This window comes from Litoreibacter halocynthiae (genome assembly GCF_004365635.1).
In the GTDB taxonomy this organism is placed as follows: Bacteria; Pseudomonadota; Alphaproteobacteria; order Rhodobacterales; family Rhodobacteraceae; genus Litoreibacter; species Litoreibacter halocynthiae.
In genome coordinates this window covers 56,263-170,150 of the sequence record NZ_SOBH01000004.1, presented here as the reverse complement: position 1 = coordinate 170,150, position 113,888 = coordinate 56,263, and the positions used below count along the sequence as shown (strand labels likewise).

The window sequence follows — 113,888 nt, the reverse complement described above, 5'->3', positions numbered from 1 at the left end:
AAGTGAAAGTTTTTGATATATCTTTGCTTGGAAAGGTCCACTTCCAGTTGGATCGGTTTTTATGTTTTTAGCCAGTGATCCCAAGTCAGCGCCCGGCGGTTTCAGGCAGTTCCTCACTTTGGGGTTGATGTGGCTGGCTGTGAACTTTTTGTTTGCGGGCTTATTCTTCACGGATGGTTTCACGGCCTTGCTACAGGCATGGCAGTTGCCCGAATACAGCCATGGCCCGCTGATCCCGATCCTGTCTGGCCTGTTGTTTCTAAGGCAACTTAAGGAATACCCCCCTCGCGTGGGTCAGATAGATGATCGCTGGGTTGGCGTGGTTGTCATCATCATGGCGGTCGCAGTTGGGTCGTTAGGGAAGCTTTCAAAGATCCCAGAAATTGTTGCCTATGCGATGATCCTTTGGGTCGGGGGAATACTGCTCATAAGTTTTGGCTGGAAAACAGGTAAACACTTTTGGCCACCGGTTCTTCATCTGGTTTACATGCTGCCCCTGCCTGACACTTTCTACTACAAGATGTCGACCACACTGCAGCTTGTATCTTCCGAGCTAGGAGTCTGGATTTTACGAATTCTTGCCGTCCCTGTTTTTTTAGAAGGCAACATCATCGACTTCGGCGTTTTGAAGCTGCATGTTGCCGAGGCTTGTTCCGGCCTTCGATATCTGTTCCCTATCTTAAGCTTCTCATACATCTTTGCTGTGCTGTACCGCGGACCAATGTGGCACAAGGCTGTGCTGCTGATATCCGCCGCGCCGATCACAATACTAATGAATTCCTTGCGCATTGCTGTGGCGGGTGTTTTGGCACAACGCTATGGAACTGATTGGCTTGAAGGCTTCACGCATTTTTTTGAAGGTTGGGTCATCTTCATTGCCTGCATATTGATGCTGCTATTGCTGAGTTGGATCATGTTGCGTTTACAACACAACCCCATGCGACTGACTGAAGTTCTCGATCTGGAAACCGAAGGCCTTGGCATCCAAGCCATGCGACTGCGACTAATACAACCATCACGCGCGCTCATTACCTCGGCGGCTATCGTCGGGGCTTCGGTTTTGACGTTTCACCTGCTGCCCGATCGCAATCAGATTGGCGTTGATCGAAGCAATTTCACTTCCTTTCCACGAGATATCGGAAATTGGCGGCAACTCAGTCCACACAAGCGCCTGGATCAGGTAACTGAAAAGACTTTGGCCGCGGACGATTATCACAACGTGTTGTTGGAAAGCCCTGACCAGCCAACGGTCGGGTTGTTCATGGCCTGGTATCAAGATCAAAGTTCTGGTGGTGTTCACAGTCCCGAGATTTGCCTTCCGGGGGCCGGCTGGGAAATCGCTTGGCTGGAACGAACCAACATTGCATCAAGTGTCGGCACATCAGAAGACTTCAACATCAACCGCGCGATTGTCCAAAAAGGTGAAATTCGGATGATGGTTTTCTATTGGTTTGAACAAAAGGGCCGGCGTGTCGCTTGGGATTTTGCGGCCAAGATGTGGTTAATTGCGGACGGTGTTCGTACAGGTCGCACTGACGGCGGGTTGGTGCGTCTAACGACAATCATCAATAAGGCAGAGACTGACGCTAACGCCGAAGCGCGATTGATGGATGTCTTGAAATTGCTGCAAAACGAAGTGCCAAATTTTATGCCGGAGTGACGTCGCCATAGGTCTCTAACCACGCCTGAAACATCAAAACATTCCAAAGCTGCGCACCCCAGTTATGACTCCCCACCAGGTGCTGAGACCACAAACGCGTGATTACGGCTTCGTCCAAGTATCCTTCACGACGCAAACGATCTGGGTCCAGCAATGCTTGCGCCCAGTCACGCAACCCACCACGCAGCCACAGACCGATGGGCACTTCAAATCCCATCTTCGGGCGCTCGATCAATGCAGCTGGGACGTATTTGTACAACACTTGCCTCAGTAACCACTTTGACTTGCCATCGCGGTACTTGAAGCGTTCAGGCAGCGCCCAGATGAATTCTGCCACGCGGTGATCCAACAATGGTGCACGGCTTTCCAGCGCCACGGCCATCGTCGCGCGGTCGACTTTGCATAGGATGTCGTCGGGCAAATAGGCGAGCATATCGAGCTGCATCATCCGCTCCATGTCGCTCAAGTTTCCACGCGGGGGTAGATGGTCCGCTAGAATGCTGGGTGGGCTTGAGCCCCCGAGCACGGCGTCTTCTGGAAACCGCCAGACGGAGACCATTTTCTGGTGCAACTCTTCGGTCGAGGTAGACATTGCGTAGTTGGCTAACCGATGCAGGCGTTGTCCGTTCGGCTCCTTACCTTGCGGTGTTGCCCGAATTGGCTCCATCACCTTGTTGAGCCATGTCTCGGGGATTGCACGAATTGCCGCTCCCCCAAGCGATCGAAGTGGGCCGGGAAGGCCGCGCAACTTGTCCATCATTTTCTGGCCGTGCACGTAGCGGTCGTAGCCGCAAAACAATTCGTCGCCGCCATCACCCGATAGGGCAACGGTGACGTGCTCTCTTGCCATTTCCGCCACAAGAAACGTCGGGATCTGAGAACTGTCAGCGAACGGCTCGTCATACATATGCGGTAACCGCGGGATCACGTCGCGCAGATCGGTGTCACTTACGTAAAGCTCTGTGTGATGGGTTCCAAGATGGTCGGCCACTTCCTTGGCATACTGGGCCTCATTGTATCGCGCCTCGTGGAACCCAATGGAGAAGGTATGCACCGGCTTCTTTGACAAATGTTGCATCAGTCCAACCACAACGGAGCTATCAATCCCGCCAGACAGGAACGCACCCAGTGGGACATCCGACATCATCTCTTGGGATACTGCGTCCAGCAGTAGGGAGTTGAGCCGTTCGATTGCGTCTTCATCAGATGGGGCTGGCCCGCGCGGTGCGGCTGCAATTGCACCACCATCCCAGTAGAGTTTGCGTTTCGGTTCCGGCGCTTCAAGCGAGATCTCGGCTATTTCGCCGGGCCGAAGCTTGCGCAGGCCTTCATAGATTACCAAGTCTTCAGGAACATGGCCATGACGCAGCATGGCGACAATCGCATCACGGCGAATCCTTGCGTCGAACGCCGGATGGGCTTGGAGCGCCTTTAATTCGGAGCCAAAAAGGAACACGGCATCGCGTCCCTTCCCCTGCCAGCCGTAATACAACGGCTTTTCCCCAAGTCGATCCCGCACCAATTTTAGCGTTCGGGTCTCACGGTCCCAAAGGGCGATGGCGAACATGCCTTCAAGACGGGCAAGCGTTTCCTCAACCCCCCAAACCTCGAAGCCAGCCATCATCACTTCCGTGTCGGACGTGCCTCGCCATACAGGTGCATGACCCGCCTCTTCCAGTTCACGTCGCAGCTTATGATGATTGTAGATCTCGCCATTAAATACGACCTCGAAACGGCCAGAAGCCGAGGGCATCGGTTGGTGTCCTGCTGGGCTAAGGTCGACGATGGCCAATCGTAGATGCCCAAGTGCCACGCCTGATCCAGCGTCGACCCAATGACCTTGGCTATCAGGCCCACGATGCGCAATGGCAGTCATCATGTCGCCAAGCCTCGTCTCCGCGACTTCTACCAAAGCTTGACCGGGGCTGAACAAGAATCCAGTGATCCCGCACATCAGCGGGGCTCGTTAGAAAAATAGACCATAATATTCAATACCAGACGGGTCCACACATGACACTATCGTTAGCCTATGGCGGATGGTTTCAATTGAGTAGAGTAAATAGGGAATTACTTCTTCTATGGGTAACCAACGCGAAGCAGATAGGGATGTTCGCTTTCTTAGTTGGGTTATTCCAACCCGCTTTCAGCGGCATAGTGGCGTGGGTCAACTAATGGATCCAATGCCAGCTGTTTGCGGTAGTCGATAGACTTGCGCGCCTCACGTTTGGATAAGGCTAAGGCGATTCCCCAACGCGTAATCTTTCCCACCGTCGTTTGTATCGGTAGAACCGCCCGCCATTTCCGCTGCATGTAACGGAAGCTTGCAGTGAAGTCCGAACCCAAACGAGTATGAAAATTGTCGTTATGGATAACAGGTAAATCAGCCACCCAAGCACCTTGCCCTGAAGCTAGGGCCGATTGCACAATGTCCGTGCCATACATGTGAAAATTCGGAAGCTCCGTATCCCAAGTAAGCCCCGCGCTGCGGCGCATTATGATGACCAATTCGTCGACACTTTGTACAGGTTGAGGGTTCCCCATCGGCGCACCGATCCTCCCGCCCAGTGAGGTCGACCAAACGTCACCAATGAAATCCCCTATCACTGAAATTCCGCAGCACGCCAATATGGCCCAATCGGGATCGCGCGTTTCCAAGTCATCCAAAACACAGGCTAGCTGCTCCTCCCAACCGCGCGGGAAATACACATCTTGGTGGGCGAAAACGATGATCTGTGATGTGGTAGCGGCCATTCCGCGTGCGTATGCGATGGTAGCAGAAGGCGCGTCGTACTCAACTTGAACACCCACTTGCCCGCATTTTACCATCGGGGATTGCATCAGGTTTAGCTCCAGACAGGCCGGATTGTTGCTGGCGGTGACAATACATAGATCAAGCGTCATGAGTAGAATGGTCCTTGGTTAAGGTGATGAACCGCCTTACGGCCTCTCAACCAGCTTAATTGCTCGAGTTCTTGGCCCACAAAGGAGGGGCAAATTAGCGAGATGGGGACCTCAATCATGAGGTCACATTCTCGAAAAGCTCAACAGCAAGGTCAATGCTGGTAGCTTCATCCTTTCATAAACGGATCTTTATACCACCCGAACTTCTGCTTAAGCACCGCCCATAAAAATGGTGGTTCGTGGATGACATAACGATGGAACCGCACCCGGGGCTCTTTTATTAATCGGTAGAGCCACTCGAACCCCCACTCGGTGATCCACACAGGCGGGCGGTCGAACGTGCCGCTTTCATAGTCGATGGTGCCGCCCAAAGGCAGCCAAAGGGTCACCCCTGGCATGCGGTCGCGGTATTTCATGATGAATTTTTCCTGTCGGCCACCTGCCAGACCCACAAGGCAGACAGTGGCACCACTGTCGTTGATGGCTGCAATCATCCGCTCAATTTCGGCTGGATCATTGTCGAACTCAAAGGAAGGTGCATCCACACCGACGATCATTTCGCGGCCCACCTTCGCGTTCACGTTCTTCATCGCCAGATCCGCAATTCCCGGCTTGCCCCCGCATAGGAACACCGTGACATCTGGGTTGTCCTTGTGATGCATATAGAACTTGGGGAAGTAGTCCGACCCTGAGACCCTTTCCTGGACTGGCGTACCTAGCCATTTGGTTGCAAAAAACATGATCTGACTGTCGCAAGTGATCACATCAAACTCGCCCAAGATGTCGTAGAAGTCGCGATCCTGTTGCAGTTTCATAATCATATCGACATGCAGCGTCAGCATCGCTCCCTCGGTGAAGTTTTCCACCAGATCATCCATCGAGATGTCATGCACATAGGCGTTGAGCATGGGCACCCGTTTGTAGGTTGAATTCTTTGCCACTTGGTCTTTCATCAAGAAGCACCCTCCATACGAGGCTGCACATTTGCGTTCATGTACTTATTCGCCAAATTCCGAGTGCTGATGATGTTGCGCCTGCTAGACGCACCGAATAGCAGCGATTGAATGTTAGGCTGCTCTGACAACCACGAAATCGCCTCTTCCGGCGGAATGGCACCTGAGGCCAATACAGACATTGCAATAGCGCGTATCTGCTTGGTTTTCAGGGTATGCAAATAGGCATCAAGGCCCCCTGACATGCGGAAGCCTATCTTGTTTATATTGGAGCAGATAATCGGGTTCATGATCCCCTCCTCCTCCAGCGCTGCGTGCAGCATCGGCGTGTTCATGGTAATAAACCCCGGTTCCGCATTATAGGTCTTGATCACGTGATCGTGGAAGGTGCGGAAGACCTTGGTGAAGCCCAGCCCCAACAGCAGGTCGACAAACACGTTCTGCATGAAGATCACCGGTGTATTCAGCCCCTTGAACATCTTCATTTCCACGTCGATCAGCACCTCTGCGATGCCTTCGACATCCTTGGAGGCCAGCACCTTGCCGCTTTTCATGATCGTGCTCATAAAGCCGCCTTCGGGCATGAAATGCGTCAGCGCGCCGACCATGCCGTGATCGGTTACCGCATTGGCGTATTTGTGGGCATAGGGCATGCAGGGGTAGAAGATGAAGTCCTTGTAACGTTCCGGATTGGCGCGCATCACATCGCAAATCTCCACGACGCGATCGTGGGTGGTGCACATGAAGGTGCGTACGCCCTCATCATAGGCGGCATCAAGCAACTCCATGATGGCAGAGACGTCTTGGAAGCGCATGGCCTGATTGCGCGCCTTTTCCTCTGACATGTGGTTAATGCCAAAAAATTGGTTATCGCCAAACAAAAGCGGGTCCATATCGTGATCTCCTTTTGTGACGCTATTTGCGGCCAAACCAGCCGCGCTTACTTGCGGTAGGCTCAGCGGCAATTTTTGGTTTCAACACTTCCGCGGCCGCTTCATGGTCGGCCTGTATGAGCGCAATACATTTGTCGGTCATTGCCGCGGACCTGAAGCTGTTCTCTGGGGATGCGGACTTGCCATCACGCACGGCGCAGATGAAATCGTCCAACTGATTGGAGTATTCCTCGCCGCGCAGGTAAAACCATGCGTTCTCGGTCAGCTCGGTCGTGTATTTGACGTTCCAACCCTTGATGTAATCCTCAAGTCCTTCGATAGGCTGCCGCAGGTAAAGTTGGCACTCCTGACGGTCGGCATAAAGCCTGCCATTGGTGCCAATCATTGAGATCCGAGTAGTCATTTTGCGGTGACTCTCATCAGACCAGTTCACCGTTAGCTGTGCAGTCGGGCCACCATCAAATTGAAGGGTCGAGAAAACTTCGTCGTCGATGTCTTTCGAGTAGATCGAGTTCAAGACAGATCCCGAAACGCGCGCAGGTTCTCCAAAGTACCAATTCAGCAAATTCAGGGGGTGTGCTGCGTAGTCATAAAGGCAACCTCCGCCCTCGGATTTTTGGGTGCGCCACGACTTCTTGTTTTCGCGCAACACTACAGGCCCGTAAGCCTCGGCCAGCACATGAGTCACGGTACCGATGGCACCTGCATCCAACAGGCGCTTCATTTCGCGAAACGCACCAACGTAGCGGTAGTGATAGCCCACCTGATTAACGAGGCCCTTGTCCTCGGCCATATCCGCCAGTCGCAATGCTTCTTCCCAGTTCAGGCTGAAAGGTTTTTCACAGAAAACATGAAGACCCTTCTCGAGGGCGGCACGCACCATGGGGTCATGTGCGCGCGACGGTGTTGCGATCACCACTGCATCAAGACCGGCTTCGTCCAGCATCTTGGTGTAGTCTTTGTAATAGCTGGCTTTGGTGTTCTTGCTGAGAACATCCACCCAAAATCCAGAAGTATCACAGGCCACGGCTTCGACGTCAGGGTGTGCGTTGACCATTGAAAAATGGGACAAACCCATTTTACCTAAGCCAACGACGGCAATCTTTATTCTGTTACTCATTGGAACTCGTACGTTGAAAGATTTTAAACAAGGCAAAAATGCAGGTAACTCTATGGCCGTAATTTATGCATTTTAGACGCTAAAACGCAACGATACTCTTCAATTCACAGAGGCTAAGAGATTAGTCTTCTTGCAAATACTGTCAGGGGTATTGCGGATTACGCCCACGAACAATTGCCAAGCTGGGCGAACGGAGTTCAAATTCCTTCCCGTCTCGAAGGCCCTTGCGAACACGTTCGTGTCCTCAGGTGCCTCCGGATTGCGGGCAACCAACCTGACTGTCTGGCGGCGTCTATGTTTCGGTCCCGTCGATGCCGGTAAACACAAAACGTCGGTCCAGTTTGTACTTCACGATGTATCCAATGCTTAACCCGATCACTGCGCCAATTTCCCGCATGACCTCTGTGTTCCAAACTAACCAGAACGCAGTTTCCAGGCCCCAAAAAATTGCCGTCGTCGCTAATCCCATCATGGAATAAAGTGTGAATTGTCGACCGTGAGCGGCTACACTCGTGGACATATCATGAAAAATCCATCGCTTATCGAGCAGATACTTAACAACCAGTCCCACCAGCGTTCCCGCAGCTATGGCGGTGAGAAAACGACCTGTTCCAACTCCTCCCGCTAGTACCAAACGCTGCATGCCCAGATTGGCGATCGTCGCAATAACAGCAAACGCCGCATAACGAAAAACCAGCGTAGTTAGGCTCACAAAAGAGCCCCACCCAATGCACAGGCCAAAATCACCAGGAAGCATATCTGGCTGATCCTGTCTTTTGCCGCGAAGACGACAGGGTCATCGTCCATGTGCCCCCTATGCGTAATCATGACGATGCGCGTAATCCAGTAGAGCAGGATCAGGCATACGCCCCAAAGTGCTACAGGGTAGGAGTATAGCTGGATTACCGTTGGTGAATTTACGTAAAGCGCCATCACGAGCACCGACACATACCCGGCAGATATCGCGACTTGCGAAATCAAAGGTAAATCATCGACAATGTAGCCACGTCCGCTGGCCTCTAACTTGCCACGTTTGGCGCTATCGACCAGTTCAGCTTGCCGCTTGACCGCTGCAAGTGCCAGAAAAAAGAAGATAGAGAAGGCCAAGAGCCACACCGACAACACCAAAGACGTCGCGGCCCCTCCGGCAGCGATGCGCAATGTATAGAGGCCCGCCAAGGTGCAAATATCGACAATTGTGCGCCGCTTCAGATCCAGCGAGTAGGCCATGGTGATGATATAATACCCCACTAGAACCAACAGCAGCAGCCCATTGACCAGTGACGCAATTATTAAACCCGTCAGAAGCAATCCGATCCCCATCCAGGTTCCATGGGCGATGGGAATGGCGCCAGACGCAAAGGGGCGCTCACATTTGCGTGGGTGGGCACGGTCGGCAGCGAGATCAAGCAGGTCGTTGAAAACATAGGCACTGGAAGCCACGACCGAAAACGCGATGAAAGCCAGTAAACTGTAGAAGAAGGTCTGAAAATCATACTGATGCGCCGTCAGCATTGGTAGAAAAACCAGAATGTTTTTAAGCCATTGATGTGGACGGATGGCCTTTAAATAGGGCCTGATGCTGCTGGAAACGGTCTCTAAGTGCTCCACCTCTTGGCCGAGGTCGTTGACTTGGCGAGACAATGCTGCGGACACGTTCACGGTAATGGCTTTGCTTGCTTTTGACCAAACCGGGATATCCGCCGCCGCGTCGCCCATATAGGCAAATCCTTCCTTTGAGTAATGCTCAGTCAAGAACGCTGCTTTGTTCGGTCCTTTGAGATTGCGCACCCCGTCAGAGCCATACACCTCGTCGAACACACCCAAATGAGCCTGAATGCTCTGTGCGATGTTTTCGTCGCTGGCTGTTACCAGCGCGGCTTTGCCTCCTTCCGCGCGCCATTTCTCCACGTAGGCCACAACTTGCGCATCATAAGGCAAAGTAGCCACATCAATTGGTCCCTCCTCCGCAAGGATCCGCTTCAACGCGGCTTTTCCATGTAGCAACGCCCGCCCGCCGCGTACCATATTCATCCGGCTTCGACCGATGGCACTCCAGAATGTCTCAAAGAGGATGTCGGACCGTAGTAATGTTCCGTCTAAATCTACTACAAGCACGGGCTTTTCAGTCATCTCATCCAACCTTTAAAACAATAGCCGATCATTACACCATGAACGCGCAGAACCATAATAACGCCTATCGCATACTAAACGGGGTTCTGAGTAATTCAATGCAACAGCGCCCCGAGGTCAGATTAGAGCTAAAGGGTCAGATTTTGCTCTTCTCTCATTGCAGAGCATCGCGGTCCATACGGTTCTGCATGGATCACTGATACAGGTGGATATGCGGCGATTTAGAAGCTTCATTTGACTGATTGAAATGCCTTTGAGGCCCCATTGTTCAAAGGTCCGAAGCCATTATGCAACAATTGAGATGATGAGTATCTGCAGTGCTCGCGTGATCGAAATCAGCCGATCCTTGCAACCCACTGATCCAAGACTAGTTCAAGTCGGCCTTGGAAATTTTTTGCGACAACTTCTGGGCCTTCGAAGACCTTGGCAAAGTGTAGATTATTGCGACTGAGATGAGCATGCCGAGCACTCCCACGGCGGAGTACATAAAGAGCGACCACAAGACAGAATATCCAAGAAGTAAGCTGCTTGCAGCAGCGATTGTTCCAGTCATCACCCCAATGAAAAAGTGAACAACAATCACAAAGTCTATCCCTAAGCATAAATTGTCTCGCGTCTCGATTAACAAGCTGACCAGTTAAATCAAGGTGAAAACCCCTTTTTGTTTCTATTGTAGGGGGTGAAGTCTTCTATTGGCAGCGATAAGTTGTTGGTGTCAGCTTGTGAAGATCGGCAAAGGCTGAATGATGCCATCATTTCGGCGGTGTGGTCTGCTCAAATGCTGTAGGCCAGCCGGGTAAATCTAGGCTTTCAACATCCAAGTGGTATGTTGTGTGCGCTGCATGATTGTGGCCGGAGAAAGCGGATTTCCGACCAATCAAAGACTTTGCAAGAGGCTAGCGTTCCCATGAAAAGCTGTGCGATTGTATTCATGTGTTGTGCTTCGGAGGTAGTTTCGAAGACGCGGGTGCCTCTCATGAAGCGCGGCGAGTTTGACAAGCTGGTATGTTAGCATATCAGTATTGCAGGCGAAGCTCTCCAAGCGAGTAGGAACCGAGATGCCACTTACCGAGCCAGACCGGCTTTTCTCCGCCGATTCCAAGTTGCGCAAAACCGCACGCAGTTTATTCGAGAGCATTGAACACACACCGATCCTTAGCCCCCACGGGCATTGCGACCCGCGTTGGTTTGCAGACAACGCGCGGTTTCCAAATCCGGCCGAACTTCTGGTGATCCCCGATCACTACGTTTTTCGGATGCTTGTCAGTCAGGGTGTCTCGATGGCCGACCTTGGTATCCCACGCGCGGATGGCGGCGCGACAGAGGCTGATCCCCGAAAGATATGGCGGTTGTTTGCGCAGAATTTCCATCTGTTTCGGGGCACGCCCTCGGCGCTTTGGTTGAACCATTCATTCGAGCATGTATTCGGGTTGGACATCCCGCTGAGCGCGGAGACTGCTGACGCATATTACGACCACATAGACGACATGCTATCGCAAGTTGCCTTCCGCCCGCGCGCATTGTTCGAGGCGTTCGGGATCGAGTGTCTGGCCACAACCGAAGGCGCGCTGGATGACCTGCGGGCGCATCAGAGGATCAAAGACAGCGGCTGGTCAGGGCGGGTGATCACGACCTATCGGCCAGACGCTGTGGTTGATCCAGAATTCGAGGGGTTTTCGAAGAATGTGGAAGTCTTTGGCGAGGTCACAGGCGAGGACACCGCGTCTTGGAACGGTTATCTAAACGCCCATCGCAAGCGCCGCGCATACTTCAAAGACTTCGGAGCAACGGCAAGTGATCACGGACACCCGACGGCGCGTACCGAAAACCTGACCACATCGGATGCCGAGACACTTTTCCAGAAGGTTCTGACAGGAAGTCACACGGCAGACGAGGCGGATGCCTTTCGGGGGCAGATGCTCACGGAGATGGCGAAGATGAGCTTGGAAGACGGGCTTGTTCTGCAAATACACTCGGGGTCCGGGCGCAACCACTCGCAGCAGGTCTTTGGAGCTCATGGCCGCGATAAGGGTTTCGATATTCCGACGCGGACTGACTACGTAGGCGGCTTGAAACCATTGCTTGATGCGGTCGGTATGGAGCCGGACTTGACTGTGCTTCTGTTTACTTTGGACGAGACGGTTTACGGCAGAGAGCTCGCCCCCCTCGCAGGGGCATATCCATCATTGAAGCTGGGGCCACCTTGGTGGTTTTTCGATAGCTACGAGGGCATTAAGCGGTTCCGCGAGGCGACGACCGAGACATGCGGATTCTACAACACTGCGGGTTTCAATGATGACACGCGGGCCTTTTGTTCGATACCTGCGCGACACGACGTGGCGCGTCGGTCGGACTGCGCTTATCTTGCCAGCTTGGTGGAGACGGGTCGGTTGAGCATGGCTGATGCCTTCGATGTAGCGCAAGACCTTGCATACGGACTCGCAAAAGCTGCCTACAGGCTTTGACCTGCATTACGTCACCAAAAGGGAGACTGACTTGCCCGATCACCCCCGCCTGAACCGATCCATGACCAAGCCAAAGCCAGGGATTGTTCACCTTGGCCCCGGCGCGTTCTTCAAGGCCTTCGGGGCAAACTACACGCAGGACGTGATTGAAATTCACGGCGGTGATTGGGGTATCGTGGCAGTGTCACTCCGTAGCGCGACTGCGCGTGAACAACTGGGGCCGCAGGACGGGGTATATACCTCGGTCTCACTGGGGCCGAGCGGGTCTGCTACCAAAGTGATAGGTGTTATCTGTGATGTGCTCGTCGCGCCGGAAAACCCTGACGCGGTTATTGTGGCTATGGCTGATCCGGCCATTCGTATCGTGTCGCTGACGATCACCGAGAAGGGGTATTGTTACGAACCATCGACCGGCAAATTGAAAATGGACCACCCGGATATCGTCCATGACATCGCGCACCCGGGTAACCCCCGCTCTGCACCTGGCTACATTGTTGCGGCGCTGGCGCAGCGCCGTGCGGCTGGGAATAAGCCTTTCACCGTTTTGTCTTGTGACAACATTCCTGCGAATGGAAAGTTGGCGCGCCAAATCGTAGTGTCCTTGGCTCGTGTTTTGGACGCCGATCTCGCTGACTGGATCGCAACGGAAGTACCATTCCCGTCGACCATGGTTGACCGGATCACGCCCGCGACCACCGAAGCGGACGTGGAGCGGCTTGCAACGTCCACCGGATATTTTGACCCCGCATGCGTGCAGCACGAGCCATTTCGGCAATGGGTGATCGAGGATGATTTTGTTGACGCAGAGCGACCGCGCTGGGAGGCGGGTGGTGCCCAGTTCGTTGCAGACGTCGAAAAACACGAGGCGATGAAGCTGCGCTGCCTCAACGGAACGCATTCGGCGCTGGCCTATCTGGGGTATCTTGCAGGGTATGAAACAATTGCCGAGACCGTTGCTGATACGGTCTTCTCGAAATTCTGCCAAAAGCTGTGGGCGGAAGAGATTATCCCGGCTGTATCGCAGCCCGAGGGTGAGGATTTGTCGACCTATTGTGATGCATTATTGGAGCGCTATCAAAACGCCTCTATCCGCCACCGCACTTGGCAAATCGCGATGGATGGATCGCAAAAACTGCCGCAGCGGCTGCTTGGAACTGTTGCGGACAATCTTGCGGCGTCGCGACCCATTCAGGGGTTGGCGCTCGCGATAGCAGGTTGGATGCGCTACGTCGGTGGCGTCGATGAAAGCGGCCAAGCAATTGATGTTCGTGACCCGCTCGCAGCGGTTCTGAGAGAGGCATCGGCAGCAGGTCTGGACCCCTCAACGAGAGTTTCAAACCTGTTGGATATCAACGCCGTTTTTGACACAACGGTTGCGCAAAACCCTGCTTTTCGTGATGCAGTAATGTCTGCCTACAAACTGCTGAGCAAAGAAGGATCGCGTTCTGCTGTTGAGGCGATTGCCGGAGGAAAAACCTCACGGGACCGTTAACCATTTATCAAGCCGTTTCGAACAGGCTGGCTGCCATCAATCAAGTAAGTGAAATGCGTGTATCAACGCACGTTTATCTATCGCGATGTCATTGATTCGGGCTGAAAATATACTGTTTTTGCTCTTCCGAGTGCGCGGAAACAGGCTTTCTAAGCTATGAATCATTCAAGCCAAGAGTTTCAACGATGTCGTTAAACTGCGTGAATCCACGATGAATAGTCAATTATGCAGCAGAAAACCGCCGTTTCCCCCTGTATTGCAAGCGAAGTCTGTTGCGGACTCGGGCTCATCAGAGCTAAATCTAATAATCCCTAAGCAAGCTTAATTGCCAGTCTCAATTACTGAGAGTTGTGGGGTAGGGGGCGAATTTTTCTAATGCTTGATTATCTTGTTACACTTCCAAGGCCCGTTAAGCGTCAGATTCTCCTCCTCATTGACGTTGTCTTGGTGCCAGCAAGCCTCTTAATCGCACTCGCGCTGCTGTTCGATACGGCGCCCGCAAGCGAGTTGCTTTGGTCAGCCCTACCACTTTTCTTTATTGCACCTATTCTCGCGACGCCCGTATTTCTGAAAATTGGTTTGAATCGCATCAAGCTCATGGCTTTCGAAGTGCACGACATGCGCCGCGGCGCATTCGCGGCTCTTTCAGTCGCGATTTTAACAGCCATTCTCACCTACGCGCTGGGTTTGAATATTCCACGCGCCGTTGTGATGCTGACCGGACCGGTTTTCCTTCTGTTGCATTTGGGCATTCGAACATTGGGCAGGAATTTTCTGGTTCGCCGGTTTAACGACGGGGCAGGTCGTATCCCAGTGGCGATCTATGGTGCGGGGTCTGCGGGCGTGCAACTGCTCGCGGCTTTGCGTCAAGATTTTCAGATGCGCCCGGTTACGTTTGTGGATGACAACGTCACACTACAATCAATGACAGTCTCCGGCATGGAGGTTTGTTCCAGGTCTCGGCTGGAAGCATTGGTGAAGTCGAAAGAGGTCGAGCGCGTCTTGTTGGCGATGCCATCGGTCAGTGAACCTAAGATGCGTCGTCTAACCCAAGAGCTTGCGGAATTTGGATGCGAAGTTCATGCGCTTCCGTCCTACAGCGAGTTGGTCGAAGGAACGGGTTTGGCGTCAAACCTTCGTCCAGTCACAGCCGACCGCCTTTTGGGGCGTGATAAAGTTGATCTAGAGACGCCGGAGGTTGCGCGCGCCTATGCAGGCCGTCGCGTCCTAATCACGGGGGCCGGTGGCTCAATTGGTTCGGAACTGTGCCGTCAGATCATTTTGCGTGGACCACAGCGCGTGACTTTAGTGGATCACTCCGAGTACGCGCTTTACACGATTTCTCAAGAACTCATGCCGTTGGCGGCGCTGCATGGCGTTGAGTTGGTGACGCGGCTTGGATCTGTCTGCGACAAAGAACGTATGTCCAATGTCATGGCTGAATCCGAAACTGACATTGTGTTGTTCGCAGCGGCCTACAAGCACGTGCCACTTGTTGAAGAAAACGAGATTGAGGGGTTGCGGAACAATCTGTTCGGGACCCTCACAACCGCAGAAGCGGCGCAGAATGCCGGTGTCGAGCGGTTCATTCTGGTGTCTACTGACAAAGCGGTTCGCCCGACCAATATCATGGGGGCTAGCAAACGGCTTGCTGAATTGGCCATTCAGGATCTGCAAACGCGCTCCGAAGTTACGAAGTTCGCAATGGTGCGCTTTGGCAATGTTTTAGGCTCTTCCGGCTCCGTCATTCCGTTGTTCCAAAGCCAGATTTCTGCAGGTGGCCCGATCACCCTGACGCATGACAAGATTACCCGCTATTTTATGACGATCTCTGAAGCTGCGCGACTGGTACTTCTGGCGGGCGCTTATGCAACCGGTGGCGATGTGTTCGTTCTGGATATGGGTGCACCAGTAAACATTCGCGACCTTGCGCGACGCATGGTCGAGCTGACCGGATTGACCGTGCGCGATGAAAGCAACCCGCATGGCGATATCGATATACAGACCGTGGGTTTGCGTCCGGGCGAAAAACTCTACGAAGAATTGCTGATCGGGAACAACATGCTGCCGACGCCGCATGAAAAGATCATGCGTGCCGAAGAGCGCAAGTTTTCACAGATCGAGATGGCGCGAATTCTGAAGCAGATACGCACAGCGATTGCCGCGAACGATCCATTGAAGTTGCGCGCAATTATCGAGGCAAGCGTGGACGGGTTTCATGTTGCCGAAACGGGTCTGGATGACGTGGTCTGACGTCTCCAATGGCCCCACAAACTTCTAATTCAAATGACCGACCTTTGCTGTTGATGGGGGCCACGGGCCGGGTGAGCCAGATGCTTTTGAAGCACTGGAAAGCCGTGCCTCCGAGCGGGACGGTTCGGTCACAATCCCGCGGTGAAGGCTTCGACCTCAAATGGTCGCCCCTCGAGGATGGCCCAGATCCGCTGCTACGCTTCAATGAGGCCGAAGGCGGATTGGGAGCGATCTTTGCGATGATCGGAGCGACACCATCAACCGCGGGCGACTTATCCCAGACCGCAGCGCTTTCTTGCGCCGTTGTCGAAGCAGCGGCCCAAGCTGGTGTGCCGCGGATTTTTCTGGCGTCGTCATCAGCAGTTTACGCAGTGGGTGAAGGGTTGTCTGAGAGCGACGATCCCGCTCCGACCAGCGCTTATGGTCAGGCAAAGCTCGACATGGAACATGCCGTTGCGGATTTGGGTGCGGCTATCGACGTGTGTTGTCTTCGGATCGGGAATGTGGCCGGAGCGGATGCGTTGCTGGGGCAAGCCGCGCATGCTCCGAGCCGCAAGACGATTAGCTTGGACAGATTTTTAGACAATAAGGGACCACTGCGTTCTTATATTGGCCCGTCTCGGTTCGCCCGTTGTCTTGAGCTTCTGGTTGAACACCGCACGCGCTTGCCTCCGGTCTTGAATTTCGCAGCGGCGCCGCCAGTTGAGATGGCGGAGCTGGTCCAAGCTGCTGGGCTTCGGTGGGCTTGGACAGCGGCCGATGCCGAACGCTATCAAACGCAGCGAATTACGCTGGACTGCGCGTTGCTTGAAGCAGCAATCGGGTCGGGCAGTCTTGCTACGACGCCGGACAGTATGGTAGCCGAGTTGCGCACTCTGGGGGTCTTGGCTTGACCATTTCAAAACGTCTGTTCGACCTTTCGGCCCTGCTGTTGCTTGGCACTATCTTGCTCCCTGTTTTACTTGTGACGGCATTGCTGGTGGTATTGCTGGATGGTCGCCCCGTTTTCTACAAGGCAGAGCGCATGAAAACTCCGACGCAAGGGTTTCCGTTGGTTAAATTCCGCACCATGACAGTGACACAGGCAGATCAGGGTGTATCAGGCGGAAACAAAGCCCATCGGGTCACGCGGACAGGGGCGACGCTGCGCCGTCTGCGGCTTGACGAAATTCCGCAGCTTTGGAACGTGCTTCGTGGCGACATCAGCTTTGTCGGGCCACGACCGCCGCTGCGGGAGTATGTCGAGCGCTTCCCCGATGTATATGCACAGGTGTTGAAAAGCCGGCCCGGAATTACCGGTTTGGCTTCGATCGCGTTTCATCGTCACGAAGAGTATTTGTTGGCAAAATGTCAGTCGTCGAAAGAGACAGACGAAGTCTATGCAAGGCGATGTGTCCCGCGGAAAGCCCGTCTTGATCTGATGTATCAACGAAAGCGCAACCTGTGTTTGGATGCGTGGATCATGATCAAAACAGTGTTCTGAACACCCCTGCAACGTGAGGTACAAAGATCGCATCCGACTACGGGGAAAGTTGCAAATCTGACTTTTCGTTGACAGGTGGCCTTAAAGTTTCGCAAGTCGCAATGAGTAGGTTCAAGAGGGTACTATGAAGATCACGATGATTGGCACCGGGTATGTTGGATTGGTGTCTGGTGTGTGTTTCTCGGATTTCGGACATGATGTGGTTTGCGTAGATCGCGACCCGTCCAAGATTGAAATGCTCAACAGCGGTAAAGTTCCGATCTACGAGCCCGGCTTGGACGACCTGATGTCGAAGAACGTAGAGGCCGGCCGACTGTCATTCACTACTGATCTGAGTGCAGGGGTTAAGGGCGCCGATGCGGTGTTCATTGCCGTCGGCACCCCGACGCGGCGCGGTGACGGGCATGCCGATCTATCGTTCGTGTATGCCGCTGCCGAAGACATTGCCAAAGCCTGTGCTGCTGAAGGCAATCCCTATACCGTGATCGTCACGAAATCGACGGTCCCGTTGGGCACCAACCGTCAGATCAAACAAGTGGTGCGCAAAGCCGCTCCTGATCTTGTGTTTGATGTGGCATCCAACCCTGAGTTTTTGCGCGAAGGTGCGGCGATTGATGACTTCATGAAGCCAGACAGAGTGGTCGTAGGTGTTCAGACCGATCGCGCGGCTGAGGTGATGGCAGAAGTCTACCGACCGCTTTATTTGCGAGATTTCCCGATTATCACGACCGACCTCGAGAGTGCCGAGATGATCAAATATGCCGCCAACGCATTTCTTGCGACCAAGATCACCTTTATCAATGAGATCGCAGCTCTGTGTGAAAAGACGGGTGCGGATGTCAAACAAGTGTCCCGTGGCATGGGCATGGATGGCAGGATCGGCAATAAGTTCTTGCATGCTGGGCCGGGATACGGTGGATCGTGCTTCCCCAAGGACACGTCCGCACTAGCGCGGATCGGGCAGGAGCACGCGGTTCCTATGCAAATCACAGAGACCGTGATGCGCGTGAACGACGGTATCAAAGCGCGGATGATAGAAAAGCTGCGCGATCTTTGTGAAGGAACATTCAACGGTAAAACAATCGCGGTTCTTGGCGTTACCTTCAAGCCGAACACCGACGACATGCGTGATGCGCCCTCTTTGACGATCGTACCTGCGCTGGTCGGCGGTGGTGCGAAAGTCCGGGTGGTTGACCCGCAAGGCTTCCGCGAGGGCGAGGCGCTACTGCCGGGCGTGCAATGGGCCGATGATCCCTACAAGGCCGTGCACAATGCTGAAGCTGTCGTAATCTTGACCGAGTGGAACGAATTCCGTGCACTGGACCTTACGAAGATCGCCAAAAAGATGAAGACCCCACGTATGGCCGACCTGCGTAATATTTACTCAGCCAAAGACGCTAAAAAATCTGGCTTTGCAGCTTATGTATCCATCGGCAGGCAGGACTTCGAAGCCTAGGCCCAACGCAACGCTTGGTATTCGGGCTGGACACGCTTACCTTTGGGATGACGAATAACGCAATAGGAGCCTGAAATGGGCCTAAACTCCATGCTCGCCCTCATCGTCTTTGCGCTCGATATTTGGGCCATCGCTTCGATTTTCAATGCCAAGATCGAGACCGCACAAAAGGTTTTGTGGATCGCGTTGGTTCTGTTCTTACCAATAATCGGATTCTTGATCTGGTACTTCGCGGGTCCGAAACCGGCCCGTTGATCGTGAAGATACTGCGCTATTTGATGTCGGCTTACACCTTCTTAAGCAATTTGCTGACAGCGATGGACGCACGCAACCTGAGCTTGATTTCGGCGGGTGTCGCCTTCTACGCAATGTTGGCGATTTTCCCGGCTCTGGCCGCCCTTATTGCGCTTTGGGGCGTTTTCTCGGATCCAAACCTGATCGACGAACAGGTTACCTTGTTAAGCAGTTTTATCCCTGGCGATGCATTCAGGCTTTTCGAAACACAAGTGGATGTGTTGATCAATGCCAATGACTCGACGTTGGGCTACACGACTTTAATCTCTTTAATGGCGGCACTTTGGTCGACGCGCGCAGGAGTGTCTGCTCTGATCCGTGGATTGAATGCGGTGTATTCTGCCCCCCACCGGACAGGTATACGGAGGACCTTTGCAGCGTTGCTACTAACCATGTGCTTGATTGCGATGTCGCTGATTGCGCTTACGGGTATCGTGGTCTTCCCGATTGCGTTGGCCCTACTGCCACTGGGGGAGTATGCCGGAGACATGTTCGAACTGCTCCGCTGGGTGGTTGTGATTTCTGCCGTGGTCCTCGGTTTGGGTCTGATTTATCGCTTTGGCCCCAACCATAAAACGCCACATCTCAGAACCAGCTGGGTTTCCCCCGGTGCCTTGGTCGCCTTGGTTATCTGGGGAACGGCATCGTGGGCTTTCTCACTCTATCTGGCCAATTTCGGCAAATATAACGAGGTGTACGGATCAATCGGCGCTGTCGTCGCATTGCTGATGTGGTTCTATATTAGCGCTTGGGTCGTCTTGCTTGGGGCGACACTGAATTGCGAGTTATCACGACGCAATCACGGCAAAAAATCTGGTGGAGATTAGCGCGCCAAAGCCACGACTACGGCATTGGACGTAGAGTGTCGCCTGGGGCAAATATCGGAGACAGCTCAACGCGTTTCTCCGCAGCGGCGTCAACAGAACCATCGGCTTCGTTCGCTATGATTTGTGCGGCAGCCTTCCCGATCTCAACGCGGCAGCTATCCATAGTGGCCAATTTGCGAGGCAATCCGTCTATCAATTCCACACCGTTGAATCCTGCCAGCCCCAACTTCCCGGGAACGTCAATTCCTGCTTCCAGGCAGTACAGCAGGCCTCCCGCACCAATCATGTCGTTGGAGTAATAGAGGAAGTCCAAATCCTTATTCTTCTTGAGAATATTCGCGGTCATTTCGCGACCTTTACCCAAGGCGGAACCACCGGAGTAATACTCTTCTGCCTCAAGACTTAGTCCGTTCTCACGCAAGACCGCTTCGAACCCCTCGAACCGTTTCCTGGCGCGGTGGTCGAGCGGCATCTTGGTGCCAAGGAAGCCGATTTTGCGATACCCGCGCTTCAAAATTTCTTTCGCAGTCTCGCGGCCAGCACGTGTGTGGGAAATGCCAACCGCGGCGTCAACCGCAGAACCGTCCACGTCCATTATCTCGACAACGGGGACGCCGGCGTTTTCCATCATGCGACGCGCGGCATCTGTGTGTTCAAGTCCGGCGATGATCAAGCCCGATGGACGCCATGACAGCATCTCGAATATGACTTTCTCTTCTTTTTCGGGAACGTAGTCGGTGACGCCAACGACCGGCTGCAAAGGTGTGCCATCAAGAACCTTTGATATCCCCATCATCACTTCCGGAAACACCATGTTGGACAAGGAGGGAATGATCACGCCCACCAGATTCACCCGGTTAGAGGCAAGAGCCCCAGCAATTTTGTTCGGGACATAGCCAAGCTGTCGGGCGGCAAGCAGAACCTTTTCGCGAGTCTTGTCTGAGACCTCCCCACGGTTTCTTAACACGCGGCTTACGGTCATTTCACTTACCCCAGACGCCTCCGACACGTCTCGAAGGGTGAGCTGGTGGCGGTATTCGGGGCTTGAGCGTTCGGCCAATGTGTATCTCGTCAACTTTTGAGTGTGAGACATGATAGCGCTAAACAAGCCCCACTCCAAGGCGCAACTGTGATGGCATTTAGGGTTGCCTGCCCTTCGTTAAAGACGCCATACAGTTTCCGTGGTCCCGTGGCTCAACTGGATAGAGCAGCCCCCTCCTAAGGGGCAGGTTGCAGGTTCGAATCCTGCCGGGGTCACCATATTTTGAATGCTCAACCGCTGGAGCACGCTACATTCGCAACGCAGGGCTCATTGTTGTTGCACATTGGGTCCGGAAGTCCGTGATATGTCAGGGGCGCGACACGATATGATCAGGCAGAATCCCTGATGCAACAATTGCGCTTTGCACGTCATAGCCAGCGAAAAACCCGTAATCTGCAATCAGGGCCGAAGCTATTCCGGCGGATTGTGCGCCCAAAATATCCGTATGTAGGCTGTCGCCGACCATCACCACGCGATCACGCGAGGTGTTGCGATTCAGGCGCTGAAAGGCCAGCTCGAATATATTCCCGAAGGGTTTGCCGAAGAATTTCGGTGCTATATCGGCCTCGTCGGCAAGTCTGTGGGCAAAATATCCCGGTTCGGTTGAAAAGCCTGTTTCGCGCGGAGCGACGATGTCGGGATTGCCTACCCAAACCGGTCTGGGTCGTTGCCTCAATGCCTGCACTAGCAGCGATTGGCGACCTTCTGTCCATGCGGCGCTGCCGATCATCAAGAAGCCATCGACTTTTTCATAAACGGCGGGGTCTTCTTCCAGATAGCTTACATTCAAGCTTTCAAGGTCACGCAAACCTGCTTTCGGCGTTGCCATGAGCCCAAAATGCTTACCTTCACCTGACCCAATGGCCGATAGTAAAGTCGCACGACTGGTGATCACGTCCTCTGGTGCGAAATCATATCCAAGCCGTTGGTATTTTTCCATCAATGTTGCATGCGGAAACCCGGCGGCGTTGGACACGACGATGATCTGTTTACCCCGTGACTTGAGCATTTGGATCCGTTCCACCACGCCGGGGATCGCGGTTTCTCCGATATTCAGAACACCGAAAGCGTCTAGAAGAAACGCATCATATTGATCTGCTATGTCCTCCAACGTAGCGACGAACTGAGGTTTCTTTTTGGGCGGAACGACATCGGGTAGCCGGTGCCGGACTGCTTCATACGCAGCGAGAGCTTTGGTGGTATCCATTCCGCTCAAATGATTGCTCCGCGGACTTTGGCGGAGACCCATTCGCTGATCACAACCGCAACGAGGATTACGAGCAGGATTAAGCTAACCTGCGGCCAAGCCAGCACATTCAGCGACGATGAAAGCTGAAGCCCGATGCCACCGGCACCTACTAGGCCCAATACCGTTGACTCACGAATGTTGATGTCCCAGCGAAACACGGCAATCCCCGCGAAGGCTGGCATGATCTGGGGAACAATCCCGTAGGCCATAACCTGCCAGCGAGAAGCGCCCGTCGCGGTGATGGCTTCAACTTGAACGGCGTCGATTTCTTCGATGGCCTCGTACAGAAGCTTCGCGCAAAAACCGATAGAGCGGATCGCGATTGCGACCACGCCCGCAAACACGCCGGGCCCAATGATTGCGATAAGCAGCAGCGCCCAGATCAGCGAATTAATCGAGCGGGTCGCGACGATAATCAACAGGGCAATTGGCCGGATGAAAAGGCGCGAAGGTGTGGTGTTGCTTGCCGCCAGAAACGCCACCGGAACGGCAAGGCATAACGAGATCAGCGTACCGAGCGTTGCGATGTTCAATGTATCCCAGATCGGCCGACCCAGTTGGCTAATGTATTCCCAGCGTGGCGGTGTCGCGCGGGTCCAGATGTCACTTGCAATACGCGGCGCATCCCAAACGAAGAACCATGTGGTCGCGTTTGATATCTGCTGCCAGCAAACGGCGAATATTGCGAGCCCTGTGAGCCACATTGCCGAGTGCGCTACAGATTGCTTGGTCGTCCTGCGCCGCCAGATGTCGGTGCCGTTTTGGTGCTTTACAGGCATTACTGAACCCTCGCTCGAACGATGCCGGAGATGTATTCCAGCGCCATGACGATCACGATGATCAGGATCAGGATTGCTGCGGCTGTATCGTACTCATAGCGGTCAAATGCGGTGTTCAATGTAGCCCCGATGCCACCTGCACCGACCAAGCCAAGGATCGCACTTTCACGGAAGTTGATGTCGAGCCGGTATATTGAAAGCCCGACCAGCCGGGGCATAACCTGAGGTTGCACGCCGTAGTTGATCCACTGCGCCCAACGTGCGCCAGACGCGCGAACGGCCTCGGCCTGTGAACGGTCCATGCTTTCGATATCCTCGGCTAACAGTTTGGATAGGAAACCGATGGTCGCGAAACTTAACGTAAGGAAGCCAGCGAGAGGGCCGAAGCCGAAAATGGCAACGAGCAGGATCGCCACAATGATTTCTTGCAGAGCACGGCTGATGGCAACGATACCACGGCAGATCATATATACGGGCAGCGGTGCGATATTGCGTGCCGCGCCCAAGCCGATTGGGATGGAAATCAGTATGCCAACCACCGATGCTGCGACGGTTATGATAATGCTTTCCAGCAAACCGCTCCAGATATCCGAAGCACGAGAGACGAAATCGGGTGTCATGAAAGCTAGGATGAATTGTCCACCGCGATCCAATCCCTCGTATACGCGGGACCAGTTAATCTCGATCGTCATGTAGGCGGCGACCATGTAGGCGCAGAACGCGCTCAAAAGCCCCCAACGCAGCATCGGGTTTGTGACAAAGGGTGGTCGGCGCCATGTTTTGCCAAGGATTGCTTCTAGTTCGGTGCTCATTCGGCGGCCTCGATTTCGTTGCCGTCGTCGTCGACCTTCTTGATCGTCGCTTCCCAGTCTTCTTCGCCATAGATCGTTGTCAGAACATCTGGTGTCAGGGCCTCTGGTGGGCCGTCGAATTCCATCGCGCCAAAACGAAGTCCGACGACACGCTGAACGAACATCTGCGCTAAGGCGACGTCATGGATGTTGATGATCGCCGCGAGGCCGCGTTCCGCGCAAAGCTCGCAAATCAGGCGCATGATCTGGCGGCTGGTTTTTGGGTCAAGTGATGCCGTTGGCTCGTCCACGAGTAGCAGTTTCGGGTTCTGGATAAGTGCACGACAGATGCCGACGCGTTGCCGTTGACCACCGGACAGTTCGTCGGCGCGTTTATCGGCCATCGCTAGCAGTCCCACGCGATCCAGAAGGCGGAACGCCTCATCTACATCTGATTGTGGATAGCGGCGAGTAAGGCTGCGCCAGAAGCCGACATAGCCAAGCCTGCCGGAGAGAACGTTTTCCATCACGGTCAGGCGTTCGACCAAGGCATATTCTTGAAAGATCATTCCCATCTCGCGCCGCGCGCGGCGCAGGCCCGAAGATTTCAAGTGTGTAAGTTCGGTTTCGTCCAGCCAGACCTCTCCAGATGTCGGCTCAACCAGCCGGTTAATGCAGCGGATCAGGGTTGATTTGCCCGCACCAGAGGGGCCGATCAGCGCCAGCACTTGCCCTTCAGGCATTTCGAGATCGATCGACTTCAAAGCCTGATCGCCCGTGGGATAAGTTTTCACGAGCTTTTTGAGTTTCAGCATGTCCAGCCTCAGTTGACGTAGTCGGTTCGGCGGCGCCCAAATGAGCGCCGCCGTTTAGATTATATTATTGGCAAGAATAGCTTACGCCGTTTGCTGCATCGATTTTACGGATCACGTCCCAGAATTCCTTGTAGTTCATCTCAAGGAACTGTTCCTCGCCGGATTTGGAGAATTCTTCCAGCAGTGAGGAGCCTTCCCATTCAAAGCTGAAGAATGCGTCTTTGATCTTCTCCTGAAGTTCCGGCTTTAGGTTGTAGACCGTGCCAAAGCCCGTCGTCGGGAATGTCTGCGATTTGTAGATCGAAACAATCTGCTCCGGCTTGACCACGTCGCGGTCGATCATGCGGGACAGAACCGAGTTTGCGATCGCACCCGCGGTGTAGTCTTTATTCGCCACACCAAGGATCGTGTTGTCGTGCTTGCCCGAGAAGGCAGGCTCGAAATCACGCTCTGCTTCCATCCCGTATTCGGATTTCAGAATGGCGGATGGCGCTTTGAACCCAGAGTTTGACGTGGGTGCAGTAAAGGCCAGTTGCTTGCCTTTAATGTCCTCAACCTTTTCCACGCCAGAGCCCGGATAAGTGATGATCTCCATCTCATAGCCGAAGCCACCGTCCTTCGAGGCCATAATCGTGAATGGACGGAAGCCAGCACAGTTCACTGCAAGCGGATTGGAGCCAGTATTGAAGCCCGAAATATGGAGGCGGCCAGAGCGCATAGCCTCAATCTGGGCAGCGTTCGATTGCACAGGGAAAAACACGATATCTTTGCCGGTTTTCTCCTTCATGTGATCAAGGAAATCCGACCAAGCCGTTTTGTACACTGCCGGATCTTCAACTGGCGTGTATGCGAAGATCAGCGGGTTCGGATCCAGCAGTTCGGACTCATCTGTCGGAATGTCGGCAATCAGATCACCGTCACGGTCGCAATAGCGCGCATCCAGGTCGCCACGCGGGCAGTCTTGTGCCCAAGCCCCAGTAGCGGCGATCGACATCGCGGCAATTGCGCCGGTCGTAGCCAGTAGTTTTTTTAGTTTACTCATGTTCTTTCCTCCCTTGGTTTTCAATTGCACCTGCTTCTTCAGAACAGGTGTTTGTATGCTAACGAGCGACAATCACCTCGACATTGGATCGCTCGAGTGATTTGGCCAGATCCTCTGTAGGTGCTTGATCAGATATTATGGATGACACGTCTGATAGGCCGCCCACCTCCGCCAAACTCTTGCGGCCAAATTTTTCACCGTCAATCAAAAGGTGTGATACTGCACTCTGGCGCAGCATAATGCGCTTGATTGCAGCAAATCCCCGTATCGCTTCCGACGGACCTCTTTCGGAAAGTGCCGAAGCGCCGATCAAGCATCTATCGACACAATGGCGTTCTAGAAACTCGATTGCATCGGTTCCGATCACCGCAGATTCGGACGCGAGATAGTCGCCGGGGCAGATGATGACTTTGGTCACCTCGCTTTGGCCAAGGGCCATTGCTACTGGAAAGCTGTTGGTGATGACTGTGCAGGGTGTGCCGTCAAACGCAAGAAACCTTGCAAGCTGCAGGGTCGTTGAACCGGAATCAACCATAAGTGTTTCGCCGGGTTGCACGAGATTTGCGGCCCTGCGCCCGATCCGCTCCCGTTCTGCGACACGGGCCGTCGCCCGCTCGTCAAATGTCGGGTACTGGCCGGACGTTAAGGCCAGCGCCCCGCCATGCGCGCGATCCAAAAGGCCGTCAGCGCTTAACTTCTCAAGATCACGTCGAATGGTTTCCGTTGATACACGAAAGCGATCAGCCAGTTCGGAAATGCGGACATGTGGACGCAGTCGAAGTTCGAACAGGATGTGCTTGCGTCGTTCCTGCTTGCGCAGCTTCGGCCGTGTTTCAAGGTCAACGTCAACTGACATGCGCACTTTCAGGTTTTTGAGCGAGAATCCCCAACTTGAGTACAAAAATGTGGAGTTTCCCAACCATATGCAAGAAAAAATGTTGCATAAGGCAGATTTCGGTGCTCGGATCATGCCAATGATTGCTGTATGGCAGTGCGGCGTGGTGACAATGTTCGTCCGCCATTTTGCGAGAGAACACTCGGATCGGATGAACTAGGTGATCCAGATAATCGGAAATCTTGCGGGCGCAATTGCGCTTCTGCTCTGGTCTGTGCGGCTGGTGCGCACCGGGATTGAACGAGGGTTTTCCGGCCCGCTTCGTACAGGGGTGCGACGGGCATCTCAGAGGAAGTCGACGGCAGCTGGAAGCGGCGTGGTCGCGGCTATTGCCATGCAAAGTTCGACCGCGGTCGCGATGTTGGTCGCAGGTTTCGTATCGGCTGGCACACTTCCTGCGGCAAGCAGCCTCGCGGTTATCCTCGGTGCGGATCTCGGCTCGTCTATTGTCGCGCGAATTCTACTGACCCCAATCGCAGTATTGGTGCCATTACTGTTGGTTATCGGCGTGGGGCTATTTCTGAAAGGCCGCGCACGTCGCATCAAGCAGACAGGCCGGATCATCATAGGTATTGCGCTTGTGCTTACCTCGCTCTCGATGATCCGAACCGCGACAGCTCCGCTGCAGGACAGCGAAATCACGGCGCTGATATTCTCCTATTTGTCGACTGATCTTGTCACCTCATTCTTGCTTGGCGCGGTGTTAGCATGGGTCACCCACTCTAGCGTGGCGACGGTCCTTGCGGTAGTTGCCATGGCATCCGAGGGCGTCCTTCTAGCGCCTGCGGCCGCGGCGATTGTTCTTGGCGCCAATCTTGGTGGTGCGACGATCCCTGTTTTGCTGACGCTCTCTGGCGCACGCTCCGCAAGGCGGGTCATGTTCGCTAACTTGCTGATCCGAGGGGGCGGTGCGTTGCTGGCGTTGCTGATTTTGGTGCAGTGGCAACATCAGCTTAGCCTGCTTGGTGCGACTGCCGCCGTGCAATCGATAAACCTACATCTCGTCTTTAACCTCGTGGTTTTGCTGCTGGGGTTGATGTTGATCAATCCAATGCTGCGCGTGGCAAGCATAATTCTTCCTGATACCACCCCGACAAAACCGCGCCGGATCAGCGCGCTGGATACCGCCTTAACTGATCCGGACCGCGCACTTGCAAGCGCAATGCGGGAAGTTCTGGAGATGGGGGAGCAAGTTCACGCCATGTTAACTCCGGTATTAGGACTGTTCCGCGACTGGGATCATGAAACCTACCGCGCCATCCTTGATAGCGAGGACGAAGTTGACCGAATGCATTTCGAGGTGAAGCTATACATTGCGCATCTTCAAGAAGGTGTTCTGTCCGGCAGGCAGGCCAGACGTGCGATGGATATTGCGACGATATCCAACCATCTGGAAGACGCAGGTGATCAGGTGTCTTCGAATTTAATCGAATACGCTCAACGTCTGCACGCGGAAGGGCTATCGTTTTCGGACGACGGGTGGCGCGATTTGTGTGATTTCCACGATCAGGTATTGTCTAACGTCCAACTCGGATTGAACGTGCTGATGACCGGAGACGCGGAAGCTGCGATCCAGCTTGTTGAAGAGAAAGACCGCATCCGCGATGTGGAACAGCGGCTTCAGGCGCACCATCTTGAACGCCTTCGCAAAGGTAATGTTGCAAGCCTTGAAACCAGCAATCTGCATCAAGAAACTATCCGCGCTTTGAAGCAGGTGAACACCGCGTTCACCTACACGGCATACCCAATCGTCGAGGCGACTGGAGGGTTGCTGTCGAGCCGGCTTGCAAACACCGAGGAAGGTGCTTGATTAGAGTGAGCAGGCGAAAAAAGTTGACGCGACCGAGTTACCGGACATGCTGTGTGAGCCGATCATGAACGTTACGAAAAGCGCGTATGGTCGAAAATGTTGCTGCCAACGAAAAAGACCAAAAATAAGACCAAGTAAATCCTAGGGAGGAAAAAATGAATAAAATCAAAAGATTGCTGATCCCATCACTTGTTGCCATGGTTGCAAGTGTGACGGCCGCGCAAGCGGAAAAGCTGACGCTATATTGCTCTGCGCAAGAAGACTGGTGCCAGCTCATGGCGCGTAGTTTTGAAGATGCGACAGGCATCGACGTCAATATGACCCGCAAATCCTCTGGTGAAACTTTCGCCCAAATCAAAGCAGAATCGTCCAACCCCAAGGGTGACGTCTGGTGGGGCGGCACTGGTGATCCGCATCTACAAGCTGCTGAGGAAGACCTGACCGAGCCATATGTCACACCAATGCGTGGCGAGCTGCACGATTGGGCGATCTCCCAAGCAACGAGTGCTGGGGACAAAACGATCGGCATCTATTCCGGCGCTTTGGGGTACGGTTACAACACCGATCTTCTCGCGGCGAACAACCTGCCGGAGCCAGCCTGTTGGAAAGACCTGCTAAAGCCCGAATACAAAGGCCACGTACAGATGGCGAACCCGAACTCTTCGGGCACGGCCTACACAACGCTGGCAACGATGGTTCAGTTGTTTGGTGAGGACGAAGGCTTTGATTTCATGAAGGGTCTGCACTCCAACATCAATCAATACACCAAGTCCGGTTCGGCCCCGATCAAAGCGGCTGGCCGTGGCGAGAATACCATTGGTATCGTCTTCATGCATGACGCTGTGAAGCAGGCGGTCTCTGGCTTTCCCGTGAAGGTTGTGGCCCCATGCGAGGGAACGGGATACGAAATCGGCTCGATGTCGATCATCAAAGGTGCGCGCAACATGGACGAGGCCAAGAAGTTCTATGACTGGGCGCTTTCAACCGATGCGCAGAACCTTGCGCTTGAAGTGAACGCGTTCCAGGTGCCGTCGAACAAAGGTGCGGATACGTCTCCTTCAGCGCCGGATATGTCTTCGATCAAGCTGATTGACTACGACTTCAAAACCTACGGATCGTCGGCAGAGCGCAAGCGCCTGCTGCAAAAATGGGACGAAGACGTCTCGACCTTGCCGCAATAAATCTTGCGTAACACGACAAACACAAAGACCACCCACCCGGCGTTGATCTTCTGGATCGTCGCTGGGTGGGTCGGGTTTCTGCTTCTGCCTTGGTATGGGGTCGAAGATGGAATCCTTTCGTTCGAATGGCTGATTGACGGCTACCCGTTCGATGAAGACTACGCACCGGCGGCCTTCCTTATCGCACAGGGAGAGAAGCTGTGGCTTGCCCCGCTTCTCATTCCACTTGTGATGTCGCTTGCTGCGTTGGGCCGCCCAAAGAGCGATCCTCTTTACGCAAAAATCCTGCTGCTAACCGGCGCACTCGGCTTCGGTTGGTTGACGGCACAGGGCTTCGGCATCGGCATTCGCGGGTTCAACTTTGAATGGCTAAAGGCGCTCTTCGGAGAGTTAGGTGACCGTCAATTCGGCATGGGGTTTGGGGCAATGGTCCTAGCCTCGGCATTCCTGTTTATATTCACTCAAGGCGTAGCGGCTCGTGGCGCGATCAACGGCGATGTATTTGTCGTCAGCGCCATTGGGGGCGTTATCGTCATCGTGACGACATTTGTATTCTTCCCGATTGCTAAAATGCTGCTTGCGGCCTTTGTCACCGAAGAGGGCAGTTACTCTGTTGGTGTCTTCGCGGCCAAATTTTTCGACGACCGACTTTGGGGCTTGGGGTGCCTAAGCGGTGGCCGATGTGGCGTGGCGTGGAACTCGCTGTTCCTTGCGGTCCTGGTCGGATTGCTGACAACGGTGTTGGGTCTGGTTTTCGCGTTGGTCGTCACCCGCTCCGGCTTCCGTTACAAGCGCGCGCTCAGGGCGCTTACTGTCCTTCCAATCATCACGCCACCATTTGTGATCGGCTTGGCATTGATCCTGCTGTTCGGGTTGTCTGGCGCTGTCACGCAATTCATCTCCGACCTGTTCGGTGTTCAACCCACCAGATGGCTTTATGGCCTGCCGGGGATCCTGATCGCGCAGGTTCTGGCCTTTACCCCAATCGCCTTCCTTGTGCTGATCGGCGTGGTCGAGGGCGTGTCGCCGTCGATGGAAGAAGCCGCGCAAACGCTGCGGGCCAACAAATGGCAAACCTTCTGCACCGTATCGCTTCCACTAATGCGTCCCGGTCTCGCGAATGCCTTCCTTCTAGGCTTCATCGAAAGCATGGCGGATTTCGGCAATCCACTGGTTCTTGGCGGCAACTTTGATGTGCTGTCGACCGAGATATTTTTCGCTATCGTAGGTGCGCAATATGACCAAGGCCGCGCGGCTGTTCTAGCCATGGTGCTGTTGTTCTTCACGCTGTCGGCATTTTACGCGCAGCGCGCGTGGCTGGGTAAGAAAAGTTACACGACAGTATCAGGCAAGGGGGATGCAGGTGTTCACCCAATGATGCCAAACGGGCTGGCGGTTCCAGTCTTTGTTATTGCGGGCGCATGGGGTCTGTTCACCATCGTGATCTACGGCATGATCCTTTACGGCAGCATGGTTGAGTTGTGGGGCGTCAACAACACACTGACCTTCAAGCATTATGTCACTGCGTTCTCCGTCCGTATCGAAGATAGCGGCATCCGCTGGACCGGCGCTGCATGGGACAGCTTCTGGACGACGATCTACATTGCGGCGGCTGCGGCTCCGTTGACGGCGGTGGTTGGTTTAATCACGGCCTACCTGCTGACCCGACAAACCTTCGCAGGCAAGAACGCGTTCGAGTTCGGCACCATGCTTAGCTTTGCCATTCCTGGAACGGTCATAGGCGTCAGTTACATACTGGCCTTCAATGTGCCGCCGATAGAGATCACGGGGACAGGGTTGATCCTGATCATCAGTTTCATCTTCCGAAACATGCCAGTGGGTGTCCGCGCGGGCATTGCGTCGATGTCGCAACTCGACAAGTCACTGGATGAGTCTTCCCTGACCCTTGGAGCGAATAGTTGGCAGACCTTCCGAAAGGTGATCCTGCCGTTGCTACGCCCTGCGATTTTGGCCGCACTTGTCTACAGTTTTGTCCGCGCCATGACGGCGATTTCAGCGGTGATCTTCTTGGTTTCGGCAGAATATGACATGGCGACCAGTTACATCATCGGGCGTGTCGAGAATAACGACTACGGCCTTGCCATCGCCTATTCCACCACGCTGATCTTTGTGATGCTGTCGGTCGTGGGTGTCATGCAGCTTATTGTCGGGCGAACCGAAATCGGGCGGCGCATGAGTCAGTCGCGCACCAATGTTTAAGGGATCATCATGAAGATTAGCTCCAAGGCGGCGCCGGTCAGCTTCCAGAATGTCAGCAAAGTCTATGGTCGCGATGTCTTGGCTGTGGACGACGTGAACCTGGAAATTGAGGCCGGCAAGTTGGTCACGCTTTTGGGTCCATCAGGCTGTGGCAAGACTACGACACTGCGCATGATTGCGGGGTTGGAGATGGCAACGTCAGGTCGCATCCTCATTGGGGATGCTGACGTAACCAACTTGCCCGCAACAGATCGCGACGTCTCGATGGTGTTCCAGTCCTACGCGCTGTTTCCGCATATGTCGGTGCTGGAAAACGTGTCCTATGGTCTCTCGTTCTCGGGCTTCACGAAGGCCGAAACGCGGGAGCGGGCCTTGGTGGGCCTTGATCTGGTGGGTCTCAAAGGCTTCGACGCGCGCCTGCCGAGTGAGTTGTCGGGTGGTCAGCAGCAGCGAGTTGCCGTGGCTCGCGCCTTGGTGCTGGAGCCACAGGTTTTGTTGTTTGACGAACCACTTTCCAACCTTGACGCTAAACTGCGGCGGCAGGTGCGCGAGGATATCCGCGCCATTCAGAAAGACCTTGGGTTAACGGTGGTATACGTGACCCACGATCAGGAGGAGGCATTGGCCGTATCGGACGAAATCGTGGTAATGCGCAACGCAGCGATTGCCCAAATTGGCACGCCGCGCCAGTTATACGACGCGCCCGTGGACCGCTTCGTCGCCGACTTCATCGGCGAGGCAAACCTGCTGCCATGCGTCATTGAGGCCGTGGCTGGCGAGCAGGCGACTATTGCCATCGAAGACTACCGCTATGACCTGCCATCGCGCGGTATTCCGGTTGGGCCTGCCACAATGGCGGTCCGCCCGTCACGATTGGTAATCGGGGCCAAGGACGGGTTCCACGCGAAGGTGGCCAAAGCCACCTATGTCGGTGTGCGAATGGAATACACGCTTGAGGCCGTATTCGGATCAATGTTTGCTGTGCAAGATGACGTCGATACGCCGCTGGAAGTTGGAACCGAAGTGACTGTCGGATTTGCGGAAAAGGGGCCGGTATTGCTGCCCGAAGGTTAGACCTCGGTCGCAAATGCCTTCTCGGAAATCTCAAGGAGCCGATCAAATACGACGGGAGTCCCGACGACGACACGCCCACCATCGGCGATCATCGCATCCGCGTCTTGCATTTCAACTCGCCCGCCTGCTTCCGCGACGAGAAGTTGACCAGCCAAACAATCCCACGCGTTCATGTGCTCTTCGGAATAGCCAAGCAACCGCCCCGCAGCGACGTAAGCCAATGACAAAGCACCGGAGGCATTGCGGTGGAACATCGCGCCTTCTTCAACCAAGCCCGCCACCAATCGCACGATACCGCTGTCGTCAACACGGTTCGAATACCCCACGCCCACAGTTCCTTCCGAGAGTTTGCGTTGGTCGTTTATCAGGATTGGCTTGCCATTAAGGATTGTCCCATTCCCGGCCGTGGCGGCGTAGGTTTCGGAATTGCAAGGGTCGTGAATGACGCCCATCTGCGTTTTACCGTTACTCACACCCGCAACGACAACCGTCCAAGCCGGAATCCCGTTGATAAAGTTGGTCGTTCCATCAATTGGGTCGATCACCCAGGTGAAGCCTGATGTTCCCGGCTTTGGCGCGTCTTCTTCCCCAACGATGGTATCATCGGGAAAGGCGTCTTCCAGCAATCTGCGCGTCAAAGCTTCGACCTCGCGGTCGGCTTGGCTCACGAAGTCCTGATGGCCCTTATGATCAATTACAAGTTCGTCCTGGTTTTTGAAATAGCGCAAGGCAAGCTGCCCCGCTTCGAGGCAAATCGCAGTTAAAGTGTCGAGTCGGGATGCAGTGTCCATAATGCGAAAGCCTAGCGACTTTCCCGAAGCGGTAAAGGGCAACAACCGCCGTAGATCAGATCATCTTGATTGCACCTGGTTCCACAGCCAGAACATATCCCTTGCGCGCAATGTTCTTGATCAACAACTCGCTCATCATCTGATTGCCCAAGTGGTCACGCAGCCGCTTGATACGCGTCGCGCCAGAGGCTTCGTCGCAATCGACTTCAGGTTTACCTGAAATCATCGACTCAATTTCCAATCCGGACAGAATATCGTCGTCAAGCCGTGCCTCTGCCAACACCGAAAGCGTTTCCAATGCGGCCTCGGTAAGTTTGAACTCCATGTCATTGATTTGCACAATTCGTTCGCCGCGGCTTACGACCAGTGAACTGACTTGAATTCCGCTCTTCTCGATTTCGGCCAGACGGCGCGCGAGAGTGACGAGGAAAACGATCGATACCAGTGCAGCGATAAGCAGCGCAGTCGCGAAGACAAGCAACACGAAAATGATGAAGCGATAGGAGGCCAGCGTGTCGGAAAATGCAGTTCCTGATTGCGCAAGAATTTCCAAAAGCCGGATCTCGCCACCTTGGGTCAGAGCATCATTTTCGATGAAGATGCGTTCGACCCGAATGTTGAAGGCGTTGGCATCAGGCAAGTTCAGAAACAACACGAGTGCGGCGACGACCAGAATGCCGACGATCACAGCCATGCCAATTACAATAACTTGAGTTGGGGAAGGGGCTTTAGAAGCTGAGGAAATATGGTCCGGCATTTTCTTTCCTCCCGTTCAAGCCACCTTCGTCAAACAATGATACAATATTGAGTAAGGTCCAGCCAGCAGCTGCCAAGCGTGGTGCGATAGCGCTTGCAGCTGCTTTGGGCGAGTTGCAGGCCGAGTTTGGAAGCTTCATCACGCCATAGTGCAACTTCAGCGGATTATCTTTCTTGGCCTTGTAGTCAGCATAGCACGCAGCATTGGCTGGGAATGCGAGGGCGGACAGTCCAAGGGCGAGAGCCGATATGAGAATGCGGTGTTTCATGAGGCGACCATGATCCGCGCCGTCCCGTTATTCAATATCAAGCCGTGTTTTTGCACGCGTTATCCGATAACTGCGCGCTGTCATTGAGCGACGCTGCCATCAGCGGCCAAGGTCGACCCATCAAAAGCCTGCCAACACGGGCCCTATGAAAGGAAAGACCATGACTCGCCAATTTATTGCTGCTCTATTGAGCCTCTCACTTGGATTTAGCGCCATGACGACCGCGCCTGCCAGGGCAGATGAAGATGTTGTCAAAATCATAGCAGGTTTGGCGCTGCTTGGAATTCTGGCAAACGCTGCAAAGAAAGATGACCGTCAGGTTGTCACGCAAAACCAGCATCGCCCACGCCACGTGAAGCCAAACCGTCCGCGCCATGTCAAAAAGGTCGCCCCGCGTCGGTGCTTGCGTGAACAATGGACCCATCGCGGCAAACGCGAAGTCTATGGCGCTCGCTGTATGAAGAACAACGCCCGCCACGCTTTGCCGCGAAACTGCAAGCGGAAGATCGAAACACGGAATGGTGTACGTCGATTCTACACGCCGAACTGCCTGCGCAAAAATGGCTGGAGGGCATAATCAACTCAGATAATCGAGCAGGAAGGGCGGGCCGTAAGGTCCGCTCTTTTGCGTTTGGCTAGATGGTTGCGCTTGGTCTCGAATCCGGTTCTTGCTGTTTGGATGTTGGGGCCAGATTTTTCATATGAGCAGGCATTGATTGCCCGCGGAGTTGTGACCATCGCAGGCACCGATGAGGTCGGCCGTGGTCCACTGGCTGGCCCCGTGGTTGCAGCTGCGGTCATTCTGGACCCAAGCAACATTCCCGAAGGCTTGAACGATTCAAAGAAGATCAGCGCCAAGAAACGCGATGTGCTGTTTGACGTCATCAAGTCCTGCGCACGATTCTGTGTCGCCGAGGCATCCGTTGAGGAGATTGACGAGCTGAATATTTACCACGCCTCGCATCTGGCGATGTGTCGCGCGGTTGAGGGGTTGGGTGCGGTTGATCATGTTCTGGTCGATGGCAACAAAATCCCCCGCGACATGGTCACACCAGCGACCGCGATCGTGAAAGGCGACGGCAAGTCACAGTCAATCGCCGCGGCTTCAATATTGGCCAAAGTGACGCGCGACAGACACATGGATGCACTTGCGCAACAATACCCCGGCTACGGATGGGACAAAAATGCCGGTTACCCGACCAAGGGCCACATTTCTGCCCTAATTGAGCTTGGTGTGACCCCACATCATAGACGTAGCTTCAAACCGGTCCACAATATCTTGTGTCATCTATAATTTTCAACACATTGAAATATAAAGATTTTGACAGCGAATCAGCTTTGACTCATCCTTAGGGCAACACAGCGAACAAGCACGACAACGTGCACCAGCTTGGGGCAGACGATGGGTAAAATGACAAAGGTGATGCATGAAGCATTGCCACTGAACACGATTTTAGACGGTGATTGCATTGATGCGATGAACAGCCTTCCAGAAGGCTCCATCGACCTGATCTTTGCAGACCCTCCTTACAATCTTCAATTGCGCGGCGATTTGCATCGCCCTGACAACTCCAAGGTTGATGCGGTCGATGACGCGTGGGACCAGTTTTCATCCTTCAAGAAATACGACGAGTTTACCCAAGCCTGGCTAAAAGCCGCGAAGCGTTTGCTAAAACCAAATGGCGCGATCTGGGTGATCGGATCTTACCACAACATCTTCCGTGTCGGACACGAGTTGCAGAACCAAGGGTTCTGGATGCTCAATGACGTGGTGTGGCGCAAGTCGAACCCGATGCCGAACTTCCGCGGTAAGCGGTTGACCAACGCCCACGAGACGCTGATCTGGGCCTCAAAATCTGAAGGCAGCAAATACACTTTCAACTACGAGGCATTGAAGGCACTCAACGAAGGCACGCAGATGCGCTCCGATTGGGTCCTGCCAATCTGCACCGGCCACGAACGCCTAAAGAACGATGCTGGCGATAAAGCTCATCCGACACAAAAGCCTGAAAGCCTGCTTCACCGCGTCTTGGTTGCGACCACCAACCCGGGCGACGTGGTTCTTGACCCGTTCTTTGGCACAGGCACAACAGGTGCTGTTGCCAAGAAGCTTGGTCGTGATTTCATCGGTATCGAGCGTGAAGCCGCGTATCGTGAAGTTGCCGAGAAGCGATTGAAGAACGTGCGCAAATTTGACCGCACATCTCTTGAAGTTACGCAATCCAAACGCGCTGAGCCTCGCGTTCCGTTCGGCCAACTGGTTGAACGCGGCATGCTGACACCTGGTGAAGAGCTCTGGAGCCTGAACGGGCGTCACAAAGCAAAAATCCGCGCCGATGGCACATTGATTGGCGACGACGTCAAAGGCTCGATCCATCAGGTAGGCGCCGCGCTGGAAGGTGCTCCAAGCTGCAATGGTTGGACCTACTGGACGTTCAAACGCGATGGCAAGAAGGTTCCTATTGATTTGCTACGCCAGCAAATCCGCGCGGAGATGAACTAAGCACACCAAAATTCAAAGTTACCGCCTGTGCCTGCGGCCTAACCGCAGCACATAACTGCCCCGCCCTAACCCAAGGTGCGGGGCATTTTTTTCACGCGGTTTCACGGTTCGTGGCACTGGCCACATCAGCAGGTAATGGCTAACCTAGCGGCAATTGAATTTGTTTATTGGTTAGAACGGCTCTTGATGTCCGAATTAGAAAAGATGGAAACGGAATTGGTTCAGCTGACTAAACAGCTGGCCGAATTTCTGTCGCTTCCGCCCACCGAACGCAGCATTCCGGGGTTTGCCAAAATTTGGCGCCCTATCTCCCGATATCGGGTCAAACTGCGCACGGCTTTGCAAGACCACGGCTCTATCTTGTCTGACCCGAGGTATCGCGATGCCAAAGGGTCCGAAATTCAACAGCGCGTCGGCTACAACGCAGCCCATACACGATTACGTCTGTGGCCGCGCATTGAAGACATGGTGAACAGGCAGATTACACCAGAAGCCAAACGCCTCATGCCGCAGCCGACGGAATATATGGATGGTGCGCATAATCGGTATGTGAATCATATCTATGCGGCCCTTCACACGCTGGCATTGCCTTCGGCCGAGGCGATGTTGAACCTGATTTCTGATGCTCACCCCGATATCGCGTTACCGGCCACACATTTCGAGGCGCTCGTGCATGCAGCATATCGCATCTGTCTGGCTCAGGGGCGAACTACTCCACCACGTTTCCTTGATGTCGGCTGTGGTGGTGGGACTAAAATTTGGGCTGCTTTGCCCTATTTTCCGGATGCGAGCGGACTAGAAAACAACCCGACCCAAGTGCAAGTTGGGGCAGCCGCGATGGCAAAAATCAACGCGCCCGCAGAGTGTATCATAGAGGCGGATGCGCGCCGGTTTTTCGACTATTCGAGCTATGACGTGATCTATTTCTATCAGCCGCTGAAAGACCCTGATGGGCTGAGGGAAATGGAAGATCAGATTCTGGAGCAGGCCCGCCCAGGAACCATATTGATCGCACCTTACGCGGCGTTTTCGGCGGCAGAGGGTGATCTGCGGTGTTCAAGAATTGCACCGTCAATTTATGTGGCCGGAATTGCGCCCTCCCAAACCGAAAAGCTTTGCGCGCGGGCAGAGATGATCGGGACGGACGCGCCCGAACACAGCAATTCGTTTGATGCTGCACTTGGCTATTGGCGGCCCGTTGTCGATGCGTCGCGCCGGAATGGCTACACTCTGTAAGCTACAAACACAGATACAGATTTTCCAAGGTGTAATCGGGCAGCGTTCGGGTGGAAGCATATTCTGCGCGACGTCCACGCTTCGCGCAAATGCGGTTAGCTTCGGCCTGCGACAGGGTTTTCGCGTCGGCGGGGTCACCATAGGACGTAATTTGGATTTTTACACTGTCCCCATTGAAATCAGAGACAACAGGTTGTGGCGGTGGAATACATCCCGCGAGTAGCAATATTGCGGCGATGATCAATGTGTTGTGCACGAGGTGAGTCCTTTCTTGGGGTCAGCTCGTCAATGCTAACCTCAAGAAGGTAAACAAATACTTATGCCTACCGTGGCATAGGGTTGGTTGCGGCCTTGTAAGGGCCCCAGTCGGTTACCTCTGGGTAATACATCGCCCGCCATTTCCGGACACGCGGGTTCATAATGCGGCGATAGATCGGTGGGACCATCGCGGCCATTGTCATAACGGGGTATCCATAGGGCAGCTGTGGTGCGTCTTCTTCGGTGTAGTTCTGTAAGAGCGGAAAGCGGCGGTCAGGCTTGTAGTGGTGGTCGGAATGACGCTGCAGGTTGATGAGCAGCCAATTTGACGCTTTATGCGCGGCGTTCCACGAATGACGCGGCTGAACATGCTCGTACTTGCCGTCGCCCAAGTGCTTTCGGGTCAGCCCATAGTGTTCAATGTAGTTGACCAACTCCAACTGCCAGATGGCAACGTAGGCCTGAAATACGAAAAGCCCGAGACCAGCCCAACCACCAAGTAGAAATGCGAGTATCAGCATCCCGAGTTGCAACGCGGCATAGCGATAGAATGGGTTGCTGAAATCCGTCGCAGGTAGGTTCTTGCGGGCGAGCATCGCTTTCTCCGCGCTCCATGCCGACTTGATGCTTTGGCGTAGAACGCGTGGAAAGAACCGGTGGAAACCTTCGTTATATCGGGCAGTCACCGGATCTTTGGGCGTTGCCACATAGCGATGATGGGTTAGCAGGTGTTCCGAACGGAAATGCGAATAAAGCACCGACGCCAAAAGAAGATCACCCAGCCATCGCTCCAACTTGTTTTTCTGGTGCATAAGCTCGTGGCTGTAGTTGATGCCGATCGTTCCGGAGATAATCCCAACACCGAAGAAAAGCGCGATCTGCTCACCGCCGGATAGATGGTCTGCACGAGTTGCGTAGGCGATCATCCCAAAGATCAGAATGAACTGCAGCGGAAACCACATCATGGTGATTGCGCGATACCAAAACAGATCGTCCTCGGTCGTGTCCAGATCGGCATTGTCGAGGTTAAGGCCGATGATTGCATCCAAAATCGAAAACATCCCCCACCCGTATATAGGTAGCAGCACCAGCCACCAGCCGCCCTGCGATGCGCCAATCAGGCCCAAAGGGATCATGAGAAGTGAAAGCCAGAACGGCACTGCCGCGCTGAATTTCGAGACCTCGGTCGTGGTCAGAGTTGTCATGGTGCACCTTTGCGGGTCTGGGTCGGTCGGGCTAACAGTACTGCGATATTCAGCGGCACTCAATTCTGCTCAAAGCGATGTTTTGCCACGTCAAAAACCTTTCGCATAACAGTCGGAAGGTCTGACGGGCGGAACGAAAGATGTGGGATGAACACTCCCTTATCTGGTGGTGTATCCGCCCGCGCGGTCATTACGTTTAGGATCAGATGAAAGTGGGTAAACGTGTGGCGGACGTCCACACCTGCAGGCTCCCACGAGGTTTGGATAGGTGGTGCAGGGATCGGCTCCTCAGTCCAGTCGGACCCGGGCCAACCCAACATTCCGCCTAATAGACCCTTGTTCGGGCGCGTCTCAAGCAGCCAGTCCCCTTTGGAATTTCGCAGAACATAAGCGACGCCGCGGCGGGTTGGCTTTGCCTTCTTGGCAATTTTTCGAGGAAGCTCTGGCGCAATGCCCGCTGCGCGCCCCTCACACCCGTCGCGCCACGGGCAAATTCCACATGCGGGTTTTTTGGGGGTGCAGATCGTCGCTCCTAAATCCATCACCGATTGAGCGTAGTCTCCGGCCCGTTCGCGCGGTGTTAGAGCCTGTGCGAGATCCATCAACTCCGGTTTTGCGGTCGGTAGGGGCGTTTCAACTGCGTGAATTCGCGCCATCACGCGCTCCACGTTGCCGTCCAAAACGGTTTCCGGAAGGTCGAATGCAATCGATGCGATCGCAGCCGAGGTGTACGGCCCAATCCCCGGAAGCGCCTGCAAGCTTTCGCGGCTACTCGGAAACACCCCTCCATGCTCAGTGGCTACGACCCGGGCGCATTTGAGCAGGTTGCGGGCGCGTGCGTAGTAGCCAAGGCCTGCCCATGCGGCCATCACCTCCGGGTCGTCGGCGGCAGCAAGATCATCGACCGTCGGCCAAAGATTGGTGAACTTGACGAAATAGTCCTTTACGGCTGCGACAGTCGTTTGCTGTAACATCACTTCGCTAAGCCAAATGCGATAGGGATCAGGCATGACGCCGCGCGCGCGATCATGAGGCGCAACGCGCCACGGCATGTCGCGGGCGTGCTGGTCGTACCACGCAAGAAGTGAGCCGGAAGTGACAGGTTCACGCAAAGTTTATGTCCTTCTCAGGTCGCTTTTGTCTGACACCACGGCGGCGAGGCGTTAAGTTATCGGTGCAACCTAAGGCAAAAACCGTGACTCGCAAGCAGGCACCATATTCCGCGTCCACTGCCAAGGATCGCCCGACCTACCGTCGGCGCGGCTCCAAGGGATTTTCGGCGATGTCTGGCTTCCTTGACGGACAAATCCGTCAGGCGGGTGAAAAACGTGGATTTGCAGTCATGCGCTTGCTGACTCACTGGAACGAGATTGTCGGTGATGATACCGCCAAAATGGCCCACCCAGTTGACGTAGGCTATGGACGCGAAGGGTTCGGGGCCACTTTGACCGTCCTGTGCTCGGGGTCTAGCGCCCTGTTGGTGCAACAGATGCTTCCGCAAATTCGTGAGAAGGTGAATGCGTGTTATGGCTACTCGGCGATTAGCCGCGTCCGAATTACCCAGACCGCGCCCGTCGGGTTTAGCGAGGGGCAAATGTCGTTCACAGCGGCGTCCAAGCAAAAGGCGCCCCCACCACAGCATGTGATTTCTGCCAGCAAAGAACTAGCTAGCAATGTAGAAAGCGATGGCTTGCGCCGCGCATTGGAACAACTTGGCCAAAATGTTATGGCCCGTAAATCGAACACCTGAGAAGGAATACAAGCAGATGAACCGCAATATCCTGATCGCCATTATAGGCGTCCTTGCTATCGGTCTGGGCGCATTCGTGCTGACGGGCAATTCCCCGGAGCCGGTTACGCCACTGAACGCACAAACGGCTGATGCCAGCGATATCGACACGTCAAGCGTCAAGGAAATGGCAATTGGTGACGCAGATGCGCCAATTACCTTGATCGAGTACGCGTCTTTCACCTGCCCGCATTGCGCGACCTTCCACCAGAATGTCTTCAAGCAGTTGAAGAAGGACTATGTAGATACTGGCAAAGTGAAATTCGTGTTCCGTGAAGTCTACTTTGATCGCTACGGCCTATGGGCTGGCATGGTTGCACGCTGTGGTGGCGGAATGCGGTACTTCGGAATTACCGACCTGATTTTCGAACACCAAAGAGAATGGGCGCAGGGTGAACCTGCTCAAATCGCGGGCAATCTTCGCAAGTTCGGCAAGCAAGCCGGTTTGGACGATGAAACTCTTGACGCATGTATGACCGATGGCGACAAAGCAGCGGCCATGACGGCTGTTTACCAGAAGAACGCTGAGGCAGACGGGATCCGGTCCACGCCTTCCTTGGTGATCAATGGCAAGCTTCATGAAAACATGAGCTACGATGATCTGAAAAAGATCCTCGACGCCGAGCTTTAAGCTTAGAACAGTCTGGTCAGTGCTGTATCCAGCGCTGACCAATCCTCGATTTCCAACCGAACAGGCACCGCCAGAACTTTTGCCCGGAATTCATCTGGCAAACGGGTTGCGTCTTTTTCTGTGGTCACCAGTTGAGCACCTAAAAGCCGCGCTTCGCTCTCAAGCCGCGTCATCAAGGCCTGCGACAAGGGCTGATGGTCTTCAAGTGCTTCGGATTTCACAAGTTCGGCCCCAAGCTCCTGAACCGTTGCAAAAAACTTTTGCGGGTGACCAATACCGGCGAAGGCAAGAACACGACTGCCTTGCCAGTCCATACCGGTTTGAAGTGGCGTCAGATGTCCTTGTAAATGCGGGCAGGGAGGACGACCCCAAGTTTGCACGAAGTGACTTTGGGCTTTCTTTGGCCCAATACTCAGCAGCAAGTCAGCGCGCGAAAGCCCCGTCTCAATTGGCTCCCTCAATGGCCCTGCAGGCAGAACCTTCCCGTTGCCAAACCCGCGAGACGCATCCACCACGACAATCGCCAGGTCTTTGTGCAACGCAGGATTTTGGAACCCGTCGTCCAGAATAATAGCATCCGCGCCACTTTGAACGGCCAGCTTCGCACCTTGGCTGCGATCCGGCGAAACCCATGTTGGTGCAAAAGCCGCAAGCAACAATGGCTCGTCCCCGACATCTGCCGCGCGGTGGGTGCGTTCGTTGACCTGCACTGCTGACGTCACTGACCCGCCATACCCGCGCGACACAATATGCGGGGTGTGCCCCATCTCTTGCAGTCGCTGTGCCAGCGCAATCACGGTGGGCGTCTTTCCCGTCCCACCTGCGTTAATGTTGCCGACGCATATTACCGGCACACCCAGCTTCAATGGGGTTCCTTTTGCCAGGCGTCGTGCCGTACCCGCCGCGTAAATTGTGCCAAGGGGGGATAGCAGCGTCGATCTAAGGCCGGGTGGACGGTACCAGAAGCGGGGTGGCTGCATCAGGCTCCCTCCACTTTGCGATCGAGCGCGGCGATTATTTCAACAAATGCCGCCTCAGCAGCTTGCGCACCTTGGCTGCTGATCTCCCATGCGGCGTGAGCCATCGCCGCAGATCGATGAGGTTCAAGTAGTTCAACTACGGCCTGACCCAAGCTGGGCGCATCCGTGACCAAACGCGCGCCTCCTGCCTCATCGAGGCGGTCATACACGTCTTTAGCGTTTGCCACATGCGGGCCATGCAGAATGGCGGAGCCAAGTGCAGCAGGTTCATACGGATTGTGGCCGCCGATTTCTGCAAGCGACCCACCAAGAAAATTCAGGGGAGCGATGCGATACCAAAGCCCCATCTCGCCCAGGGTATCGGCTATGTAGATGTCCATCACGGCATCGGGTTCTGTGCCTTCCGACCGCAACGCAACCCGCCAGCCGGATTTGCGCAACATCTCGGCAATCGCCGGACCGCGTTCGGGGTGTCGCGGAGCGATGATCAACAGCAATCGCGGGGCGGCGCGACGGGCGAGGCGTTGTGCTTCGGCGGCAATTTCATCCTCCCCCGGATGGGTGGACGCCGCGAGCCAAACTGGGCGGGTTTCAAGCGCCGTAGATATTTTCTCGCGTTCTTTTTCGTCATGCGGCAAGGCACCGCTGCTCTCCTTGAGGGAGCCATTGATGCGCACCTTACTGGACAGGGCTCCGAGGCGCAGAAGGTGTTTGGCAGTGACCCTGTCTTGAGTAAGAAACAGGTCGAACCTGCCAAGTAGTGCACCGGCGGTACCACGCAGCCAAAGCCACTTTTTGTAGGAATCGTGCGACATGCGGGTGTTGAGTGAAATCATCGCAATCCCACGCGCGCTCGTTTCGTATATTAGCGCGGGCCATAGCTCGCTTTCTGTCCAAACAGCGACGTCCGGCTTCCAGTGATCAAGAAAGGATTGAACGAATGGCCGCGCGTCCAGTGGCACAAACTGGTGAATGGTCTGGTCGGGAAGTCGCGACTCGAGCAAATCGGCTGAACTACGGGTGCCTGTGGTGATAAGCACATTCAAGTCGGGTCTTTCGTCGATCAAGGACTCGATAAGGTCCAGCAACGAGAGGGACTCCCCGACCGAAGCGGCATGAAACCAGATTAGCTCGCCGCGCGGGCGCGGCTGCGAGGCGATGCCTCGACGCTCGTCGATACGATCGGGGTCTTCTTTTCCATCGGCCAAGCGGGAGGCCAGCTTGCGATTAGCAAGCGGAACCATCCAGCGAGACGCCGTCAGATAAAGTGCCAGCATTGGTGAAAACGCCATCGCGGGGCCTGTATGGTCGAGTTAGCTACCGAGCTCTTCTGTCGGTGATGCTTCGGTTTTTTCGTCGCGCAGGCGGTGGATATGCGCGATGAAATAGCGCATGTGCGCGTTATCGACTGTCTTTTGCGCTTCAGACTTCCATGCGTCATAGGCAGTGGCGTAGTCCGGATACATTCCGACGATGTGGATGTCGTTGACGTCTTTGAAGGCGTTCTTTGTCGGGTCGACAAGCTCGCCGCCGAAAACAAGGTGAAGGCGCTGGGTCATGAGGGTAGCTCCGGTGTTACTTCGAATTGCGGCGACAATAGGCGATGGCTCTGGGTAGCAACAGGGGCTTATTGAGGCTCTGGCTGACGAATGCGGGCCTGCAAGGCTTTATGCAGTATTGGGCCAGCTGCATGGCAGCCTTTGGTCTTCGGATGCGGGTTGTTAAAGGCCAGCGGGCTGTCATGGCGGTCGGTCACGGTTCCACCTGCCTGCCGCACGATCAGGTCACCCGCAGCGATGTCCCATTCCCAGCAATCGCGCAGCGTGAGCATTGCGTCGTAGCGCCCTTGCGCTACCAAGCAGAGGCGATAGGCCAAAGACGGGCGAAACTTGCGCTGGACCGGTGGAACGTCACCAATCCAGTGCTCAGGCCGCATGTTTGGCTTGGTCGCCAGGACCGTCGCTCCATCTAGATCAGGTCGAGATGAAGTGACGATATCCTCGCCATTTAGGGTCGCGTGGCCGGACTCTGTGGCTGCGAACAGCAAATCCATCATCGGGACATAAACCACCGCGGTGGTGATCCTGCCATTTTCCGCGATCGCAAGAGAGTGGGAAAAATGACGTTCCCCAGCAATAAACGCACGAGTGCCATCAATTGGATCAACGATAAACACGCGGTCGCGAGACAGTCTGGCGCTGTCATCCTCGGTTTCTTCGGACAGCCATCCGTAGGTCGCGCGGGCGGCCAACAGATCGGTTCTCAGCATATCGTCGATAGCCAGATCGGCCTCGGTTACGGGTCCAGCATTACCTGCCTTATCCCACACCTCGGGTGACGCGTTGAAGTACTTGCGCGCGATATCTCCGCTGGCCTGCGCAGCATCGATCAATAATTTAAGGTCATCAGTCGCCGGCAAGGGTTAGCCCTTCAACAAGAAGGCTGGGAACTACGCGCGACAGGTAAGTTCGGGCATCGTTGGCCGGTTGAATCCGTGGCAACATGTCTAGCAAATTTCCTGCGACAGTGCATTCGTTGATTGCATATTGAGGCTCGCCATTTTCAACCCAGATACCTGATGCGCCGCGTGAATAGTCACCTGTGTTTGGATTAATCGTCGATCCGATCATCGAAGTAATCCAAAGCCCGGTTCCCATTTCTTTCATCAAGTCTTGCAGGCTGCGATCCCCTTGCGTGAGCGCGATATTGGACACTGATGGGCCGGGCGGCCCAGAGGTTCCGCGAGATGCGGACGCGGTGCTTTCCAAGCCCAGCTTGCGGGCATTGGCAAGGTCCAGTGTCCAGCTTTGCAAAACCCCGTTCCGCACGATGTCACGCGGTGCTGTAGGAAGCCCTTCACCGTCAAACGGCTTCGAGCCGGAAATGCGAGGGCGGTGGGGGTTCTCGGTGATCGCAAGGCCCGAAGGCAAAATCTGCTCGCCCAGTTTCCCCATTAACCAAGAGGAACCTCGCGAGATCATTGATCCGTTTGACGCGACAAGAAGATGGCCGATTAGCGAGGATGCAATACGCTCGTCAAAAATCACGGGGTATGATCCAGTTTTTGGGCGGCGGGCACCGGTGCGGGCAATTGTGCGCTCCGCTGCTATGCGTCCGACATCATCAGCACTGGGCAGCTCGTTCTGGAAAATCCGGCTTTCGCCATAATAGTCGCGCTCCATCGCGCTTCCTTCGCCCGCAATGGCCACACAAGAAAGACTGCGACTTGATCTGCGGTATCCACCCGAAAAGCCGTTGGACGTTGCAAGGTGAATGCGCCGACGACCATAACCGGCAGAGGCGGACTGAACCTGATTAATACCATCCTGTGCCAAGGCGGAGGCTTCCGCACGCTTGGCGTTCTCTTCCAAATCCGCCGCTTTGGGTTCGGCTGTTGGATCAAAAAGCTCTAGCGCATCGACATCCCAATCCTTGGCAAACTGCGATGGGTCAGCGAGGCCGATATAAGGATCCTCCGGTGCTTCTTTCGCCATAGCAACGGCGCGCTCCGCCATCGTGCTTAAAGTCGCATCGTCGAATAATGAGGACGAAACAACGGCCTGTCTCTGGCCGATCATCACGCGCAGACCGATATCTATGCCCTCGGATCGTTCGGCATGCTCCAGCTTCCCGCCAAGCACATCAATGGACACGGAAGTCCCGTCAACGGCCATCGCGTCCGCGCTATCGGCACCAGCCTTTCGGGCGGCAAGCAGCATGCGGTCGGTCAGGGCAGACAGGTCTTGGGACATGGGAGAGCTCCGATAAATCTACACGTGGACGTAGTCTTGTGAGCGGAGGCTTGCAAGGCGCCATGGCAAGGATTGCTTGCAACTTCGTCGTCGGGTGGGTCAGATAGCGTAAGTTTTTTGGAGAGTTCCATGGTTGATCTTACGGGAAAAACAGCGCTTATCACCGGCGCTAGCAGAGGCATCGGGGCAGATACCGCACGCATAATGGCTGCCGCTGGCGCGCATGTTGTACTGCTCGCAAGAAGCACGCGTGATTTGGAAGTGCTGGCGGCTGAGATCGGAGCGCAGGCGATTGTTTGTCCCGCAGATGTAGCCAACTACGACGATTGGTCCAAGGCCGTGACGGTTGCCATGGAGCAAACCGGCCGCATCGACATATTGGTGAACAATGCCGGCCTAATCGACCCCATCTCGCGATTGGAAAACAGCGACCCTAAGGAATGGGCCAAATTGATCGATGTGAATCTCAAAGGTGTCTACTATGGCGTGAGATCAACATTGCCGACGATGCTATCCCAAGGTTCGGGAACGATACTAAACATCAGCTCCGGCGCGGCGCATGGCCCGATGGAGGGTTGGAGTGCCTATTGTTCATCAAAAGCCGGTGCCGCCATGTTGACACGCTGTATTCATAAAGAGCATGGCGATGCGGGTATCCGCGTTATGGGGCTTTCGCCGGGCACGGTCGCGACTGAAATGCAGGTGAAAATCAAGGCTAGCGGCATCAATCCAGTAAGTGAGTTAGACCCTTCGGTGCATATTCCGGCTGAATGGCCCGCCAAGGCGTTGCTGTGGATGTGTGGCGCGGATGCGGACGCGTTCTTGGGTGAAGAAGTCTCGCTGCGTGACGAAGATGTTCGTCGGCGGGTGGGCCTTGGAGAATGATTGAGGTGAGCAAGGGCGACGCCATTTGGGTCATCAAGATCAACCGACCCGAGAAGGCAAACTCGCTGACACGCCGCATGCTGAGAGACTTGGCAATTGCTGTAGAGTCTGCGGCGGGTGAGGTGCAGGCCATAATTTTGACCGGTGAAGGCAAGGTTTTCAGCGCAGGCGCGGATATGGAGGCGGCAAAGGCGGGGTTGGCCACCGATCCGATTTGGGAACGCTTATCAAAGGCCATAGCGGATTTCCCGGGTCTGAGCATCGCCGCCTTAAATGGTACCTTAGCGGGCGGGGCCATGGGAATGGCGCTTGCCTGCGATCTGCGTATTTGCGTGCCGACTGCGAAGTTCTTCTATCCGGTGATGAGGCTCGGGTTCCTTCCGCAACCCTCAGACCCCGCACGCTTGGTCGCACTGGTCGGCCCCGCAAGGGCCAAGATGATCCTGGTGGCAGGGCAGAAAGTCGAGGCGACGGAAGCCCTCCAGTGGGGCTTGGTGGACCGGATCGTGGAATCCGGCGATTTGCTCGACGCTGCCAAGTCATTGGCGGAAGATGTGGTTGTAGCCACGCCAGAACATGCGGCTGCGATCAAGGCGATGCTTGGCTAAGGGGCTTCATTCAGTGAAGCGCCCGCCCCATAGGGCTTTCTTTGCTTTCGGTGACGGACTAGAGGTTATCAAACACTCCGGAACGACCAAAGGCGCATGCGATGGAAAGCAATCCGTTTGTTCAGAAAATGTTGGGCTATGGCGAGCAAGGCTGGGAACTGGCGCTTAGCTGGCTGACAAGCCCTGCGGCCTGGTCTCAGTTTGCCTTATTGGTAGTCGCTTTTGGATTGGCGTGGCTTCTAAGCCGACGCATCAACAATGCGCTTCGGGGTTTACTTACCCCGGCAGAGGACGCCGACGGACTCATCGCCACCGCACGCCGCTTCGTTCTTCGTTTCTTACCACTGATGCTCCCGCTGCTAGCCTATGCGTTCACGGCGGTCGGTGAACAAGTCGTGCGTTCACTCTTCGACAGCGGAGCAGTGATCGCCTTCGGCAAACGGGTTTTCCTGTTTCTCGCAGCGCGTAGGCTTGTCCACCGCATTATATCCGACCCGTTCCTGAAACTGCTTGGCAAGTTTATTCTTATCCCCGTAGCAGCGCTTTACGCTGTTGATCTTCTGGACACGGCAACCACAGCGTTGTCCGAGTTTCGGGTTGGTCTTGGGAATATCTCATTCTCGCTGATGTCGCTGGTGCGAGGATTGATCGCAGGCTCGTTGCTATTCTGGCTGGGGCGCTGGTCGAACGATCAAAGCGCCGCGATGATTAGCAAGCAAAAAGAGCTGCGACCGGCGACCCGCCAACTGGCGGTAAAAACTGTCGAGATCATAATTTTTGGCGCCGCGTTCCTGCTCTTGATGAACATTATGGGGATCAGCCTTGGCAGCCTCGCCGTGTTGGGTGGTGCCATTGGTGTTGGTCTTGGTTTCGGCCTTCAAAAGATCGCCTCCAACTTCATATCCGGTGTCATCTTGTTGCTGGAAGGTCAGGCGACTGTTGGCGACTTTGTCGAGCTTGATGGCGGTGAGGCTGGCACAATCGTCAAGATGACTGCGCGCGCGATTATTCTGGAAACCTATGACGGGCGATGGATTGTTGTTCCGAACGAGGACTTCATCGTAACCCGCGTGATCAACTACTCCGATCAAGGTTCTGCAAACAGATACGAGGCCGAGTTCTCGGTGTCCTACGATACCGACATCAACACAGTCCCGGCGATTGTAGAGGCTGCCGTGCAGGGTCATCCCGATGTGCTTGCGGAACCATATCCTGCCGACTGTGAGCTTCGTGGCTTTGGTGATAGCGGAATAGATTTCTCGGTGGAGTTCTGGGTGAACGGCATTGACGACGGGCGGCACAAATATACGTCTGATGTGTTGTTCCTCATCTGGAACGCGCTGAAAGACAACGGCATTCAAATTCCGTATCCGCACCGTGTTATCGAGTTCAAAGGCGAGATGCCCAAGTGAGCGAGGCTCTCGTTATCGGGGCTGGACCGGCTGGTCTGATGGCGGCAGAGATGCTGGCGGATGCGGGGCACTCGGTCACCATTGCGGAGCAAAAACCCTCCGTGGGGCGCAAGTTTCTGATGGCGGGGAAATCAGGTCTAAACCTTACAAAGGATGAACCCGATGATATCTTCTTCAAGGCCTTTAAAGCTGACTGGCTTCTACCTGCACTTAGGGAATTCGGCCCCGTCGAAGTCATGGCTTGGGCGGAAGATTTGGACCAACAGATATTTACCGGATCAACTGGGAGAGTATTTCCCAAGGCAATGAAAGCCTCCCCTTTGTTGCGGGCATGGCTCGGCCGTTTGGTCAATAAAGACGTGACGATAAAGACTCGTTGGCAGTGGGCCGGGTGGAATGGTGACGCTTGCCTTTTCCAAACTCCCGACGGTCCAGTTGAACTTGCACCATCAGTCACTGTTTTAGCGATGGGCGGGGCATCTTGGCGGAAATTGGGTTCGGACGGGGCGTGGGCGAAGCAGTTCGAGGTGTCTGATCTAAATCCATTCAAGCCCGCCAACATGGGCTTTGTGGTGGAATGGTCATCGCACATGAATGACCATCTTGGGTCGCCGTTGAAGAACGTCGCGTTCGGGGTAGGTGGCCCGACAATACGGGGCGAAGCAGTCATATCTGCGAAGGGACTCGAAGGTGGTGGCATTTATGCCGTTTCGGCGGCGGTGCGCGACGGCGCGGCTTTGACGATAGATCTGCTGCCTGATCTGTCCCTAGAGGAAGTCGGCAAGCGACTAAAACGCAGGCGCGGCAAAGACAGCTGGTCTAATCACATGCGCAAAAATTTGAAGCTGGAGCCCGTGAAACTTGCCCTGTTGCAAGAATTTGCGCGGCCCCTGCCTGATGATCCCATCGAATTATCCGCCGTCATCAAAGCACTCCGCGTCCGTCACAACGGGCCGCGGCCAATGGATGAGGCAATTTCGACTGCTGGCGGGTTGGCTGAGGAGACTCTCGACAGAAAACTTATGTTGCGCGCACGTCCGGGCGTTTTTGCCGCTGGTGAAATGCTGGATTGGGAAGCGCCAACCGGTGGCTACCTTCTCACCGGATGTCTGGCGACAGGACGTTGGGCGGGTATGGCCGCCGCCGACTATGCGTCGCGCCCGTCTGCAAACAATAAATCTTAGCACTAGATCAAAAGCACGGTCAGTCGGCACGAGCCGTTTTATAGGCGGGCCGCTTGTGAATACGGGAAAGGTACTCTTTCAAACGCGTTTGCGAGATGCCGAACTTCGCGCCAATCGCCCAATCAAGGCAGTGTGCTAGTACGATATCTGCGATGGTGAATTCGTCTCCCATCAGGAAGGGCCCATCACCCATTTGAGCGACCAATGTGGCTTCCGAGCGGGCGAACTCCCATTTCAAAGAGTCTTTAACTTCTGGCACGCGTTTCTCTTCGGGAAGTATGAAACTGTGCCGCGCAGCTGTCCACAACACAGCGTCAAATTCGTCGAGGATCATATTGGTAAATCCATCCTGACGTGCGCGGCCCAAAGACCCTGCCTTGAGCGTCAGCCCATTATGCTTGTCGGCAAGAAATGTGATGATCGCTGTGCTGTCTGTCAGCGTTGCGCCATCTGCGATCAAGGCAGGAACCTTGCCGGACGGATTGTATTCCATTGCCTCGTCAGATCGGGGTGCCGCCTGAAGTTGCGTGAAGGGCAGTCCCAACTCCTCCAAGGCCCATTTCACTCGAAATGTGCGTGTCTTGGTCAACCCGATCAGCGTATACATTCAGTCGTCCTTATCTTCGGTTCATCATAGCAAGCCGGATCAGGGCGCGCTCCATCAGTGCCATTTGGGGCGCGGTACTGGCGGATCGAAGCTGCAGGTCGGTATCGGTGAGCAAGCGCAGCGCTGTTTCGAGTTTGTAAGTGCCCCACGCGCGCGCCTGACGCAGCATACGATCTTTGCGTTTGTAGGGAACAGGTGGTCGGGCTCGGGCGATACCGGCGTCCGGGCCTTTGGGATCGCTTGCCGCCAAATGCAGTTTGCGGAAATGCTGCGTCGCACCGATGCAGAGCCGCACGGCGGCAACACCCTGCGCTTCCAGCTTGGTCAGGATCGGGCCGATTTCCTGAAAGCGCCCTTCCGCGACGATATCCAGCGCATCATCAAGCGATGCCTCGGATGTTGCGGGGGCGCAGTTTGTGATGTCGTCAGATGTAACGGGCGTGGTGTCGCCATGTTTATAAAGGGACAGCTTTTCGACGGTTTGACGGAAATCACCCGGCTCGAGAACACGCCCAAGGTCCATCAAATCGCCCATCGCATCGGGTGGAATGTCGGTTACACCCGCCTTACGAAGCTCTGCTTCAATTTCATCGCGGCCGGGCGGATCGGCATAGATTGCCGCCGCATAGGCGTTGTTGTGGGCTTCAAACATCTTGCGCAAGGCAGAGCGCGGGGTGAGCTGTCCGCATGTCACGAGGATAGTGGCATCTCCTTGCCGCCAATCCTTCAACGCTGCGTCGATGGCTTTGGCGACCGTATCAGTTGCGTCTTCGACGAATGCGACACGAGCACCGGGAAAAAAGCCCTGGGCCTTGATTGCGTCCATCAGCATTGCGGGATCTTTGCGCAAATCCGAGGACGGGATGCGCGTCAGGCGCATTTCCTCTTCGCCCTGTGGACCGACCAGCGCTGCGATAACTTCCTGTCGGCGCATAGCGATGCGCATGGCGTCGGGGCCATAGATCAAAAGGCCAGCACGGGTCGGGTCAGGTTTGGCGAAGAACGCGCGGGCGTCTTTCGGGGCAAGTTTCATGTCAGAATTTGCCGGAGTTGATCAGCAGATCTGTAGTGATTTTATCGGCAAGCGCGGTCATCAACCGTTCGCTGGCGTCGCGCTTTGCTGCAAGTGTCGCGACCGGTTGCGCAGACGCAGAATATGCGGTGAACGTGTTCACCGTGCCTTTGTAGACCTGTTCATCCGAACCCAGATTGCGCAACACATAGACGGCAATTCCCAACACATTGTATCGTGTAATGTCATTAGAACCGGAAATGGCGAGACCCTTTTCTTCGACCTTGAGTGTCACACTCATGCCGTAAACAGGGGCTTGCGCGCGGCCCAACCGTTTTTCCAGCTGAGCAACCAGATTGAAGCTGTCTTGCGTGGTCGGCTCGTCAACAAGGATTGAGCCACGCAGCCCTTCAGCGCTGCCGCCCGTGCCATAGACCGGTTCGAACCCGCACGCGGCGAGGGCTGGCAGAGCAAGAATCAGGAAGCGGCGGTTAAATGACGACATTGACGATACGGCCCGGCACAACGATGAGTTTCTTCGGCTCGCGTCCTTCGAGAGCCTTCACCACAGCATCATGCGCCAGCGCCAGCTTTTCAACCTCTTCCTTCGAGGCCTCCGCGCTCACGTCGATTTCGCCGCGCCGTTTGCCGTTGATCTGGATTGGCATGGTGATGGTGTCTTGCACCAACAGCGCCTCGTCAGCTTCGGGCCAAGGGGCGTTGGCGATCAGGCCTTCGCCGCCGAGATGCGCCCAGATTTCCTCTGACAAGTGAGGCGTCATGGGGGACATGAGCTGCGCGAGGGTCTTCACCGCTTTGCGTTTTGCGCCTGCTCCGGCCTTGGATTTCGAGATGGTGTTGGCGAACTCGTAGAGCTTGGCGACGGACTTATTGAACCCGAAAGTCTCAATGCCCAGCGTGACTTCGCGGATGGCTTGCGCCGTGGCGCGTTCCAGATCGGTGTCGGTATCGTCGCCGTCACCCAGCTCCGCAGCCAAGCGCCAGACGCGGCCAAGGAATTTCCACGCGGCCTCGGCGCCGGACGCGGTCCATTCCACATCGCGCTCGGGAGGCGAGTCGGAGAGCACGAACCAACGCGCCGTATCCGCGCCGTATTGGTCGATGATGTCCACGGGATCGACGACGTTCTTTTTGGACTTCGACATTTTGGCGGAGGGGATGATTTCAACCGTGTCGCGCCGCTGTTCGGCTATGCCTTTAATCTTGAGCATCGAATAAAGCGAAGACATTGAAACCACGTCGTCTGGGTCAATTTTCGCCCCTTGAACATCGACTGACAAGAGGGCATTTTTCTGACCATCAAGATCGGTGAATTCTATGACATCTTCGGGCAGGTGATATATTCGCCGCCCATTGCTATCGTAGGTTTGGTAGATCGCGTGTGTCACCATGCCTTGTGTAAACAACGCGTTGAACGGCTCTTTGGCAGACGCTGGCAGGTGGCCTGTTTCGTGCATGGCTCGCGCAAAGAAGCGGGAATAGAGCAGATGCAGGATCGCGTGCTCGATGCCGCCGATATACTGATCGACGTTCATCCAGTATTCCGCATCGGCCATATCGGTCGGCGTGCTCGCGTGGGGCGAGGTGAAGCGCGCGTAATACCAAGAGCTGTCCACGAAGGTGTCCATCGTGTCAGTTTCGCGCTTGGCGGCTTTGCCGCAAGACGGGCAGGGCGTGTCGCGCCACGTCGGGTGGCGGTCGAGCGGGTTGCCGGGGATGTCGAAGGTCACATCGTCGGGCAACTTGATGGGCAGGTTCTCTTTCTTCTCCGGCACCACGCCGCAGTCTTCGCAGTGGACGACAGGGATCGGGCAGCCCCAATAGCGTTGGCGCGAAAGGCCCCAATCGCGCAGGCGGTATTTGGTGACGCCTTGGCCCCAGCCGGCTTTCTCGACAAAGTCGATGGTTGCGTCGATAGCCTCTTCGCCTGTCGCCACATCCAATCCGGCGAAATGGTCGACCCATTTCACGGTGTCGGTTTTTGGCGGCACGAAGGCTTCGGTCGTGACCGGAGTTTGATCGTCCAGCGCAAAAAACGTGTCGATTACCGGCAAGCCATACTTGCGGCAGAAATCCAGATCGCGCTGGTCGTGGGCGGGGCAGGCGAAGATCGCGCCGGTGCCGTAGTCCATCAGGATGAAGTTGGCGACCCAGACCGGCAGCTCCCAGTCAGGGTTCAGCGGATGCTTGACCTTCAGGCCCGTGTCATAGCCGATTTTCTCACCTGTCTCCAAAGCCTCCGCCGTGGTTCCACCTTTGCGACACTCTGCGATGAACGCGGCAGCTTTGGGGTCGGAGGCCTCAAGTTCCTTCGCCAAAGGATGGTCAGGCGAGATACCGATGAAACTGGCACCCATCAACGTGTCGGGGCGGGTGGTGTAGACCTCGATTGCTTCGCCACCGTCGGTCCGCTCGAAAGCGAACTGCAAGCCGCGCGACTTACCGATCCAGTTCGCCTGCATCAGCTTAACCTTGTCGGGCCAGTTGTCGAGGCCGTCCAGCGCGGACAGCAATTCCTCAGACCAATCGCTGATCTTGAAGAACCATTGCGTCAACTCGCGCCGCTCCACCGGCGCGTCGGAGCGCCAGCCCTTGCCGTCGATTACCTGCTCGTTGGCAAGCACGGTCATGTCCACGGGGTCCCAGTTCACCGTTGCGTTCTTGCGGTAGACCAGACCTTTTTCCATGAAGTCGATGAACATGGCCTGCTGTTGCCCGTAATATTCCGGATCGCAGGTGGCGAATTCGCGGGTCCAGTCGATGGACAGGCCCAGCGGCTTCATCTGGTCGCGCATCGCTGCGATGTTGCCGTAGGTCCATTCCTTGGGGTGCCCGCCGATCGCCATTGCGGCGTTTTCTGCAGGCATCCCGAAGGCGTCCCAGCCCATAGGGTGCAAGACAGAGAAGCCGCAAGACGACTTATACCGCGCGATGACGTCGCCCATTGTATAGTTGCGCACGTGCCCGATGTGGATGCGGCCCGACGGGTAGGGGAACATCTCAAGGACGTAGTATTTCTCTTTCGCATCATCGCGTGTGGCGAGGAAGGTCTGGGCGTCGTCCCAAGCCTTTTGCCATTTGGGTTCTACGGTGCGGGCGTTGTAGCGGGACATTTGGTCTTCCTAGGATACGAAAAGCGCCGGGCGATGAGGCCCGGCGCATGTAATAGGGGTGCAACTGGACTTGGTCCAGAGGCTAGAGTTTGCCGTCAGCAATGCGAAGCTGGCGGGCGCGGGTAAGGATCGCATCTTCGACGGCGCGCGCGGTTTGGGTCGACACAGCGCTACCACCAGCACCTTGCAGCGAAACGCGTAGGGAACGGGCATCAAGCGCCGGATCAGTGATATAGACGGTCGCACGATACGCGCGGCCACCGCCTTGCGGGCGCCCGTAGCCAAGCGCGATGGTGCCCGTGAACGGGTCGGCTGCTTCCACCGGCATGAAGTTCAAAACGTCCAATGACGCCTTCCACAGGTACTTGTTCACCTTCAATGTGACGCTGGGATCATCATTGTTAACAAACAAGTCGGACAAGCGACTGCCTTTTTTGACGGCATTGGCGCGCGCCGCGCTGTCATAATCGCGGGAGAAGCCGTTGGCATCATTCTCGCGACGCTCGTTCTTTCCTTTGCCAAAGATGCCGCTACCGCCACAGGCTGACAGCGACAGGACTAGGGCGCAGGTTGTGGTCCATTTAAGGAAACGGGTGCTCACCATGAATAAATGCTCTCGGCCTGTTGTTTTCCCTGTCATATCGGAGGCAGCGTGGTGGAACAAGAAAGAATACCTAAACACATGTCCAAGCCGAAAATGGGACTGTGGCGCAGTTGCATCAATTTGAGCGGTAAACCTCTACATCGGGCGAGGCAGCTTGAATTGAGGGGCCGTCCGTAAGAAACAGGCTGGGACTCAGTTCGGATTCCCTGAATTGAGGTGCACCTAATAGTATTTAACTCTCGAGGGAAAACGATGAAAAAAGTTCTCTTCGCATCCACTGCATTGGTCGCCTTTGGTGGCGCAGCAGTTGCTGATGTCGCCCTGTCCGGCCGCGCCGAAATGGGTATCTTCACACAGAACACAGCGTTCAGCGGTAACACCAACACTGGCGCTCAGTTCTTCACCGACATCGACGTGACATTCACCATGTCCGGCGAAACAGACAACGGCCTGACATTCGGCGCGTCTGTTGATCTGGACGAAGGCGGCGCATCTGCCCCTATCGTAACCAATCCAGGTGGCGCTCCAGTTCCTGCACTTGCCCTTCCTGGCGCAACTCAGAACAACTCTGACGATGGCGGCGCAACAATCTTCATCTCCGGCGGCTTCGGCACCGTGACGATGGGTGACACCGACGGCGCTCTGGACTGGGCACTGACTGAAGCTGGCAACGTGGGCAACCCAGGTTCCTTGGCTGATGACGAAACTTCGCACGCTGGCTACCTTGGTGCATACCTTGACGGCGGCAACGACGGTCAAATCCTGCGTTGGGATTACACCTCGGGTGCCTTCGGTGTTGCAATCTCCTTGGAAGACGACAACGGCTCCAAGGCTGTTAACACAGGCGTCGGTTACGCAATCGGTTTCAAATACGCTCTGGACCTGTCCGGCACGACTGTTAACTTCGGTATCGGTCACCAGCGCGCAGCTGACGGCGCTGGCGTAACACCAGACGCGAAAGCAACCGGTGTGTCCGTGTCCGCAACATTCGCAAACGGCCTGTCCGCTGGCGTAACTTACACCGACATGTCCAACATCGCAGTAGACAAGCACTACTCCATCGGTCTGGGCTACACGACTGGCGCGTTCTCCGTGCACGCCAACTACGGTAAGTTCGACGGCGTCGCAGCTGGTGCAGAAGCAAAAGGCTTCGGTCTTGCAGCAGCTTACGACCTTGGCGGCGGTGCAGTTGTGCACTTCGGCTACGGTTCGGGCAAAACTTCGACTGCCGCTCCGACACAGAAAACAATGTCCTTGGGTCTGGGCCTGAGCTTCTAAGCTCACCCTACAAGCGACTGATTATAGAAGGCGGGCCATTTGGCCCGCCTTTTTTTGTTCACAGTGCTGTTGCAAAAAAGCGCCTAATCCGCCTCTATTGTTTCTGGAGGCTTCAACCGAGCCTCATTTTCTTTTAGTTAAGTTCAGGAAATACACGTGCCGAATCTTTGGCACATTAACTCAAGAGGCATATTGTCATGAAAAAGATCCTGATCGCATCCACCGCGCTGGTTTCCACTGCTGGTTTGGCTGCTGCTGATGTCGCCCTGTCCGGCCGTGCCGAAATGGGTATTTACCAGTATAACGCTGCATTTGGTGGCCCAAACAACGGTGGCCCACAATTCTTCACCGACATCGACGTGACATTCACCATGTCCGGCGAAACAGACAACGGCCTGACATTCGGCGCGTCTGTTGATCTGGACGAAGGCGGCGCATCTGCCCCTATCGTAACCAATCCAGGTGGCGCTCCAGTTCCTGCACTTGCCCTTCCTGGCGCAACTCAGAACAACTCTGACGATGGCGGCGCAACAATCTTCATCTCCGGCGGCTTCGGCACCGTGACGATGGGTGACACCGACGGCGCTCTGGACTGGGCACTGACTGAAGCTGGCAACGTGGGCAACCCGGGTTCCTTGGCTGATGACGAAACTTCGCACGCTGGCTACGTAGGCGCATACCTTGACGGTGCTAACGACGGTCAAATCCTGCGTTGGGATTACACCTCGGGTGCCTTCGGTGTTGCAATCTCCTTGGAAGACGACAACGGCTCCAAGGCTGCTAACACAGGCGTAGGCTACGCAATCGGTTTCAAATACGCTCTGGACCTGTCCGGCACGACAGTTAACTTCGGTTTGGGTCACCAGAAAGCAGCTGATGGCGCTCCTGGCACACCAAACGATATCAAAGCGACTGGTGTTTCGGTTGACGCAACCTTTGCAAACGGCCTGTCTGCCGGCATCGTATACGCTGACTGGAGCTCGGTTGGCGCAGCTGGCCCCGACAGCAACATCGGCGTTGGCCTCGGCTACACCACTGGTGCCCTGTCGATGCATGCCAACTACGGTGAAGTTAAGTTTAACGGCGGCGGCAAAGCAAAAGGCTTCGGTCTTGCAGCAGCTTACGACCTTGGCGGCGGTGCAGTTGTGCACTTCGGTTACGGTTCGGGCAAAACTTCGACAGCCGCTCCGACTGGAAAATCGGCATCGCTGGGTCTGGGCCTGAGCTTCTAAGCTTACCCAAACTTACAGAATTAGAGAGAGCGGGCTTCGGCCCGCTCTTTTCTTTTGTGAAGGTCTATGTTGGAAAAGGGTGAGCAAAACCGCAGGAGTCGCCGATGTCGCTAACAGATATAAAGAACCGTATCGCAACGGCGGAAACACGCTTCGGGCGTACCGAAGGCAGCACTAGCTTGATCGCAGTCTCCAAGGTTCAACCGAATGATCGCGTCGAGTTCGTCCTCAAGGAAGGGCACCGGATATTTGGCGAAAACCGTGTGCAAGAAGCCGCTGGGAAATGGCCAGAGTTTCGCAACAGCTATGATGGGATCGAGCTTCACTTACTGGGGCCGCTCCAAACAAATAAGACGCGGCAGGCGATGGAGTTGTTCGACTACTTCCACACGTTAGACCGGCTGAAGCTGGCCAAGCGCATCGCCGTTATGCGGGACGAGCTAGGGCGCTGCCCCAAGTTGTTCATTCAAGTGAATACTGGAAATGAAGCCCAAAAGGCAGGTATTTCGCCTGAAGAAACAGATAGTTTTGTTGAAGAATGTCGGGCGCTGGATCTTCCAGTGATTGGTTTGATGTGCATCCCCCCGGTCGACGAGGAACCGTCTGAACATTTCGCGCTTCTGAATAGTTTGGCCGAGCGCAATGGATTGGCGGAACTCAGCATGGGGATGAGCAGTGATTTCGAATGCGCAATAGAGCAAGGCGCGACCTTTGTGCGCGTGGGGTCGGCAATCTTTGGCGAGCGTGTCGCGCCTAAGGCTTGACGATTATACGGCAGCCAAAGTCGATCCGCTGCGCAATCCAAAGCAAATTTTCAGCCGAAAACGCCACGCACCCTTCAGTAGGGTGCCGAGGTTTGCGCCAGCGGTGAATGAAGATCGCAGAACCTTTGCCGGGAACCGCTACTGGGTAGTTCCAATCGGTCAAAAACACCAAATCGTATAGGCGGTCGGCGCGATGCAGGCGCTCATGGCTTGCGGAATAGGGTTCACGAACCATTTGATTATAAGACGGATCAGTTGGATCGTCAGACCATAGATCCATCGGCCCAATTGGCTTAGCCCACGGAACTGGTGGTTGCAGACGGTCGGGGCGATACAACATCCCCACAATCCGGTGGCTGCCGACAGGCGTCGCTCCGTCACCTTCTCGCTTGTCTCTCGATATGCCACCTTTGCCGATGCTACACCGAAAATCCCGCCCCATGAAACGAGCACGCCATCGCGTCACCACGAGGTTCGTAGGGCTCACAGCAAATGCCCCGATTTCGCCGCCTTGGTGGCGAGGTAAGCGGTGTTGTGGCGGGTTTCGCCAACCTTTAGAGGGACGCGCTCAACGACCTCCAATCCGTTGGCCGCCAGCATCGCGAGTTTGGCCGGGTTGTTGGTCAGCAATTTTACCCTGCTGAACCCCATGGATTTCAGAATGCCTGCGCCGATCCGGAAATCGCGCTCATCGTCTTCAAAACCAAGTCTGTGATTGGCTTCTACAGTGTCAAAGCCCTGATCTTGCAAGGAGTAGGCGCGCATTTTGTTTGCTAGCCCGATCCCACGGCCTTCTTGGTTGAGGTAGAGCAACACCCCTTGTCCCTCAGATCCCATTTGCGCCAAAGCGCCGCGCAGTTGCGGCCCGCAATCGCATTTTAGCGATCCCAGTAGATCGCCAGTAAAACACGCCGAATGAAGTCTGGTCAGGACAGGCTCAGACCGCGAGGGCATGCCGATTTCGATTGCATAGTGCTCTTCTCCGCCATCCTCTGGGCGAAAAACATGCAGGCGCCCGGCTTCGCTAACCTCAAGGGGGAGCCGCGCGCTGACTAAAGGGTGCAAGGGGCTGACAGTCGCAGAGACGCAAGCCAAGGCATCGGCATCAAGCAAGGTAAGGCTGTGTTGTGCCGCGTAGTCCACCGGCGCATCTAAATGCGCGACTACAACGGCGGGCAGCAAGCGCGCGTCCTTTGCGAGTTGGATGGCAAGGCGCGCGTCATCGGCGTTTCCGTCGCGCAACGTTTGAAGTGGCCCCTTCATTGGTGCGTTCAAATCGTCGGCGGGATCGGCAATCGCCGCAATCCAGTCCACCGGCGCGTCGGATGGCACAACGATCCGTGCAAGGTCAGTGTCATAGGCGCGGGCTTTCAAAGTACGGGCGCGCCAGTCAGTAATGGCGAGGGCCAGAGGCATTCCCGCGATCTGCAAAGCCTTCAGTCGCTTGTCGCTCAGCGTTTCCGCCGCAAGGACAAGGGATGATCCGATGATGACAGGAACGCCCATCCGCAGGTCGGCACGGGCACGGGCTGTCAGCTCAATTATGTCAGGTGCGAGTGTCATGGGCTCGATCTTGTAACAAAGTCAGCCCACTTCTACGCGAAAAGAATGAAAGTTGAAACAAAACACCCCGATTGCGACACGAGGCTGTGAATAACGGCGGCGTGAGTTGTTTCCTTTGCTGTCAGGCCACATCTTGTACCTAACAACAAAGGACATTGACCAATGGCAACACTGAAGAAAATCCTGCTGGTAGACGATGACGAGGACCTACGCGAAGCGCTGTCCGAGCAGTTGATCATGACCGAAGATTTCGACGTGTTCGAGGCTGGCAACGGCGCCGACGCGATGCAAAAAGCGAAAGAAGCGATCTATGACCTAGTGGTTCTTGATGTTGGCTTGCCGGATACCGACGGGCGCGAGCTCTGCCGGTTGATGCGCAAACAGGGTGTGAAATGCCCCGTGTTGATGCTGACAGGGCATGACAGTGATGCAGATACCATTCTGGGTCTTGATGCTGGTGCAAATGACTACGTGTCCAAACCGTTCAAGTTTCCGGTACTTTTGGCCCGCATTCGCGCTCAGTTGCGTCAGCACGAACAGTCCGAGGATGCGGTGTTCCAACTTGGGCCATACACCTTCAAACCTGCGATGAAGATGCTGATCACTGAGGATGAAAAGAAAATCCGTCTTACAGAAAAAGAGACGAATATTTTGAAGTTCCTCTATCGCTCGACCGATGGCGTGGTGGCGCGCGATGTGCTGTTGCACGAGGTTTGGGGCTATAACGCGGGTGTGACGACACACACGTTGGAGACGCATATTTACCGGTTGCGTCAAAAAATAGAACCAGACCCGTCAAATGCGCGCCTTCTTGTGACCGAATCTGGTGGTTATAAATTGAATTCATGAGGTTTGACCTCAGTCAAAGTTCCCCTGACCGCAACGGGGTTATGTTGCGGTATTCTCCCTGTTGGACTGGCCCGGGCAAATGCCCGGGCATTTTTTTACGCAGATGAGATGCTGTCATAATGCCTTTGGCAGACGAAGGCGTAGCATCCCGTATAGCGCCAAGCCTACACATACTAAGGCGCCGAAGACGTAAGGAACACGCAGCGCCGTTTCACGACCCAGTGAGCCCTCCAGCGACGATACCAATAAGCCCGCAAACAAAGCACCTAGTGGAATCGATCCCCATCCGAAGAAGCGGTAGATCGAATTAACGCGCCCGAGCAGGGCATCTGGAATGATGCGCTGACGCAAGGAAACCGTGACGACATTCCAAACGATCCCGCTGAACATTTCCAAAAATAGGGCAAGTCCCGCCAGCCATGGATTTGATGTTACAGTCAGCAGGATAAACGGGATTGGAAATATTATCAGCGCCCCGAACACGCAGATCTGGGCCCCAAACCGGCTGACCAGCTTAGGGCCAAACATCCCGCCAAAGACCCCGCCAGCAGCACCAGCCGTAAGCAACAACCCGTGACCCGCAGCGTCGAGGCCCATGATTTCTTGTGATAACAGTACCAGTATCGTAGCGCTCATCATGATTACGAAGTTCAACATTCCAAGCATCAGCGCAAGCCGTAGGATAAGCGGCTGTCCAAACATCCAATCGACGCCTTCCCTCATTTGTCGCCAGAAGCCGGAAACCTGCTGAATCCGAACATTCGGCAACATCGCGATTTGCCAGACCAGAAATGCTGCAATGCCGAACGTCGCGGCATCCAAAAGAAACGGGGCGGGAACCGCGAGGGCGATCAGCAAGCCCGCGACAGGCGGACCAACGAATTGACCCATAATCTGCTCAACGCTCCAGAGCTGGCCGTTAGCCCTTTCGAGATCACGCTTTTCAACTACGGATGGCAGGGCCGTTTGCGCGGCGTTGTCTCGCAAAACCTCGGCGCTTCCCAGTAAGAACGCAGCAGCGCATAGCCCTGCAATCAGCGGCGTCATTTGAGCTGCACCATCGTGAAGAGGCAAAGCAGGGGCGGATAGGATCAAGCCAATGACGCCCATCGTCAGAACCATGCGCAAGATATCAGCGCTGACCATCAAGCGCTGACGGTTCATCCGGTCGGTGATCACACCGGCAGGTAACGAGAACAACAGCCAAGGAAGCCTGGTGGCGGCGGCAACTGCGGAAATTAAGAACGGATCCCGGGTAATCAAAGTTGCGAGCCATGGGAACGCCAAGGCTGAAATCCCGTCACCAAGATTGGAGACGGCGGTCGCCGAAAACAGCAATCGGAAATTACGATTGGTGGCAATTAGCGACATCGGTGTTTCCTTGTGGTGCTGCCGCGAGCGTCGGACTAATCTGAAATGAAGTCAAACCGGAGAAACGCCATGTCATTCACCCTCGCCACTTGGAACATCAACTCGGTTCGTTTGCGTGAAGAGTTGGTACTCAAGCTGCTCCGCGAAGAAGCTCCGGATGTGTTGTGCCTGCAAGAGTGCAAAAGCCCGGTGGACAAGATCCCTCTCGAAGGGCTGCACGCAATTGGCTACCGTCACATGGTTGCGCGTGGTCAGAAGGGGTATAATGGCGTCGCGATCATCTCGCGTCTGCCGATTGTTGAGACTGCGGCGGAAGACTACGCCTCGCTTGGTCATGCCCGCCATGTCGCTGCGCGGCTGGAGAATGGGGTGACCATTCACAACCATTACGTCCCTGCGGGTGGTGACGTACCCGACCGCGAGGTAAACGAAAAATTTGGCCAAAAGCTCGATTACCTGAGTGAATTGCGTGATGCGTTCCATGCGGAAAAGCCCACAAAGTCCATCCTTGTGGGTGATCTGAATATCGCGCCTCGTGAGGATGACGTGTGGTCCCATAAGCAATTGCTGAAGGTTGTCAGCCACACACCGGTCGAGGTCGAGCATTTCAACGAAGTGATGGACGCAGGGGGGTGGTCTGACGTGACACGCAACGACATTCCCGAGGGCCAGCTCTATTCCTGGTGGTCTTATCGTGCCAAAGATTGGGATGCCGCTGACAAAGGCCGCCGTTTGGATCATGTCTGGGCGACCTCGGACATCGCTTCATCAGGCCACTCGTCGCGGGTGGTTCGCCATGTGCGTGGCTGGGAAAAGCCTTCCGACCATGCGCCAGTTTTTGCGACATTTGATCTTTGACCAAAGAGCGCACATATACAGGGCAACTGAGCTTAAACACCGAGGACAAAACCATGCTTGAACTAAACGTAGGCGGAATTCCCGCCGGTGGTAGCGACCTGATCAAAGACACAAGCGAAGCGACCTTTATGGTCGATGTGATCGAGGCCAGCCACGAAGTTCCCATCATCGTCGATTTTTGGGCGCCATGGTGCGGCCCATGCAAAACTCTTGGTCCAGCCCTAGAGGCAGGGGTGAAAGAGGCCAAAGGTGCCGTGAAAATGGTGAAGGTCGATGTCGACCAAAACCAGCAGATCGCCGGCCAATTGCAAATCCAGTCGATCCCTACTGTTTATGCTTTCTACAAGGGCAAGCCGATTGATGCCTTTCAGGGTGCGTTGCCAGCGAGTGAGATCAAGACATTCATCGATAAGTTGATCGCTGAATCCGACGGTGAAGTGGATGAAGGGCTTGGTGAAGCCATAGCCGCAGCCGAAGCAATGCTGGAAGAGGGTGCGGCAGTAGATGCAGCGCAGACCTTCGCGGCAATCTTGGGTGAAGAGCCGAACAATCCCGCGGCTTATGCGGGGCTGATGCGGGCACATTTGGCGATGGACGAATTGGAGCAAGCCTCGGAGCTGCTGGCCAACGCACCGGCGGAGTTGAATGGTTTGCCAGAGATTGAAGCCGTCCGCGCGCAGATTGATCTGCTGTTGCAAGCCGCTGAAACCGGTCCGGCGGCCGAACTGCAAGCCGCTCTTGATGCCAATGCTGACGACCATCAGGCAAGGTTGGACCTTGCGGTCGCCTTGCATGCCTCAGGTGACGCCCAAGGCGCGGTCGATCATTTGCTGGAGTTGTTCCGACGCGATCGCGAATGGAATGACGGGGCTGCCAAATCGCAGCTGTTCACAGTTTTTGACGCGTTGAAGGCAGATGATCCGATTGTTTTGAACGGTCGTCGTAAATTGTCGTCGATGATATTTGTCTGAGAAAGCACACGGGCTACGTCCATGCTTATGATGAAATCAGCAGACCTTCCCGACACCATTCCGGTATTTCCCTTGCCCGGTGCACTTTTGTTGCCGCGGGCGAGGTTGCCGCTCCACCTGTTTGAGCCGCGCTATCTGCAAATGTTCGAAGACGTTCTGAAAACGCCTGATAGAATGATCGGGATGGTGCAGCCGCACCGGGGACCGAAAGGCGAGGAGCAACTGCACGCCATCGGATGTGCGGGGCGTGTAACCCAGTTTTCCGAAACCGAAGATGGCCGCTACATGATCACGCTCGCCGGAATTTCGCGCTTTCGGATTACCGAAGAGGTCACGGGGTTCAATCCATATCGCAAAGCATTGGTCAGCTGGTCGGGCTTTGAGCGTGATATGGGAGCCGCGGAAGACGATCCGGATTTTGATCGTGCTGAATTCTTAAGTGCACTCGAAAGATTCTTTGATGCCCACGACTTGCGAACAGATTGGGATAGCCTAAAAGATGCGGATACCGAGTTGCTGATCAACTCTCTGTCCATGCTTTGCCCTTTCGAGCCGGAAGAAAAGCAAGCGCTGCTTGAGGCCCCTTCATTAACGACACGGCGTGAAACTCTGGTTACGCTAATCGAGTTTTCACTTAGAGGCGGGACAGCCGAGGAGACACTGCAATGACCGATCCGAGTTTTGACCGCCATATGCTTGAGGGACTGGTCTGTCCTGTGACGCAATCGACCTTGTCCTACGATGCAGAAAAACAGGAGCTGGTTTCAAAGTCGGCAAAGCTGGCTTTCCCAATCCGCGGAGGTATCCCGATAATGCTCGTCGACGAGGCGCGTAAGCTCGACTAAAGCGAACGGCCTTGCAAAAGTCGCGGTAGGTCACCGGTCAATCCGGCGGCTTCACGGATGAAATTGCGGCGCAGGGCCGGGAATGCATTTACCAAGCCCATTCCAATGTCGCGGCCAGCTCTGAGTATTGGATTGTCGTTAGAGAACAAGCCATTAAAGATGTTTGTCGCCAAGGCGAGCGTCGTCGTGTCAAACCGCCGCCATTCTTCGTAGCGAACTAAAACAGCGTCAGACCCGATGTCTTCACCACGCCTGCGGGCGTCAACAAGCACCTGCGCCAAAGCACCAACATCGCGGAGGCCGAGGTTTAACCCTTGTCCGGCAATCGGGTGGACGCCATGTGCGGCGTCTCCGACCAAAACAAGCCGTTCATCCACGATGCGGTCTGCTAATGTGAGATTTAGCGGATAGGAGAACCGCGCGCCTGCTACATGTATGTCCCCCAAGAAATCCCCGAAGGCTGGGCGTAGTGCTTCTATAAAGGCCTCGTCACTCAATTCGGAAAGTTCTGCTGCCCGTTCATGCGTTTCAGCCCAGACAATCGAGCTTCTATTGCCTGTCAAAGGCAAAATCGCCAGTGGGCCTGCAGGCATGAAGAATTGGTGCGCAATTCCGCTATGTGGCAATGCGTGCCCGATTGCCGCGACCAAGGCAGTCTGCCCATAGTCTTTAAAGCTGCGCCCGATACCAGCGCGCTCTGCCACACCGCTGCGGCGACCGTCGCACCCGACCAAAAGTCGGCTACGGACAGTTTTTCCTGATGCCAGTACTACCGTTGCGCTCGTTTGATCGACCGACTGCGCGACCACTGTTTCAGGGGTCAGGTGCGTAATGCTGCCAGTCTTGGCAATCTTCGAGAGGAACGCGCGCCTCAAGTGGCGATCTTCGACCATGAAGCCCATTGGGCCTTCTTCAATCTCAGTATGGTCGAAATGCATCCAGAAAGGCGACGGACCTTCGCCCGCCCGCCCGTCTGTCACTTTAATTTCCAGCATCGGCTGGGCGTCTTTTGCAACGTCGTCCCATAGCCCCACAGCGCTCAGCAGGCGCTTGGAGGCCAACGCGAGGGCGTAGGACCGACCGTCGAAACTGTCCCCTTGCACGGCATCAACGGCTAGGCTGTCGATCAACGTGACCGAGAGCCCGCCACTGGCCAATGCAATCGCAAGGGCGCACCCATTCAGGCCGCCACCAACAATCGAGATATCGCTGTCATAAGTCATGCCGCTCAATATGGCGGGATAGTTGGGATTGTCCATGCGCTGTGCTGCCGCTACCCTCGCGCCAAATCAGCGCAAGGATTTAGCTATGTCGGACCAATGGTTGTTTATGACTGCGAGCGACTTGGGTCGTGGAATTGAAGCAGGTGAGATCGATCCGGTCGCCTTGACTGAAGCTTATCTTGAAGCAGCACGAAATCATGAGTTTTTAGACCGCATTTATGCGCGTTTGACGGAAGGTCGTGCGATGGACGAGGCCACGGAGGCCAAGAGGCGTGCAGATATGGGCCAGCGGTGTGGGTTGCTCGATGGTGTTCCGATTTCGTGGAAAGATTTGTTCGATACCGCTGGGATAGCCACCGAAGCGGGTAGTGCTTTGCTGAAAGACCGCACGCCAGACTCTGACGCGGAAGTTCTGGCGAATGCGACGCAGGCAGGAACTGTCTGCCTTGGGAAAACACACATGTCGGAGCTGGCGTTTTCAGGCCTTGGTCTTAATCCGGTAACAGCCACCCCGCCGTGCATCAACGACGTGAGCGCCGTCGCCGGCGGGTCGTCCTCCGGTGCGGCGACGTCAGTTGCGTTTGGACTGGCTGCGGCTGGAATAGGCTCTGATACGGGCGGTTCGGTCCGTATTCCTGCAGCCTGGAACGACTTGGTGGGCCTGAAGACAACCATCAACAGAATTTCTGTAAAAGGCGCTGTTCCACTTTGCCCGCGTTTCGATACAGTCGGCCCCTTGTGCCGGTCGGTTGAGGACGCGGCACAGTTGCTTGCCACTTTGGAGGGTGGCCGCGTAGCTGATTTGCGCGGCGCTTCGCTTGACGGTGCACGGCTGATGATCCTCGACACAATCGCGTTCGATGACATCCGCGGCGAGCCTCTTGCGGGGTTCAACAGTGCAGTCGAGCGTCTGAAAGCAGCTGGTGCAATCGTGGAACGCAAGGAGGTGCCCGAGATTGCAGAAGCGCTCGCCTTGTCGGGCACGTTGTTTGCACCGGAGGCGTACGGGGTTTGGAAAGACGTGATTGAAGAAAACCCAAGCGTCATGTTTCCCGAAATTCTGGAACGCTTCCGCTCCGGCGCGGGCATATCAGGGCCTGATTATGTTGCGGGATGGCGTCGCCTTGAAGCGATTATTTCGATTTGGAACGAGTGTATCTCGGGCTTTGACGCCGTAATTTTACCGACCTCTCCAATTTTACCACCCAACGCCGAACGGTTGCTGACTGATAGCGATTATTACGTCACCGAGAACTTGTTGGCGCTGCGGAATACAAGGGTTGGCAACCTGATGGGGTCCTCTGGCGTCACTTTGCCAACCGGTTTGGCGTCAACAGGGATTATGTTTCTTGGTGCTCCTTACGCGGAGGAACGATTGCTGCGCTTGTGCGCTGCCGCAGAGGATGCGCTCGGCTAATGGGCCAAAAAGTCACAGGCTTGTGACCACATTGCTGAAATTGCGGCGCTTTTTCTGGACCGCGGCCTGCGCATTGGGGTAGCTTGGTCTAAACGGGGCGACCATGATCCCGATCCTTGAGGCAGTAATAGTAGGTCCCAATGACCTTTCCTGAGCGGTTTTCGAACCTGCCACCATATGCATTTCCGCGTTTGCGGTCGCTACTCGCCGGGCTGGAGCCGGGCGGAGAGCCTGTGGATATGACAATCGGCTCGCCTCAGCATCCCTTTCCTCACTGGATTACCGACATTATTGCGGCGCATGCGTCCGGCTTCGGCGGGTACCCGCCAAACGAGGGAACGCCGGAACTACAGGCAGCAATCGCGGCTTGGATCGCCCGTCGATACGGCGTTGCAGTCGATGCGGCTACGCAAATTTTGGCACTGAACGGCACCCGCGAAGGCTTGTTCAACGCGGCTTTGGCTCTGTGCCCAGAAGATAAGAACGGTACACCCGTCGTTTTGATGCCGAACCCGTTTTACCAAGTATATGCCGTTGCTTCGCTGGCTGTAGGTGCGGAACCGATTTATGTGCCCGCGACGCTGGAAACCGGCTTTTTACCTGATTTTTCTGCCCTACCGGAAGATGTGTTGAACCGCACAGCGATTGCTTATCTTTGCTCGCCCTCCAATCCACAGGGTGCGGTCGCGACGCCAGAATACTGGGCCGACTTGTTGGCTTTGGCCGAGAAATACGACTTCAAGATATTCGCCGACGAATGCTATTCCGAAATCTATCGTTCTTCTGCGCCGATGGGCGCGTTAACGGCCGGTAAGGACCATGATCCGGAACGTGTGGTTTTGTTCAACTCACTATCAAAGAGGTCCAACCTTGCAGGCCTGAGGTCAGGCTTCGCAGCGAGTGGCCCCGAAAACATCAAGCGGCTGAAGGCACTGCGCGCATATGCAGGCGCTCCATTGCCGCTGCCGTTGCAACGCGTGGCCGAAATGGTTTGGGCTGACGAAGACCATGTTGAAGCAAACCGCGCCCTTTACCGAGAGAAGCTGGATTTCAGCGATACGCTGTTTGGTGATGTGGATGGCTACAAGCCACCAGAAGCGGGCTTCTTTTTGTGGCTCCCTGTCAAGGATGGGGAAGACGCAACGAAGCAGCTTTGGAGTTCCACGGGAGTCAAAGTTCTACCCGGTGCATATCTGGGTCGCGATTATCAGGGGGCTAACCCCGGCACGAATTATATCCGGGTGGCCTTGGTCGCCCCAATGAACGAACTGCAGCCGGGGCTGACCCGTCTCAAGAGCTGCATATACGGTTGAAGGTGAGGAAGTAGATATGGCGTATCAGGCAAGGCCACGCGATCCGTTTTTGGACAGCGATATGCAGGCGGCAATCGAGAAACGAGGCAAGGAACTGTTCGGTTTCGGGCTTCTGGCGGTTGGCGTTATGGTGACCATGCTTCTGCTTTCATATGTACCCGAAGACCCAAGCTGGATGTCTGCCACAGATGAGCCTGCAAAAAACTGGCTGGGCCGATTTGGAGCTTACCTTGCGAGCCCGTTGTTCATCATCGTCGGCTTCGGCGCTTGGGCTATTCCATTCGTCACCGTGGTTTGGGGGCTTCGATTTGTTATGCATCGCGGAGAGGGGCGGGCGGTTGGCCGACTGATTTTCGCTCCGTTGGCCATCGCTTTGGCCTCGGTCTACGCTTCAACCCATGTCCCTGTGAGCGAATGGACCCATTCCTTTGGGTTGGGCGGCTTGTTCGGCGACACCGTTCTTGGTGCGATCCTTGGTGTGGCTCCGATCAGCGCGACCTTCGGGCTCAAGGTGTTGGCGTTCATTGTCTTTTTCGGTTTGTTGTTTTTGTCCCTGTTTGTGCTGGGCTTCGATCGGTCAGAGATCAAAGCCGTCGCGCGTTTTATGTTGGTCGGCGTCATCCTGACATATGCCAGCATCATGAAGCTGATAGGCTCGACAGGCAAAGGTGCCGTACTCGCGGCAAGCAAAGCCAACGAAATTCGGGTGCAGCGTAAAGAGGCACGTCTTAGTGCCGTTGAAGAGTCCTATCAGGACGACGCGCCAATTCCCGGACCATCGTTGCGTCGTGCGCCTGTCGTGCATGCGCCACAACCACTTGCCGCGCCGCAGATCGAAGTCGAGAAACCTGCCGCCAAACCAAGTCTGCTTGCTCGCTTGCCGGGATTGAAGCCGCGGGATGCCGAACCGGAACTATATGATGAACCTGCGGTAATTCACGATGATGTGGACCCAGAAGACCGCATAAAGTCAAAGATTTCAGACGTTATCAAAAACCGTGGTCGCCGGACAAAGCCGCTTGAATATACCGACGAGCCGTCAATGCGTGCGGAACCGCAACTCACTCGCGGACGTGGTCCAGAGCCTCTGCGTATTGATCCTGCTTTCCGCGAGACCGCTGAACAGCACTATGTGGACGAAGATGAACTGATCGAACCGGTATCAGCAGCTCCCGCGCTGACACGTGTTAACGCGCCATTGACCAAGCCGGTTGTACAGCAACCTGTCCGCAAGCCTGTTGCGCCGTCCAAACGGGCCGTTGCGGAGGCGCAGCCGGCGTTGCAATTCGAGGACAACAGCTCTGATTTTGAGCTGCCTCCCCTAAATCTTCTGACCAGTGCATCCACCGTGGAACGCCACGTTTTAAGCGATGAAGCGCTGGAAGAAAACGCGCGTATGCTTGAAGCCGTTTTGGACGACTATGGCGTGAAGGGGGAAATCGTTTCCGTTCGCCCCGGCCCGGTTGTCACAATGTATGAATTGGAGCCCGCACCGGGTTTGAAGGCTTCTCGTGTGATCGGATTGTCGGACGACATTGCGCGATCAATGTCCGCCTTGTCCGCACGTGTTTCAACTGTGCCGGGTCGCACTGTGATTGGCATCGAACTGCCGAACGAAAAGCGCGAAATGGTTGTGCTTCGCGAAATCCTCTCGGCTCGTGACTTCGGTGATGGAAATCAGAAACTGCCGCTGGCGTTGGGCAAGGACATTGGTGGCGAGCCGATTGTCGCCAACCTTGCCAAGATGCCCCACCTGCTGATCGCGGGTACAACTGGGTCTGGTAAATCCGTAGCCATCAACACGATGATCCTGTCGCTGCTCTACAAGCTGACGCCGGAAGAATGCCGTTTGATCATGATTGATCCGAAGATGCTGGAACTCAGCGTTTATGACGGTATCCCTCACCTGCTGTCGCCCGTTGTAACCGACCCTAAAAAGGCGGTTGTGGCCCTGAAATGGACCGTGGGCGAAATGGAAGAGCGTTACCGCAAGATGTCCAAGATGGGCGTGCGGAACATTGACGGCTACAACAGTCGCGTGAAAGACGCGCTTGCCAAAGGTGAGCTGTTCTCGCGTACTGTTCAGACCGGTTTCGACGACGAAACCGGCGAGCCGATCTTCGAGACAGAGGAATTTCAGCCTGAAACCATGCCATATATCGTGGTCGTGGTGGACGAGATGGCGGACCTGATGATGGTTGCCGGCAAGGAAATCGAAGCCTGCATCCAGCGTCTTGCACAGATGGCGCGTGCGTCCGGTATTCACTTGATCATGGCAACGCAACGCCCTTCGGTCGATGTTATTACAGGCACTATCAAAGCCAACTTCCCAACGCGGATTTCCTTCCAAGTGACGTCGAAAATTGATTCGCGGACGATCCTTGGCGAGATGGGTGCCGAGCAGCTGTTGGGCATGGGCGACATGCTTTACATGGCTGGCGGTTCTAAAATCACACGTATTCACGGCCCGTTTGTGTCTGATGAAGAGGTTGAGGAAATCGTCAACCACCTCAAGTCTTTCGGACCACCGACATATATGTCGGGCGTTGTTGAGGGGCCAACCGATGAGAAATCCAATGACATCGACATGGTGCTTGGCCTCGGTGGGAATACCGACGGCGAGGATGCGCTGTATGACACTGCCGTTCAGATCGTGTTGAAAGACCGTAAATGTTCGACCTCTTATATCCAACGCAAGCTGGCGATCGGATACAACAAAGCTGCGCGCCTTGTTGAGCAAATGGAAGAAGAAGGCGTGGTCTCACAAGCCAATCACGTTGGCAAACGCGAGATTCTTGTGCCTGAGCAGCATTAACGGTCGCGCAATATTGCGCCATATGTCAGCTTCGTGAAGGGCCGAGGGTTTAAACCCCCGGCCTTTTGCTTATCTTGAGGTCATGATGATAAAACAACTGATCCTTGCCCCTGTTCTGTCGCTTGCTTTGGCGGTGCCAGCTATGGCTGAGAAGATTTCGCTTTCGCAAATCTCCAACTATCTCAACAGCTTCCAGACAGCGAAGGGTGACTTTACGCAGATCAATGAGGACGGGTCGGTGACGACCGGGGAAATCCTGATCAAACGGCCCGGGCGCGTTCGATTTGATTACGCCCCACCCGATGACAGCCTTGTCATTGCTGGCGGCAGTCAAGTTGCGGTTTTTGATCCGAAATCAAACGTCCCACCAGAGCAGTTCCCTTTGAAGCGCACTCCGCTGAACTTGATTTTGGCACGGAACGTCGATTTCAGCCGCTCTAACATGGTTGTTGGCCATCGCGACGATGGCACGGCGACTGTCGTGAAGGTGCAGGACCCGCAGCATCCAGAATACGGCAATATTCAGCTGAAATTCACGTCTAATCCGGTTGAACTTCGCCAATGGGTTATCACCAACGATGCAGGTGGCCAGACCACTGTCATTCTTGGCGAGCTGAAGAAAGGTGTCAAAATCGGCGCGCGCCCCTTCAACATTCCTCAAGAAATTCAGGCGAGGGGGCTAAACTAGGCCCCCTATGCCTTGCCGCAGCTGATCAGCTGGTAACGGTACATTTCAGAGCGGTCAGCGACCGCCTGAGAGACCCGTAGCAACCATGATTTACGGTTATACGACCCACGGGCGAAGCCTGTGCGACCTTCATGATAGGCCAGATATTGGTTGCGCGCGTCGTATTTAGAAATACCCAGACGCTCGGAACTGCCGTCCATATACCAACCCATGAAGTCCACGGCATCGCGGAACTTGTCACGCTTGGCGCTTTGGCGGCGCTGGTCCACTTTGTACTCTTTCCATGTGGCATCAAGGGCCTGACTAAAGCCATAAGCCGAGCTTTGCCGCCCCATCGGGATGACGCCAATCGCGTATCGGAACGGCGTACGTGCGTCGCTCACGAACTTGCTTTCTTGATGGATGGTTGCCATCTGCACATGAACCGGGACGCCCCATTTGCGCTCCACAGCTTTCATGTCTTTTAGCCAACTAGCGCGCTGGGAAACAATGGAGCACGCGTTGTCGAGGTTGTTCGGCGCGCTTCCTCCGCCGCCGCCACATGCCGACACAAGAAGAACAAACGCTAACGCGGTGAAGATCTTTTTCATGGTACCTGCTCGCCTTGATTTGGGCTTTATGCCTCTTTGGCTTTTCAGAATCTTAGCGCAAAATCCGGCCTAGGCAAACTCCGCAATCGTTATGTTTAAACCAAAAACGTTAACGTGAGCGGGATATAGGCAACAGATAGCAGCGTGGAGACCACCACAAGGCCGGCGACAGCATCGCTGTCGGCCTCGTATTTGACCGACAACAGATAGGAGGTCACAGCAACCGGGGTGGAGACCTGTAGAATCAGCACGGCCAACGGGGTTTGCGATAATCCGAACCACAGTCCGGCAGCTACGGCGGCTGCGATGCAAATGCAGGCTTTCAGGAGTGATGCGACGATGGCTTTGCTCACCCCCTGTGGTTTCAGGCGGGCGACAGCAACCCCGAGCGTGATCAGCATCATGGGAATCGCCATCTGTCCGATGAGATCAATAGAATTCGTCAAGAAACGAGGTGTTTCCCAATCCATCACCAAAAACAGCGCTCCGAGGAGCGTGGCTCCAACCAATGGTTCTTTGATTACCTTACTGACCGACCCCCCTCCTGACACGAGCCACACACCGAAGGTGAACGAATAAATCGCCATAATCGCGAAGATCACCACTGCATAACCAAGCCCTTCATCGCCGAAGGCGAACAAAGCGAGAGGCAGGCCAAGGTTTCCGGTATTCCCAAAAATCAAAGGCGCTAAATAGGTACGGACATCCATCCGTCCGAGCTTCACCAGCAGAAAACATCCAGCTGTTACAATGGCATAGGCAGTAACCGCCGCCAGAGAGACTTTGGTCAACGCATCAGGAGCGATCTCGGTGCGCATCAGGGCAGAAAAGATGAGGCACGGGACTGAAAGGGTCATCGCCAGCCGCGTCACGAACTCGATTCTGTAGTCGAAACCAAGTTTTACCCATGCGAATCCGATGGCTGCGAGAATGAACACCGGAGCGACAATCTCTAAAACTGTTAAAATTAAGTTCACAGACTGTTTCCCTGAAAATCGGTGCCCATTTATGGACAAATCACCCGCTGAGGGTCTATCTAGGAGGGGTAGGGGTTGCAATGTTATGCTGAAAACTCAAGCTAAATTCACGCTGGGCCAAATTGTGCGCCATAAGAAACATCCCTTCCGGGGGGTGATTTTTGACGTGGATGCCGAGTTTTCGAACACTGAAGAATGGTATGATAACATTCCCGCTGAAAGCCGGCCAAACCGTGACCAACCGTTCTACCATCTGCTCGCCGAGAACGATGAAAGCTACTACGTGGCATATGTGTCCGAGCAAAACCTCGCGGCCGATATGACCGGAGAGCCTGTCGATCACCCCGATCTAAGCGCCATGTTTGGTGACTATGACGGGCGCGGAAGGTACCCGCTGCAGTTCGACTTCAACTAGTACCCCAACGCGCAACCGTCTTTCCGTGGGTCGGATGCCCCGTGAAGAACACCGTTTACCCTGTCGATGAAGATTGCTTGTGCGCCGCCGATCGGGCCATTTGGTATCGTGACGTTATGGCCTAAGTCGCTCAGTTCTTGCCGTGCGGCGTCCGAGTACCCTCGTTCCACCCTCAACTCACCTTCATCGGAGAAGCAACGGGGGGCGTCGATCGCAGCCTGTGGATGCATATCGAAATCCACAAGGTTGGTCACAAAGCGCGCGTGCCCACAGGGTTGGTAGGCACCACCCATGACGCCAAACGGCATTACAGTTTCACCGTTCTGACGCAGCAAGCCCGGAATGATCGTGTGCATTGGCCTTTTGCCGCCAGCAGCTTCATTCGGATGACCTTCCTCAAGCGAAAATCCGCAGCCTCGATTCTGGAACAAGACTCCGAATTTGTCGGAGGCAATACCAGAGCCAAAGCTGTGAAAGATTGAATAGATCAGCGACACGGACATCAAATCCTTGTCCACGACTGTGATGTAAACCGTATCTTTGTGTACCTGCTCGGACAGTACGCTCGGCGATGACATGGCTTTTTGGGGGTCAATAAGTGCTGCCAAGTCTGTGGCCGTTTCGGGCGCGAGCATATGATTGATGCGGGTGGTGAAATCCGGATCTGCCAAGAACCTGTTGCGCGCGTCGTAGGCAAGTTTTGAGGCTTCGATCTCAATATGGGCGCGCGCTGAACCGAGCGGGTCCATCGACGCCAAGTCAAAATGGCCGAGTATGTTGTTCATCAAAATCGCAGTGGCACCTTGCCCGTTTGGCGGGTGCTCAACCAAATCTGTTCCTTTGTAGACACCGGAAACCGGAGCCGTGTAGTCACACGAAGTTTCGGCGAAATCGTCAAGGGTGTGGGTGCCGCCCGCGGCTTGCAACGATGTCACCATATCTTCCGCCACTTCACCCTCGTAAAAGCCGGCGCGCCCACGCTCGGCGACGAGTCGTAGAACTTCTGCTTGCTGTGGTGAGCGGAACAACTGACCAGGTTTCGGAGCTTTGCCTTCCAGTAGGTAATATTTTGCTGCCGCCCCTTTTGGGGTGTCTTCTGCCTGCGTCCAATCGAAACTGGTGCGTGGGGCCACTGGCACACCGGCCTCGGCGTAGTAAATGGATGGCGCAAGAATTGCCTTGAGGCCAAGTTTTCCGTGATTCTTGCTGAGGCGGCAAAACGCGTCGATCGCACCGGGCAGGGTGATCGCGTCAACGGTGTCCACTGGAACATTTTTGAGCTTTTTCTTGCGTATTTCAGAAGCAGACAGCCCTTTCGGCGCGCGCCCCGACCCGTTCAATGCGATAATATCAGGCTCTCCGGGCTTGCTGAGCAATACGAAGCAATCGCCGCCGATGCCGGTCATCTGGGGTTCGCAAAACCCAAGCAATACCGCCCCGGCGATGGCCGCATCGACTGCGTTTCCACCAGCCTCCAGCATCTGCACAGCAACTTTAGCAGCCAATGGATGAGACGTGGCGCACATGCCATTTGTCGCGAATACCGTCGAGCGTCCGGGTTGATGAAAGTCGCGCATGATATTGGCTCCCCTGTGGTTAAACGAGAGGATAGGCGTCAAAATGGGAATGTCTATGGAAGATGGAAAGATCGGGAAACGGCCGCAAGAATGGTCCTCGGCGTCGCGCATCTGGGTGGGGGCTGATAACACGACGCCGAGTGAAGCTCTGCAGCTACACCAAATTTTTCGCATTGGAGTGTGGCGTCTCGACGAGAAAAATTAGACCATTGAGAGTGAATAACATGGCAAAAATGTGAACTGTTCAGCCTTGTGATTAAGTGTGATCTTTCAGGGTTTCTGAGTTGCCATTTCGGAAACAGTTGGGATCTGCACACAGAAAATATTCTGTGAAGCTGCGCGGCGATATTCCATGTGGGACGAAAGACTGCGGATAAAGAACCATCCGAATCCGCCTTCGGGAAGATCATCGATACTCACTGGTAAATCTTCTAGCTCTGCTTCAGGTGGGTTTAGGCCGGGCATTGGCAATCCATAATCCCGCGTCTCGACCGAGATCATGTCGTCCGTGCAAAGGACCGAAACGATGATGTCTCCAAGATTGGACTGGTTGTAGCCATGTTCGGCGATGTTGTTCAGCACTTCCGCCAAAACAATTTCGGTACTGATAATCCCCTCCGATTGCGCCGGAAATTCGTGCTGCAAACGCTTCATAATTTCCACAATCGTATCACGGATGGAGATCGGGTCTGCGTTGATTGTTTCTTCGTAGTGAAGGCGGGGAGCTCCAAAAGAGAGTGGCAAACGGGCCAAGCTGCTCATGCGGCGTCCACACCCTTCGGGCTATTATATGTGAGGGCATCTTTCATACTGGCGTGCACTGGAAACACCTTATCCATACGGGTAAGCCGGAATACTTTGTCGACTGCCGCAGTCAGATTACACAATTCCAACTTACGCCCATCCAAAGACTTCAATGCGGCGACCATCGCCCCCAGACCACTGCTGTCCATAAAGGTGACAGAGGCAAGGTCCATGATGACACGCTTCGCTGGAGCGGCGGTCGCATTTTTGAATTCGTCTTTGAAGTGGATCGCGCTGGCTGCATCAATACGTGTCGCTGACAGCGTCAGAACAAGTATGCCATCTTGGTGTGTTGTCGTTTGCATCATGGTCCGTGCTCCTGATCTTTTCAGGTTCTTGGACTAGACGCCAAAGGTTACCATTCGGTATGCATTCGATCATGGCTATCAGCAAAGGTGTTTCAAAATGTCCGTATATATCATTGGTGCAAGCCGAACCCCGATGGGCGGTTTTCAAGGTGCCCTGAGTGGTGTCGATGCTCCCCAACTTGGCGGGGTCGCCATCAAGGCGGCGCTTGCGCAATCCGGCCTGACCACAGTTGATGAGTTGTTGATGGGATGCGTGCTGCCTGCGGGTCAGGGTCAAGCACCCGCACGTCAGGCGGGATTCGCGGCCGGACTCGGCGAGGAGGTTCCGGCCACGACTCTGAACAAGATGTGCGGCTCGGGGATGCGAGCCGCGATGATGGCGTTTGACCAGCTTGCTCTGGGCCATGTGCAAACCATGGTCGCGGGCGGCATGGAGAGTATGACCAACGCGCCGTATTTGCTGCCGAAAATGCGCGGCGGGGCGCGGATCGGGCATCAGGCGGTGCAGGATTCGATGTTTCTCGACGGGTTGGAGGACGCCTATGACAAGGGTCGCCTGATGGGCACCTTTGCCGAGGATTGCGCCGAGGCGTTCCAGTTCACCCGCGAGGCGCAGGACGACTATGCCTTGCGGTCCCTGTCCAACGCTCTGGCGGCGCAGGAAAGCGGCGCCTTCACGTCGGAAATCGCGGCGGTCGAGGTGCAAGGCCGCAAGCCCTACACGGTGTCGCAGGACGAGCAGCCCGGCAACGCCCGGCCAGAGAAAATCCCGCAACTTAAACCGGCATTCCGCGACGGTGGCACGGTGACCGCTGCGAATTCGTCTTCTATCTCGGACGGGGCGGCCGCACTGGTCATGGCGTCCGAGGCGGGTGTGAAAGCCCATGGCCTGACGCCCCGCGCCCGTGTGATCGGTCATACCAGCCACGCGCAGGCGCCGGGGCTGTTCACGACCGCGCCTGTGCCTGCGGCGAAGAAGCTGCTGGAGCGGATCGGGTGGGAGGTCGCGGATGTCGACCTTTGGGAGGTTAACGAAGCCTTTGCCGTGGTGCCTATGGCGTTCATGCATGAAATGGGGCTGGAGCGGGATATCGTGAACGTCAACGGCGGCGCGTGTGCCTTGGGCCACCCGATTGGCGCGTCGGGCGCGCGGATCATGGTCACCTTGCTGAATGCGCTCGAAACCCGTGGCCTCAAGCGTGGCGTCGCGGCGATCTGCATCGGCGGCGGCGAAGGCACCGCGATTGCCATCGAGCGGGTCTGAATGGTCGACTACTACACACTCGCAAAAACCATCGACGCACTGGTCGAGGGTGAGGACGACGCGGTCGCCCTGATGGCCACGGTCGCGTGTGAGGTGCACCATGCTGACGACCGTTTCGACTGGACAGGATTCTACCGCGTTGTCGGGCCGGAATTGCTGAAAATCGGACCCTATCAAGGCGGACATGGCTGTTTGACGATCCCGTTTTCGCGCGGGGTTTGCGGCGCGTCGGCAAGATTGGAACAGGTGCAGTTGGTGCCGGATGTCGAGGCCTTCCCCGGTCACATCGCCTGCGCGTCCTCCACCCGCTCGGAGCTGGTATTGCCGGTGTGGGACGGGTCAGGACGGCTGATTGCGGTGTTCGATATAGACAGCGATCAAGCGGATGCGTTTACGACCGAGGACGCAGAGCGTCTGGCGGCAATTCTCACGGCGGTGTTCGGCAGGGTTTGACCCTGTGCGTGCAGATTTTTCTTGCGCGACTCATGCGATTTGCTCTTTGGTGAAAAAATGGACAAAAATTTCACGGAAGTCTTATGAAGCATACGCAGCCGGGCAAGACCAAGACCCTTGGCGCGGACCTGCGGGCGCTGCGTAAGGCGCGTGGGCTGACGTTGTCGGATCTGGCCGAGACCATGGACCGCTCGGTCGGGTGGCTCAGTCAAGTGGAGCGGGACAAGTCGGAGCCGTCGATCACCGATTTGCGCCACATGGCGAAGGCGCTGGACGTGTCTGTTTCGAGTCTATTCCGGCAGGATGCGGTGGTTGCGGAGGAGCAGGGCTTCGTCGTCAGGGCAGGCTCGCGCAGGCCCATCGGCTCGCGGGAGGCCGGGCTGGTCGAGGAGCTTTTGTCCCCTGATCTGACGGATGATTTCGAGGTGGTCCATTCCACCTTCGAGCCGTTCAGCGAGATTGCCGACCCCGTCAACCGCCCGACGCAGGAGGTGGGTTATGTCATCGCTGGCAGGCTTGATCTGTGGGTTGCTGGACGAACCTTTACGCTTAATGTTGGGGACAGCTTTCGTGTCCGTGGTGAGCCGTTCCGCTGGATGAACCCGTACCCGACGCCTGCCGTGGTGATCTGGGTCATCGCCCCGCCGGTGTATTGAGATGTCTTGGGAGGGATGGATCATATTCGCGGTGTTCTGGGTGGTTTTCGTGACCACACCGGGCCCGAACGCGGTTAATTGCATCCAAAACGGCATGACGCACGGGCTGCGGCGGGCCTTGTGGGGCGTGCTAGGTATCCTGACGCAAGCGACCCTGTTCCTGCTGCTTTCGGCGGCTGGCGTCACCGCATTGCTGGCCCAGGCGCCGGAGGCGTTCTTCTGGGGCAAGCTCATCGGCGCCGCGTTTCTGGTGTTCCTTGGCGTCCGCGGGTGGCTCAACGCAGCCAAGCCGGTCAAGCCACGCCATGTCAGTGCGCACTCGATTTACGGGCGGGCGTTCCTGATCGCGACGATCAACATCAAGTCGGTCGCGGGCTATTTTGCCGCCTTCACCCAGTTCGTGCAGCCCGACATTCCGGTCTGGTCGCAGATGTGGGTGATCATGCCCACGGCGCTGGTCATCACGACGCTCAGCTACACGGGCTTCACTGCTATCGGCGCGGGCCTTGGCCGGGCGGCGATCGGGGCGGTGCTCAACGTCTGGGTGCGCCGCGTCATGGCGCTGTGTTTCATCGTCTACGGCGTGCTGCTTGGCAGCGCGTCCACACCGGGGAGGGCGTGATGCTCAAGGGAAGTTGCCTTTGCGGAGGCGCGCGCTTCGAGGCCGACGGGGCGGCGCGGGACCCTGCCGCCTGCCACTGTTCCCAATGTCGCAAGCAATCGGGCCACTACTGGGCGGCGGTGCAGATCGACGACGACAAGTTGCGCGTCGAGGGCGAGGTGAAGTGGTACCAGTCCAGCCCCGCCGCCCGACGCGGGTTCTGCCCGACCTGCGGCGCGTTTCTGTTCTGGAAATCCGACGCCGACCCGGACACGGGCGTGTCCCTTGGTGCGATGGACGGTCCCACGGGGCTGACTTTGGCCCGCCACATATTCACCGCCGACAAGGGCGACTAATACCAGATCACGGACAACGTCCGGCAAGAGGAGCAAGAAGATGAGTGATTTCCCAACAACCGCCCGTGTGGTCATCATCGGCGGCGGGGTCGTCGGCACATCGACCCTATACCACCTTGCCAAAGCAGGCTGGACCGACTGCGTGCTGCTGGAAAAGAACGAGCTGACCGCAGGGTCGACATGGCACGCGGCGGGCAACTGCCCGTCGTTCAGCACGTCTTGGGCGATTATGAACATGCAGCGCTACTCTCTGTCGCTCTACAAGGGGCTGGCGGACGAGGTCGATTATCCGATGAATTACCACGTAACAGGGTCTGTTCGGCTGGGTCACAGCCACGAAAGGATGCAGGAATTCGAACGCGCGCGGGGCATGGGGCGCTATCAGGGTCTCGATCTAGAGATGATGGACCTGAACGACATCAAGGACCGCTATCCCTTCATCGAAACACACGATCTGGCAGGCGGCCTTTGGGACCCTGACGACGGCGACATCGACCCTGCGCAGCTGACACAGGCGCTTGCCAAGGGCGCGCGTCAGATGGGCGCGCGGATCGAGCGGTTTTGCCCCGCGACGGGGGTCTCCAGGGACGGGGACGAGTGGATCGTCCACACCGACAAGGGCGATATCCGCTGCGAAAAGGTGGTGAACGCGGCGGGCTATTACGCGCAGCGCGTGGGGGAGTGGTTCAAGCCCTATGGCGGGCGCACCGTGCCGATGGTGACCATGTCCCACCAGTATTTCCTGACAGACGAAATCCCCGAAATCGCCGCGTGGACCGCCGAGAACGGCCGCAAGGTGCCGCTGCTGCGCGACGTGGATAGCTCTTACTACCTGCGTCAGGACAAGAACGGCCTGAATCTTGGTCCTTACGAGCGCAATTGCAAGGCGCATTGGGTCACGCCGGAAGACCCTATGCCTGAGGATTTCAGCTTCCAGCTTTACCCCGACGATCTGGAGCGTCTGGAGTGGTATATCGAAGACGCGATGGCGCGGGTGCCGCTGCTTGGCAGTCAGGGCGTCAGCCGTGTTATCAACGGCCCTATTCCGTATGCGCCCGATGGCCTGCCGCTGATCGGTCCCATGCCGGGCGTGAAGAACGCTTATGAGGCCTGCGTGTTTACCTTCGGCATCACCCAAGGCGGGGGTGCGGGCAAGGTTGCCGCCGAATGGATCATCCATGGCGAAACCGAATGGGATATGTGGGCCGTCGATCCGCGCCGTTATACTGACTACACCGATCAGGACTATTGCCACGCCAAGGCGATGGAAACCTACGGGCACGAATACGCGATGCACTTTCCGCACCACACATGGCCTGCAGGCCGCGACAAGAAACTGTCACCAGTAGACCCTAAACTGCGGGAATTGGGCGCTGTTATGGGGGCCTATAACGGCTGGGAACGGGCCAACTGGTTTGCCAAATCTGGCGACGACACGTCCGAGGAAAGCACCCAGACATGGGGTCGCAATGGCCCTTGGGCTGCCCGCGTGAAAGAGGAGGTTGAGGCGGTGCGCGACGGTGTGGGCGTACTGGACCTGCCCGGATTCTCGCGGTTCAATCTGTCCGGCGAAGGTGCTGCGGAATACCTGCGCGGCAAGATTGCCGGGGCTTTGCCCAAGGTGGGCCGCATGAACCTCGCCTATTTCCCTGACAGTCGCGGTCGTATTCTTACCGAGATGTCGATCCTGCGGCACGCAGAGGATTTCTTTACCTTGATCACCGCGGCAAGCGCACAGTGGCACGACCGCGACTTGCTGGCGCTTGACCTGCCGGACGTCCTGACGCTGACCGACCACAGCACCGAGTATTCGACCCTGATTGTGACCGGCCCTAAATCGCGCGAACTGTTCGAAGCTCTGGGCACTGATGCCGACTTGTCCGCCCCGTGGTTGACCATTCAGGCGGCCAAGGTCGCGGGTCACGATTGCGCCTTGGCGCGGGTTTCGTTTGCGGGGGAACTTGGGTGGGAAATCCACGCCGACAACGCCACCATGCCAACGCTTTACGACGCAGTGCTTGGCGCGGGTGCAAAACCTTTCGGGATGTTCGCGCTGAACTCCATGCGCATGGAAAAAGGCTACCGCGCGTGGAAAGGCGATTTGTCCACGGATTACACGCTGCTGGAAGGGGGGCTGGAGCGCTTCATTCGCTTCGACAAGCCGCAGGACTTCCCCGGCAAGGCGGCGTTGCTGTCGGAGAAGCAGCAAGGCTCTAAAAAGGCATTTGTGACTTTGGTTGTCGACGCAGGCGACGCCGACGCGCCCCACATGTCGACGATCTGGCACGGCGACGAGGTGGTGGGTGAAACCACGTCGGGCGACTGGGGCTACCGGATCAACAAATCCATCGCATTAGGCATGATCAGAGCCGATTTGGCGCAACCCGGTACGGAGTTGGAGATCGAAATCTACGGTGAGCGCAGACCGGCGCTTGTGCAAGAGGATCAGCCGTTGTGGGACCCTGAAAACAAGCGCATCCGCGCGTAAGAGGATACCTGAAATGACCCTTCCCACACATGCCCGCGTCGTTATCATCGGTGGCGGCGTTATTGGTTGCTCCGTCGCTTATCACCTCGCCAAGCTGGGCTGGAAGGACGTGGTGCTTTTGGAGCGCAAGCAACTGACGTCCGGCACCACATGGCACGCGGCTGGCCTTATCGCTCAGCTTCGCGCGACCAAGAATATGACGAAACTGGCGAAATACAGTCAGGAGCTTTACGGCGATCTGGAGGCCGAGACGAGCGTTGCGACCGGCTTTAAGCGTTGTGGGTCGATCACGGTTGCGCTGACTGACGAGCGACTGGAGGAGATCAACCGCCAAGCCGCGATGGCACGCTCTTTCGGCGTCGAAGCAGAGCCTATTTCGCCGCAAGAGGTGAAGAAGCGCTACGAACATCTCAACATCGACGGTGTGACTGGCGGGGTCTACCTGCCGCTCGATGGGCAGGGCGATCCGGCCAACATCGCGCACGCACTGGCCAAGGGTGCGCGTCAGAATGGCGCTTCAGTGAAAGAGGGGTATCTGGTCACCGACATCCACAAGGAAGGCCGTCGGGTTACGGGTGTGACTTGGGAGGGCAAGGATGGCCAAACAGGCTCTATTCAGGCGGAACATGTCGTTAATTGCGGCGGGATGTGGGGCCATCAGATCGGCAGAATGGCGGGCGTCAATGTGCCACTTCATTCCTGCGAGCACTTCTACATCGTCACCGAAGCCATCCTCGGCCTGGCGCAGATGCCAGTTCTCCGTGTTCCCGACGAATGCGCCTACTACAAGGAAGACGCAGGCAAGATGCTGCTGGGTGCGTTCGAGCCGGTGTCGAAGCCGTGGACGCTCGATATTCCCAAGGATTTCGAGTTCGACCAATTGCCAGAGGATTTCGACCACTTCGAGCCCATTCTGGAGGCCGCTGTGGAGCGCCTGCCGATGCTGGCGGATGCAGGGATACATACGTTCTTCAACGGTCCGGAATCGTTCACGCCGGATGACGCCTACCATCTTGGACTTGCGCCGGAACTGGACAATTTCTGGGTTGCTGCCGGTTTCAACTCCATCGGCATCCAGTCTGCGGGCGGGGCGGGCTCCGCGCTGGCGCAGTGGATGGACGAGGGACAGAAACCGTTTGATCTGGGTGACGTGGACATCAGCCGGATGCAGCCGTTTCAAGGCAATCGGACCTATCTGTTCGAGCGGTCCAAGGAAACGCTCGGCCTGCTCTACGCCGATCACTTCCCCTATCTGCAAAAGAAAACCGCGCGAGGTGTCCGCCGAACGCCGTTTCATGCGCACCTACTGGAGCGCGGTGCGGTGATGGGGGAGCTAGCTGGTTGGGAGCGTGCCAACTGGTTTGCGGATGAAGGGCAGGAGCCAAAGTATGAGTATTCTTGGAAGCGGCAGAACTTCTTTGACAATGTCGCCCGCGAACACAACGCGGTTCGCAGCAATGTGGGCATGTACGATATGTCCTCATTCGGCAAGATCAGGGTCGAAGGGCGCGACGCGGAGGCGTTCATGAACTATGTGGGGGGCGGCGATTATTCCGTGCCAGTGGGCAAGATCGTTTACACCCAGTTTCTGAACGCCAAGGCGGGAATTGAGGCTGACGTGACAGTCACGCGCCTGTCGGAAACGGCCTATTTGGTGGTCACCCCCGCAGCGACGAGACTGGCGGACGAGACTTGGTTGCGCCGTCATCAGGGTAACTTCAGTATTGTGATCACAGACGTGACCGCGGCCGAAGGCGTGCTGGCCGTGATGGGGCCTAATGCGCGAAAGCTGCTCGATAAGGTGTCACCTGCGGATTTCACCAACGCGGTGAACCCTTTTGGCACTGCGCAAGAGATCGAGATCGGCATGGGCCTCGCTCGCGCGCATCGCGTAACTTATGTGGGCGAGTTGGGTTGGGAGATCTATGTCAGCGCCGATCAGGCGGCTCATGTGTTCGAGACCCTGTACAAGGCAGGGCGCGACATGAACCTGAAGCTGTGCGGCATGCACATGATGGACAGCTGTCGGATGGAGAAGGGCTTCCGCCATTTTGGCCACGATATCACCTCCGAGGATCACGTGATGGAGGCGGGGTTGGGTTTTGCGGTCAAGAAGGACAAGCCTGACTTTATCGGGCGGGAGGCGGTGCTTGAGAAGGCCGAAAAGGGTCTAAACATGCGTCTTTTGCAGTTCAAGCTGACCGATCCGGAGCCACTGCTCTACCACGCGGAGCCAGTTCTGCGCGACGGGGAGATCGTCAGTTACCTGACTTCGGGTGCCTATGGGCATCATCTGGGCGCCGCGATGGGCATGGGGTACGTCCCCTGTCAGGGGGAGGCGCTGGCGGATGTGCTGGCATCCAGCTACGAGATCGACGTCGCCGGAACGCGCGTTAAGGCAGAGGTGTCATCAAAGCCGTTTTATGACCCGAAATCGGAGCGCGTGAAGGCCTAGCCCTTGCAACTCGCGGGTGGTGATGGTGAATGGCCATATGACCCGCTTTAACGATGTTCGCCCCCGATCCGAAGACAGCCCCGCCGGGCTGGGTTTTGCCGTCTCGGCGTATTTCCTGTGGGGCTTTCTGCCGCTTTACATAAAGGCGCTGTCGCACATACCTGCGGCCGAAATCGTGGTGCATCGAGTTATCTGGTCGGTGCCAGTGGCGGGACTTGTGCTGATCCTTATGGGACGCACGGGCGATATCAAAACGGCTCTAACAACGCCCAAAATGCTTGCGATGGGCTGCGTTACCGCCACGCTGATATCGCTGAACTGGGGCATTTACATCTGGTCGATCGCGGCGGACCGGGCCTTGGATGCGGCTTTGGGGTATTACATCAATCCGATATTCTCGTTTTTCCTCGGGTTCCTCATCCTGAATGAACGGCTGACACCGCTTCAATGGGCCGCCATCGCGCTGGCGTTTGCGGCTGTCGTGGTGCTGACCCTCGACGCGGGCCGCTTGCCTTGGGCGGCGATCGGGTTGACCGTGACTTGGGGCTTCTACGCGTTCTTCAAGAAATCGCTGCCGATAGGCCCTAATCAGGGCTTTCTGCTGGAGGTTTTGATCCTCTCGATTCCCGCATTGGCGTATTGGATCTACGCGGGCAGCGCGGGCACCAGCCATTTTTCGACCGATACATGGATGCTGCTTGGGTGCGGCGTGGTTACGTCCGTTCCCCTGCTTTTGTATGCGAACGGGGCAAAGCGGCTTCGGCTGACGACCATCGCGATCCTGCAATACATCGCGCCGACGATGATCTTTCTGGTCGCCGTGTTCGTGTTCGGGGAGCCCTTCGGCACCGCCCGCGCCATTGCCTTCCCGATGATCTGGGCGGCGCTGATCCTGTATACCTATTCAATGGTCCGAAACCGTGGGAAGTAGCGACTATAACCCGCCCGCCGATCCGCTCGATATCATCCACGAGGATGCGGACATCCTGTTGGTGAACAAGCCGGCGGGCCTGCTGTCGGTGCCCGGCAAGGGGGAGGGGCTGGCCGATTGCCTCATCACCCGTATTCAGGCCGCTTTCCCGACCGCGTTGCTGGTTCACCGGCTGGATCGGGATACGTCCGGTGTGATGGTTTTTGCTTTGACCAAATCGGCCCAGCGTCACTTGGGGCTTCAGTTCGAAAGACGCCATACCAAGAAGACCTATATCGCGATTGTCGCTGGTGAGGTTGAGGGTAAGACAGGGGAAATCCATTTGCCAATGGTTGTCGATTGGCCAAACCGTCCGCTTCAGCATGTGAATTTCGAGCGTGGAAAACAGGCCGTTACACAATGGCGCCGTGGCGCTGTAAAAGATGGGTCCACCCGGATGCGACTGTACCCGCAGACCGGCCGCTCACATCAACTTAGGGTGCATATGCAGGCTATGGGCCATCCGATACTGGGCGACCCGTTCTATTCAGAAAACGCAGGCGAATATCCACGTATGATGCTTCACGCGGAAAGCTTGAAAATGCGTCATCCGCAAGGCGGAAAATCGGTTGAGTTCAAGGCCAAGCCCCCGTTTTAGCGGTAAGCTAAGCCTTGGATTGCTAACTGCCTCGATAGGTTGAATAACCGAATGGGCTCAGCAGCAACGGGACGTGATAGTGTTGCGCCTCAGACATGCCGAAGCGAAGCGGGATCACATTGAGAAATCTGGGCTCTTCTGGCGGTGTCCCAGTGCGGTCAAGATAATCGCCGGCGTGAAATACCAGCTCATATGTTCCCAACTCAAACTCCTCGGCAGGCAGGATCTGAGCATCTGTCCGCCCGTCATCGTTGGTCACAACCGTTTTCAGGTGAACTCGCTCGTCGCCTGTGATGCGGTAGAGGTCGATTGAAATACCCTCGGCGGGGCAGCCACGGGCGGTGTCTAGGACGTGAGTTGTGAGGTATCCGGACATGAAAAGCTCCTAAGATTTTTATCAGTGTCTCAACTGGTGACGCCGAAAGCAAACCCCGTCAGCGTTAAGGCACTTTCGCGTATTTTTTGAAGACCGAGTTGCGGACTATCTCGCGGCATGGCGGAGCAATTCGTCACTGAACATGGTCCGTGCGCCCCTGCAATGGCGTGGCGCGTCGTCGGTGGTGGTCAGACGTTCATCCTATAGCAGGTTTTTTCGAAGACGGTGATCGGGCCGATCCTCTTTGAGTTCATCCAGCGCAAGGTGGATGACGGGTTTGGGAGGGGCAACTTCCGCGCATAGTTCGAGTTGATCGAAGTGGATCAAATCCAGCGCGGCGTGCCGCTATAAATCCGTGACGGCTTGATCGTGGTTGGAGGCTGTTGCGCTACCGAGTAACGCAACAGCCAAATGCTTAATCGTTCCAGCCGGAAACAGCTTTCACCTCAAGGAATTCCTCGATCCCGAACACGCCGCCTTCACGGCCGTTGCCGGATTGCTTGTATCCGCCAAACGGGGAACCTTGCGCAAAGCCGGATCCATTGGTTTCAACCATACCGGACCGCAGACGACGCGCTACGCGGCGGCGTTTCTCGGTGTCCTCGGTCTGGATGTAGTTTGTCAGGCCGTAGGGCGTGTCGTTTGCCATCTCGATAACCTCAGCCTCGCTGTCGAACGGCATGAGGCAGAGGACAGGGCCAAAGATCTCTTCTTTGTAGATCGTCATGTCCGGCGTGACGTCGGTAAAAATCGTAGGGCGCGCGAAATAACCACGGTTCAGCCCGTCCGGACGTCCGGGCCCCCCGGCCAGGAGTGTCGCACCCTCTTTGATCCCAACTTCGATCAAGCCCTGCACTTTGTCGAACTGCATCTCGGATACAAGTGGGCCGATATGGCCGCCATCCTCCGATGCGGGCGCAACCTTCGTGGCTTCCGCAGCCTCCTCGGCTTGGGCCACGGCCTCGTCAAAACGAGAGCGTTCAACGAACATTCGGGTCGGGGCGTTGCAGCTTTGGCCAGTGTTGCGGAAACAGCGGACGGCACCGTCGGTCACGGCATCTGCGCGGGCGTCAGCAAAGATGATGTTGGCACCTTTGCCGCCAAGTTCCAGCGAAACGCGCTTCAATGTGTCGGCGGCGGATTTGCTGATCAGCTTGCCCGCACGCGAGGATCCGGTGAAGGACACCATATCAACATCAGGATGTGCAGACAGTTGCGAACCAACACCCGGACCATCGCCATTGACCATGTTATAGACGCCGGGCGGGAAGCCTGCTTCGTCCATGAACTCGGAGAACAGAACGCCGGACAGCGGTGCAATTTCGGACGGCTTCAGCACTACGGTACAGCCGGCGGCGATCGCAGGCACAACTTTCAGCACAATTTGGTTCATCGGCCAGTTCCACGGCGTGATAAGGGCGCAGACGCCGATAGGCTCGCGCAGCGTCATCTCGGTGGCTGTGTAGGGGGTATCGAATTCAAAGGTCTCGAACGCGTTGATGAAGCCTTCAAGGTGCCAAGAACCCGCACCGACTTGTTGCGCACGCGACAGCTTCATCGGCGCGCCCATTTCCATGGACATCGCTTGAGCCATTTCCTCGGAGCGCGCTTTGTAGATTTCGAGCAAATTACGGAGCAAGGCAAGCTTCTCTGCCTTTGGTGTGAAGGCCCAGCTTTCAAAAGCAGCGCGCGCGGCGGCTACCGCTGCATTGGTATCGGCCTCACTACCCAGAGAGATCGTAGCACAGACTTCTTCGTTGGACGGGTTGATGACATCAAAGTCATTTGGCGTAGAGGGTGCGACCCATTGACCGTTAATGTAGAAATTCTTGAGATTGGACATGGGATGCTCCGTTCGGGGGTGTGTATGGCAGTTGCTGGTATTATATTGGGGATAGAAACCACAAATGGAAGGGGACCGCCATGGGCCTGCGTATTAACGACACTATTCCGAACATCACGGTAACGACTGATCAAGGCGATATCAGCCTGCATGATTTCGTTGGGGACAACTGGGCCGTTATCTTCTCGCACCCGAAAGACTTCACACCGGTTTGCACAACTGAATTTGGCGCGGTGGCCCAACTTGCCGACGAGTGGGCCAAACGAGGCACCAAAGTTCTGGGCGTGTCTGTGGATGGGGTCGAAGATCACGTCAAATGGAAGCGTGACATCGAGAAAGTAGCGAAAGCCAAGGCCGAGTTTGCGATCGTAGCCGACGAAGATCTGAAGATGGCCAAAGCTTTCGACATGCTGCCCGCAGAGGCATACTTGCCCGACGGTCGCACGCCTGCCGACAGTGCCACCGTGCGCTCGGTTTTTATCGTGGGGCCGGACAAGCAGCTGAAGCTGTCCATGACCTATCCGATGACGGTTGGCCGCAACTTTGCGGAAATTCTGCGGGCGCTGGACGGCTTGCAGATGGCAGCCAAAGGTGTCGCGACACCAGCTAACTGGCAGCAGGGTCAGGATGTGATTGTTCCAACTTCGGTAAACGCTGAAGACGCGGCGGCGAAATTTGGCGAAGTGACAGAGGTATTGCCGTATCTGCGCACGGTTAAAGCACCTGCATAGGCCAACTGTTATTGCTGAAAATGCAAAGGCCGACCCCCATGGGTCGGCCTTTTTCGTGTCTAATGCCGGCTTGTTTAGTGCAAAACGACTTTCGCACCTTTTGGGACTTGCTGGTAGAGATGCGCGATATGAGCGTTGGTAAGCCGCACACACCCGTTGGAGATTGCGGAAGCAATCGTCCAAGGCGCAGACGTTCCGTGGATGCGCAGGAAGGTATCACCCTTGCGCGGAACAAACAGATAGAGCGCGCGTGAGCCTAGCGGGTTGTCGGGTCCGCCGGGTTGGCCATCTTCCCACTTCTTGTAAGCCGCAGGATTGCGCTCGATCATATCTTGCGTCGGTGTCCAGGCGGGCCATTCTTTCTTTGCGCCGACGGTGAACGTGCCGGACTCGTAAAGGCCTGCGCGGCCGATACCGCATGTGTAGCGGATGGCCTTGCCCTCTGGCAGTGTCCAGTAAAGCGCAAAAGCGCGTGGGTCGACATGCACCTCACCAGCAGGCAGGTCGCCTTGCAGGGTGACAATACGAGGTTTGTATTCTTCCGGCATGACCCACGGCTTGCGTTGCGCCAGCGCGGGTGTGCCGATTGCTGCGGCAGCAATGGATGTGGTGAGAAGTGTGCGACGGTCAATCATTCTATGTCCCTTACTATCCTCCCTATGTTCGAGAGGTGGCATTACTCGGGCATTGTAGCGGAGAATTGCCGAAAGGGGCAATAACAGCCACGTGATTACCCCTTCCGCATCAATCTGCAAACTTAGCTTAGGTTAGCAGCAAAATGCGCCAGTGTTCGGTCCCAGGCCAGTTTCGCAGCCGCTTCATCGTAGCGGGGCGTTGTGTCGTTGTGGAAGCCATGGTTTGCGTTCTCGTAAATATGTGCCTCGTATGATTTGCCGTTTTCTTTCAACGCAGCCTCATAGGCAGGCCATCCGGCGTTGATGCGCTCATCCAACCCACCGTAATGGATCAGAAGTGGCGCTTTGATCGCAGGCACGTCCTCGGCATTGGGCTGGCGTCCGTAGAAAGGTACTGAGGCGGCCAAGTTCGGATAAGCCACCGCCAAAGCGTTGCAGACGCCACCACCATAGCAAAAGCCGACTGCGCCAACTTTGCCAGTTGATCCTTCGTGGCTAGCAAGAAACTCGAACGCGGCGAAGAAGTCTTCCATCAGCTTTGTGCTGTCGAGTTCCTTTTGCATGGCGCGTCCGTCGTCGTCGTTGCCCGGGTAGCCACCGAGAGGTGTCAGCCCGTCAGGTCCAAAGGCCAGATATCCCGCCTTGGCGGCACGTCGCACGACATCTTCGATATAGGGGTTCAGCCCACGGTTTTCGTGGATCACAAGTACGGCAGGGAGTTTCCCGGTAGCCCCGGCTGGCTTCGCCATAAGGCCCTTGATGGTGCCGTGGCCTTCGGGGCTTTCGTATTCGACAGTCATGGTTTCGATCTCGGGGTCGTCCGGGGCCACTTGCTGGGCCAAGGCATAGTTCGGTTGCAAGCTTTCCAGAACCACGGCGGCGGTGACACCGGCAGCCACATATTTAGTCGCATTTGACATGAAGGCGCGCTTGGTCATCTTGCCGTGCACGTAGCCGTCATAGAGTTCCAGTAGGCGAGGGTCGAAGTCGGAGGCTTTCTTGCGTTGCATTGGAGTATCTCCTGTTGGGTAACGGGGGACTCAAATTGTAGCACCGCTGCAGCGTTCGGCAATCTGTCATGCAATCACAAAAAAAGCCCCGGCGTTTCCACCGGGGCTTCTGATTTTCAGGAACGGGTTGGAATTTACTCCTCTGCCGCTTCCTCTTTTTTGACTTCTTCGCCAGTTTCCTGATCGACAACTTTCATCGACAGGCGAACCTTGCCGCGATCGTCAAAGCCCAACAGTTTGACTTTCACTTCCTGGCCCTCTTTCAGGACGTCGGAAGGGTGGTTCAAACGGCGGTTTTCGATTTGGGACACGTGGACCAGACCGTCGCGCTTGCCGAAGAAGTTCACGAAAGCGCCGAAGTCGACGATTTTCACGACAGTACCGGTATATACGGCACCTTCTTCTGGCTCTGCCACGATCGAGTGGATCATGTCGTAGGCTTTCTTGATGGCTTCACCGTTCGGCGACGCGATCTTGATGATACCTTCGTCGTTGATGTCCACTTTCGCACCGGACACTTCCACGATCTCGCGGATGACCTTACCGCCAGAGCCGATCACTTCGCGGATTTTATCCGTTGGGATCTGCATGGTCTCAATACGTGGTGCGTGAACCGAGAAGTCACCAGCCGAAGACAGCGCTTTGTTCATCTCGCCCAGAATGTGCATCCGGCCCTCTTTGGCCTGCGCCAGAGCGGTTTTCATGATGGCTGGCGTGATGCCCGCAACCTTGATGTCCATTTGCAACGAGGTGATGCCGTTCTCGGTACCAGCCACTTTGAAGTCCATGTCGCCAAGGTGATCCTCGTCACCCAAGATATCCGACAGAACCGCATAGGAGCCGTCGTCTTCAAGGATCAGACCCATGGCCACGCCGGCAACCGGTGCTTTCAATGGCACACCTGCGTCCATCATGGACAAGGAGCCACCGCAAACGGACGCCATGGAGGACGAGCCGTTGGATTCGGTGATCTCGGAGACCAAGCGGATCGTGTACGGGAAGTCGGTCGGGGCTGGCAGAACGGCCTGAAGGGCGCGCCATGCAAGTTTACCGTGACCGATTTCACGACGACCGGGAGGGCCGAAACGACCAACTTCACCAACCGAATATGGAGGGAAGTTATAGTGCAGCAGGAAGTTAGACTTATACATGCCTTGCAGGCTGTCGATCATCTGCTCGTCATCGCCGGTACCCAATGTGGTCACAACCAGACCTTGGGTTTCGCCACGTGTAAACAGGGCGGAACCGTGGGTCCGTGGCAGCAGGCCAACTTCGGATACGATGTCGCGGATTTCATCCAAGTTACGACCGTCGATGCGTTTCTTGTTCTTCACCACGTCGCCGCGAAGGACTGTGGATTCGAGCTTTTTCAGCGCAGAACCAAGATTCTCGTCGGCGAGTTGCTCTTCCGAAAGACCTTCTTTGGCGGTCTCTTTGGCTGCGGACACAGCGGCGGTGCGCTCCTGCTTGTCAGTGATCGCGTAAGCGGCACGCATGGCTTTTTCACCAGACTTGGCAACGGCCTTGTACAGGTCGGAGTAGTCAGGAGGTGTGAAGTCAAACGGCTCTTTGGCGCATTCGCCAGCGAAGTCGATGATCAGGTCGATCGCAGGCTGGATTTGCTCGTGAGCAAACTCCACGGCGCCAAGCATTTCTTCTTCGGACAGCTCGTAGGCTTCCGATTCAACCATCATCACAGCGTCTTTGGTGCCTGCAACAACAAGGTCCAAACGCTGCTCTGGGTTGTAGCGCAGGTTGTGCATGTCATCGAGTTCTGGGTTCAGGATGTAGTCGCCATCCTCAAAACCCACGCGGCAGGCCGCAATCGGACCCATGAACGGCGCGCCGGAAATGGTTAGCGCAGCAGAGGCTGCGATCATCGCAACCATGTCAGGGTCGTTGACCAGATCGTGGGACAGCACGGTGCAGATCACCAGAACTTCGTTTTTGAAGCCGGGGACGAACAGCGGGCGGATCGGACGGTCGATCAGACGCGAAGTCAGGGTTTCTTTCTCGGTGGGGCGGGCCTCACGCTTGAAGAAGCCGCCGGGGATTTTACCCGCAGCGTAGTATTTCTCGTTGTAGTGAACGGTCAGCGGGAAGAAGTCCTGACCCGGCTTTTGCGCTTTCGCAAAAGTCACGGCGGCCATAACAGAGGTCTCGCCGTAGGTGGCAATCACGCAGCCGTCGGCTTGACGGGCAATCTTGCCGGTTTCGAGTGTCAGCGTTTCTTCGCCCCACTCGATGGATTTTTTAGTCACGTTAAACATGTGTCGTTTCCTATATGGGAGCACTCCCGGCGTTCCGGGTCTCCCGTGTAAATGGCGGCCCCATTGCCGCCGACCCCTATCCTTTATGCATACGCCTAGGGTCAGGGCGCACAGTCTCAGATGTGCGGGCTATATAGGGGTTTGAGGCGTTTGGGAAGTGGGGAGCTTGGGCAGAGCGCCAATGCTGCCTAACATGATCAATTAGAAGTGCGAAGCTTCTCAAGTTCACCAAGGGTTTGGTCCTCAAAATCAGCATTCGGAGCATATGACAGCCGAAGAAAATCGGCTACGAGGCTAGGAAAGGGGTTTTTGACACTAATGCGGGAATTTGTGGTGAATCGAGCATGACAAAGGGCGCAGGAGAGTTGCGCGTTGATTTCGTCAGCGGGGCTGTTGCGCATCGCCTTCGGTTCGGAGGGGGGCGAGGGCAAGCGCTGGCAAAAGCCATGGGGCTACGCGCGGGCAAGACGCCTGCGATTGTTGATGCAACGGCCGGCTTGGGCCGAGACGCATTCTTGTTGGCGTCTTTAGGGGCGCAGGTTACGTTGATCGAGCGGTCGGAACACATGCATGCGTTGTTGGCGCAGGGTATGGAGTGCGCCTTCAAAGAAGGGGGCGAGTTTCGTGATATTATTAACCGGATGACGCTGTTGAGAGGCGATGCGAAAGACGTGCTGCCTGACCTGTCTTGCGAAGCAATCCTGATCGACCCGATGCATCCACCGCGCAAAAACTCTGCTCTGGTGAAGCGTGAGCTACGCCAAGTCCGCGAAATTGTTGGAACGGATGATGATGCCGCCGATCTTGTGCGTGTGGCGCTTGCGAATGCACGCAATCGAGTGGTTTTAAAATGGCCAGCGAAGGCGGATCCAATCGAGGGGATACGGGCGTGTTCCCATCAAATATTGGGGAAATCAACGCGCTACGATGTTTTCATGACTGGCTGAAAGGCGGGGCGCTTCGTTATTGCCAATTCGACTGGATACATTGCCCGACATGTAAAATCGCCCGCCAAGTGGGGCGGGCGTTCTATTGATTTCAACCTGTAGCAGTACGCAAGTTTCCTAGGAAACCGATCATACAGCGTGGTGCAAATGGCCTAGCGACGAATGCCAAGGCGTTTGATCAGGTCTTGGTAGCGCGCTTCGTCTTTGCCTTTGGTGTAATCCAGTAGCTTACGACGCAGAGCAACCATCTTCAAAAGGCCACGACGACCGTGGTTGTCTTTTTTGTGGGTTTTGAAGTGCTCGGTCAGCGTGGTGATGCGCGAAGTAAGGATAGCGACCTGAACTTCAGGCGAACCGGTGTCGCCCTCTTTGGTCGCGAATTCCTTCATCAGGCGTGCTTTTTCTTCAGCAGTAATCGACATCGGGGTCTCCTTTTAAAGGTTAGTGTGAATGGCGCAGGCCGGGATGTCGTCCAGCAAGGCCCATGGAGTGCACCGCTATTGCTAGCGGATGGGCGCGTATAGGTCGTTTTGGTACGAATGGAAAGCCCGAATCTTTGCATCGCTGAAAGGTGGTATTCCGGGCTAAATCAAGCAGGTGCGATACCGGTTAGCACGATTGAATCACATAAAATCACGCACTTGGCGTCTCTGTCCTCCAAACGGAAACAATGGAAGCAGTGTGGCAGAAGTTTGTCCAAAATATGGCGATTTGTCTGGCCCGTCACCTAATCCTTAACATATGATTAACAAAGTTTGTTTTGTAAAAATCCCTGGGGAGTAAGAACGATGGTCGGAGTAATAGGTCTTTTGGCGTTGGTTGGTTTGCTGAGCGCTATCTTTGATTCTGATAGTGACGATGCCGCGCCGGTAGACCCTATAGAGCCGGGCGACCTCATTGGTACCAATGGTGACGACGAGCTGACAGGCACGATGGATATCGACATCATGGAAGGCCATGCGGGTGATGACGTGATCTCCGGCCTTGAAGGGGGCGACACCATTGCTGCGGGTCGCGGCGATGACACCGTGTTTGGTGGTGACGGAAATGACGACCTGCGGGGAAGCTTTGGCGACGACACGATTTTCGGCGATGCCGGTGACGATCAGATCAACGGTGGCGACGGTGACGATAGAATCGACGGCGGTGACGGCGACGATGCGATTATCGGTGCTGGCGGCAATGACGTTATTTTGGGTGGCGTAGGTGCTGACGTCATTCGCGGTAGCGGCGGGAACGACCTAATCGGTGGTGGTGACGGCAACGACACGATTGGTGGCGGAAACGGCGATGACCGTCTGAGCGGTGGCGCAGGCGATGACGTAATCGAAGGCGAAGCAGATAATGACTCGATCTTGGGTGACGCGGGCGACGACACACTCGCCGGTGGTGCAGGCAACGATCTCGTCTTTGGTGGCGACGGAAACGATATCGTTGGTGGCGGCCTTGGTGATGACGAAATAGCAGGCGGTTTTGGCGTCGATATTTTACGTGGTGGCCAGGGCAATGACTATGTCTTCGGTACTTTCTTCTCGTTCGAAACGGGTGAGGAAATCGACGAGGGAGACCAGCTGTTCGGCAATGAAGGTGACGACTTTCTATATATTGGCAACGGCGATGTAGCCACTGGTGGGATCGGTGCTGACACCTTTGCGACCGGCACCTTCATCAACGCTGAATCCGCAGGTACGGTGAAAGACTTCAACTCTGAGGAAGATGTCATCGAACTTCGCTATGACGGCACCGAAGGCGACGCGCCTGAGGTTGGAATTGTTTCCAATGCAGACGGATCTGCGGACATCACTCTTGGCGGTGTTGTCGTGCTTAAGGTTACTACGCCTGGCGATTTGGCTGTCGAGGACATCACTCTGGTCGATAGCCTTCAGGTCACGCCGACGATCAATGTCGGTCCGGGGTCCGCGCCAGCGGTGGCAGATGAAGAGCCCGTTGTCGAAGAGGAAGTTTCGACTGAAGAAGAAGCTGCGGAAGCTACACCTGTCGTGGTTGCGACCCCAGCTGATGAAGCCGCTGCGGCTTAATTCCTACGTCTTCATTCCGATCCAAAAAATGCCCAGAAGCAGTCGAGCACTGCTTCTGGGTTTTCTTCCATTACAAAGTGACCGCTGATGCAGGATTGGGAACTGACCTGATCGGCCCAGCTGCTCCATAGATCTTCGGGATTGCCAGTTTGACCCGGAAATCCGCCCTCTGCCCAAAGGAAGCGCAAGGGCGCTGCGATTTTCCGCCCAAGGGCTTTGTCTGAATCATCCAGCTTTCTGTCGAACGTTGCACCAGCCCTGTAGTCTGCACACATCGCATGGATACGGGCGGGGTTCCTCGCCTGCGCACGATAGCTTTCCAAGGCGGGTTCAGGGAAGATATCCAGCGACTTCGCGTTGACCCAGCTCTTTAAAGTGTGATCGACATAGGCTTCAGGGTCCGCATTTATCATGTTCTCCGGGAGCGGGTAGGGCTGGGCGAGAAAGGTCCAGTGATAGGCCTTATACGCAAGCTCCGCATTCCACGCCTGCCAGAAATCGCCAGTGGGAACGATCTCTATGATACCTAGGCGATCAAGCCGTTCGGCGTGGTCCAGCGCAAAGCGGTAGGCAACACGCCCGCCGCGATCATGGCCAAGTACATGCGCACGGTCGTGGCCAAAGTGATCGAGCACACCAACCATATCCTGAGCCATCTGCCGCTTGGAATAGGTCGCGTGATCCACACTGGTGTCTTTAGGCGCGTCGCTGTCGCCATAGCCACGCAGATCGGGAACAATGCAAGTAAACTTTTCTGCGAAATGCGGGGCGATATTGAGCCAGCACATATGGTTTTGAGGATAACCATGGAGCAGCAAAAGCGCCGGTCCGCTGCCTGCCACGTGAACTGACAAGACCATACCACCCACGTCAACGTCGTGGCGGGTAAACCCCGGGAGTTTTGATTTGGTATCTAGCTTGGTCATTGCGCGCTCCAGATGTGGCGTCTTCATAAGGAGGGCAAGCGGCGGCGCGATCAAGGGCAGACTACGAAACGACGGTATTCAATCCCACAACTCGGGCTGCTTGGCATAGGCGATGTATAGCGGGTGCTTGGGGTGCCCTGCCTTGCTCAGGCCAAGGTGATACAGTGAGCTTCCAGTTGCCCGCATCAGCGTCTCGACTGTCGGGCCGCGATCCAAATGTGCCCCATGCGTGCCCCACGCGGCGACAACTGTATCCGCCCACTGGCATGCGTCGCTGATGGCCTCATCATTTGCAGCGCCGATAGGTTCCTTGGCTTTACGCATTTTGAACGGGTCGGTGTCACGCCATGCGAAAATGTTGCAAACACGAAAGGCACCGAAGCCCAACGCCCTCGCGCGGCGCTCGCAGCGCTCGACCGTAGGGTCGTTTTGGACCTCGGTCGCGGTGGACGGGTTGAGCATGACGAAGGAAACTTTGCGGCCCCCATCGTCCCAGATGCGCGTCAGTGCGTAGCGATAGCGTTCGCAGTCGGAATAAACCGCCGTCGACGCTGCGTCGCCCTTCAAATGTGTGCGGGTAATCATGGGCCAGCTTGTGCCAGCCCACGGGCTTCGGTTCAAGCCTCGTGCTGCTGGCTGAATGGCCCGCGCTCGATCACATAGACGGCCACCAGCGCGTAGACGATATGACCCCAGAACGCGACCCAAGTGATGTCGGTAAAGCCAAGGAAAGGCGGGTTACCAGCGATCAGATGGGCGACGAAGTACAATGCGAAGACCCATAGGCCGATGCCGTAAACGGTGGCGGTGATGGCCCAATGCAGGTTCGGGATTGACTTGCGCTGGATCGGGCGGGCGACCAACAGATAGCCAAGGGTGTAGACAAACATTCCAGTTAGGATGTGCATGATGTCGCCGGCACCTTTCGGGATGTCCCCGAAGATGGTCTTGAGTGTCGCGGTGGCAAGCCCGACTGGGGCGAGTTTGGCGAAACCGAAAGCGGGCGACAGGCCTTGGCCGAACAGATCGAACGCGATGGTGGCGAGGCCACCTGCCAAAAGGACGCTCCAGACCTGACGGGAAAGATTGGATTTGGTGGTCATGAGGGTGCTCCAGAAATGCTGTGTTGCAATGTTTCTGGGCGATTTGTGCGTTTGTGAACAGATGCCTCACGAAGTCGCGCAACCTGCGCGACCATGTCGTGAGCTTTGTTACAGTTCCGGCAAATTTTCCGAAACAATACCCCACATCCGCGTGAGCGGCGGCGCGATTGTTACAATCAGTTGGTGTTGAACACCCGCGACGGATGCAATTCGCCCGCTTTGTAGCGCCCCACGGCGACGGCTTGACCGTTCAGCGAGGCCCACGCCTCGTCGCCATATTGCACACCCGTGCCGATTACCATGCCGGGGTTGCCGTTGCGCAGCTTCACAGCGCCACTTTCGGTAGTAGGCAGTTCTGGCAGGTCTACAAGGCCGATTTCCAAGGGGCCGAGGAACTCCATAATGGCGTCGGTTTTGGCAACGGCGTCGAGTTCTTCCAAAGTGACGCCATCCTCAACGTCAAACGGGCCAGACCATGTGCGGCGCAGTTCGCGGACGTGACCGAAGCAGCCAAGCGCCTCTCCTAAATCCCGCGCAATGGAACGCACGTAGCCGCCCTTGCCACAGACCATTTCTAGCGTGACATGGTCAGGGTCCGGGCGCTCTACGAGCACGAGGCTTTCGACAAAAAGAGGGCGGGCGGTGAGCTCGACTTCTTCGCCGTCTCGGGCGAGCTTGTAGGCGCGCTGCCCGTCAATTTTCACGGCTGAAAACTTTGGCGGGACCTGGATGATTTCGCCGGTTAAGGCAGGCAAGGCAGCTTCGATCTCATTATCGGACGGTCTTGTTTCACTTTCTGACAAGACCTCGCCTTCCGCGTCGTCGGTATTGGTCGATTGTCCCAAACGCACAGTAAAGCGATAAGCTTTCATGGCGTCGGTTACAAAAGGCACCGTTTTGGTGGCTTCGCCCAGAGCCACAGCCAGTACACCAGTCGCATCAGGATCCAGTGTGCCTGCGTGACCCGCCTTCTTGGCGTCGAACGCCCAGCGCACCTTGTTCACCACCGAGGTGGAGGTGATCCCTGCGGGTTTGTCGATGACGACCCATCCGGAAATATCGCGGCCTTTTTTGCGGCGTCCCATGGTGCGCTCCTGCGTAGTAAAGGGTCGGGTGCTATTGCGGGTGGCGGCGGGCGTCAATGTCTATTGCGACGGCAGCGCCTGTCCGATGATCGGGCCCATCCGAGGCCCTGCGTCAGAACGGCCAAGCTCCGCTGAGAACAAGCGCGACACCGAGCCGTCCAGAAACAGCGCATTGGGGCTGTCGAGTTCATCTCGGAACAACGTAGCCATGTCGTGAAACCGCACGAACCCGTTGGAAATAACAAAATGCGACCGCCCCTGCGTGTCGACCCCCACCCCGTTACGGCGCTTCTTGGAGGTGCTGTCGGCGGTGAACTTGGGATGCAACTTGCCGTCGATCACGAACATTGGACCGGACTGCGTGGCGATACGACAAGTCGGCGTGTTCGCTGCGTAAGCGCGGCTTTCGATCACCTTCGCTGTTTGCCCTTCAACACAAAATACCCCGTTTGGCAGCAGTCCGAAATTGCCTGGACCTTCGCGGGTCACCAAACCGGCCTGTTCCTTGTAGTCGGATACAAACAACCCCACTGCACGGCGGTCCTCATGGAACATGCCGCCGTTCATGGCGAAGGTCAGTGTTTTGCCCTGCTCGCCCAGAAGCTCTTGCAGGCTGAAGAACTCGCCGATGACGAGGTCATCATTGTCTTTCAGCCAAAGCTCCAGCGTGGTGGGGTTCTCAACGGTGCAGACCGTATAGCTGTCGCCTAGATGCGTTAAATCGCGACAGCCATCGGCCAGCGCGGGGGATGCCAAGAGGCAGACGAGGGCGGCGTATCTAATCTTCGCCAGCATCGTCGTCTTTAGCCAGATCGCGACGAACGGCCTCGCTGGCGAACAGGCGGTTGGTTTCTTCGATGCGGTCAAACGTGTCATCAAGCATGAAGCGAATGTCAGGCGAATGTTTCACGGACATCTGTTTGGTAATGACATGGCGGATTTCACCCTTGTTGCGGGCAAGCGCTTGCAGCGCCTCTTCCTTGTCCTTGCCACCTAGCGGCAAAACAAAGGCCGTGGCGATGCGCAGGTCGGGGGTGACGCGCACCTCGCTGACTGTGATCGACATGCGGTTCAGGTCCGGATCGTGGATTTCCCCACGGTTGAGAACTTCCGACAGAGTACGCCGGATAAGCTCGCCCACACGAAGTTGTCGTTGCGATGGGCCTGCGCCCGCGAATTTTGAATTCTTAGCCATGGCCTCGCACTTAAGCCCCTTGCCAGCCCCTTGCAACAGGCCCTACACCCTTTGGGCTGTAGTATATGAGGGTTACGCTATGACAGGCATCGTGATTACCGGCGCATCTGGCCGCATGGGGCAAATGCTGATCGAGACTGTTCAGGCCTCGGAGCATGCGCATCTTGTTGGTGCAATCGAGCGTGAAGGCCACCCGTGGGTTGGTCAGGATCTGGGCTTGGCGATGGGGCAGGCCAAAATGAATGTGCCCGTGGTGTCAGACCCCATTGAGGTTGTCAAAGACGCGCAGGCCATCATCGATTTCACCACGCCCGCTGCGACCGTTGCCATGGCCGAGCTGGCCGCACAGGCCCGCGCGGTTCATGTGATTGGGACTACCGGACTTAGCGACGATGACCTCGCCAAGATCAAAGCCGCCGCCCGCCACGCGCCGATTGTGCGCGCGGGCAACATGAGCCTCGGGGTGAACTTGCTGGTGCAGCTGACCAAAAAGGTCGCCGCCGCATTGGATGAAGATTACGACATCGAAGTCGTCGAAGCGCATCACCGCCACAAGGTCGACGCGCCGTCTGGCACAGCATTGATGCTGGGCGAAGCTGCCGCCGAGGGTCGCGGTGTTTCGTTGGCAGACGTCAAAGACAGCGGCCGCGACGGCATCACCGGCGCACGCAAACGCGGCGATATCGGCTTCTCGGCCATTCGCGGTGGCGATGTAGTGGGGGAGCACGACGTAATCTTCGCCGCCGACGGCGAACGCATCGTGTTGCGCCACCTAGCCACCGACCGCGCGGTCTTCGCTCGAGGGGCTTTGAAGGCCGCACTCTGGGGGCAGGGTAAAGGTCCGGGTGAGTACGATATGCTGGATGTGTTGGGGCTTTAGGGCGCTAGTGTGACCTTCAGGGGGCCGTGGTTAATAAAGCTCTGTATCTCTTAGAAAAAAGAGAATCGAAATCTCTGAGGGTGCACTACGGTCAACATATTTTTGTGCCCAAAACGGGTAAAAAATCAGTTGTATGCCCGCCAATAAAAACTAATTCTACACAGGCAAAAGGCACAGCCCACTATATGTGGTGCCGCGCCTTTGCTGGTGAGCCCAAAGGTCCACCGAGTAAACAGAGCCAAAGATGTGATGGTCTGGAGGTTCTGGTTACGTTCATAGCGTAGCCACTCGGTGGGCCGACTCGCAACTGGAAAAATGAACTTAAGCGAACTGGTGTCTGATTTTTCAGGTGCTCGGACTAACCACTCCTCCCTAAAAATCGACCGCAATCCCCTTACTTTCCCAATCGCCGTAGCGCACGGGCTCTGGACCGTCGCGGTCACCGGGCTCGTTGGGCAGCTCCAGATTGCCCTCGGCTTTCTTGCGTTCTCACTTCCTCATGATCTCTTCGGAAGCGCCACCGCAATTGCCAACCAGAAACCCGACCGCAAAACCATCGCGCCAATTGTACGCCACTCGAACGGCGTGCCGGTAATGGCCAAGGCAATCAAGATGACGAAAACCAACAGGGTGCTAAGTCCAATCAGCCAAGCTATTCGCTGCGCGAAGGGAGCAAACTGAAAGAGCGCCACAGCGCCAGCCACATACACGAAACCAGCTAGAAAATTGAACCAAAGTACAAGTGGGACTGCGTCGCCAACCGCAGCTTTGCTGGCAGCGCTGCCAAATAGCGCGGTACCCCCAGAGTAAATTGTTAGAAGGCCGAAAGCTGCGGCAACAACCGCCACAGGTCGTACCCAACGCGGAGACTGAGACATCGTTCAACTCCTATGCATAAAAAGACTATCGCAATGAAGCCAGCATAGTCGGTCTGAAGGATGCTACCTTGACCGAAGTCAATGAAACACGTCGCTAAGGACATAGTCGCAACGTGCATACCGGACGGATCATGATTTCGCCGTCAGAAATCGACCGCAATCCCCTTACGTTCCCAATCGCCGTAGCGCACGGGTTCTGGTCCGTCGCGACCACCCAGCTCTGGCGGCAACTCCAGATCACCCTTGGCGGTCTTGCGCGCGGCGGCTTCTTCCAATGCGCGAAGGGCCTCTGGGGGCAGGTCTTGTTTATCTGTCATGTTCCGCGTCCTTGTTCCGGTCCTGCACTTGATATACGGCCCATGGGCAAGGAGACAAGTATGACGCAAGACCACACCCAACCCTCTGGACTTCATGCCCGCCGAGCAGCGGTTCAACTGCTTCGGGGCGTGCTGGAGGAAAAAGAACAGCTTTCCGTTCTGCTGGGCAGTGGTGTGCTGGACCGGTTGGAACCCGCCGACCGCGCGCGCGCCCAGCGTCTGGCAACGACCACCTTGCGGGAGCTGGGGCGGGCCGATGTGGTGATCTCGCAATTCGTCGAAAAGATGCCACCCGAAGTGGCGTTGAACATTTTGCGTCTGGCGGTTGTGGAGTTGTGCGTCGAGGGCGAAGCCCCGCACGGTGTCGTGGACAGTGCAGTGAACCTGATGAAGCGCTCCGGCCGCTCGCCCCGCATGGCGGGACTGGCAAACGCGGTGCTGCGCAAGGTGGCGACCGAGGGGCCGCAGATGTGGCCGGATATTCCGCCTTCGCGGATGCCCAAATGGCTGCGCCCACGCGTAGTCCATTTGTTCGATGAAGCGACGGCGCAAGCTATTGAAACCGCCCATCTCGCTGGGGCGCCCTTGGACATTACCCTGCGCGACGAGGATAAGGCCGAGCATTGGGCCGAGCAGTTGGGTGCCGAGCTGCTGCCGACCGGGTCTTTGCGCATTGACCGCTCGGTCCAAGTGACGGAGCTTCCGGGCTTTGCGGAGGGCGCATGGTGGATTCAGGATGCCGCGGCGGCCATTGCTGCACGTATGCTGAATGCCCAGAAGGGCGAGGTTGTACTGGACATGTGTGCCGCCCCCGGTGGCAAAACGATGCAACTGGCGGCGACCGGTGCAGACGTGACGGCACTGGATATTTCGCCCGAGCGGATGGCGTGGGTGGAAGAAAACCTGCAACGCACCGGACTGACCGCCAAGCTGGTGATTGAAGACGCGCTGAATGCGCCTGACGATGTGCTTTATGACGCGATTTTGCTGGACGCGCCGTGCTCGGCCACTGGAACGATCCGCCGTCACCCTGATTTGCCCTACGCCAAGGATGGCACGCAGCTGAACGAGCTGTTCGCTTTGCAAGCCGATATGATCGACACCGCGGTGAGCCTGTTGAAGCCCGGTGGACGCTTGGTCTTTTGCACCTGTTCTTTGCTGTTCGACGAGGGCGAGCGTCAGGCAAAAACCGCGATGGCACGACATGGTTTGACCGAGATTGAGCCGGAATTGAAAGGGATTGAGTCCGAATGGCGCAGCCGCGTTGGCGGGTTGCGTTTGTCCCCCAGCTACTGGGCGGACCGTGGCGGAATGGACGGCTTTTTCATGATTGCGCTGCGCAAACCTGAATAATCGGTGACAGGCTTGCCTTGCCCGCGTAGAATCGCGGCAAAAGAAGCAGGCGAAAAGTCGGTGATATGAGCATTGAGGCCAAAGTCGCGCCATCCATCGGGGTGGAGCGCAACATTACGTTTATGGACAAGGTGCATGCACGGCTGAGCGCCATGCGGGCGCAGGCGACGGGCTTTGTCTCGCAACCTGAGCCGCGCACGATTGGATCATTTGCCAAGGGCAAACAGCTCGCCGCCGGAAATTTCCAGTTTGGTGGTCATCTGGTTCAGGCAGAAGGGCGGTCCCTTTGGGAAATAACGCCTCCGGATGCCATGTATGAAGCAGAGCTCAACGGCTTCACCTGGCTCGACGATCTGGCCTCGGTCGGTAATCGGGACTCGCGGCTTTTGGCGCAGGCCTGGGTGCACGAGTGGATCGAACGCTTCGGTCGCGGACGCGGTTTGGGCTGGTCGCCTGATCTTACAGGGCGCCGTCTGATCCGGTGGATCAACCACGCGCTGTTCTTGATGAATGGCCAAACACCCGAAGCCAACGACCGGTATTACAAATCACTGGCGCATCAGACAGCCTATCTAGGTCGGCGTTGGTCGGTCGCCTCGCGCGGATTGCCGCGCTTTGAGGCTTTGACCGGTCTGCTATACGCATCCCTTAGCCTCGGCGGAATGGAACGGTATGCGACGCCGTCAACCAACGCGCTGGCGCGCGAATGCGCCGACCAGATTGACGCCGAAGGCGGCATCCCCACGCGAAATCCCGAAGAGCTTCTGGAGGTTTTCACTCTCCTGACATGGGCTGCCGCCGCATTGACAGAAGCAGGCCGGACGCCGCTACCTGCGCATTTGGCCGCTATCGAGCGCATGGCTCCGACGCTTCGGGCATTGCGCCACGCTGATGGCGGCTTGGCGCGTTTTCATGGTGGCGGTCGGGGTTTGGACGGTCGTTTAGACCATGCCTTGGCCTACTCCGGCGTTAAAGCAGCCCAATTGGACGGGCTTGCCATGGGCTACGCGCGCCTATCAGGTGGGCGCACGACAGTGATTGCCGATGTCAGCGCACCACCGGCGCGAAATGCGTCACGGGTCGCACATGCCAGTACCTTGGCCTTTGAGCTGACATCTGGCCGTCGTGCATTGATTGTGAATTGCGGGTCCGGTGCACCGTTCGGTGCGGAATGGCGCAGGGCTGGTCGCGCCACACCTTCTCATTCGACCTTATCTATAGACGGCGTGTCATCTGCCAAGTTGATTGCAGAGCCACAAGGTGAATTTCTGACATCCGGCCCAACGAAAGTCACCGAGCAACGCAATGTTGGAAGCGATGCCACCGAAATCATCGCGAGCCATAACAGCTATTGCGTGGAATACGGTTTGACCCATGTCCGGAAAATGGAAGTCAGTCTGGATGGGCGACGGGTGACAGGTGAGGATACTTTAGCAGCATTGTCCGACCCGGATCGGGTCCGGTTCGAGGCGCATATGGACAAAATCTCTCTTCAGGGCGTGCCCTATTCGGTCCGGTTTCACCTTCACCCGGAGGTAGATGCCTCTCTGGACATGGGAGGGACGGCCATCTCACTGGCTCTAAAAAGTGGTGAAGTTTGGGTGTTCAGGCCGTCATTCGCGGCAAAAATGACGATTGAACCCAGTGTTTATCTGGAAAAAGGGCGATTAAAGCCACGTGCGTCCAAACAGATCGTTTTATCCTCGCGCGTGATGGAGTATGCGAGCCAGGTCAGCTGGTCTTTGGCTAAAGCGCAGGACACTCCGTCTTACTTGCGCGACGTGGACGAGGACCTTGAGCTGGCGTTGAACTGACCTCTGCTGCTTGAGCCTTAAGGACTGCTATGACCGATCTCGTTCCCGTGCGCCGCGCGCTGCTTTCTGTATCCGATAAAACCGGCCTGATTGAATTCGCCCGTGCCTTGGCGGGTCACGGTGTTGAGTTGCTGTCAACTGGTGGTACTGCCGCCGCGATCCGCGAAGCGGGGCTGGATGTGAAAGACGTGTCCGAGGTGACGGGTTTTCCCGAGATGATGGATGGTCGTGTGAAAACTCTGCATCCGATTGTTCACGGTGGTTTGCTGGCATTGCGCGATAACGAAGGTCACGTCGGCTCAATGACGGAGCATGGCATCGGTGCAATCGACCTGCTTGTGGTGAATCTGTATCCGTTCGAAGAAACCGTCACCAAAGGCGCCGACTACGCGACCTGCATCGAGAATATCGACATTGGCGGACCAGCGATGCTGCGCTCTGCCGCGAAGAACCACCAGTTTGTGAACGTCGTGACGGATGTGCAGGACTACGATGCGGTGCTGGCCGAGATGGGCGCAAATGACGGTGCGACGTCTTACGCCTTCCGCCAGCGCTTGGCGCTGACAGCGTATTCGCGCACGGCGGCCTATGATACTGCGGTCTCCGGCTGGATGGCGGGCGCTTTGGGTGAAACACCGCGCCGCAAGTCGTTTGCGGGGACGCTGGCGCAAACCCTGCGCTATGGCGAAAACCCGCATCAGCAGGCGGCGTTCTACACGGATGGCTCTGCCAGACCGGGTGTTGCGACCGCAAAACAGCATCAGGGTAAAGAGCTGTCCTACAACAACATCAACGACACAGACGCCGCGTTTGAGCTGGTGGCTGAGTTTGACCCCAAGGACGGCCCTGCCGTGGCAATCATCAAACACGCCAATCCATGTGGCGTGGCCCGCGGCGCGACTATCGCCGAAGCCTACAACAAGGCGTTCGAATGCGATCAGACGTCGGCCTTCGGTGGTATCATCGCAGTGAACCAGCCGCTTGACGGGGCGACAGCCGAAGCAATTAGCGGCATCTTTACCGAGGTTGTAATTGCCCCCGGTGCGGATGACGACGCCCGTGCGATTTTCGCCAAGAAGAAGAACCTGCGTTTGCTGACAACGGACGGTTTGCCTGATCCGGTTGCCGCCGCATTGACAGTGCGCCAAGTGTCCGGCGGGTTGCTGGTGCAAGACAAAGACAACGGTCGGATTCTGGCGGGTGACCTGAAGGTCGTGACCAAGCGCGCGCCTTCTGAGCAGGAACTCGCCGACATGTTGTTCGCGTGGCGTGTGGCGAAACATGTGAAATCCAACGCTATCGTCTACGTCAAGGATGGTGCGACAGTGGGCATCGGCGCTGGGCAAATGAGCCGGGTCGATAGCTCCCGCATCGCGGCGCGCAAGGCGCAAGACGTGGCGGAGTTGTTGAAACTGCCCGAGCCACGCACAATCGGGTCTGCAGTGGCCTCCGACGCGTTCTTCCCTTTCGCGGATGGTTTGCAAACCGCAGCCGAAGCAGGGGCGACCGCGCTGATCCAGCCCGGTGGTTCCATGCGAGATGATGAAGTAATCGCAGCCGCCGACGAGCTTGGCCTTGCGATGGTCTTCACCGGCATGCGTCATTTCCGGCACTGATATGCGCGTTATTCTTCTCTCAGCGCTGGCCGTTTTCGGGATTGACCAGTTTTCCAAATGGGCGGTCGTCCATAAGATGAACCTGATCGAGCGGCTTTCCGTCGACGTGTTGCCACCCTTGCTAAATTTCCGCATGGGTTGGAATACGGGTATTAATTTCGGTTTGTTTTCAGACAGCCCAGAGATCATGCGCTACGTGCTGGTCACACTGGCCATCGTGGTGTCTGGATTCTTGCTGTGGTGGGGCAATCGCAATCTTGGCCGGACAATCACGCAGATGGGGGCCGGGGCAATTATCGGTGGTGCACTTGCAAATGCGCTGGATCGCGTACTTTACGGGGCGGTAGCCGATTTTTTGAACATGTCCTGCTGCGGTATCAGCAATCCCTACACCTTCAATATCGCCGACATTGGCATATTTGCAGGCGCTTTCGCCTTGGTTGCATTTGATGACACCAAGGGCGAGCAACAAACAGGATAAAGAACCCTCGTGACGACCGCGTCGGATTACGCTAAAACACCGTCAAAAGAAGAGCAGGAGTGGCCTTTCATGCAACGTAAAGCGATGATCCTTGGCGGGATGGTCTGTGCCGTACTGGCGCTGTCGGCATGTGACCGGAACAAACAGCCCCAGTTGCTCAACGTGAAATCCAATCAGGAAGGCGGGCCAGACGAGTTCGCGATCTTGCCGAACAAGCCTTTGACGCTTCCTGATGACTACACAGCCTTGCCCGCGCCAACGAAGGGCGGAACCAACCGCACCGACGTGACGCCACTGGCCGATGCCGTGGTGGCGCTAGGGGGTAATCCGGATGGTGGTATCAGTGACGGCGGGCTCGTGAACTACGCGTCGCGCTATGGCGTTACTCCAAATATCCGGGGCGCTCTTGCAACCGAAGATCTGGAATTCCGCCGCAAGAACGATGGCCGCCTGCTAGAGCGCATCTTCAACGTGAATGTCTACTTCAAGGCCTACCGCAAGCAATCTCTTGATCAATACGCCGAGCTTGAGCGTTTGCGCCGGCTTGGAGTACGCACCAATTCCGCGCCGCCCGAAGGCTACGAATAGTCGGGCAAGTCACAAGGCCGTGGCTCAGGTTGAATTCTCGGCAACTCCTGCCATGTTTTCTATTAACGTGATTGTCTGAAGGGATGCTTATGCGCCGCCTATTTGCTTGTCTGATTGCTCCGGTCGTATTGGCCTTTCCGGCTTTTGGAGCCGAAAAGATCACCACATTCACATTGGATAATGGCCTCGAGGCGGTCGTGCTCGAAGATCATCGTGCGCCGGTCGTGGTGCATATGCTCTGGTACAAAGCGGGGGCGGCGGACGAAGCGCCGGGGGTCTCCGGCATTGCGCATTTTCTGGAACACTTGCTGTTCAAGGCCACTGACAAGCTGGAGGCTGGTGAGTTCTCAGCTGTGGTCGAAGCAAATGGCGGGTCGGACAACGCGTTCACCTCTTGGGACTATACGGCCTACTACCAGCGGATCGCGGCGGACCGCCTTGATCTGATGATGGGTATGGAAGCCGACCGGATGCGCAACATTCGTCTGACCGAAGAAGACGTGGAGACCGAACGCAAAGTGATCCTTGAGGAGCGTGCGCAGCGCACGGATAGCGATCCGGGTGCTTTGTTCAGTGAGCAACGAAATGCCGCACAATATCTAAACCATCCCTATGGTCGCCCGATTATCGGCTGGCGTCATGAGGCGGCCAAGTTGAGCCGTGAGGATGCACTTGGCTACTATCAAAAATACTACGCGCCGAACGCGGCTGTGTTGATCGTTGCGGGCGATGTGGACCCTGCCGAGGTGGAAGAGTTGGCTAAGAAACATTACGGCCCCTTGGAGCCCACCGTTGGATTGGAGGCGCGTAGGCGACCCCAAGAGCCACCGCAGCGCGCAGAGCGCCGAATTGTCTATGAAGACCCACAAGCTGCACAGCCTTATGTGATCCGATCATATATGGCTCCGGAACGGGATTCCGGAGACCAGAAAACTGCCGCCGCCCTGACCCTGCTTGCCGAAGTTCTCGGTGGATCAGGGCAGACGTCTGTGCTTGGTCGAGCATTGCAATTCGAGAGCAATAAAGCAGTCTACACATCGGCGTTCTATTCAGGTGTGAACTACGACGACACGACTTTCGGAGTGTTCATCGTCCCAGCGCCCGGGCTGAGTTTGCAGCAAGGCGAGGACGAGATGGATGCAGTGATCGCGCAATTTCTTGAGGATGGCGTCGACGCGGAGCACTTGGCGCGAGTGAAATCGCAAATTCGGGCATCCTTGATCTACGGACAGGACGATGTCGCCTCTCTCGGCCGTGAATATGGTGCGGCTCTGACCTCTGGTTTGACAGTCGAAGACGTGCAGCAATGGCCTGCTGTTCTAGATGCCGTCACTGAAGATGACATTATGAACGCTGCGCGCTTGGTGCTTAACCGTAAAAAGGCAGTAACCGGTTGGTTCCGCAAGCCGACGACGGAGGAGGTTTCCCAATGATCCGTGTTGTTCTGGCCACTTGCTTGGCCCTCGTTACACTACCAGCCGCCGCAATTGATATTAAAGAGGTGACCTCTCCGGGTGGCATCAAAGCGTGGCTGGTCGAAGAAACCTCAATACCGTTCACCGCGCTTGAAATCCGGTTCAAAGGCGGTGCTTCGCTGGACGCTGAGGGAAAGCGTGGTGCCGCCTATTTGATGTCCGGCCTGTTGGACGAGGGCGCGGGTGAGCTGACCTCGACCGAATTCGCGCTGGCTGCTGAAGAACTCGCATTCAAGTACGATTTTGACGCGTCCTCCGACAGCTTTTCAGTGTCTGCGCAGTTTTTGACGGAAAACCGTGACGCCTCCCTCGAATTGCTGCGCAAATCGCTGAACGAGCCTCGGTTTGATCAAGATGCGGTGGATCGTGTACGTGCGCAGGTGCTGTCGATTATCGCCTCTGACTCAGAAGATCCAAACGACATCGCAGGTAAGACCTTCGCATCGCTTGCATACGGTGACCACCCATATGCAACCAAGCTTGAAGGCACGGCGGAATCCGTCACGATGCTGACACGCGATGATCTGATTGCATCGCATAAATCACTCCTTACCCGCGACCGTGTATACGTTGGTGCAGTGGGCGATATCTCCGCTGAAGAGCTGGGTGTCATTCTGGATGAACTGCTGGGTGCGTTGCCTGCAACCGGCCCAGATTTGCCGGGCCCCGCTCCTTTCTTGTTGAGTGGTGGTGAAACGGTGGTTCCCTATAACACGCCACAATCTGTCGCCATTTTCGGTCATGCAGGTATCGAAAGAACTGATCCCGATTTCTTTGCAGCCTATGTGATGAATCAGGTTCTGGGTTCCGGCGGGTTCGGTTCCCGCCTTATGGACGAGGTGCGTGAAAAGCGCGGACTTACCTATGGGGTATATTCCTATCTGGTTCTTCGGGAGCATGTGAACTTGGTGATGGGTCAGGTGTCTTCGTCGAATGACAGCGTTGCGGAAGCGATCTCGGTCATCCGTGACGAATGGGCAAAGATGGCTGACGTGGGCGTGACTGAGAAGGAGTTGGAGACGGCAAAAACCTACCTGACCGGCGCCTATCCGCTGCGCTTCGATGGCAACGCGCGCATCGCTAACATTCTTGCTGCAATGCAGTTCGATGATTTGCCGATCGACTACATCGACAACCGCAATGCACAGGTCGAAGCGGTGACGTTAGAGGACATCAAGCGCGTTTCGAAAAGACTTCTGAAGCCCGATAATCTGCATTTTGTTGTCGTCGGCAAGCCGACCGGATTAGAGGCGTCAAACTAGCCAAGCCCAATGGCCGAATCGGGATTGGGCGTGCTACAAATTGGGGCATGAATGCCCAGACCCCCAACATAGGCGATAGTCAGCCCGCAAAACGGCCTCAGATCAAGCAATTGGATGAAGTGGCCGTCAACCGGATCGCGGCTGGCGAAGTGGTCGAACGACCCGCCTCGGCGGTGAAAGAGCTGATCGAGAACGCGCTGGACGCAGGCGCGACACGCATCGAGCTTTGTCTCAAGGACGGCGGCAAGACTCTGATCCGCGTGACCGATGACGGTCACGGTATTCCAGCGCAAGATTTGCCGCTGGCGTTATCGCGGCACGCCACCTCGAAGATCGACGGCTCCGACCTGCTGAACATCCACACCTTCGGCTTTCGTGGCGAGGCGCTGCCGTCGATGGCGGCGGTGGGGCGGATGACGATCACCTCCCGCGTAGCGGGCGAGGACGCGGCGCAGATCACCGTGGATGGCGGCGCGATGGGAAAGGTCGCTCCGGCGGCACTGTCCAAAGGCACGGTGGTCGAACTGCGAAACCTCTTCTACGCCACACCCGCACGGCTGAAATTCCTGCGCACCGACCGCGCCGAGATGGGCGCGATAGCCGATGTGGTCAAAAAGCTGGCCATGGCGGAGCCTTACGTCGGCTTCACCATCCGCGACCTGTCGCGTGACGATACGGGGCGCGTGACGTTCCGAGCAGACCCGCAGTCGGGAGATATGTTCGACGCGCTTGGCGGGCGGCTGCGCTCGATCCTTGGGGCGGAGTTTGCAGATAATGCCTTGGCGATTGATGCGGAGCGGGAGGGGATTACCCTGACCGGATACGCGGCCTTGCCTACCTATTCACGCGGCAACAGTATTTCGCAGTTCCTGTTCGTGAACGGACGTCCCGTGCGGGACAAGCTGCTCGTCGGTGCGCTGC

At 56.1% G+C, this 113,888-nt stretch carries 109 protein-coding genes, 1 tRNA gene and 2 pseudogenes (1 of these 112 running past the window's edge); 59 read left to right on the top strand and 53 right to left on the bottom strand.

The features are described from left to right. Positions 1-61: 61 nt before the first annotated feature. Positions 62-1,660, top strand: coding sequence for a VPLPA-CTERM-specific exosortase XrtD (gene xrtD / locus BDE40_RS16140; RefSeq protein WP_134016294.1), 1,599 nt, complete (start codon positions 62-64; stop codon positions 1,658-1,660). On the opposite strand, the gene asnB is transcribed toward xrtD, so the two are convergent. The 7 genes from asnB to BDE40_RS16105 form a co-directional block, all read right to left on the bottom strand. Further along, positions 1,647-3,614, bottom strand: coding sequence for an asparagine synthase (glutamine-hydrolyzing) (gene asnB / locus BDE40_RS16135; protein ID WP_134016292.1), 1,968 nt, complete (start codon positions 3,612-3,614; stop codon positions 1,647-1,649). The two genes, xrtD and asnB, sit on opposite strands and share 14 nt — an antisense overlap. Positions 3,615-3,787: 173 nt before the next feature. Next, complete coding sequence (locus tag BDE40_RS16130; protein WP_134016290.1) at positions 3,788-4,561, bottom strand: glycosyltransferase family protein; 774 nt, start codon at positions 4,559-4,561, stop codon at positions 3,788-3,790. A 167-nt stretch (positions 4,562-4,728) separates the two neighbouring features. Continuing rightward, a complete protein-coding gene (locus BDE40_RS16125; protein ID WP_134016288.1) occupies positions 4,729-5,514 on the bottom strand; it encodes a WecB/TagA/CpsF family glycosyltransferase in 786 nt (261 codons plus the stop codon). After that, positions 5,514-6,407, bottom strand: coding sequence for a hypothetical protein (locus BDE40_RS16120; protein WP_134016286.1), 894 nt, complete (start codon positions 6,405-6,407; stop codon positions 5,514-5,516). The genes BDE40_RS16125 and BDE40_RS16120 overlap by 1 nt, the downstream gene beginning before the upstream one ends. A gap of 22 nt (positions 6,408-6,429) precedes the next feature. Then, entirely contained in the window at positions 6,430-7,527 is a 1,098-nt protein-coding gene (locus tag BDE40_RS16115; protein WP_134016284.1) for a Gfo/Idh/MocA family protein, read from the bottom strand. 292 nt (positions 7,528-7,819) lie between these two features. Beyond that, positions 7,820-8,239: a GtrA family protein gene (locus BDE40_RS16110; RefSeq protein ID WP_073146044.1), complete on the bottom strand. Its 420-nt coding sequence runs from the start codon at positions 8,237-8,239 to the stop codon at positions 7,820-7,822. Beyond that, entirely contained in the window at positions 8,236-9,660 is a 1,425-nt protein-coding gene (locus BDE40_RS16105) for a UbiA family prenyltransferase (protein ID WP_134016282.1), read from the bottom strand. Before BDE40_RS16105 ends, BDE40_RS16110 begins: the two co-directional genes overlap by 4 nt. A 1,058-nt stretch (positions 9,661-10,718) precedes the next feature. On the opposite strand from BDE40_RS16105, the gene uxaC reads away from it, so the two are divergent. From uxaC to BDE40_RS16065, 8 genes are all read left to right on the top strand, one after another. After that, entirely contained in the window at positions 10,719-12,125 is a 1,407-nt protein-coding gene (gene uxaC, locus BDE40_RS16100) for a glucuronate isomerase (RefSeq protein ID WP_134016280.1), read from the top strand. 61 nt (positions 12,126-12,186) lie between these two features. Further along, on the top strand, positions 12,187-13,617 hold the full coding sequence (locus BDE40_RS16095) for a mannitol dehydrogenase family protein (protein WP_134016278.1): 1,431 nt from the start codon (positions 12,187-12,189) through the stop codon (positions 13,615-13,617). Between the two features lie 597 nt (positions 13,618-14,214). Continuing rightward, a complete protein-coding gene (locus BDE40_RS16090; protein ID WP_246030487.1) occupies positions 14,215-15,870 on the top strand; it encodes a polysaccharide biosynthesis protein in 1,656 nt (551 codons plus the stop codon). 8 nt (positions 15,871-15,878) lie between these two features. Next, on the top strand, positions 15,879-16,763 hold the full coding sequence (locus BDE40_RS16085) for an NAD-dependent epimerase/dehydratase family protein (RefSeq protein ID WP_134016274.1): 885 nt from the start codon (positions 15,879-15,881) through the stop codon (positions 16,761-16,763). After that, entirely contained in the window at positions 16,760-17,353 is a 594-nt protein-coding gene (locus BDE40_RS16080) for a sugar transferase (protein ID WP_134016272.1), read from the top strand. The genes BDE40_RS16085 and BDE40_RS16080 overlap by 4 nt, the downstream gene beginning before the upstream one ends. A 124-nt stretch (positions 17,354-17,477) precedes the next feature. Continuing rightward, on the top strand, positions 17,478-18,809 hold the full coding sequence (locus BDE40_RS16075) for a UDP-glucose dehydrogenase family protein (protein WP_134016270.1): 1,332 nt from the start codon (positions 17,478-17,480) through the stop codon (positions 18,807-18,809). Positions 18,810-18,884: 75 nt separating this feature from the next. Next, on the top strand, positions 18,885-19,064 hold the full coding sequence (locus BDE40_RS16070; protein WP_134016268.1) for a PLD nuclease N-terminal domain-containing protein: 180 nt from the start codon (positions 18,885-18,887) through the stop codon (positions 19,062-19,064). 2 nt (positions 19,065-19,066) lie between these two features. Next, complete coding sequence (locus tag BDE40_RS16065; RefSeq protein WP_246030499.1) at positions 19,067-19,930, top strand: YihY/virulence factor BrkB family protein; 864 nt, start codon at positions 19,067-19,069, stop codon at positions 19,928-19,930. Between the two features lie 16 nt (positions 19,931-19,946). Here the strand turns inward: BDE40_RS16065 and BDE40_RS16060 are convergent, their stop codons facing one another. After that, positions 19,947-21,023: a LacI family DNA-binding transcriptional regulator gene (locus BDE40_RS16060; RefSeq protein ID WP_134016266.1), complete on the bottom strand. Its 1,077-nt coding sequence runs from the start codon at positions 21,021-21,023 to the stop codon at positions 19,947-19,949. Positions 21,024-21,113: 90 nt separating this feature from the next. On the opposite strand from BDE40_RS16060, the gene BDE40_RS16055 reads away from it, so the two are divergent. Beyond that, a tRNA-Arg gene (locus BDE40_RS16055) sits at positions 21,114-21,190 on the top strand. Positions 21,191-21,279: 89 nt separating this feature from the next. Here BDE40_RS16055 and BDE40_RS16050 read toward each other — a convergent pair. The 6 genes from BDE40_RS16050 to BDE40_RS16025 form a co-directional block, all read right to left on the bottom strand. Next, the gene (locus BDE40_RS16050; protein ID WP_246030486.1) at positions 21,280-22,179 is read right to left on the bottom strand and encodes an HAD-IIA family hydrolase; all 900 of its coding nucleotides are present in this window, start codon (positions 22,177-22,179) and stop codon (positions 21,280-21,282) included. Between the two features lie 5 nt (positions 22,180-22,184). After that, complete coding sequence (phnE, locus tag BDE40_RS16045) at positions 22,185-23,000, bottom strand: phosphonate ABC transporter, permease protein PhnE (protein ID WP_134016262.1); 816 nt, start codon at positions 22,998-23,000, stop codon at positions 22,185-22,187. Next, positions 23,000-23,812: a phosphonate ABC transporter, permease protein PhnE gene (phnE, locus tag BDE40_RS16040; protein ID WP_134016260.1), complete on the bottom strand. Its 813-nt coding sequence runs from the start codon at positions 23,810-23,812 to the stop codon at positions 23,000-23,002. The genes phnE (BDE40_RS16045) and phnE (BDE40_RS16040) overlap by 1 nt, the downstream gene beginning before the upstream one ends. Further along, positions 23,809-24,606 carry a phosphonate ABC transporter ATP-binding protein gene (gene phnC, locus BDE40_RS16035; RefSeq protein WP_134016259.1) on the bottom strand — a complete coding sequence of 266 codons (798 nt, stop codon included), beginning with the start codon at positions 24,604-24,606 and terminating at the stop codon, positions 23,809-23,811. Before phnC ends, phnE (BDE40_RS16040) begins: the two co-directional genes overlap by 4 nt. A gap of 64 nt (positions 24,607-24,670) precedes the next feature. Further along, positions 24,671-25,648 carry a phosphate/phosphite/phosphonate ABC transporter substrate-binding protein gene (gene phnD / locus BDE40_RS16030; RefSeq protein ID WP_134016257.1) on the bottom strand — a complete coding sequence of 326 codons (978 nt, stop codon included), beginning with the start codon at positions 25,646-25,648 and terminating at the stop codon, positions 24,671-24,673. 58 nt (positions 25,649-25,706) lie between these two features. Next, positions 25,707-26,504 (bottom strand): DeoR/GlpR family DNA-binding transcription regulator, encoded by a 798-nt coding sequence (locus BDE40_RS16025; protein WP_134016254.1) that lies wholly within the window; start codon positions 26,502-26,504, stop codon positions 25,707-25,709. 199 nt (positions 26,505-26,703) lie between these two features. On the opposite strand from BDE40_RS16025, the gene BDE40_RS16020 reads away from it, so the two are divergent. The 4 genes from BDE40_RS16020 (at position 26,704) to BDE40_RS16005 (ending at position 32,828) form a co-directional block, all read left to right on the top strand. Continuing rightward, positions 26,704-28,353, top strand: coding sequence for a Na/Pi cotransporter family protein (locus BDE40_RS16020; RefSeq protein ID WP_134016252.1), 1,650 nt, complete (start codon positions 26,704-26,706; stop codon positions 28,351-28,353). A 155-nt stretch (positions 28,354-28,508) separates the two neighbouring features. Further along, positions 28,509-29,534: an ABC transporter substrate-binding protein gene (locus BDE40_RS16015; RefSeq protein WP_134016250.1), complete on the top strand. Its 1,026-nt coding sequence runs from the start codon at positions 28,509-28,511 to the stop codon at positions 29,532-29,534. Positions 29,535-29,537: 3 nt separating this feature from the next. Continuing rightward, positions 29,538-31,754, top strand: coding sequence for an ABC transporter permease (locus BDE40_RS16010; protein WP_134016248.1), 2,217 nt, complete (start codon positions 29,538-29,540; stop codon positions 31,752-31,754). A gap of 9 nt (positions 31,755-31,763) precedes the next feature. Next, positions 31,764-32,828, top strand: a complete 1,065-nt coding sequence (locus BDE40_RS16005; protein ID WP_134016246.1) for an ABC transporter ATP-binding protein — start codon at positions 31,764-31,766, stop codon at positions 32,826-32,828. Here the strand turns inward: BDE40_RS16005 and BDE40_RS16000 are convergent. From BDE40_RS16000 to BDE40_RS15990, 3 genes are read right to left on the bottom strand one after another with little or no spacing between them, the layout of a single operon-like run. Then, positions 32,825-33,619: an inositol monophosphatase family protein gene (locus tag BDE40_RS16000; RefSeq protein WP_134016244.1), complete on the bottom strand. Its 795-nt coding sequence runs from the start codon at positions 33,617-33,619 to the stop codon at positions 32,825-32,827. The genes BDE40_RS16005 and BDE40_RS16000 overlap by 4 nt on opposite strands. A 55-nt stretch (positions 33,620-33,674) precedes the next feature. Continuing rightward, a complete protein-coding gene (locus BDE40_RS15995) occupies positions 33,675-34,313 on the bottom strand; it encodes a winged helix-turn-helix domain-containing protein (RefSeq protein WP_425462406.1) in 639 nt (212 codons plus the stop codon). A 34-nt stretch (positions 34,314-34,347) separates the two neighbouring features. Beyond that, a complete protein-coding gene (locus tag BDE40_RS15990) occupies positions 34,348-34,644 on the bottom strand; it encodes a hypothetical protein (RefSeq protein ID WP_134016240.1) in 297 nt (98 codons plus the stop codon). Between the two features lie 160 nt (positions 34,645-34,804). Between BDE40_RS15990 and BDE40_RS15985 the strand changes: the two genes are divergently transcribed. The 4 genes from BDE40_RS15985 to BDE40_RS15970 all read left to right on the top strand — a co-directional run bounded on the left by BDE40_RS15985 (position 34,805) and on the right by BDE40_RS15970 (position 38,383). After that, on the top strand, positions 34,805-35,221 hold the full coding sequence (locus BDE40_RS15985) for a hypothetical protein (RefSeq protein ID WP_134016238.1): 417 nt from the start codon (positions 34,805-34,807) through the stop codon (positions 35,219-35,221). A 102-nt stretch (positions 35,222-35,323) separates the two neighbouring features. After that, positions 35,324-35,938: a ribonuclease HII gene (gene rnhB / locus BDE40_RS15980; protein WP_134016236.1), complete on the top strand. Its 615-nt coding sequence runs from the start codon at positions 35,324-35,326 to the stop codon at positions 35,936-35,938. A 108-nt stretch (positions 35,939-36,046) separates the two neighbouring features. After that, entirely contained in the window at positions 36,047-37,147 is a 1,101-nt protein-coding gene (locus BDE40_RS15975; RefSeq protein WP_073145537.1) for a site-specific DNA-methyltransferase, read from the top strand. 186 nt (positions 37,148-37,333) lie between these two features. Then, positions 37,334-38,383: a class I SAM-dependent methyltransferase gene (locus tag BDE40_RS15970; protein ID WP_134016234.1), complete on the top strand. Its 1,050-nt coding sequence runs from the start codon at positions 37,334-37,336 to the stop codon at positions 38,381-38,383. Between the two features lies 1 nt (position 38,384). On the opposite strand, the gene BDE40_RS15965 is transcribed toward BDE40_RS15970, so the two are convergent. The 3 genes from BDE40_RS15965 to mutY form a co-directional block, all read right to left on the bottom strand. Beyond that, positions 38,385-38,639: a hypothetical protein gene (locus BDE40_RS15965; protein WP_134016232.1), complete on the bottom strand. Its 255-nt coding sequence runs from the start codon at positions 38,637-38,639 to the stop codon at positions 38,385-38,387. Between the two features lie 67 nt (positions 38,640-38,706). Continuing rightward, positions 38,707-39,846, bottom strand: a complete 1,140-nt coding sequence (locus tag BDE40_RS15960) for an alkane 1-monooxygenase (RefSeq protein WP_134016230.1) — start codon at positions 39,844-39,846, stop codon at positions 38,707-38,709. A gap of 59 nt (positions 39,847-39,905) precedes the next feature. Next, entirely contained in the window at positions 39,906-40,958 is a 1,053-nt protein-coding gene (gene mutY / locus BDE40_RS15955; protein ID WP_134016228.1) for an A/G-specific adenine glycosylase, read from the bottom strand. A gap of 83 nt (positions 40,959-41,041) precedes the next feature. Here mutY and BDE40_RS15950 point away from each other — a divergent pair, with 83 nt between their 5' ends. Together BDE40_RS15950 and BDE40_RS15945 are read left to right on the top strand one after the other, a co-directional pair. Further along, positions 41,042-41,596 carry a DUF721 domain-containing protein gene (locus BDE40_RS15950; protein ID WP_425462405.1) on the top strand — a complete coding sequence of 185 codons (555 nt, stop codon included), beginning with the start codon at positions 41,042-41,044 and terminating at the stop codon, positions 41,594-41,596. 16 nt (positions 41,597-41,612) lie between these two features. Next, on the top strand, positions 41,613-42,266 hold the full coding sequence (locus BDE40_RS15945; protein WP_134016226.1) for a DsbA family protein: 654 nt from the start codon (positions 41,613-41,615) through the stop codon (positions 42,264-42,266). 2 nt (positions 42,267-42,268) lie between these two features. Here the strand turns inward: BDE40_RS15945 and lpxK are convergent, their stop codons facing one another. From lpxK to BDE40_RS15920, 5 genes are all read right to left on the bottom strand, one after another. Next, the gene (gene lpxK / locus BDE40_RS15940; protein WP_134016224.1) at positions 42,269-43,246 is read right to left on the bottom strand and encodes a tetraacyldisaccharide 4'-kinase; all 978 of its coding nucleotides are present in this window, start codon (positions 43,244-43,246) and stop codon (positions 42,269-42,271) included. Beyond that, positions 43,246-44,538, bottom strand: a complete 1,293-nt coding sequence (locus tag BDE40_RS15935; protein WP_134016222.1) for a 3-deoxy-D-manno-octulosonic acid transferase — start codon at positions 44,536-44,538, stop codon at positions 43,246-43,248. Before BDE40_RS15935 ends, lpxK begins: the two co-directional genes overlap by 1 nt. 21 nt (positions 44,539-44,559) lie before the next feature. Beyond that, the gene (locus tag BDE40_RS15930) at positions 44,560-44,805 is read right to left on the bottom strand and encodes a DUF4170 domain-containing protein (protein WP_134016220.1); all 246 of its coding nucleotides are present in this window, start codon (positions 44,803-44,805) and stop codon (positions 44,560-44,562) included. A 68-nt stretch (positions 44,806-44,873) separates the two neighbouring features. Beyond that, positions 44,874-45,665 (bottom strand): 3'(2'),5'-bisphosphate nucleotidase CysQ, encoded by a 792-nt coding sequence (locus BDE40_RS15925; protein WP_134016218.1) that lies wholly within the window; start codon positions 45,663-45,665, stop codon positions 44,874-44,876. Beyond that, positions 45,652-46,998 carry a TldD/PmbA family protein gene (locus BDE40_RS15920; RefSeq protein ID WP_134016216.1) on the bottom strand — a complete coding sequence of 449 codons (1,347 nt, stop codon included), beginning with the start codon at positions 46,996-46,998 and terminating at the stop codon, positions 45,652-45,654. Before BDE40_RS15920 ends, BDE40_RS15925 begins: the two co-directional genes overlap by 14 nt. 129 nt (positions 46,999-47,127) lie before the next feature. On the opposite strand from BDE40_RS15920, the gene BDE40_RS15915 reads away from it, so the two are divergent. The 4 genes from BDE40_RS15915 (at position 47,128) to BDE40_RS15900 (ending at position 51,087) form a co-directional block, all read left to right on the top strand. Next, the gene (locus BDE40_RS15915) at positions 47,128-47,883 is read left to right on the top strand and encodes an SDR family oxidoreductase (RefSeq protein ID WP_134016214.1); all 756 of its coding nucleotides are present in this window, start codon (positions 47,128-47,130) and stop codon (positions 47,881-47,883) included. Continuing rightward, entirely contained in the window at positions 47,880-48,491 is a 612-nt protein-coding gene (locus BDE40_RS15910; RefSeq protein ID WP_134016212.1) for an enoyl-CoA hydratase/isomerase family protein, read from the top strand. The genes BDE40_RS15915 and BDE40_RS15910 overlap by 4 nt, the downstream gene beginning before the upstream one ends. A 101-nt stretch (positions 48,492-48,592) precedes the next feature. Further along, positions 48,593-49,903 carry a mechanosensitive ion channel family protein gene (locus BDE40_RS15905; RefSeq protein WP_073145572.1) on the top strand — a complete coding sequence of 437 codons (1,311 nt, stop codon included), beginning with the start codon at positions 48,593-48,595 and terminating at the stop codon, positions 49,901-49,903. After that, positions 49,900-51,087 carry a TIGR03862 family flavoprotein gene (locus BDE40_RS15900; protein ID WP_134016210.1) on the top strand — a complete coding sequence of 396 codons (1,188 nt, stop codon included), beginning with the start codon at positions 49,900-49,902 and terminating at the stop codon, positions 51,085-51,087. The genes BDE40_RS15905 and BDE40_RS15900 overlap by 4 nt, the downstream gene beginning before the upstream one ends. 19 nt (positions 51,088-51,106) lie before the next feature. Here BDE40_RS15900 and BDE40_RS15895 read toward each other — a convergent pair whose 3' ends face one another. From BDE40_RS15895 to BDE40_RS15875, 5 genes are all read right to left on the bottom strand, one after another. Next, positions 51,107-51,694: a glutathione S-transferase family protein gene (locus BDE40_RS15895; protein ID WP_134016208.1), complete on the bottom strand. Its 588-nt coding sequence runs from the start codon at positions 51,692-51,694 to the stop codon at positions 51,107-51,109. 10 nt (positions 51,695-51,704) lie between these two features. Next, positions 51,705-52,727, bottom strand: a complete 1,023-nt coding sequence (gene holA, locus BDE40_RS15890; RefSeq protein ID WP_134016206.1) for a DNA polymerase III subunit delta — start codon at positions 52,725-52,727, stop codon at positions 51,705-51,707. A gap of 1 nt (position 52,728) precedes the next feature. Next, entirely contained in the window at positions 52,729-53,211 is a 483-nt protein-coding gene (gene lptE / locus BDE40_RS15885) for an LPS assembly lipoprotein LptE (protein ID WP_134016204.1), read from the bottom strand. Further along, positions 53,198-55,840, bottom strand: coding sequence for a leucine--tRNA ligase (gene leuS, locus BDE40_RS15880; RefSeq protein ID WP_134016202.1), 2,643 nt, complete (start codon positions 55,838-55,840; stop codon positions 53,198-53,200). The genes lptE and leuS overlap by 14 nt, the downstream gene beginning before the upstream one ends. 82 nt (positions 55,841-55,922) lie before the next feature. Beyond that, the gene (locus tag BDE40_RS15875) at positions 55,923-56,444 is read right to left on the bottom strand and encodes a DUF3576 domain-containing protein (RefSeq protein WP_134016200.1); all 522 of its coding nucleotides are present in this window, start codon (positions 56,442-56,444) and stop codon (positions 55,923-55,925) included. A gap of 252 nt (positions 56,445-56,696) precedes the next feature. On the opposite strand from BDE40_RS15875, the gene BDE40_RS15870 reads away from it, so the two are divergent. From BDE40_RS15870 to BDE40_RS15860, 3 genes are all read left to right on the top strand, one after another. After that, positions 56,697-57,722, top strand: a complete 1,026-nt coding sequence (locus BDE40_RS15870) for a porin (protein WP_134016198.1) — start codon at positions 56,697-56,699, stop codon at positions 57,720-57,722. Between the two features lie 197 nt (positions 57,723-57,919). Continuing rightward, a complete protein-coding gene (locus tag BDE40_RS15865) occupies positions 57,920-58,954 on the top strand; it encodes a porin (RefSeq protein ID WP_134016196.1) in 1,035 nt (344 codons plus the stop codon). A 104-nt stretch (positions 58,955-59,058) separates the two neighbouring features. Then, positions 59,059-59,718: a YggS family pyridoxal phosphate-dependent enzyme gene (locus tag BDE40_RS15860; protein ID WP_134016194.1), complete on the top strand. Its 660-nt coding sequence runs from the start codon at positions 59,059-59,061 to the stop codon at positions 59,716-59,718. On the opposite strand, the gene BDE40_RS15855 is transcribed toward BDE40_RS15860, so the two are convergent. Beyond that, positions 59,708-60,205 carry a L,D-transpeptidase family protein gene (locus tag BDE40_RS15855; RefSeq protein ID WP_134016192.1) on the bottom strand — a complete coding sequence of 166 codons (498 nt, stop codon included), beginning with the start codon at positions 60,203-60,205 and terminating at the stop codon, positions 59,708-59,710. The two genes, BDE40_RS15860 and BDE40_RS15855, sit on opposite strands and share 11 nt — an antisense overlap. After that, positions 60,202-61,281 (bottom strand): GTP cyclohydrolase II, encoded by a 1,080-nt coding sequence (ribA, locus tag BDE40_RS15850; RefSeq protein WP_134016190.1) that lies wholly within the window; start codon positions 61,279-61,281, stop codon positions 60,202-60,204. The genes BDE40_RS15855 and ribA overlap by 4 nt, the downstream gene beginning before the upstream one ends. A gap of 162 nt (positions 61,282-61,443) precedes the next feature. Here ribA and BDE40_RS15845 point away from each other — a divergent pair, with 162 nt between their 5' ends. Continuing rightward, positions 61,444-62,130: a response regulator transcription factor gene (locus BDE40_RS15845; protein ID WP_073145600.1), complete on the top strand. Its 687-nt coding sequence runs from the start codon at positions 61,444-61,446 to the stop codon at positions 62,128-62,130. Positions 62,131-62,244: 114 nt separating this feature from the next. On the opposite strand, the gene BDE40_RS15840 is transcribed toward BDE40_RS15845, so the two are convergent. Beyond that, positions 62,245-63,501 carry an MFS transporter gene (locus BDE40_RS15840; RefSeq protein ID WP_134016188.1) on the bottom strand — a complete coding sequence of 419 codons (1,257 nt, stop codon included), beginning with the start codon at positions 63,499-63,501 and terminating at the stop codon, positions 62,245-62,247. A gap of 69 nt (positions 63,502-63,570) precedes the next feature. Between BDE40_RS15840 and BDE40_RS15835 the strand changes: the two genes are divergently transcribed. The 4 genes from BDE40_RS15835 to BDE40_RS15820 are packed head-to-tail and all read left to right on the top strand — an operon-like array spanning position 63,571 to position 66,175. Continuing rightward, positions 63,571-64,359: an exodeoxyribonuclease III gene (locus BDE40_RS15835; protein WP_134016186.1), complete on the top strand. Its 789-nt coding sequence runs from the start codon at positions 63,571-63,573 to the stop codon at positions 64,357-64,359. A 53-nt stretch (positions 64,360-64,412) separates the two neighbouring features. After that, complete coding sequence (trxA, locus tag BDE40_RS15830; protein WP_134016184.1) at positions 64,413-65,330, top strand: thioredoxin; 918 nt, start codon at positions 64,413-64,415, stop codon at positions 65,328-65,330. A 27-nt stretch (positions 65,331-65,357) separates the two neighbouring features. Continuing rightward, positions 65,358-65,999: an LON peptidase substrate-binding domain-containing protein gene (locus BDE40_RS15825; protein WP_134016182.1), complete on the top strand. Its 642-nt coding sequence runs from the start codon at positions 65,358-65,360 to the stop codon at positions 65,997-65,999. Continuing rightward, positions 65,996-66,175, top strand: coding sequence for a Trm112 family protein (locus BDE40_RS15820; RefSeq protein ID WP_134016180.1), 180 nt, complete (start codon positions 65,996-65,998; stop codon positions 66,173-66,175). Before BDE40_RS15825 ends, BDE40_RS15820 begins: the two co-directional genes overlap by 4 nt. On the opposite strand, the gene BDE40_RS15815 is transcribed toward BDE40_RS15820, so the two are convergent. Next, entirely contained in the window at positions 66,172-67,434 is a 1,263-nt protein-coding gene (locus BDE40_RS15815; protein ID WP_134016178.1) for a UbiH/UbiF/VisC/COQ6 family ubiquinone biosynthesis hydroxylase, read from the bottom strand. The genes BDE40_RS15820 and BDE40_RS15815 overlap by 4 nt on opposite strands. Before the next feature lie 49 nt (positions 67,435-67,483). Between BDE40_RS15815 and BDE40_RS15810 the strand changes: the two genes are divergently transcribed. From BDE40_RS15810 to BDE40_RS15795, 4 genes are all read left to right on the top strand, one after another. Beyond that, positions 67,484-68,815, top strand: coding sequence for an amidase (locus BDE40_RS15810; protein ID WP_134016176.1), 1,332 nt, complete (start codon positions 67,484-67,486; stop codon positions 68,813-68,815). A gap of 140 nt (positions 68,816-68,955) precedes the next feature. Then, positions 68,956-70,128: an aminotransferase class I/II-fold pyridoxal phosphate-dependent enzyme gene (locus BDE40_RS15805; RefSeq protein ID WP_134016174.1), complete on the top strand. Its 1,173-nt coding sequence runs from the start codon at positions 68,956-68,958 to the stop codon at positions 70,126-70,128. Positions 70,129-70,144: 16 nt separating this feature from the next. Further along, on the top strand, positions 70,145-72,943 hold the full coding sequence (locus tag BDE40_RS15800) for a DNA translocase FtsK (RefSeq protein WP_134016172.1): 2,799 nt from the start codon (positions 70,145-70,147) through the stop codon (positions 72,941-72,943). 82 nt (positions 72,944-73,025) lie between these two features. Beyond that, a complete protein-coding gene (locus tag BDE40_RS15795) occupies positions 73,026-73,631 on the top strand; it encodes a LolA family protein (protein WP_073145617.1) in 606 nt (201 codons plus the stop codon). A 5-nt stretch (positions 73,632-73,636) separates the two neighbouring features. Here BDE40_RS15795 and BDE40_RS15790 read toward each other — a convergent pair whose 3' ends face one another. Continuing rightward, positions 73,637-74,221: a transglycosylase SLT domain-containing protein gene (locus BDE40_RS15790; protein ID WP_134016170.1), complete on the bottom strand. Its 585-nt coding sequence runs from the start codon at positions 74,219-74,221 to the stop codon at positions 73,637-73,639. A 95-nt stretch (positions 74,222-74,316) separates the two neighbouring features. Then, positions 74,317-75,198: an AEC family transporter gene (locus tag BDE40_RS15785; RefSeq protein ID WP_134016168.1), complete on the bottom strand. Its 882-nt coding sequence runs from the start codon at positions 75,196-75,198 to the stop codon at positions 74,317-74,319. Between the two features lie 85 nt (positions 75,199-75,283). On the opposite strand from BDE40_RS15785, the gene hspQ reads away from it, so the two are divergent. Next, positions 75,284-75,613: a heat shock protein HspQ gene (gene hspQ / locus BDE40_RS15780; protein ID WP_134016166.1), complete on the top strand. Its 330-nt coding sequence runs from the start codon at positions 75,284-75,286 to the stop codon at positions 75,611-75,613. Here hspQ and BDE40_RS15775 read toward each other — a convergent pair. The 3 genes from BDE40_RS15775 to BDE40_RS15765 form a co-directional block, all read right to left on the bottom strand. After that, positions 75,610-77,190 carry a gamma-glutamyltransferase family protein gene (locus BDE40_RS15775; RefSeq protein ID WP_134016164.1) on the bottom strand — a complete coding sequence of 527 codons (1,581 nt, stop codon included), beginning with the start codon at positions 77,188-77,190 and terminating at the stop codon, positions 75,610-75,612. The genes hspQ and BDE40_RS15775 overlap by 4 nt on opposite strands. 270 nt (positions 77,191-77,460) lie before the next feature. Next, entirely contained in the window at positions 77,461-77,952 is a 492-nt protein-coding gene (locus BDE40_RS15770; protein WP_134016162.1) for an ATP-binding protein, read from the bottom strand. Then, positions 77,949-78,302: an STAS domain-containing protein gene (locus BDE40_RS15765; RefSeq protein WP_134016160.1), complete on the bottom strand. Its 354-nt coding sequence runs from the start codon at positions 78,300-78,302 to the stop codon at positions 77,949-77,951. The genes BDE40_RS15770 and BDE40_RS15765 overlap by 4 nt, the downstream gene beginning before the upstream one ends. A 97-nt stretch (positions 78,303-78,399) precedes the next feature. Between BDE40_RS15765 and BDE40_RS15760 the strand changes: the two genes are divergently transcribed. The 9 genes from BDE40_RS15760 (at position 78,400) to BDE40_RS15720 (ending at position 88,143) form a co-directional block, all read left to right on the top strand. Continuing rightward, positions 78,400-79,566, top strand: coding sequence for a thiolase family protein (locus BDE40_RS15760; protein ID WP_134016158.1), 1,167 nt, complete (start codon positions 78,400-78,402; stop codon positions 79,564-79,566). Next, a complete protein-coding gene (locus tag BDE40_RS15755; protein WP_134016156.1) occupies positions 79,567-80,019 on the top strand; it encodes a GAF domain-containing protein in 453 nt (150 codons plus the stop codon). An 83-nt stretch (positions 80,020-80,102) separates the two neighbouring features. After that, positions 80,103-80,675, top strand: coding sequence for a helix-turn-helix domain-containing protein (locus BDE40_RS15750; RefSeq protein ID WP_134016154.1), 573 nt, complete (start codon positions 80,103-80,105; stop codon positions 80,673-80,675). A gap of 1 nt (position 80,676) precedes the next feature. After that, a complete protein-coding gene (locus tag BDE40_RS15745; RefSeq protein ID WP_134016152.1) occupies positions 80,677-81,297 on the top strand; it encodes a LysE family translocator in 621 nt (206 codons plus the stop codon). Continuing rightward, positions 81,297-81,632, top strand: a complete 336-nt coding sequence (locus BDE40_RS15740) for a GFA family protein (protein ID WP_134016150.1) — start codon at positions 81,297-81,299, stop codon at positions 81,630-81,632. Before BDE40_RS15745 ends, BDE40_RS15740 begins: the two co-directional genes overlap by 1 nt. A 40-nt stretch (positions 81,633-81,672) precedes the next feature. Beyond that, on the top strand, positions 81,673-84,120 hold the full coding sequence (locus tag BDE40_RS15735) for a GcvT family protein (protein WP_134016148.1): 2,448 nt from the start codon (positions 81,673-81,675) through the stop codon (positions 84,118-84,120). 13 nt (positions 84,121-84,133) lie between these two features. Continuing rightward, positions 84,134-86,575 carry a GcvT family protein gene (locus tag BDE40_RS15730; RefSeq protein ID WP_134016146.1) on the top strand — a complete coding sequence of 814 codons (2,442 nt, stop codon included), beginning with the start codon at positions 84,134-84,136 and terminating at the stop codon, positions 86,573-86,575. Positions 86,576-86,612: 37 nt separating this feature from the next. After that, positions 86,613-87,506, top strand: coding sequence for an EamA family transporter RarD (gene rarD, locus BDE40_RS15725; protein WP_134016144.1), 894 nt, complete (start codon positions 86,613-86,615; stop codon positions 87,504-87,506). Next, complete coding sequence (locus BDE40_RS15720) at positions 87,496-88,143, top strand: RluA family pseudouridine synthase (protein ID WP_246030485.1); 648 nt, start codon at positions 87,496-87,498, stop codon at positions 88,141-88,143. Before rarD ends, BDE40_RS15720 begins: the two co-directional genes overlap by 11 nt. 22 nt (positions 88,144-88,165) lie before the next feature. Here BDE40_RS15720 and uraH read toward each other — a convergent pair whose 3' ends face one another. Beyond that, on the bottom strand, positions 88,166-88,519 hold the full coding sequence (gene uraH / locus BDE40_RS15715; RefSeq protein WP_134016140.1) for a hydroxyisourate hydrolase: 354 nt from the start codon (positions 88,517-88,519) through the stop codon (positions 88,166-88,168). Positions 88,520-88,693: 174 nt separating this feature from the next. Between uraH and BDE40_RS18445 the strand changes: the two are divergent. Next, positions 88,694-88,822, top strand: a pseudogene (locus BDE40_RS18445) (4-hydroxyphenylpyruvate dioxygenase); the annotation flags it as partial. A 112-nt stretch (positions 88,823-88,934) separates the two neighbouring features. Here the strand turns inward: BDE40_RS18445 and BDE40_RS15705 are convergent. Then, on the bottom strand, positions 88,935-90,362 hold the full coding sequence (locus tag BDE40_RS15705) for an aldehyde dehydrogenase family protein (protein WP_134016138.1): 1,428 nt from the start codon (positions 90,360-90,362) through the stop codon (positions 88,935-88,937). A gap of 80 nt (positions 90,363-90,442) precedes the next feature. Here BDE40_RS15705 and BDE40_RS15700 point away from each other — a divergent pair, with 80 nt between their 5' ends. Then, positions 90,443-91,093, top strand: a complete 651-nt coding sequence (locus BDE40_RS15700; protein WP_134016136.1) for a peroxiredoxin — start codon at positions 90,443-90,445, stop codon at positions 91,091-91,093. Positions 91,094-91,167: 74 nt separating this feature from the next. On the opposite strand, the gene BDE40_RS15695 is transcribed toward BDE40_RS15700, so the two are convergent. The 3 genes from BDE40_RS15695 to pnp form a co-directional block, all read right to left on the bottom strand. Further along, positions 91,168-91,728, bottom strand: coding sequence for a L,D-transpeptidase (locus BDE40_RS15695; protein WP_073145664.1), 561 nt, complete (start codon positions 91,726-91,728; stop codon positions 91,168-91,170). A gap of 122 nt (positions 91,729-91,850) precedes the next feature. Then, positions 91,851-92,738: a YghX family hydrolase gene (gene yghX / locus BDE40_RS15690; RefSeq protein ID WP_134016134.1), complete on the bottom strand. Its 888-nt coding sequence runs from the start codon at positions 92,736-92,738 to the stop codon at positions 91,851-91,853. Between the two features lie 134 nt (positions 92,739-92,872). Then, positions 92,873-95,008, bottom strand: a complete 2,136-nt coding sequence (gene pnp / locus BDE40_RS15685) for a polyribonucleotide nucleotidyltransferase (protein WP_134016132.1) — start codon at positions 95,006-95,008, stop codon at positions 92,873-92,875. Positions 95,009-95,352: 344 nt separating this feature from the next. Here pnp and BDE40_RS15680 point away from each other — a divergent pair, with 344 nt between their 5' ends. After that, positions 95,353-95,955 (top strand): class I SAM-dependent methyltransferase, encoded by a 603-nt coding sequence (locus BDE40_RS15680; protein ID WP_134016130.1) that lies wholly within the window; start codon positions 95,353-95,355, stop codon positions 95,953-95,955. 152 nt (positions 95,956-96,107) lie between these two features. On the opposite strand, the gene rpsO is transcribed toward BDE40_RS15680, so the two are convergent. Beyond that, the gene (gene rpsO, locus BDE40_RS15675) at positions 96,108-96,377 is read right to left on the bottom strand and encodes a 30S ribosomal protein S15 (RefSeq protein WP_073145673.1); all 270 of its coding nucleotides are present in this window, start codon (positions 96,375-96,377) and stop codon (positions 96,108-96,110) included. A gap of 366 nt (positions 96,378-96,743) precedes the next feature. Between rpsO and BDE40_RS15670 the strand changes: the two genes are divergently transcribed. Next, a complete protein-coding gene (locus BDE40_RS15670; RefSeq protein WP_134016129.1) occupies positions 96,744-97,994 on the top strand; it encodes a calcium-binding protein in 1,251 nt (416 codons plus the stop codon). Between the two features lie 11 nt (positions 97,995-98,005). On the opposite strand, the gene BDE40_RS15665 is transcribed toward BDE40_RS15670, so the two are convergent. The 6 genes from BDE40_RS15665 to rbfA all read right to left on the bottom strand — a co-directional run bounded on the left by BDE40_RS15665 (position 98,006) and on the right by rbfA (position 102,303). After that, positions 98,006-98,920: an alpha/beta hydrolase gene (locus BDE40_RS15665; protein WP_134016127.1), complete on the bottom strand. Its 915-nt coding sequence runs from the start codon at positions 98,918-98,920 to the stop codon at positions 98,006-98,008. Positions 98,921-98,998: 78 nt separating this feature from the next. Further along, on the bottom strand, positions 98,999-99,505 hold the full coding sequence (locus BDE40_RS15660; protein WP_134016125.1) for a DUF1643 domain-containing protein: 507 nt from the start codon (positions 99,503-99,505) through the stop codon (positions 98,999-99,001). Between the two features lie 32 nt (positions 99,506-99,537). After that, the gene (locus BDE40_RS15655; protein WP_134016123.1) at positions 99,538-100,023 is read right to left on the bottom strand and encodes a hypothetical protein; all 486 of its coding nucleotides are present in this window, start codon (positions 100,021-100,023) and stop codon (positions 99,538-99,540) included. Positions 100,024-100,199: 176 nt separating this feature from the next. Beyond that, complete coding sequence (gene truB, locus BDE40_RS15650) at positions 100,200-101,108, bottom strand: tRNA pseudouridine(55) synthase TruB (protein ID WP_134016121.1); 909 nt, start codon at positions 101,106-101,108, stop codon at positions 100,200-100,202. A gap of 60 nt (positions 101,109-101,168) precedes the next feature. Further along, the gene (locus BDE40_RS15645; protein WP_134016119.1) at positions 101,169-101,903 is read right to left on the bottom strand and encodes a phosphodiester glycosidase family protein; all 735 of its coding nucleotides are present in this window, start codon (positions 101,901-101,903) and stop codon (positions 101,169-101,171) included. Beyond that, positions 101,887-102,303, bottom strand: coding sequence for a 30S ribosome-binding factor RbfA (rbfA, locus tag BDE40_RS15640; protein ID WP_134016117.1), 417 nt, complete (start codon positions 102,301-102,303; stop codon positions 101,887-101,889). Before rbfA ends, BDE40_RS15645 begins: the two co-directional genes overlap by 17 nt. Positions 102,304-102,382: 79 nt before the next feature. Between rbfA and dapB the strand changes: the two genes are divergently transcribed. Continuing rightward, entirely contained in the window at positions 102,383-103,183 is an 801-nt protein-coding gene (gene dapB, locus BDE40_RS15635; RefSeq protein ID WP_134016115.1) for a 4-hydroxy-tetrahydrodipicolinate reductase, read from the top strand. A 372-nt stretch (positions 103,184-103,555) separates the two neighbouring features. On the opposite strand, the pseudogene BDE40_RS15630 reads toward dapB, so the two are convergent. Beyond that, positions 103,556-103,642: pseudogene (locus tag BDE40_RS15630) on the bottom strand (DUF1674 domain-containing protein); the annotation flags it as partial. A gap of 562 nt (positions 103,643-104,204) precedes the next feature. After that, positions 104,205-104,378 carry a DUF1674 domain-containing protein gene (locus BDE40_RS15625; RefSeq protein ID WP_134016113.1) on the bottom strand — a complete coding sequence of 58 codons (174 nt, stop codon included), beginning with the start codon at positions 104,376-104,378 and terminating at the stop codon, positions 104,205-104,207. Between the two features lie 60 nt (positions 104,379-104,438). On the opposite strand from BDE40_RS15625, the gene BDE40_RS15620 reads away from it, so the two are divergent. The 8 genes from BDE40_RS15620 to mutL all read left to right on the top strand — a co-directional run. Next, positions 104,439-105,731 carry an RsmB/NOP family class I SAM-dependent RNA methyltransferase gene (locus BDE40_RS15620; RefSeq protein WP_134016111.1) on the top strand — a complete coding sequence of 431 codons (1,293 nt, stop codon included), beginning with the start codon at positions 104,439-104,441 and terminating at the stop codon, positions 105,729-105,731. A gap of 65 nt (positions 105,732-105,796) precedes the next feature. Next, positions 105,797-107,545 (top strand): heparinase II/III family protein, encoded by a 1,749-nt coding sequence (locus BDE40_RS15615; protein ID WP_246030483.1) that lies wholly within the window; start codon positions 105,797-105,799, stop codon positions 107,543-107,545. A gap of 29 nt (positions 107,546-107,574) precedes the next feature. Next, positions 107,575-109,161, top strand: coding sequence for a bifunctional phosphoribosylaminoimidazolecarboxamide formyltransferase/IMP cyclohydrolase (purH, locus tag BDE40_RS15610; protein ID WP_134016109.1), 1,587 nt, complete (start codon positions 107,575-107,577; stop codon positions 109,159-109,161). Between the two features lies 1 nt (position 109,162). Next, positions 109,163-109,642, top strand: coding sequence for a signal peptidase II (lspA, locus tag BDE40_RS15605; protein ID WP_134016107.1), 480 nt, complete (start codon positions 109,163-109,165; stop codon positions 109,640-109,642). 69 nt (positions 109,643-109,711) lie between these two features. Continuing rightward, entirely contained in the window at positions 109,712-110,230 is a 519-nt protein-coding gene (locus BDE40_RS15600; protein WP_134016105.1) for a DUF3035 domain-containing protein, read from the top strand. A gap of 83 nt (positions 110,231-110,313) precedes the next feature. Then, on the top strand, positions 110,314-111,663 hold the full coding sequence (locus BDE40_RS15595) for a M16 family metallopeptidase (RefSeq protein ID WP_134016104.1): 1,350 nt from the start codon (positions 110,314-110,316) through the stop codon (positions 111,661-111,663). After that, entirely contained in the window at positions 111,660-112,967 is a 1,308-nt protein-coding gene (locus BDE40_RS15590; protein ID WP_134016102.1) for a M16 family metallopeptidase, read from the top strand. The genes BDE40_RS15595 and BDE40_RS15590 overlap by 4 nt, the downstream gene beginning before the upstream one ends. Positions 112,968-113,014: 47 nt before the next feature. Further along, positions 113,015-113,888 carry the 5' end (the start) of a DNA mismatch repair endonuclease MutL gene (gene mutL, locus BDE40_RS15585; RefSeq protein WP_134016100.1) on the top strand. Its footprint extends 968 nt past the window's final position, so the window shows 874 of its 1,842 coding nt (coding positions 1-874); it begins with the start codon at positions 113,015-113,017; its stop codon lies beyond the right edge, outside the window.

What these genes read in the sequence shown, in the direction of transcription:
- BDE40_RS16000 (WP_134016244.1), bottom strand. Translation starts at nt 33,619, where the DNA reads ATGGACACTGCATCCCGACTCGACACTTTAACTGCGATTTGCCTCGAA.
- BDE40_RS15760 (WP_134016158.1), top strand. Translation starts at nt 78,400, where the DNA reads ATGTCCGTATATATCATTGGTGCAAGCCGAACCCCGATGGGCGGTTTT.
- BDE40_RS15645 (WP_134016119.1), bottom strand. Translation starts at nt 101,903, where the DNA reads ATGCTGGCGAAGATTAGATACGCCGCCCTCGTCTGCCTCTTGGCATCC.
- BDE40_RS15765 (WP_134016160.1), bottom strand. Translation starts at nt 78,302, where the DNA reads ATGATGCAAACGACAACACACCAAGATGGCATACTTGTTCTGACGCTG.
- BDE40_RS15700 (WP_134016136.1), top strand. Translation starts at nt 90,443, where the DNA reads ATGGGCCTGCGTATTAACGACACTATTCCGAACATCACGGTAACGACT.
- BDE40_RS15870 (WP_134016198.1), top strand. Translation starts at nt 56,697, where the DNA reads ATGAAAAAAGTTCTCTTCGCATCCACTGCATTGGTCGCCTTTGGTGGC.
- BDE40_RS15670 (WP_134016129.1), top strand. Translation starts at nt 96,744, where the DNA reads ATGGTCGGAGTAATAGGTCTTTTGGCGTTGGTTGGTTTGCTGAGCGCT.
- BDE40_RS16075 (WP_134016270.1), top strand. Translation starts at nt 17,478, where the DNA reads ATGAAGATCACGATGATTGGCACCGGGTATGTTGGATTGGTGTCTGGT.
- BDE40_RS15745 (WP_134016152.1), top strand. Translation starts at nt 80,677, where the DNA reads ATGTCTTGGGAGGGATGGATCATATTCGCGGTGTTCTGGGTGGTTTTC.
- purH (WP_134016109.1), top strand. Translation starts at nt 107,575, where the DNA reads ATGACCGATCTCGTTCCCGTGCGCCGCGCGCTGCTTTCTGTATCCGAT.
- BDE40_RS16060 (WP_134016266.1), bottom strand. Translation starts at nt 21,023, where the DNA reads ATGTCTCACACTCAAAAGTTGACGAGATACACATTGGCCGAACGCTCA.
- BDE40_RS16090 (WP_246030487.1), top strand. Translation starts at nt 14,215, where the DNA reads ATGGCTTTCGAAGTGCACGACATGCGCCGCGGCGCATTCGCGGCTCTT.
- BDE40_RS15910 (WP_134016212.1), top strand. Translation starts at nt 47,880, where the DNA reads ATGATTGAGGTGAGCAAGGGCGACGCCATTTGGGTCATCAAGATCAAC.
- BDE40_RS15810 (WP_134016176.1), top strand. Translation starts at nt 67,484, where the DNA reads ATGTCGGACCAATGGTTGTTTATGACTGCGAGCGACTTGGGTCGTGGA.
- BDE40_RS15590 (WP_134016102.1), top strand. Translation starts at nt 111,660, where the DNA reads ATGATCCGTGTTGTTCTGGCCACTTGCTTGGCCCTCGTTACACTACCA.
- phnE (WP_134016262.1), bottom strand. Translation starts at nt 23,000, where the DNA reads ATGCCTGTAAAGCACCAAAACGGCACCGACATCTGGCGGCGCAGGACG.
- BDE40_RS15730 (WP_134016146.1), top strand. Translation starts at nt 84,134, where the DNA reads ATGACCCTTCCCACACATGCCCGCGTCGTTATCATCGGTGGCGGCGTT.
- BDE40_RS15895 (WP_134016208.1), bottom strand. Translation starts at nt 51,694, where the DNA reads ATGTATACGCTGATCGGGTTGACCAAGACACGCACATTTCGAGTGAAA.
- BDE40_RS15865 (WP_134016196.1), top strand. Translation starts at nt 57,920, where the DNA reads ATGAAAAAGATCCTGATCGCATCCACCGCGCTGGTTTCCACTGCTGGT.
- BDE40_RS15740 (WP_134016150.1), top strand. Translation starts at nt 81,297, where the DNA reads ATGCTCAAGGGAAGTTGCCTTTGCGGAGGCGCGCGCTTCGAGGCCGAC.
- BDE40_RS15820 (WP_134016180.1), top strand. Translation starts at nt 65,996, where the DNA reads ATGACCGATCCGAGTTTTGACCGCCATATGCTTGAGGGACTGGTCTGT.
- BDE40_RS15755 (WP_134016156.1), top strand. Translation starts at nt 79,567, where the DNA reads ATGGTCGACTACTACACACTCGCAAAAACCATCGACGCACTGGTCGAG.
- BDE40_RS15860 (WP_134016194.1), top strand. Translation starts at nt 59,059, where the DNA reads ATGTCGCTAACAGATATAAAGAACCGTATCGCAACGGCGGAAACACGC.
- BDE40_RS15600 (WP_134016105.1), top strand. Translation starts at nt 109,712, where the DNA reads ATGCAACGTAAAGCGATGATCCTTGGCGGGATGGTCTGTGCCGTACTG.
- BDE40_RS15695 (WP_073145664.1), bottom strand. Translation starts at nt 91,728, where the DNA reads ATGATTGACCGTCGCACACTTCTCACCACATCCATTGCTGCCGCAGCA.
- BDE40_RS15935 (WP_134016222.1), bottom strand. Translation starts at nt 44,538, where the DNA reads ATGGCGTTTTCACCAATGCTGGCACTTTATCTGACGGCGTCTCGCTGG.
- BDE40_RS16085 (WP_134016274.1), top strand. Translation starts at nt 15,879, where the DNA reads ATGGCCCCACAAACTTCTAATTCAAATGACCGACCTTTGCTGTTGATG.
- BDE40_RS15735 (WP_134016148.1), top strand. Translation starts at nt 81,673, where the DNA reads ATGAGTGATTTCCCAACAACCGCCCGTGTGGTCATCATCGGCGGCGGG.
- pnp (WP_134016132.1), bottom strand. Translation starts at nt 95,008, where the DNA reads ATGTTTAACGTGACTAAAAAATCCATCGAGTGGGGCGAAGAAACGCTG.
- BDE40_RS15800 (WP_134016172.1), top strand. Translation starts at nt 70,145, where the DNA reads ATGGCGTATCAGGCAAGGCCACGCGATCCGTTTTTGGACAGCGATATG.
- BDE40_RS15620 (WP_134016111.1), top strand. Translation starts at nt 104,439, where the DNA reads ATGACGCAAGACCACACCCAACCCTCTGGACTTCATGCCCGCCGAGCA.
- BDE40_RS15835 (WP_134016186.1), top strand. Translation starts at nt 63,571, where the DNA reads ATGTCATTCACCCTCGCCACTTGGAACATCAACTCGGTTCGTTTGCGT.
- lptE (WP_134016204.1), bottom strand. Translation starts at nt 53,211, where the DNA reads ATGTCGTCATTTAACCGCCGCTTCCTGATTCTTGCTCTGCCAGCCCTC.
- BDE40_RS15805 (WP_134016174.1), top strand. Translation starts at nt 68,956, where the DNA reads ATGACCTTTCCTGAGCGGTTTTCGAACCTGCCACCATATGCATTTCCG.
- BDE40_RS15960 (WP_134016230.1), bottom strand. Translation starts at nt 39,846, where the DNA reads ATGACAACTCTGACCACGACCGAGGTCTCGAAATTCAGCGCGGCAGTG.
- uraH (WP_134016140.1), bottom strand. Translation starts at nt 88,519, where the DNA reads ATGTCCGGATACCTCACAACTCACGTCCTAGACACCGCCCGTGGCTGC.
- BDE40_RS15625 (WP_134016113.1), bottom strand. Translation starts at nt 104,378, where the DNA reads ATGACAGATAAACAAGACCTGCCCCCAGAGGCCCTTCGCGCATTGGAA.
- BDE40_RS16095 (WP_134016278.1), top strand. Translation starts at nt 12,187, where the DNA reads ATGACCAAGCCAAAGCCAGGGATTGTTCACCTTGGCCCCGGCGCGTTC.
- BDE40_RS15905 (WP_073145572.1), top strand. Translation starts at nt 48,593, where the DNA reads ATGGAAAGCAATCCGTTTGTTCAGAAAATGTTGGGCTATGGCGAGCAA.
- BDE40_RS16015 (WP_134016250.1), top strand. Translation starts at nt 28,509, where the DNA reads ATGAATAAAATCAAAAGATTGCTGATCCCATCACTTGTTGCCATGGTT.
- BDE40_RS15970 (WP_134016234.1), top strand. Translation starts at nt 37,334, where the DNA reads ATGTCCGAATTAGAAAAGATGGAAACGGAATTGGTTCAGCTGACTAAA.
- asnB (WP_134016292.1), bottom strand. Translation starts at nt 3,614, where the DNA reads ATGTGCGGGATCACTGGATTCTTGTTCAGCCCCGGTCAAGCTTTGGTA.
- BDE40_RS15660 (WP_134016125.1), bottom strand. Translation starts at nt 99,505, where the DNA reads ATGATTACCCGCACACATTTGAAGGGCGACGCAGCGTCGACGGCGGTT.
- BDE40_RS16050 (WP_246030486.1), bottom strand. Translation starts at nt 22,179, where the DNA reads ATGGATACCACCAAAGCTCTCGCTGCGTATGAAGCAGTCCGGCACCGG.
- BDE40_RS15840 (WP_134016188.1), bottom strand. Translation starts at nt 63,501, where the DNA reads ATGTCGCTAATTGCCACCAATCGTAATTTCCGATTGCTGTTTTCGGCG.
- ribA (WP_134016190.1), bottom strand. Translation starts at nt 61,281, where the DNA reads ATGACACTCGCACCTGACATAATTGAGCTGACAGCCCGTGCCCGTGCC.
- BDE40_RS15775 (WP_134016164.1), bottom strand. Translation starts at nt 77,190, where the DNA reads ATGCGCGACTTTCATCAACCCGGACGCTCGACGGTATTCGCGACAAAT.
- BDE40_RS15655 (WP_134016123.1), bottom strand. Translation starts at nt 100,023, where the DNA reads ATGACCACCAAATCCAATCTTTCCCGTCAGGTCTGGAGCGTCCTTTTG.
- BDE40_RS15975 (WP_073145537.1), top strand. Translation starts at nt 36,047, where the DNA reads ATGGGTAAAATGACAAAGGTGATGCATGAAGCATTGCCACTGAACACG.
- BDE40_RS16070 (WP_134016268.1), top strand. Translation starts at nt 18,885, where the DNA reads ATGGGCCTAAACTCCATGCTCGCCCTCATCGTCTTTGCGCTCGATATT.
- lpxK (WP_134016224.1), bottom strand. Translation starts at nt 43,246, where the DNA reads ATGCAGCCACCCCGCTTCTGGTACCGTCCACCCGGCCTTAGATCGACG.
- BDE40_RS15930 (WP_134016220.1), bottom strand. Translation starts at nt 44,805, where the DNA reads ATGACCCAGCGCCTTCACCTTGTTTTCGGCGGCGAGCTTGTCGACCCG.
- BDE40_RS15995 (WP_425462406.1), bottom strand. Translation starts at nt 34,313, where the DNA reads ATGGCTGTGATCGTCGGCATTCTGGTCGTCGCCGCACTCGTGTTGTTT.
- yghX (WP_134016134.1), bottom strand. Translation starts at nt 92,738, where the DNA reads ATGCAACGCAAGAAAGCCTCCGACTTCGACCCTCGCCTACTGGAACTC.
- truB (WP_134016121.1), bottom strand. Translation starts at nt 101,108, where the DNA reads ATGGGACGCCGCAAAAAAGGCCGCGATATTTCCGGATGGGTCGTCATC.
- uxaC (WP_134016280.1), top strand. Translation starts at nt 10,719, where the DNA reads ATGCCACTTACCGAGCCAGACCGGCTTTTCTCCGCCGATTCCAAGTTG.
- BDE40_RS16130 (WP_134016290.1), bottom strand. Translation starts at nt 4,561, where the DNA reads ATGACGCTTGATCTATGTATTGTCACCGCCAGCAACAATCCGGCCTGT.
- BDE40_RS16115 (WP_134016284.1), bottom strand. Translation starts at nt 7,527, where the DNA reads ATGAGTAACAGAATAAAGATTGCCGTCGTTGGCTTAGGTAAAATGGGT.
- holA (WP_134016206.1), bottom strand. Translation starts at nt 52,727, where the DNA reads ATGAAACTTGCCCCGAAAGACGCCCGCGCGTTCTTCGCCAAACCTGAC.
- BDE40_RS16120 (WP_134016286.1), bottom strand. Translation starts at nt 6,407, where the DNA reads ATGGACCCGCTTTTGTTTGGCGATAACCAATTTTTTGGCATTAACCAC.
- phnC (WP_134016259.1), bottom strand. Translation starts at nt 24,606, where the DNA reads ATGCTGAAACTCAAAAAGCTCGTGAAAACTTATCCCACGGGCGATCAG.
- dapB (WP_134016115.1), top strand. Translation starts at nt 102,383, where the DNA reads ATGACAGGCATCGTGATTACCGGCGCATCTGGCCGCATGGGGCAAATG.
- BDE40_RS15705 (WP_134016138.1), bottom strand. Translation starts at nt 90,362, where the DNA reads ATGTCCAATCTCAAGAATTTCTACATTAACGGTCAATGGGTCGCACCC.
- BDE40_RS16105 (WP_134016282.1), bottom strand. Translation starts at nt 9,660, where the DNA reads ATGACTGAAAAGCCCGTGCTTGTAGTAGATTTAGACGGAACATTACTA.
- rnhB (WP_134016236.1), top strand. Translation starts at nt 35,324, where the DNA reads ATGTTGGGGCCAGATTTTTCATATGAGCAGGCATTGATTGCCCGCGGA.
- BDE40_RS15985 (WP_134016238.1), top strand. Translation starts at nt 34,805, where the DNA reads ATGACTCGCCAATTTATTGCTGCTCTATTGAGCCTCTCACTTGGATTT.
- BDE40_RS15845 (WP_073145600.1), top strand. Translation starts at nt 61,444, where the DNA reads ATGGCAACACTGAAGAAAATCCTGCTGGTAGACGATGACGAGGACCTA.
- BDE40_RS15680 (WP_134016130.1), top strand. Translation starts at nt 95,353, where the DNA reads ATGACAAAGGGCGCAGGAGAGTTGCGCGTTGATTTCGTCAGCGGGGCT.
- BDE40_RS16005 (WP_134016246.1), top strand. Translation starts at nt 31,764, where the DNA reads ATGAAGATTAGCTCCAAGGCGGCGCCGGTCAGCTTCCAGAATGTCAGC.
- BDE40_RS15750 (WP_134016154.1), top strand. Translation starts at nt 80,103, where the DNA reads ATGAAGCATACGCAGCCGGGCAAGACCAAGACCCTTGGCGCGGACCTG.
- BDE40_RS15615 (WP_246030483.1), top strand. Translation starts at nt 105,797, where the DNA reads ATGAGCATTGAGGCCAAAGTCGCGCCATCCATCGGGGTGGAGCGCAAC.
- BDE40_RS15945 (WP_134016226.1), top strand. Translation starts at nt 41,613, where the DNA reads ATGAACCGCAATATCCTGATCGCCATTATAGGCGTCCTTGCTATCGGT.
- rbfA (WP_134016117.1), bottom strand. Translation starts at nt 102,303, where the DNA reads ATGGCTAAGAATTCAAAATTCGCGGGCGCAGGCCCATCGCAACGACAA.
- BDE40_RS15990 (WP_134016240.1), bottom strand. Translation starts at nt 34,644, where the DNA reads ATGAAACACCGCATTCTCATATCGGCTCTCGCCCTTGGACTGTCCGCC.
- phnE (WP_134016260.1), bottom strand. Translation starts at nt 23,812, where the DNA reads ATGAGCACCGAACTAGAAGCAATCCTTGGCAAAACATGGCGCCGACCA.
- lspA (WP_134016107.1), top strand. Translation starts at nt 109,163, where the DNA reads ATGCGCGTTATTCTTCTCTCAGCGCTGGCCGTTTTCGGGATTGACCAG.
- BDE40_RS15795 (WP_073145617.1), top strand. Translation starts at nt 73,026, where the DNA reads ATGATGATAAAACAACTGATCCTTGCCCCTGTTCTGTCGCTTGCTTTG.
- phnD (WP_134016257.1), bottom strand. Translation starts at nt 25,648, where the DNA reads ATGAGTAAACTAAAAAAACTACTGGCTACGACCGGCGCAATTGCCGCG.
- BDE40_RS15665 (WP_134016127.1), bottom strand. Translation starts at nt 98,920, where the DNA reads ATGACCAAGCTAGATACCAAATCAAAACTCCCGGGGTTTACCCGCCAC.
- rarD (WP_134016144.1), top strand. Translation starts at nt 86,613, where the DNA reads ATGACCCGCTTTAACGATGTTCGCCCCCGATCCGAAGACAGCCCCGCC.
- rpsO (WP_073145673.1), bottom strand. Translation starts at nt 96,377, where the DNA reads ATGTCGATTACTGCTGAAGAAAAAGCACGCCTGATGAAGGAATTCGCG.
- BDE40_RS15595 (WP_134016104.1), top strand. Translation starts at nt 110,314, where the DNA reads ATGCTTATGCGCCGCCTATTTGCTTGTCTGATTGCTCCGGTCGTATTG.
- BDE40_RS15920 (WP_134016216.1), bottom strand. Translation starts at nt 46,998, where the DNA reads ATGTCCCAAGACCTGTCTGCCCTGACCGACCGCATGCTGCTTGCCGCC.
- BDE40_RS15815 (WP_134016178.1), bottom strand. Translation starts at nt 67,434, where the DNA reads ATGGACAATCCCAACTATCCCGCCATATTGAGCGGCATGACTTATGAC.
- xrtD (WP_134016294.1), top strand. Translation starts at nt 62, where the DNA reads ATGTTTTTAGCCAGTGATCCCAAGTCAGCGCCCGGCGGTTTCAGGCAG.
- BDE40_RS15915 (WP_134016214.1), top strand. Translation starts at nt 47,128, where the DNA reads ATGGTTGATCTTACGGGAAAAACAGCGCTTATCACCGGCGCTAGCAGA.
- BDE40_RS15790 (WP_134016170.1), bottom strand. Translation starts at nt 74,221, where the DNA reads ATGAAAAAGATCTTCACCGCGTTAGCGTTTGTTCTTCTTGTGTCGGCA.
- BDE40_RS16025 (WP_134016254.1), bottom strand. Translation starts at nt 26,504, where the DNA reads ATGTCAGTTGACGTTGACCTTGAAACACGGCCGAAGCTGCGCAAGCAG.
- BDE40_RS15875 (WP_134016200.1), bottom strand. Translation starts at nt 56,444, where the DNA reads ATGGTGAGCACCCGTTTCCTTAAATGGACCACAACCTGCGCCCTAGTC.
- trxA (WP_134016184.1), top strand. Translation starts at nt 64,413, where the DNA reads ATGCTTGAACTAAACGTAGGCGGAATTCCCGCCGGTGGTAGCGACCTG.
- BDE40_RS15770 (WP_134016162.1), bottom strand. Translation starts at nt 77,952, where the DNA reads ATGAGCAGCTTGGCCCGTTTGCCACTCTCTTTTGGAGCTCCCCGCCTT.
- BDE40_RS16125 (WP_134016288.1), bottom strand. Translation starts at nt 5,514, where the DNA reads ATGAAAGACCAAGTGGCAAAGAATTCAACCTACAAACGGGTGCCCATG.
- hspQ (WP_134016166.1), top strand. Translation starts at nt 75,284, where the DNA reads ATGCTGAAAACTCAAGCTAAATTCACGCTGGGCCAAATTGTGCGCCAT.
- BDE40_RS15825 (WP_134016182.1), top strand. Translation starts at nt 65,358, where the DNA reads ATGATGAAATCAGCAGACCTTCCCGACACCATTCCGGTATTTCCCTTG.
- leuS (WP_134016202.1), bottom strand. Translation starts at nt 55,840, where the DNA reads ATGTCCCGCTACAACGCCCGCACCGTAGAACCCAAATGGCAAAAGGCT.